This is a genomic window from Paenibacillus sp. FW507-14B1B, assembly GCF_058781425.1.
Map to the genome: position 1 here is coordinate 57,672 of NZ_JBYSWS010000007.1, position 92,075 is coordinate 149,746.

Below are 92,075 nucleotides of genomic sequence, written 5' to 3' on the forward strand. Positions count from 1 at the left end.
TTGGTGCTTCGTCGGTTCTTTAGGCTTAGGCTCAATCAAGAACTGAGCGTCAAATCCGATCTCCTTAGCATAGTCAATCGCCATATTGAACAGACGAGCCAGGTTATCAAGCTCTAGACCCATATCCGTGTTCAGCAGCGTCTCGTAACCTTCACGGCCTCCCCAAAATACATAGTTCTCAGCTCCGAGGCGTTTACCCACTTCCAGACCCTTCTTCACTTGTGCAGCTGCATATGCATATACATCTGCATTGCAGGTGGTTCCTGCACCGTGCATGTAGCGTGGATTCGTGAACATATTCGCCGTGTTCCACAGAAGTTTCTTACCGGTCGATTTCATATGGTCTTCAATCATGTCTACGATTGTATCGATGTTGCTATAGAATTCACGCAGATTATTTCCCTCTGGAGCGATATCTACATCATGGAAGCAGAAGAACGGCATGTTCAATTTATCCATGAATTCAAAACCGGCTTCTACACGCGCTTTCGCAAGATCCATACCGGAGTAATTGCCCCAAGGACGAACTGCTGTATCCGCACCAAACGGATCAGATCCGCCAGCAGTAAGTGTGTGCCAGTAAGCCATAGCGAAACGAAGATGTTCTTCCATCGTTTTGCCGGCTACAACCTCTTTCGGATTATAAAATTTAAAAGCATACGGATTCGTTGATTTGCTTCCTTCGAATTCGATCTTATTCACGTTGTTAAAATAGGCCATGAGATAAATCCTCCTATTTGCTTTAGATTGTGGTTAGAAGTTAACGCTTACAACGCAATCCTAACACATCCCTATAACTTTGTCTATTGGTTAAACTAAGTTGATGTTTAGGTAGTAATTCCCTGTTGTGTTAGACCTTAAATTATCGCTGTATCTCTTCTCTATCTGTTGCAATTTTATAATCTTCCCCCTAGACTATGAGCATATATTACGTTCTATTTGACTACTGAAGGATGGGTTTACCATGACAAACATCACTGGTGATCAAGCACTGGTTAAGAAGATAAATATGTCTATCGTACTGAATACGATTATCCGCTATGCCCCTCTATCCCGTGTCAAAGTATCCGAATTGACTGGGCTTAATAAAGCAACTGTATCGAATCTTGTGCTGGAGCTGTGCGAGAAACATCTCTTATTAGAGAGCGGACCTGGTGAATCAAGCGGCGGTCGTAAACCACGCATGCTGTTGTTTAATGGTAAAGCAGGTTATGCCCTAGGGGTAGAAATTCGCCTTAAGCAGATGGTCGCTATCCTGACCGATCTAGAAGGAAGAATTATTGCGGAGAATGAATGCTTGCTGGAGCATCACGATGTCTCATCTGTGTTAAATCGTATGGTGCAGTTGATTAAAGGTCTCATGCAACTTGCCCCCCCTTCCCACTACGGGATCGTAGGCGTCGGCGTAGGTGTGCCTGGTATGGTAGACAGTGATGGTACCGTTCTATTTGCTCCTAACCTGGGGTGGGAGATGGTTCCACTACGGCAACTCCTTGAAGATGAAATCGGTGTGCCGGTCACGATTGATAATGAGGCTAACGCTGGGGCCCAGGGTGAGCTTCGATTTGGGGCTGGACGTGACGCACAGCATCTGTTGTATATTAGTGCTGGAAGCGGTATTGGGTCAGGGATTATTATCAATGGAGAGCTCTACAAGGGAGCACGAGGCTATGCCGGGGAAACTGGACATATGACGATTGAAGCAGACGGGAAGGCCTGCTCATGTGGTAATCGTGGATGCTGGGAGCTATATGCATCGGAGAAAACCTATGATTCTCTTGATGCTTCTCTCCCTTCACGCCGAACCTCAGAATTAGTGAAGCATGCTGAACAAGGGCATGATAATACGATTGCTCATTTTGAAAATATTGGTCGTTACCTCGGGGTTGGTATTACAAATCTCGTGAACGGCTTTAACCCTCAATCAGTTGTTATCGGAGGCCCATTGTCGGATGCGCGTGAATGGATTCAAGATACGATCGAGCAAGTCGTCTCTAAGCGAACCCTTCCCTATCACCGTGAACGAATGGAAATACGCTTTGCGGAACTAGGCAGTCGATCTACCGTCATTGGAGCTGCTTACTCAGCTATTTCACATTTTCTCGGGCCAGTACGCGTATCAATGCCTTTAAATTGACGTAATTTCGCCTCATTTTTTATTTCGTAACTAAGGTAATATCCATCTGTTTCCTATATAATGGATTTCATATATGTGTGATATATGTCACTTCGAAACATGTAATCTATAAGGAAGATTCAGATTGGAGAGGAACGTTTCATGACTTATGTCAATACTGCAGATATTACGGCACAAATGTTTGTTACCGTGCTGCTATTTCTCTTAGTTATTGCGCCACTGTTCAGCTTAGCTATTCTACGTCTCTTTCAAGGAAAGAAAAAAGCAGGTCTTACACTTATTGGTGCGGGAATCGGTGCATACGCTATTTTCCAGCTCATTATGGTTATCTTTTTTTGACAAAAATTGAAACATGAAATTCCATAGTGCAACAATCCACATTGTCATTTTGACGTTTTGTTAGAGAATATCTATATCGCAAAGGGGCTGTCCCAAAAGATCATTAGATCTAGAGGGGTAGCTTCTTCTTTTACGTAGAAGTCGCTCCGCGTACGAAACGTTCCTACCATCGCTGTTGCCCCCTTTTCTTATCGTTACACACGTATCGGATCATTAAAATCATTATCGATGGATCATGATTTTACATCCTCACAAAAAGGATTTTTGTCTAAATTAATATACTTTAAATTTGTTAGCTTACTTAAGATTGTAGGCTTTTCCTTTAACATATTATTGTTTAGCGATAATGACCGCAGGTTTACTAAGGATTCCATCTCCACTGGCAGCTCCGATATGGCTGTGTAGCAAATGTCCAAACTCTCCAGATTCTTAAGCTTGCCAATTTCCGGTGGAAGCTTCGTCAGGGAAATATCACTTTTCTGGATCATAATGGATAAATCGGTAATGGTATGATAGCTCCCACAATAGACTGTTAAGCTCTTTAAGTGGATCAGCTTGCTGATATCTGCAGATATCTCCTCCAGATCCGCCGTATAAATCGTAAGTCTCTCCAGTGTCGTCAGATCAAACAGTGATCTCGGTAGTCTACGAACATCCTGCTCAAAAATATACAAATCCTTCAAACCCTTAAGCTCCGAGATGCGTTCTGGAATCTCCTTGATTCCATAGGCCTCGATAGATAGCTTCGAAGGCTGATGGTATACAGCATCCTCTATAAAAAGCTCGAAATTCTGCTTGTATTCACGACGATCAAAGAACAAACCAGGAATGGATTGCGCCAAATCTTCCGCTTCCGCTGTATCCACCCTCATGCCAGCCATTTGTTCATGTGCGACATTGTACAAAAAGTCTCGTCTCTGTTCATCCCAAAAGCTTAGATCTTCCGGAAGATGTGAATTCTGCCACTCAAACAGACTATTTGCCGTGTCTTTCAGCACTTTCCCTGCTTCCGGGCAGCATTTGTATATATAATAGGTTCCTTGGCTGTAGGCTATAGCATTGTCCGGCATCATCTCCCCCATATGACGTATCTCGATCAAAAAGGGCTCTAGTGCGGTGAGTGCCCGCTCCCCCCTCTCTGAAAGGCCCAAACTATGGCGGGTTGCTAGCACGAAAAACTTGGACTGCGACACAACATAATCAATCAAACGTCTATATGCTTTTCCTTGTATATCACAATAAAACGGAATCATAACATCCCCCTCTTTTCGTCCTAAGCAATTTGCATAAGATAATACATTCAAACCCCATAATTTGTAAATATAATCCGATGCTTATCTCATACAAAAAAAAGAGCAGCTTCACTCTTTCAAGTGAAGTGCCCTTTCCTCCGTTTAGCTGCATATCTAAGTTGTGCGTAGCAAGCGCAGTCCGTTCAGAATAACCAGAATCGTACTGCCTTCATGGCCAATTACCCCTAGTGGAAGAGCTACGCCTTGCAGAAAATTCGCAACAATTAACGTAAGAATAACGGTGATTGCAAACACCATATTTTGCTTCACAATTCGCTGAGTCTTACGAGCTAGCTTAACGGTTCCAGCAATTTCCTCAATATTATCATTCATCAACACCGCATCTGCCACCTCTAGCGCTGTTCCGCTGCCGGTAACTCCCATACCGATACCAACCGTTGCAGTTGCTAAAGCAGGCGCATCATTCACTCCATCGCCCACCATAACGACATGCCCATACTGCTCACGCAGATTCTTCAAATGTTCAACTTTATCCTCGGGCAGCAAATCAGAGAAAACCATATCAACACCCGTCTGCTTCGCAATGACTTGAGCGGTTGCTCTGCGATCACCCGTTAACATAGCTACTTTAATCCCAAGCTGTTGAAGCCGCTTCACAGCTGCTGCCGCTTGCGGACGCACTGCATCCTGCATAGCGATCATTCCGATCACCCGGTTATCTACGAGGACAACTGATACCGTCTTTCCTTCAGATTCTAGTTCCGAGCGGATAGAGGCCCAATCCTGATCCGATGCTCCTTCCACTCCAGATCGCAAAGAAGTAGCAGAGGTTTTATACTCTTCAAGATCCAGTACATCACTCTTTCCGATCTTCCACACCTTCCCTTGAACCTCAGCCTGCATGCCCCATCCCGTTATAGATTGCGCGTTCTCAGCTGGGTGGAGCACAGCGCCTTCCTCCTTCGCCAACTGAACAATTGCCATGGCAAGCGGATGCTTAGACATACTCTCTACGGATGCACAAATACAGAGTAACTCTTCACGTGACATTCCTTCACCAACAATAAAGTCAGTGACAATCGGTGCTCCCAGCGTCAATGTTCCCGTCTTATCGAATGCCACTACCGCAGTTCGGGCCATGTTCTCAATATGGGCTCCACCTTTAAACAATACCCCTTTGCGGGCACGATTCGAGATCGCAGACAGCATGGCAGGCATAATGGAAGACACTAGTGCACATGGTGAAGCAACAACTAGAAATACCATTGCTTTATAGAATGAAGTACTCCAATCCCAACCGAGCAGCGGTGTGGTTAATAAAATTAATCCCATCGTTACGAGGACCACCACTTTGGCATAAATCGATTCGAAACGCTTGATGAAGCGCTCCGATTCCGGAACTTCACTCTCTGCTTCTTCGACTAATTTAATGATTTTGGCAAAAAGAGTCTGGTCTGCAGACTGTGTAACTTCTACATGTAACACACCTTCACCATTAAGCGTCCCAGCAAATACCTCATCCCCTACCACCTTATCTACGGGAATGGATTCCCCTGTTATAGAGGACTGATTCACAGAAGAGCTTCCTCGATAAACCGTACCATCAGCAGGTACAAGCTCACCTGGTTTAACAAGGATGAGATCGCCAATCTCCAATTGATCAATGGAGATCGACACCATCTCACCATTCTCAATACGAAGTGCCGTCTCAGGCTGAAGCTCCATCAGTGAAGATATGTCCTTACGACTACGCTGCATGGTGTAGCTTTCCAGTGCACCACTTAGTGCAAAGATAAAGATCAGCATCGCCCCTTCATTCCAGTAGCCAATCGTCGCAGCTCCCAGAGCAGCAGCAATCATTAATAAATTAACATCCAGATCACGTTCAATGAGAAGTGTCTTAACACCTTCTTTAGCCTTGATCCAGCCCCCTATCGTATATGAGACTACGTATAAAATAACAGATAACGATTCTGACCACTGGCTCACTGCCCATGCGGCAAGCATGAGAACGCCGCTTCCAAGTGCTGCTAGCACCTCCGGATTGCTAAGTAAGCTCTTCAAGTCCCATCCACCCGAATGACGAGGCCTTTGTGGGCCTGCTCCGTTCTCTACCGAAGACAAGTCTCCAATCTGTCCACTCTGTACCATTTGCATCGTTAATCAACTCCTACTTGAGAATGAGATCCATTCTTATTCCCCTTAAAATGACACATGCTGCCCCGGCTAAGCCGGAGCAGCATGCTAAATGAGAATGAGAATCATTTTTGTCCTTATACAATTTATTTTCCTTAGACCAACTTTATATTTTTATCATACCCATAACCTGCCTATTTGTAAACCTACATTCGCCTATTCATTGATGATTTTTTTTCAAAGCTTGTCCGAGCTGATGTAGAGCAAAAGTCCATGCGAATGTTGTAACCACATGGACTCATTACTCTTAGAAAGATAACTCGATTATTCAAATTCTCATTTCCTATGCCTCTTCTGCAGTTGGAAGACGACTTAACATCCATTCCAAGCGGATCCCTGCAATACGAACTGCCGCCACCAAGTCAAGTGCGCAACATACTTCCGATATTCCAAGCCGGTACACTCTCCGTAGATCCGATACTGTAACTTCCCCGCTTACTCTAATGACCATATGAGGCTTAACACGACGAATACGGAGCAGAATCTCTTCCAAATTAGACCCAAGCAAGACCGGACTAGCCCAGTCTGTTATCGGTTCATCCATCTTGAAACTGTCCGTTGCTCGGAATGAACCTTCCTCATCGAACCGATGTAACTCCGATTGCTTTTCTGTATCTACAACAATAACATCTGCTAATCGAGCGATGTCTGCCGCATCCACTGGTGCAATCTTAGGGTGAAGCAGGGCTCCGATTTTGGGAACAACAGAAGGCTTTACATGACAAAGTGTCTGCTTTCCAACCTCTTCAATAAAATCATGTGCTGCGATGAAATCTGCTGTATCAGCAGGCCATAAAGCTAACAGCTCTAACCGACTATCCAATCCTGCTTCATGGCATCTCGCCAACGCACGATATAATGATTCAAGTTGTATATCCTGCAGATCGTGCCGAATCTCAGGTCTGCATGCAATGGCTATATCCCATGCAAGACTAACGGCACACTGCGATTCACCTACAGCTTGAAGAACAGCCACCCACTCCTCGGTCCAGAGTGAAATTAGACGTAGACGATAGTGCTGTCTCTCTATTTCCTCCTCACTTTTAAGCCAGTCGCAATAAATTTCGTATAATCGTGTATTGTTGTAAAGTATGGCTTCTCCTCGCAGCAGTCCAATGCCTTGGGCACCTTTTTTCATTCCTGAGGTTACCTGCCCCACATCATCCGCACGAATCAATACTTTTAATCTTCGCTTCTCATCACTCCGTAGGAGCAATCGCTGAAGAGAGGATTGATCTTTACCGGAGGCCTCTTTTTTTCGTATAAGCTCTTCTATATCTTCGGGAGCTGCCAGTAACAGTAGAGCCTCTTCATGAGTAACCCCGCCGGTCGCTGTCAATTCACTTAATAAATCAATACCGTTTATATTTCCTGATGAGCGTTCCCGATCATTTCTGCTGAACATGTCATAAAAGCGCTTCCCCAATTCAGTGCCATTTCCCCGTTTCCCCTCGGTCATGATTTTCCTTCTACCCCTTTTCACTTGAATTGGTGGTTCTGTCACCTTCCCTAAAGATTATTATGAAGAAGCTGGAAATATACAGATCAACTGTTTTTTCAGGGCTGGAAATATATAAAAAGGCATTCTCCTCAATGCTGAGGAAAATGCCCTTGTAAATACTTATGATTGCATGAATGAACTCATTATTGTTGGCTTGCCGTCAGTGCCTGCTCCAAATCATACAAAATATCATCAATCGATTCCGTTCCTACCGAAATGCGAAGAAGTTCAGGGTTTACACCTGCTGAAACTTGCTCTTCTTCCGTTAACTGCTGATGGGTTGTGCTCGCAGGATGAATAATTAATGACTTCGAATCACCGACGTTAGCAAGGTGGGAGAATAGTTTGACATTCTCAATCACTTTGCGTCCTGCTTCTGTTCCACCTTTGATACCAAATGTTAAAATAGCACCTTGACCCTTCGGCAAATACTTCTTAGCGAGCTCATACGATGGATGGCTCGGCAAGCCTGTGTAGCTCACCCACTCCACGGCATCATGGTTTTCTAAGTACTGAGCTACTTTAAGGGCATTTTCACTATGGCGCTCCATACGTAGATGCAAGGTTTCAAGACCTTGAAGAAGCATCCAGGAATTGAATGGAGAAATGGAAGCCCCAATGTCACGAAGTAACTGTACACGCGCTTTGATAATATATGCAATAGGTCCAACCGCTTCTGTGTAGACCACGCCATGATAACTTGGGTCTGGCTCCGTCAATCCCGGGAATTTACCACTTGCAGCCCAGTCGAATTTACCGCCATCCACGATAACGCCGCCGATGGAAGTACCGTGACCACCAATAAATTTCGTTGCGGAATGCACCACAATGTCTGCACCATGCTCAATAGGGCGAAGCAGATATGGGCTTGGGAATGTATTATCTACGATAAGCGGAATTCCATTCTCATGGGCAATATTCGCTAAAGCTTCTACATCCAAAACATTTCCCTGTGGGTTTCCAATGGTCTCAGCATACAAAGCTTTAGTCTTATCGTTAATATATTTACGGTAATTCTCTGGATCGGATGAATCAACGAAATGAACTTTGATTCCTAGCTTAGCAAGTGTGTTAGAAAACAGATTATATGTACCACCGTACAGGCTAGAGGAGGAGATAATCTCATCACCAGCACCCGCAATATTCAGAATTGAGAACGTAATCGCAGCCTGACCAGAAGCTGTAGCCAGTGCACCTGCTCCACCTTCTAATGCAGCGATACGCTGCTCGAACACATCCGTTGTCGGGTTCATAATACGAGTGTAGATGTTACCGAATTCTTTAAGCGAGAACAGATTCGCTGCATGCTCGCTATCCCGGAATCCATAGGATGTCGTCTGGTACAGCGGAACCGCCCGTGACATCGTAGTTGGATCAATCTCCTGACCTGCGTGTACGGCTAACGTTTCAATGGAAAATTTGCGTTCGTCTGACATGAGTATTTCCTCCCTTTTCTCCCGATGGAAAATTTATGATGAAATTTCTCTCATTTTCTCACACTTTCCATCGTTTGAAAAGGTCTAATCCCTATTACATTTATCGGAATTATTTTTGTGTCAAGATGATGCGAGCATACAGTGAAATTAGCTTACTCTGCATATACGGTTCCCCATCCGTAACCTGCTTCTGGAGATGTGTCTTCTGGCATTCCTGGCAAGATTAGACCTCCGTCAATTCGCAGGTTAATTCCTGTAATATAGGATGCTGCATCGGAAGAGAGCCAAGCAATTGCCTCACCGATATCGGATGGTGTTCCAATACGACCTAGTGGTATTTTTCTACCCAGCGGTTCCTGTTCAGCATTTTGATCTAATCGATTCACAGTAGCACCTGGAGCTACACAGTTAACACGAATGCCATATGGCGCCCATTCCAGTGCAAGAGATTGTGTTGAACGAATTAGCGCGGCTTTCATACCGCCATACACACTATCCTTCGGATAGGCTCTTTCTCCTCGGGATGAAGTAATAAAGATGACATTGCCCGGAATCTTATTCGCAATCATCTCTCTCACTACATACTTACTCAGTAGCATCGGTGCTCTGTAATCCAGTTGAATCGCCATGTCCATAGCGTCTTCTTCCATCTCCGTCAGAATAGCATGGTTCCCGATCCCTGCATTGTTAACAAGCAGATCAATACGGCCGAATTCTTCCATCGTCTGCTTCACTACGGACTCCGCTTCTCCTCTAACTGTTAGATCACTCTGAATGATAAGTGGGGCTTTGCCGTAAATATGAGAAATATCTTCTTCCACTTCACGAATATCATCCTCACTTGAGTGATAAGTAAGCGCCAAGCGGTACCCTTTCTGAGCTAACACTTTAGCAATTCCTCTACCGATACCAATACCTGCTCCGGTAATCAGAGCTACCTTTTCATTCCCTTGCTCACCTATCGTTCTCATGTTTCAATCTCTCCCTTCAAGGTAAATAGACTGTCCACGAAAATAGTACGCTAAGAAGAGACATTGCACTGTCTCTTGTCTTTTATACCCATGAGGAGCATCTCTGATAGAGAGATAGTTCAAGTAACCTTGAATAAAGGGTTCTTGCTATCCAATGTATAACAATTAGCGTAAAATGTAATATATACTCAGGAAAAGGAGTCGATACCATGGACATTACCCTTTGGATCATCGCTAGCGTCCTGTTTCTATTTTTCCTCATCATGATTCCCGTCCAATATAATTACATCAAAGCAATAAATGAAGACCAGCGACGAAAAAACAAGACCCAGAATCAATATTATGAAGGTATGTCCTATCAAGAAGAACAACTTCACTTAAATAGTCAATTAGCATTTTGGCCATCTACTTTTGTTGCATCCCTCATCTATAAAGCTAGACATGGGAAGAGTAAGATAAGATAAGCAAACAAAAAACATCTCCTGATTTGGAGATGTTTTTGTTATGTTACGCTCGTTGCTGCGTAAGTGCATCCATATGAACGAAGAAGGTATCTTCTAAGGTAGGTTCCTTTTCCGAATACTCCGGTCCAGGCGCACTGTGGCCCATTCGTCTTACTCGAACCCCTTGCGGCAACATTCTGAAGTGGATGATACTTGGTTCCGGAATGGTCTCGAATTCTTTAAGACTAACCTCTCCCTCCCACACCTTCAACGGTGCAGCGAGTTTCCAAGCTCGTGGAGAGCCATTGTAACGAATTCGTCCTTTATGGAGCCATACTACGGTGTCAGTTGCGTCCTCCCACTCATTCAGCTCATGTGCCGCAACAATTACCATTCTCCCTTTTGCATAACGGGTTAAATAGGCAATTAAGAATTTGCGCTCTTCCGCGTCCATACCGTTTAAGGGTTCATCCAAAAATAAGAATGATGGCGAAGCCAATAGTGCCTGAACCACAGCTATTCTGCGCTGTACACCTTGGGAAAGATTTTTCACTTTGGTCCGTCGGTGTGCCTCCAATCGAAATTCTTCCATTAATCGATCTATAATTTCTGGTGAACAAATTCCCTTCATTTCAGCCAGATAGGTCAATAATTTGCCTACTTTCATATCTCCGTACAATTCAATATCAGATGGAACATATCCGATCTGACTGCGAACCAGCGGCAGATGGTCCGTTGCCTTACGCCCTTTGTACAATATTGTCCCTTCATCTGGAGCCTGTAGCGTCGTGAGTATTTCCATAAGTGTTGTCTTACCTGCTCCGTTCGCTCCAACTATTAGGTTCAGTCCCATTTGAAGTCTGGCTTTGCCAATTTCCAGCCGATAAGTGCCAGCCTGACGAACAAGTCCTTCTACACTAATCATTGAGCCATGCCCCCAGATAACGTGCTATCCTTACGACTCCGACCATAGGAGAAAATTAACAGCAGCGCACCGATGAGAAGGATACCTATATCTACTGGTGTTTTGATAACATGCGGTACTCCATAACCGTTGATCTGCCCCTGAAGCACAATCCACATGCCATAAACTAGAATAGCGGAAAGAATAGAAGCAGCCATTCCTTTTCTGAACATCATATACATGGCAGCGCCGCCCGTTAGAAGTAGAACTCCCATCCATTCAAGTACAAAGGGACCAAACAAAAAATTCGATGTCTCCGCATTCATCGCCCGTATGCCAAGCACTAAAGTGCTGAGCAGAGCCATACCAACCACGATTCCAGTAACCATGAGTAAGCGGCTGTATAACACAAGTGCTGGTGGATACGGGGTGATCGTCTCCACCGCTCTCATTCCGCGGTCCCACGTCCGGCTACTAAATAACATAGAAGCAATCAGCAGCAGTGGTGTGATAAGTGGAAATATTCCCCCTGGTATACCGGCAAATTGATCAAGCGGATACTCTGGATCAACCAGAAGAATAAGCATGCTAAACACAGCAGCGCTAGCGAGTAGGATAGATTTCTGATTGAGACGAAGCTGACTTCGTAACAACTGTTTCAGTGAGGGGGGATCCACCTGCGGGTTAAAGTCCAGCTGGGGAGGTGAGACCTCAAGCTTAAGCTGGTCAAATTCCCCTTGTAGTGAAGCGATCAGCTGTGCCGTTTCACTTGGGAGCGGTGGCGGCATAACCGCACCCTTTAGCGGGCCTCTAAGCTCCTCCTCAAGTCTTCTCAATTCATTATCGGAAGGATGATCCATGGGAATACACCTCACTTTCTTTTTGTTCAACTTGCCGACCTTCTTCACTCACTGATTTCCTCCGGGAATTTCCTGGCGCCCCATTGGAGCGAGCCGAAACTGCCGGAGCGTAAGAGTGATCTAATGTCATTACTTTCTTCAATTTTCTCAATCCATTGTATAAATGTGTCTTCACTGTACTTAGGGGGATATCCAGCAGTTCCGATATTTCCTGAAGCTTCATATCGTGAAAGAAACGTAATGAAACCACGTTCTTCTGGACTTCAGGCAGACTCTCAAGTGATGCGGCAATCTCCATTGACGTCTCTTGCCTCTCTATCAGTTCTTCAGCACCAACGGATGGATCCGAACGTTCCGGGAACTCTTCTCCGGCCAGCCCTTCTGAACGGTATACCGAGCTCTTCCAATAGTCCTTACATTGATTTAGCGCAACACGGTAGAGCCAAGATCTGACGTGCTCCAAAGCCCCCTGCTGTCTATAATGCCTTATCAACTTAACAAAGGTCTCCTGTACAATATCTTGAGCTTTCTGACGATCCTGCAACTGATTGGATATATAACTGAGCAGCGGTCCGTGATAACGGGTCACGAGCATCTCGAATGCATCTTGGTCACCCGCAGCCATTCTTTCAGATAGCTCCTGATCGGTAATCATGCTTCATCCCCCCTTCCGTATTCGTATTTTTTTGTACCATTACCATTAAGATTGATCTCTACTTTTTTGAATTCGAATGAGGACTACCCACAACCTTATCCCACTCTCGATTCCATTCATCCAAGGATATTGCCTGTTCATTTAGATACATATTCTCTCTTCTACCTGGTTGACTAATACCTTGGTTGTAAAAATGCAGAAGGAGCTTCTTAACTTCACGCTCTTTCCCCTGATCAAGTGCTTTCGAAACCTGCTTCAGCATCTTACGACCAATTCCTTTCGGATCGTAATCCTTGTCTTTCATAGTCAGCAATTGAATAGATTGCTTCCATCCGTATTGATCCACAATCTCCTCATCACTTAAGCCTCCTGCTTCCCGGTAATACAGGTACCAGAATAAGCTGCTGATCTTCCCTCGAACATCCTTAGCTGTCTCTTCACTGCTAGTATAGATGCTTAATCCTTCTTGACCACCAAACATCATGGTATTCATCCAATCACTCGACAAACCATCCGTTGAAGGATCATTGATAAAATTCACTAGCGATAGAATCATTTTATTATCGACTTTCGTATGTTCATCCGAAGCAGCTATACTCCTGCCGAGGTACATAACATGTGTAATCCCAGGTCTAAACTCAGGAATCCAACTTGAGAAATACTCATATTTCCCCGTCAGTTCACTCATTATTTCCTGACTATATCTCCTATTATATGGTGTCGTAACTAACGTAATCGGAAGATTCTCATGCTCCAGTTCGAGCCAATCACGGCTACCTATAAGCGTAAGCCCCCTTACCTCACTCCCAGCAAACTCTTGGTAGCCTTCTTTACGTACCAGCTCGGGAATACCTGTATACAATGGATTCGAATAACCCTCCACCCTCAGTGTCATAGCTGCTGGCGGGAAGTACATTGCTGAATAGTAAAAGCCTGTATATATACGAGTGGGGTCATAATCATCCACATAAACATCTTGATGTCCAGGAAGTGGGTACCATGCCATAGACTTTGGCAAATTCACCTCAGTACCAACACTGAAAGCAGGATATTTCTCGCTATTATATCTCTTTAGGAAATTCATTATTTTTCCACTGTAAAATACATCAATCTGTAGATTTCCTTTTACTTCATTTGGAATTTCCACATTCAAATGATCTCCTTGCCGACGAAACGTGGTGTCAACACCTTGAACAAGCACTTTACTCACTTGGAAGGTTCGATGAAGTGTAAGTGGAAACGAGGTTCTATCCGCAAGTTCCTTATTAGGTACCTCCAGCTTGGCTGAAAGTACGAGCATGTCATCCTTATTTCTCTCTAATGTAATATCATAACTGGAAATCGTTAATCGTTTATCCTTCGAAAAATCTGTTCCTGCTAATCGTAAACTCGGATCATTCTCAATCTCACGAATTACAGCATACCGATCCTGCCACATCGATGCATAGGGTACAAATGCGACAGTGGACAAGATTACAGCTCCTGCAACGAAAACCCAGCAATATTTAATAGTCATCGTAGGACGCGTTCGGTTCAGTAGCAGAAGGCTGACCATCAACATTAGAAGTGTAAAAGCAAGTACAAATACACGGGACTGATTAAGCTCTCCTCTAAACAGCTCATACCCCCAGCTTTCATCACCCATTGGAGCTGTACTAAGGAAAAACTGGCTCAAGTGAAATGTTTTGATTGCAGAAAGTCCAGCTTGTTCGATAAGAAAGATATCCATAAAAAAGGTACCAAACATCCATGCACAAAATCCAATCAGGTACACCACACGATTCGGTATACAGACAGCAAGTAACATCGCTAATGCGAGTGTAACCAAATAGGACACTTCTGCTTGGACTGCAATATTCATCGTATGTCGCAACGCAATACTTCCATCGACACCTTGTCCTACGGACAAAACGTAAAATATAATTGACGTCGGTATGGTGAACAGTGTCATGTACAAGAATCCCACGACATACTTGGTCGACAACAGCATGCTGAAGGAAACAGGCAAACTCCGGTTCCATTCAAAAGACGATCGTCTGATATCTCGCCGAACCATCAAAATACCAATCATCATCGCTGGCCCAAGTGAAATGGTATGGGCAACGGAATGATATTGAATCAACTGCTTATATATTTCAGAATCGATGTATTCTAAAGAATCAAGCGCAAATACAAGAAACAGAGCACCATATATGACAGGAAATAATGCGAAGACAGGGTTTCCCAATAACAATCGAATTTCGAGCAGCCCATGTTTCAGCCACTTTTTCATTCCCTGTCCCTCCTCAGCAGCGCTAAGTAACCATCCTCAAGCGTTGGCTCTACCCGAACCGCCCCGCTCAGCGGAGATTCATCGCCAGTCAGTCTGCAGATCATTCCTTCTGGCACCGTACGCGTCGAAATAATGGTAGCCGGATCAACGGCTGCGAACTGAGTAGGAGTTAACACTGCTTCCCACACATACCCCTCACCACAGGCTTGAAGATCCTCCAGATCACCTGTCATCAGAAGACTGCCTTGATTCATGACTGCAACCTTACGACAGTTGCTCTCGATATCAGCTACGATATGAGTGGATAGCAGCACTGTCCGATTGATGCTGAACCGAGTCAACATATTCCGAAACCTTACCCTCTCCTGTGGATCAAGACCTGACGTAGGCTCATCTACGATGAGTACATCTGGTGAACCAAGCAAAGCTTGCGCAATCCCTATACGCTGCTTCATTCCCCCAGAGTAGGTTCGAACCTTTTTATCCGCCTTTTCCTGTAAATTGACCATCTCCAAAAGTTTAGAAATTTCCTTACGGCGCAAGGCCGGGTCTGTTAGACCTTTCATAACACCGACATAGTCAAGATAATCACGTCCGGTCATCTGCGGATAAATATGAAAGTGCTGTGGAAGGTAGCCGAGCATACTCCGAATTTCTTCTGGCCTTCCGAGCGGTATACCATTTACCGTGACTTGCCCTGAAGTCGGCGCCAAAAGTGTAGCCAGAATACGCATCAACGTTGTTTTACCCGCACCGTTTGGTCCAAGCAGACCCGTCATTCCTTTATCGAATGTAAGTGAAACATCGAGAAGTGCCCATTTGCCTTTTCGGTAGGTTTTGGATAGATGCTCAATCGTAATCATGTGTTATACCCTTTCATTCCAACAATAATAAAATAAGTCCGCGCGGTTCTTATTATGGAAACGAATCAGATTTAAGAAAAGTTTGTTTCGCTTAGCATTTACCTTTGATTAATTTTCTATTTAATCCTTAAATATGCCCGGAGGGCCTTTGTACGGGCTCACCGGGCATACATCCTACAGTATATTAAATTTTCATATCATTGATTATTTATGATGTAAAGGAATCATCTTACCTACCGATGCTGCTCATACTGATTCGCTCGGCTAATGACTTGAATCGTCTGAATCTCCTGGGGTGAAAGAGACTCCACATCTCCTGCCGCAGCATTGTGACGAAGCTGATCCACAGAGCTTGCACCCGGGATAACGCAGGCTACTGCCGGATGCGCTAGTGCATACCGGATAGCCGTGTGGGATAACGTACGATCAGGAGTGAATTCCTTATTCAGCTGTTTTGTCACTTGGAGTAAATCTTCTTTTGTATAGTCAAGGTAGCCTTTCGCTGCCTTCTCTTCACTTCGATCACTCAAGATACCTTTGGCCACTGGGCCTCGGGCAATCACAGATATCCCATGCTCCGCAAGGAGTGGCAAGACTGCTTCCTCCGGCCGACGATCCAGAATGCTATACTGCATCATAACGCTAACGATATTCGATCTTTTCACGTACTCACGAATTACATTCGGGCGAATAGAGGATATACCATAATACCGGATCCAGCCTTCTTGCTTCAGCTCCTCAAATGCCTCAATCGTCTCATCTATTGGGTCATCCAACGTACCACCATGCAGTTGGTATAAGTCAATATAATCGGTTCCGAGTCGACGCATACTTTCTTTGGCTGCCGCTTTGATATATTCTTTCGATGGATCCCATACTAAGCCTTCTTGGTCAGGAATACGACGATTACCAACCTTGGTTGCAAGGATTACGTTGTTGCGGCGTCCTTTTAGTGCTTTACCGACCAGCTCTTCGTTCACTCCTGCATCATAAAGATCAGCCGTATCCAGCAGATTGATTCCCTGCTCAAGCGCCTCATGGACAAGCCGAATCGCTTGCTTCTCTTCGGTTCCTAAAGACATACATCCCAGTCCAATTTCACCCACATACAAATCTGATGAGCCAATCTGGTTTCTATTCATTGATATTGCCTCCTCTTCCCTTGTAGCTTGTGTGTATGACTTAAATCAAAATATCGATCCAAATTTTCACGGCTGTCACTGCAATCAAAACGACCAACGCATAACGGAGCATTTTCACATTCATTCTTCGGCTCAAATAAGTCCCCAGAGGAGCACCTAATAAACTGCCAATAACAGCAAATACAGCGGGCCACACCGGAATATCACCTGCTGTTAATTTCCCTGTAACCCCTCCCACCGCTGAGAGAAATACAATGGCAAGTGAGGAGGCGATGGTAATTCTCGTAGGAATCTTGAGTAAGGTCAACATAATCGGAATTAGAATAAATGCTCCTCCAGCCCCTACAATACCAGATACAATACCCACAAGGAAGGCAGCGGAAACAGCTAGGAGTACATTGTAAGTAACCTCTGTTACAGGTTTGTTCTCTGACGAGGCTTTCGCAGGAATAACCATCATCACCACGGCTATTACCGCCAGAAATCCATAAATCATATTAATGGTAGCACTATTCAGAAATGAGGAAGCGACACTACCAATTAAGCTTCCGATCAGGGTACTTAACCCCATCTGGAGTACAAGCCTTTTATGTACGAGAGAAGGGCCTCCTTTAGAGCTTATGCGGTTCGATACCATACCTGATAACGATGCAAAAAACACCTGCAACATACTAATTGAAGCGACCTCTTTTGGGGTGAAACCTGTAAAACCGAACCACTCGGGTACGTACAACAGAAGGGGAAAATTAATGATGGCGCCCCCGATACCGAGCAGTCCCGAGAAAAAAGAACCGACAAGGCCAATGCAAATCATGATGAAATACTCTAAAACCATGTTGACGATCTCCATTCGTTATTTTGTATATCCATTCAAATCCATTTCATAACTCATTATAAAGACGAAATGATAGGTAACTGATAAGCAGCTAAAGATATTATGAAATGGATTCAATTAGGCAACATTAATACTGTACTAACCAGAAATTTTGAATTATAATAAAACCTAGTAAGTTCATCGGAAAACAGGAGGTGCTTGTCATATGTTCAGTAAGTTCATATCATTGTTCCAAGACAGATGTCCTGAATGTGATCAAAAGCTCGTATCGCATTATGATCAAATGTCGCTGACTAAGCATTGTCCTGACCATCATTACAAAGAAGAAACCTACAACCATCTCGGTGTAACGATTGTATATAAATCGGATGAACAAGGTAACTGAGCATCACTTGAAAATTGACGGTACTCCTATCGTATCATAATTTCTTTGCAATCAGGTTTCTAAAAAAGACGCTGCTTGCCCAACACAAAACATAAGAAGGCTACCCATGATGAACCGGGTACCCTTCTTTTTCATATCGTCTTATTAAAGTGTATAACTCCTTCATTTTACAATGCGATACCTGGTTTATCTTTCCACAAACGCCCGGCAGCCCGCGCTAACAAAACAATGGACAACCAAGAGATGATAACAGCAATTCCTATTGTGAAAAGGATCGGGAGCATAATATCCTGATCTAGATTCAGGCTAAATGGCATAACAATCAGCCACATGAGTTGAATGATCAGGAAAAAGCGAAGACGAGTCTGCGCCGCTTGTTTTAACACAGTTTGCTTTAACCCTTCAGCCCGACACTCAATTCCTTTGCAGATACAATATCCAAGGATCATATTACCGATTAATGAAACGATCTGCATCGCTGCTTCCATCAAGGTCATATCTCCGAATGAATACATTGAAGAAGGTTGTTGCCCAAACGTTGTAAGGAACTGAATAATAGATACGATCATGACCAGCCATCCTGCCTTATTTCCGATCTCAAAATATCGATTCTCCTGCTTCAAACGATTAAAACCAGCAAGCAGCAAAATATATCCCAAAATATCCGGAAATAGATCGAAAAACTCAATCCGGATATCAATCAAGATTAGCAGAAGCCCCCACGATATCTGATAGCAAGCCTTACTCATTAGATTCCCTCCTATCTCTTACCAAATTACGAATCGCCTTTTCTGTAAAAGAAGGAGCGAATTTAATGTGTATCGTTTGGCCCCATAGCTGATCCTCTTCCATAAATTCAATTTCGAGATGAATACTATAGATATCTGCACTTATTTCTTCGGGAATATATTTATAGGAGAAGCGAATCGCATCCCCCTTATGAAACTTTTGAGGCAGTTCCAGTTCTTGAAACGGAACTCCTTCAAGCAATATTCCCCCGTCCTCACTTTCATTCATCTGAAAGGTAGTGCCAGGCGACTCCGTTATAGTGTCTATATACAGCTTCAGTTGGCCAGATTTAATTAAGGAAAGATAATTCGTTTTGATCCCCTGAAGCGATACAGGACGTTCAATTTGAACTGTATCAAACCCTGCTAAATCTGAAGAAGATCCTCCCGAGGACCAGCTTACCGGCGTGTTCTCCTTATAGATCGGAGGCTCTTGTAATCGAATCTCACCAATGTCCACTTCCTTTGACGTTCCGTCATTGAACTGAACGAATGCTGTCCGAATGATTTTCGGAGTATCAGCATCGTCCATACCCAATCCAGCAATATCCGATGGCAGAGACATAATAAATCTTCCTAACTGTTGATGGCTGTATCGCTGATAATCAGGTTGTTGTGTCGTAATCCTTATCTCGGGGAAATCAGGTATTGAAATCGAACTTACCTTCTTCTCCCCGTTCAAATCCTCAAGATAATATAAATCAAAAATATCCCCTGCTATTGCAGTCATCTCAATATGATGCTCCAAAAATAAAGGTTCCCCTAACTGCTGAGCTTTAAAGTACCACACATTTCCGATCCAGCTCGCGGCTATCATCAAAATGGCCAACATCATACCTATCCACTGTCTCTTCATTATGAATTCCTTTCCACTTGAATTTTTATCCATCTCCTATAACTAAACACTTTAGAAGAAGTTGAAGTTTGATCATGAAACCAACCCATGAATTGATGAAATAGTCTGAGGCATTTTGGGTAATGACTACCAGTACAACAAATTCGCACTAGAGGAAGGTGTAGGCGCATGAAACATCCACTGGAAGATGTATCAGAGTGGTTAAAATCCCATTCGAATCAAACAATTTTAATAAAAAAACGCGAACAAGACGACTTAGACGAGGTTCGCATGCTACTGGAGTTTATCGGCTATCGCAATGGTGATAATTGCTCCGTAGATGATTATATTGCCTGCAAAGCACTTTTACTTCATGGCAGTGGTGTAATTATTACGGACAACGAGGAGGCTCCACTTCCCGATAGTACATTTACCATTCCCGTCGACAACCTATCACGTACAGAAGTAAACGATAAACAGGTGACGCTGGAAAATGGGCGTGGGGTATATACGATTTCGGTTCATTAAGTTCAACGAATGTCTATCAAGCAAAAAACAGCCGTTGATGTTCAGGCTTTATGCCCGCCTATCAACGGCTGTTGTATTGTTTAACACAGAACTATAAATGAATGAATTTCACACCCTCTGCGTAAAAAAAACGTTGATCTGTTCACTTATTTATCTATTTTCACCGATCCAAGAGCCTCTTTTAAACTTTCTTGCTCCACACCTTCGCATAAAAGTGTTAAACTTACAGAAGATCAATATTAGAGTAGCGCGGTGAAATTCTGCACAACTAAGTTAATGTTGTGCATCTAAACCCTCTTTTGAATGGTTCTTAGGATCGTAATGACAGGATTACTTCCTGCTCTCATACTTATGATACATAGAAGCAAATGGACAGGCTGGCAGAGAATCTTCTCGGTCCCGTAGGAAATACTGCCTCCATTCGTAGTTGTCCTCGGCTCCATACATCTTTAAATCTGGATGCGGGGGTACGGGATCATAGGCGTACAGTCTTTTTCGAATCATCTGTTTAGTCTTCTCGGCCTGTAGTGGTATCGAGTTGAAATTCTCCAAGACCCATCGCGGCGTAAATGCAAGAACCATGTAAGGAAAACTTCGACTCCGCCTCAACGTATGTGCAGGAGTTCCGCAATATACGAAATAAGGTTCGCCATCATAACAATACTCCCATAAGTGATCCGAAGGGTCATAAGGTAAATGAGATGGCCAAGGCTTACGATCCATCGCAGCCGTTCGGCTAAGTAAGGACCAGAATAATCGCTCGTAATATTCTACTCCATCATTACAATGCGGCTTAGCTTCCGTATCAATAAATACGATAAGTGATGTATAAGAACCGAATGTTCTCGACTGTTCACCGAAACTTTGTAACAGATTGGCAAGCTGCTCTGCCGCATCGATTTCTTCTGTATTTCTGACAAATCCGTACCTCAGATGATTCAAGGCATATCCTTGAACGGCCGGAATACATGGAAACTTCGATTCTCGGTCTGTCATCTTTATCGTCCATTTATTTATGGCATCCAGCTGCCAAGGTTCATATATGTCAGATGTCTTGATAACATCATCAAGCATCAATGGCTTAATCATGGGCTGCCCTCCTCTTCTTACAGATTATAAAAAAGAGGAGAATGGGTGACTGTCCCTCGGCATTTTTCAGAAAATAAATAACCGCTTTGTCGTTTTAGTCTCTATTTTAGAATATCGTTTCATTAAACTCTTACTTTCTGCTATCTTAATTAGAGATACTCGGAATCATTCATTCAAATATATCTGGGCAATGCCCTTAATTACCATAGAGAGGAATTCTTCTACATTATGTCTAAACCCCTTTTAACAGAAAAGATTCAGACGGTCCCTTCCAAAAAGCCAAAACCTTCATCGCCACCTGTACGTGTATTTGCACTTGGAGGTCTCGGTGAAATCGGTAAGAATATGTATGGTGTTGAATTTAAGAATGAAATTATTATTATTGATGCAGGTCTCAAGTTCCCTGACGCTGAGATGAGCGGCGTAGATTATATCATTCCGGATATCCGGTACCTGATTGATAATAAACATAAGATCAAGGGTCTATTCCTAACACACGGTCACGAAGATCATATTGGGGCCATTCCTTATGTGCTGCGTCAGATTCAAATGCCAATCTACGGTGGCCCGTTAACCATTGGGCTTGTTCGAGCTAAACTGGAAGAGCATCGTCTACTGGATCAAAGTGATCTACGCGTGTTCCATGAAAGTGAAACCATCTCTTTCAAATATCTTTCTGTCCACTTCTTCCGGACAACCCACAGCATTCCGGATGCATACGGCATTGTCGTGGAAACACCATATGGTCCAATCGTTCACACGGGGGACTTCAAATTCGATTTCACACCACAGGATCGACCTGCAGATTTGCACAAAATTATGAGCATTGGTCAACGTGGCGTGCTTGCCCTACTTGCGGACAGCACGAATAGTGAGCGTGAAGGCTTCACACCTTCTGAACGAACTGTCGGCGAATCTATTTTGAAGCAGTTCCAGGAATGTCCGGGTCGAATTTTATTCGCCACATTTGCTTCGAATGTACACCGTCTCCAACAGGTTGTAGACGCAGCTATTCAGACGAACCGAAAGATTGCTATCGTTGGTCGCAGTATGGAAAAAGTATTCACGATCGGACAGGAACTTGGATACATTCGTGTACCGGACGGGATGATCATTGATGTGAAAGCTGTTAACCGCTACCGTGACGAGCAGGTTCTCATCATCTGTACAGGAAGTCAGGGAGAGCCGAATGCGGCACTCACTCGAATTGCATCAGGTGCGCATCGTTCCATTCAAATCCATCCGGACGATACAGTCATCTTCTCATCATCTCCTATTCCAGGGAATACGCAAAACGTTAACCGCAGTATCGATCTATTGATGCGTGCAGGCGCGGAAGTTCGCTACGGTTCTGTGCTGGACATCCATACGTCAGGACACGGCTGTCGGGAAGATTTGAAGTTAATGCTGAGTAGCTTGCGTCCGAAGTATTTCATTCCCATTCACGGTGAATATCGGATGATGCTCAATCATCGTCACTTGGCTGTACAAGTCGGTGTTAAAGAGAATCATATCTACCTTATGAATATCGGAAATACGCTTTCTTTGTTCCGTAACGGAGCGCGTAAAGGCCGTAATATTCCTTCTGGTGATGTATATATCAATAACGGTGAGCTTCGCGTACATGAAAAAGAACTGCTTGAGGAACGTGTCCAGCTCGCACATGACGGTGTAGTAATCGTTGCGATTACAATTAACCCGGAGACACGAAAGTTACTTGCTGGACCTGAACTCATTACACGGGGTTTTGTATACATGCAAGATTCCAAACCTCTGCTGCGTAGAGCAGAAGCTATGCTGCGCAAGCAGCTGAATAAGACTGGTGAGCAGCGTGAATATGACCGTGCAGCATGGGAACACCTTACTACCACGTCTTTGACCCGTTATTTCAAAAGAGAACTCGGACGCAGTCCATACATTATGCCTTCCATCATGGAAGTATAAGAACGATAAGCCAAACGTACAGAGGGGCAGCCCTATGGTCGAATCACGACCATAGGGCTGCCCCTCTTCATTGTAGATTTCTACTCATGAATGAGCTAATCGGCTAGCTCCCTGCCTTTTGTCTCTTTACCCAGAAGCATCACGCCAATCGCACCTACCAGTATCGTAATGAAGAACATGACGAAAATGGCTTCAATACTCGTTCCATTTCCTTTCAATACCCCAACCAATAACGGCGCAATCACACCACCGACCCGTCCAAAAGATGTTGCAAGTCCAACACCGGTTGAGCGTACACGAGTCGGATACAGCTCCGGACTATAGGCATACAATCCGCCCCAAGCTCCCAGATTAAAGAACGATAAACTTATACCGGCAGCAAGCAGCATACCCACGGAATCCGCATATCCGAACCATATTGCACTGAGCGCAGTACAGATCAAATAGGTAACCAGCACGAATTTCCGCCCAAACTTCTCAATGAAATAAGCAGCGGTGAAATAACCTGGCAGTTGTGCAATTGTCATAATGAGTACATACTGAAAGCTTTTGACCAGACTAAAGCCCTTATCTACCATCACGGTCGGCAACCATAAGAACATTCCGTAGTATGAGAAAACAACCGTAAACCATAGCACCCATAACATAATTGTCGTCTTGCGATGCTCTTTAGACCAGACTGACTTAATTCGCTCTTGGACAGACAGCTTAACGGCTTTCTTCTGCTGAAGATATCTAGGCGAGTCTTCAATAGCCCGGCGTAAGTAAAGCGCATAAAATGCAGGCAAAGCTCCAATCACAAACGCCATCTTCCATCCAAAATGCGGTATTACAAAGTAAGCAATCAGCGCGGATAGAATCCAGCCTGCTGCCCAGAAGCTTTCAAGGAGTACAACCGCCCTTCCCCGCTCCTCCACAGGCATACTCTCAGATACTAGCGTGGAGGCTACCGGCAATTCCCCTCCGAGACCGACTCCCGCGATAAATCGGAACACACACAGCATTGCAAACCCCGTCGCAAGCGCAGATAGTCCGCTAGCGGCTGAAAAGATAAGCAGAGTCCACAATAAAATATTCTTTCGTCCATACTTATCTGCAAAAAAACCAGCGAGTGCCGCTCCGAATACCATTCCTATGGACGTGGTACTTGTCAGTAGACCCACCTGCTGTGGGCTTAGCGACCACTCTGTAGCCAGCGCAGCTACAACAAAAGAAATCATACCTACGTCCATTGCATCAAACATCCAGCTTAGGCCCGCACTGAAGAGCAGTTTTCGCCGTTTGGGATCCTTCATCAATTGAGTACGACTCATGAACAGCCCTCCTTCGTTCTATATCTTTCTACTGTAGGTATAAGGGTACATCTGGTCAAGAGTTTTATCATTCCTTCTATATGTACAATCCAGTATTCATTACTTCGGCATATGTACGAGTGGTAATGTAATTTCTATGATGGTCCCCTCATTCGGCTTACTTGACACTGCCACCTGTCCGTAATGATTTTCAACCATCTTCTTACTGATCATGAAACCGAGACCGGTCCCCTTTTCTTTCGTTGTGTAAAATGGCTCTCCAAGCCGGGCCAGAATCGCCTCCGGAATTCCGCAGCCTTCATCTATAAACTTAATAACCACTTGATTCATACTACAGCACTCCATATGTATGGTGAGGCTTCCTCCACGTGGCATGGATTCTACTGCATTTTTAATAAAATTAATAAACACCTGCTTCATTTGACTCTCAACACAGTACACATAGCATGGCTCAGGTCCAAGGATCGTTATGATTTCCACATTATTGAGGATGGCCTGCGTATTAAGAAGCGGAATAACCTGTTCAAGAAGAAGACGTATATCTTTCCGTTCAAATTTAATACTCTGAGGCTTAGCTAAAATCAATAGTTCGCCAAGGATCAACTCAATTCGTTCGATTTCAGAAGAAATGATGTCAAAATACTCCTCTTTACTTCTTGAGCCCGAACGCATAAGCTGAACAAAGCCTTTGATTGATGTCATCGGATTTCGAATTTCATGTGCTATACCTGCGGCCAGTTGTCCAGCCATCGATAGCTTGTCCGACTGAATCATCATTTCTTCGGCGTATGAATCCGCTCTTTTTTGAGCCGTTAGATCCGTTAAATACACGACAAATCCACCGAGTCTCCCTTCATCATTCTTCACACCAGAAAGTGTGCAAGATACCCATAAGGTATGACCCAGTGTATGGAGAAGCTTTAACTCAACTTGGTAGGTGGACTGCTTGCCTTTAAACAAATTTGAAAAATGATTATTGACTAGCGGAGCATCATCGGGATGAATCCACTCGTGTATGGAATGATTCATTAGATCATCCTCACCACATCCAACCAATAAACATATGGCAGGGTTAACCTTAATAATTCTTCCCTCGGAGTTAATGAATACCGTTCCAATCGGTGCTTTATCTATAGCCTGAACCATAATATGATTGCTCAGACTCGTGCCATTTGTCATTGTACGACTTTCCCCCAATCCTTCGTGTACAGCATTGTTGATACAATTCTAGCAGGGGATTCTATTCTCCTTCAAACAAGTGTAACAGCTGAAATTTTTATCATAAATCGTCGTATTTTTATGTCTTTTCATCTTTATTGTCTACTTATCCGGGACGTACTTTTTTCATGAACCCAATCCTATCTATTTTGAAAAAAATTGGTTTATTTTAACTTGAATAGGTGGCTCTTTTCGTTTATTGTGGAAGAAGCAAGCATATTATGAAAGTATAGGTATGACCGTTAACAAAGGAGTTTGCGAGTATGTATACGGAACAAAATATTTGGATCGTGCTTACGGGCACGGGAACCTGGTTCAGCAGGATGATCCAATGCTTTACGAATGCCCCGCTGAATCATGCATCTATCGCGTTTGATTCCGATCTGCATGAAGTTTACAGCTTCGGTCGTAAACAAGCGAACAACCCGTTCAATGGTGGTTTGGTACGCGAGAATTTAAGAACCCCCTTTTTTTACACCTCCGATTGTGCGATCTACCGCTGCACTGTCAGCGCAGATGATTACCAGCGCATGTACAACTTAGTTAAGGAAATGATGTGCGATCAGGATCGCTACAAGTACAACTTGCTTGGGCTGCTTGGTATCTTATTCAGACTTCATATTGATCGTGCAGATGCCTACTTCTGTTCTCACTTCGTAGCAACGGTCTTCGAAAGAGCCGGACTACATCCGGTGAATAAACCTCCTCACTTGGTCACTCCAGAGGACTTTACGAATTCAACGCAATTAAATGAAGTATACCGTGGACCTCTACATCACTACTTATCCGATATGGTTAATCCTTCGCTTTGCTCTCCAACCTTCCATCCTGTAACAGTCCCAAAAGAAAGAGGGAAAATATTCAGATTTGGAAAAACAGGTTAATAACGCTGCATCCACAGCTTCACCATACGAATAGAACGGGAGATATGCCTAATTAGGTAATCTCCTGTTTTTTCGTTTATGGCGGTAATTAAAAAAGCAGCCGAATTTGGCTGCTTCTTCGTGTTATATAAACAATACATGTTAAAGGTATCTCTTTAGTAATATTTACGCTGAAGGGGTTTGCTGATCAGAAATCGTTACCTCCGAAGCAGGTTGAGCCGTTTCAGCCTGGATCGCCTCACTCCGTTTGCGTTTACGTCTCCGGTTCCAATACACACCTATCAGCAGTAACGGTACTGCAATAATAAAAATGTACAGAGACACGTTCTTGACCATCCCCTCTGCTGATCTTCCGTACAAGTAGAACAGAATCCCAACAACATAGAACTTAGTGGCTCTCCCAATAGCAGCATACGCGATCAGGCGCCATAGTGGAAAATTTAAGCAACCGGACAAGATCGTAAATACCTTAAATGGAATAGGTGTAAAAGACCCCACCAGAATAGCAGCCTCACCGTTCTTCTGAAATCTCTCGGTAGCAGCATCGATCCATTCTTTTTTCAATATTTTATATAGTACCGACTTACCAAGCAATTTACCGATCATGTAACCGACAGGGGTACCTAACAAACAGCCGATAAATCCAGCGGTAGCCAGCCAAAGAGCCGTTGACGGATTAAGTAAACTTAAAGAAACTTGAAGAAAGAATGCAGGAATCGGAAAAATCACAGCATCCAAAAATGAATGAATAAACAATCCCCATGGACCAAACTTCATTAAAAAATCCAACACATCCTGAAACATATCCCAACCCCTAAACATTTTCTCAAGTCCCCAGAAGACCCTTTTTTTGAATTATATCACATTATGATGAATCAAGGCGCCTAACATCTCAATCACGCATGAATAAAGGCTTGTACATCCATGGTAAATACAAAAAAAGCTTTCCCGTAGTAGAAAATCCACTTACGAGAAAGCTCTGTCTATTGTTCATGTAGACATCATTCTGCCATAGGCTACTTCGCTTAAATTCATTACTTACTGCGGTGAGCTGAGTGACGTGTCGGTCCAACAAACTCGTTTAATTTGAATCCATTAGCAATCGCTTGGGTAATGAAGGATTTCGCTTGCTGTACGGATTCACGTACCGTAAGTCCTTTTGCGAGACCAGCTGTCACTGCTGCAGATGAAGTACAACCTGCACCGTGCGTATACTGAGTAACCACGGCATCCGCTTCAAACCACTCGAAGTTAGTACCATCATACAGCAGATCCATCGCCTTGCCTTCTTTGATTTTACCTCTGTCCTTAATCAGAACGTTCTTCGCTCCCAAGCTGTGAATTACAGCAGCAGCTTCTTGCATCTGCTCCAGGCTCTTGATTGGACCGGATTTCGCAAGCTGGGAGGCTTCGAATAAATTCGGTGTCACCAAGTCTGCCCGTGGAAGAAGGAATTCAATCATCGCTTCCGTATTCTCAGGCTGAAGTACTTCATCGGTTCCTTTACATACCATAACAGGATCAATAACAACCCGCTTCAGGTTAAAGCGATCCATATACTGTGACACAAGCTCTATAATATCAACGGAACCAAGCATACCGGTCTTCATGGCATCTATACCGATTCCTTCAATTACGGTCTTAAGCTGCGTTTCCACAACATCAAGTGCTACCGGGAATACCTGGTGGTTCCATGTCTTCGGCTCCATGCACACAATGGTCGTGAGTGCTGTCATACCATATACATCAAACTCCTGAAAAGTTTTCAGGTCCGCTTGAATACCAGCACCACCACTCGTATCCGAACCAGCTATCGTCAATGCTTTTTTTATCGTCATGTCCATTATCCCTTCATACGTAAAATTGATTCTATTATAACGTCTGGAAACTACAAGTACTATACTAAAAACCAGAAAAGTATTTACACGTTCTGCTCTGTCAGAACGAGTGGGCCATCCTTCGTAATCGCAAGCGTGTGCTCATATTGTGCCGACAATTTACCATCAATCGTCCTTGCAGTCCAACCATCTGCATCGATCTTCGTGCCATATGAACCGAGATTCAGCATCGGCTCAATCGTAATAACCATGCCCTCTTTCAAGCGGGTCCCACGATGCGGAGGTCCATAATGAGGAACTTGCGGCTCTTCGTGCATATCCTCTCCAATACCATGGCCAATAAAATCACGTACGACAGACAAGTTCTCCGATTCAGCAAAGGTCTGTATGGCATTCGAAATATCCCCGATACGATTCCCGATCACCGCTTGCTCAATACCAAGATACAGTGCTTTTTTCGTTACGTCTAACAGATGCTGTGCTTCTTCAGATATATTGCCAACGGCATAAGACCATGCGGAATCCGCTAGCCATCCATTTAATTTCACAACCATATCAATCGTTACAATGTCCCCATCCTTTAGTGGTACATCGCTAGGGAATCCGTGACAGATCACATCATTTACCGATGCGCAAGTCGCATAAGGATATCCATTATAACCCTTTTGTTCCGGATGAGCTCCATGCTCTGCAAGAAATTTCTCGACAAACTGATCGATCTCCATCGTGGTCACGCCGGGCTTAATCATCCCAGCAATACGCCGGTGACATTCTGCAAGTAACTTCCCTGCCTCATTCATTGCGGCAATCTGTTCTTTCGTCTTGATGATAATCATTTCTGCACCCCTATTCTCTTTATTCTCGCACAAAAGTTCAAAAAAGCCTTACAGGCCAGTTATCTCGAGTACAGGCACTTGCCTATCCCGAAACAATCGGCCAATAAGGCTGATTCATTAATAACAAGGTATTGCCTGACATTAACATTCTACTCCTGTATGGGAGTATCCACAACATGCATGCACTTATAAAAAATATTACCTTGCATCCTCATGTCTAATCAGGACTCTAGCTGCTTCTGTTCAGATTTCGTCATGTCACTCTTATCCTTCGAGAGGAAAAAGCCAAGAACCGCAATCAATATTAGTACACCCCAGAAGGTAAGTTTCCACCCTGTGCTTTTCGGAAAAGTCTTCTCAAGAACACCGATCTCAGGGTGAGCGAGTGTGTATATAGCAAGCTTAACACCAACCCATCCAACAATCAGGAATGCTGCTGTTTCAAGACCTGGCTTCCGTTCCAGCAATTTGACAAAATACGTTGCCGCGAAACGCATAATAATGAGACCAATAATACCTCCGGCAAAAATAACGAGGAACTGTCCTCCATCCATTCCACCAATTTGCGGTAAACTTGTTGCTGGCAATGTTAATGCAAGCGCAACGGCTGCCAAGATCGCATCCACTGCAAAAGCGATATCTGCAAGCTCTACTTTAAGTACAGTGACCCAGAATTTCTCGTCTTTTTTCACGGCTTCTTTCATATGGGCCTGCTTCTTCACAAACAATTGTTTTATGATGTGATTGATACTAATGTACAACAAGTATACGGCTCCTAAAGCCTGAACGTACCAAACATCGGCCAAATACGAAATAATGAAAAGCGAGGCAAAACGAAATACAAATGCCCCAGCCAAGCCATAAAACAATGCCTTCTTTCTCTTTTTCTCCGGAAGATGCTTGACCATGATCGACATGACAAGTGCATTATCCGCAGCGAGGATTCCCTCCAAACCGATTAACACCAATAGAACCCACAAGTACTCTAGCAACAATCCCGTATCCAATAGCATTCTTCCCTTCTATGATATGATCCGAACACTTCGGTTCAAGGGAACAAAAAAAATACCCTTACCCCAAAGTCGGTGGTAAAGGTATTATCCGTAGGCGCAAAGCAGGAATAGGTACCTTTACCGTTTAACGGCAAAGGTCTCGCAAACAACTTTCGTTGCCAACAAAGCCGGAGACACGAATGTCACGTAATGACGACTTTATTGTAGAGCTACTCCCCTTCACTAATTAAGAGCATTATAGCATTCTTCCTTGTGTTCTGCCAATAGTAACAATTAAAATTTTACACTTCTTCCGCAGGGATCAATTCATATAGGTCTTCGACCCGGCAGCCGATTGTGTTCGCAATAGATATAGCAACCTTTAAAGGCATCATTCTCTTATTGTCAGAATAATCAGATAACCGTTCGGGTTTATACTGTAATGTTCGGGAGAGATCTGTCGTGGACATCCCCGCCTTCATCAGCATCTCATTCAACAGACAGCGGCCAAGATCAACCTTCATTTCTATCCCTCACTTCCTCCGAGTCTATAAACACATTATAGACGCTTGCCCCTTCTCTTAATCCGAACATACAAGAGTACAGTAATACACATCACAACTGTAATGATCAGTGCGGTCACAATAAAACGGATTGGCAGGCTATCATTTGTGCTTCCAGTATCAGAATGACTCGTAGGCTTGATATGACTGGAAGGCGCGTATCCTTCTCCAAGTGCTGTAATCTCCTTCTCGGCCTTGGATACAGGTTTATTGCCCTCGCACACCCCCGTCTCAAGCCGATCAGGCTTTCCGTAGGCAAATACAATGAACTCCTGATCCAGCGCAAAACCTCCATAACCACAACTAGCCCCATCCATTGCCGTATATACATCCGTTTCCTTTCCAAGCTCACCTTTCCACACTTTAGCTACCTCTAAGGTGATTTTGACAGGTGCAGCCGAAGATATGCTTCCGTTTTCTTCTGGTTTAGGCTGTTCAATCCTTATCACTTTCCCTGTGAACACAGCTGTTTTACGCTGCAAATTTTCCTCGACACTTGGCGGTTCAGCACATGAACAAGCAAGTGCCTCTGAAGGTTTGATAACATATGCACTCACGAATAGAAACACGCAGCATATGAACAGAAATAATGAACGCTTCCTCATCATAATCACCTCATTATTTCTGACGTTAATTGATGTTATTAGTTGCAGCACCTTCATCTCAGATGCTCTTACATCGAACATAATAATTTTTTGATAGGGTATGTTTCTTACGTGTATTAACCACAAAAAGGCCCTCCCTGTAACTGCATAAAGCGGTAGGGAGAGCCGTCTCTACTTGTGGATTCAGCACAATAAGGACATTACTTAAACTTAGGTAGCCAGTTTCCATGCGCTTCAATGAGGTCATCACACAGAGCTGTAATATCGTCTAGCGATAGTTCGGCTGCTGTATGCGGATCTAACATCGCAGCATGATAGATATGCTCTTTTTTGCCGGTAAGGGCCGCTTCAATTGTGAGCAGCTGAGTATTGATATTCGTACGGTTTAATGCTGCCAACTGCGGTGGCAGATCACCTACATACGTTGGTGTAATGCCTGATGAATCAACTAAACATGGTACTTCAACGCAGGCTTCCTTCGGCAGATTCGTAATTAGGCCTGTGTTCATGACATTACCGCCGATTTTGAAAGGAATATTCGTCTCCATAGCTTCCATGATGTAGGAAGCGTACTCGTGGGAACGGGTGTGCTCGATACTCTGACTTTCGAACAGTTTCCCACGCATTTCCTTCCAGCCGTTAATCTGATTCACACACCGACGTGGATATTCATCAAGAGGAATATTAAGCTGCTCGATCAATTCTGGATAGTTACGCTTAATAAAGTAAGGATGGTACTCCGCATTGTGCTCAGATGATTCTGTCACATAATAACCGAAGCGAAGCATGAGCTCGAAGCGAACCATATCATGATGCTTCTCCTTCTGCTTCTCGATAGCACGGCGTTTGATTTCTGGATAAAGATCGATTCCGTCTTTTTTCACTTCCAGAAGCCACGCCATATGGTTAATACCCGCGATTTTGGACTCTACACCACGCTGATCCATATCTAGCGCTCTGAACAGTTCTGATACGCAGTGCTGAACACTGTGACACAGACCAACCGTCTTCACACCACCCGCTGTATTCATAACATTCGTTAGAACCGCCATCGGATTCGTATAGTTCAGGAACCAAGCATCTGGGCACACTTCCTGCATATCCCGGGCAAAATCGAGCATCACTGGAATCGTACGAAGGTTACGGAAAATGCCGCCAATCCCAACCGTATCCGCAATCGTCTGACGCAAGCCGTATTTTTTAGGAATTTCAAAATCTGTAATCGTACATGGATCGTATCCGCCAACCTGAATGGCATTAATAACATATTTAGCGCCACGTAAAGCTTCCTTCCGGTCTGAATACGCTTTGATGACACAAGTGCTGCCAAGCGTACTCTTAATGCTGTTAAGCAACCGCTCGGAATCTTGCAGCCGCTCAGGATCAATATCGAATAAAGCAAGTTCGAATCCTTGCAACGCAGGTGTTGACATGACATCTCCAAGCACATTTTTGACAAATACAGTACTGCCTGCACCAATAAACGTTATTTTAGACATGAATGATTCCTCCTAGAATTCTGGGCTTCAACTTGATCTAACTATACCTGTACTCCAGCCTAAAAAACATGGAGAAACCCCATCAATACATGTCATAATCCCATTTCCGTATCTCTTTTTCACTTATTTCAGGTCGTTTTACATAGAATAATATTAGTATTCAAGCATCGTAAAGGAGAACTCGCTCTGATAGAAAGTCTGCTAAATGAACAGCTTCAACACGATCCTGAGCACCAGCACGCTCAATCCCCCACTTCATCTGCAGCAAGCACCCTGGATTCGAGGTGATTACCACTTCGGCCTTGGTGTCTTTCACATGCTCCATCTTATGGTCCAGTAAATCCATCGACATCTCAGGCTGCGTCATATTGTAAATCCCTGCCGAGCCGCAGCAGACCTCTGCTCCCTGAAGCTCGCATAGACTTACGCCATCTAACTGATGAATTAAATCCCGAGGCTGTCCCTGGACATGCATCACATTCCGAAGGTGGCAGGAATCTTGATAGGTCACCCTCACTGATGTCTTCTGATGCGCATAATCTTCAAGCGGTACAAGTGGACGACCGATATCTCTTAGCAGCTCGGAAATATCTTTCACCTGACCAGCAAACATATTTGCCTGTGTGCGAATCTGAGAGTCTTCATCGTCCTTCATTAGGTGATCGTACTCTTTGAGAAGTGCTCCACAACCTCCGGCATTGCTGGCGATATAGTCCACATCCGCTTCTTGAAAGGCTGCTAGATTCTGACTGGCTAAATTTCGCGCATCATCCATCTCACCGGCATGAGCATGCAGCGCTCCACAGCATACCTGAGCGTCAGGAATTACCACTTCGAAGCCAGCCTGGCGCAGCAGGCGAACTGTATTCACATTCGTCTTCGCAAACATTACATCCATAATGCAGCCCCGGAACATGCCTATCCTCGATACTTTTTCGCCTACCGCCGGAATGATCAGCATGTCGGTTCCGGATGTGGTTTTCTCCGTATGCACAGGGAAGCCCGCCTTTTTCCACAGATCCACAAGCCCATCCCCCGTTACCGTAGGAAGCACGCTCTCCAGCTGCTGAAGATGCTTCGGGAATATATTCATCGCACCGGATGAACGAGCAAATCTCTGTAAGCCTGAAGTCTGATACAATTTGAGCGTCTTTCCCATAAAACGAAGGCGACCCTTATGCGGAAAAATCCCTCGAAGGAATGTCTTTCGGACAAGCTTCACGGGTAGGGAAAATTCCTTCTCTTTCGCAATCGCTTCCCTTGTCTGTTCGATAAGCTGCCCATATTTCACATCAGATGGACATGCAGGCTCACAGGCTCGGCAGCCTAGACACAGATCCATCTGGCTCTGGAAAGCCTCGTCAGGTTCCATAACGCCGTCCACGACCGCTTTCATCAGCGCAATTCGCCCCCTTGGGGATGCCGCTTCAAGTCCTGTCTCCAGAAAGGTAGGACAAGCCATCTGACAAAAGCCACAGCGCATGCAGTTGGTTAGCTGCTCTTCATCGAGCGTCAGCTTCATACGCTGCGCAAGCGCTCCGCGTGATTTCTCCATTCCCGTCAATCCTTTCATACTTCAGTTAATCTAGCCGCTCATGCATCACAATCCGTTTCCGTGTCTCAGCAAACATTTTACCGGGATTCATAATACCTTGTGGGTCAATAGCATCCTTAATCTGTTTCATCATGTTAAGGCCGGCAGCGCCCACCTTCCATTCCAAGTAAGGGGCTTTGACAATCCCTACGCCGTGTTCTCCCGTGATCGTACCGCCTAACGCAATAGCCGCTTCAAATATTTCAGCAAAGGCTTGTTCCACCCGATGAATTTCCTCGGCATCTCTAGCATCTGTCATTGCTGTAGGGTGAAGATTTCCATCCCCTGCATGACCAAATGTGCATATCTGTACATTGTATTTCTTAGCTATACGCTGAACTTCAAGTACCATATCCGCAATCATAGACCGAGGAACCGTCGCATCTTCAAGAATCGTTGTCGGACGGAGACGAGATAATGCAGCAAGTGCACTACGGCGAGCCTCCATTACCTTCGCTCCTTCTTCCTGTGAAGCCGCGATCTTCATCTGTGTAGCCCCTGATTCTAGACATATCTCTTCCATCCGCTTCAGATCACGCTCTACGTCCTCTTCATTGCCATCCTGCTCGATCGCAAGCATGGCCTTGGCATGCACCGGAAGACCAATCTTCGCAAAGTCCTCCACGACTTGAAGTGTCGGTTGATCCATAAATTCCAAAGTACATGGAAAGATATGATTCGCGATTATGTTGGAAACGGTGCGTGCAGCTGCATAGATATCATCGTACATTGCAACCATGGCCCGCCGATAAGTAGGTCTCGGAATAAGCTTGACCGTGGCTTCTGTCAGGATGGCCAGCGTTCCCCCGGAACCTACTAGCAAGCGGGTTAAGTCATAGCCTGCGGCATCTTTAACAAGCTTGCCTCCCGTGCGCATAATACTTCCATCCGGCAGAACCGCTTCAAGTCCTAACACATAGTCCTTGGTGGTCCCATATTTGAGCCCTCGTAAACCACCTGCTCCAAGGGCAATATTTCCACCCATCGTACAGATAATCATGCTGCTTGGATCTGGTGGATAGAACAGTCCGCTGCGCTCCACCATCTGGTGGAATTGCTTCGTATTTAGTCCGGTCTGGAAGGTCGCTGTAAGATTGTCCGTATCGATCTCAATCAGCTTATTCATTCGGGTCATTACGATGATAAGCCCGCCTTGAAGCGGTACCGTTCCTCCACACAGATTGCTGCCTGCTCCTCTTCCTATTATCGGAATACGGTTCTCCGCACAGATTTTCACAATATCGGATACTTCGAGCGTACTCGCTGGAAAGACAATCCCATCCGGCATAGATTGATATAACGGCGTAGCATCATAGCTGTATGCGACAAGACTTTCCTTGTCATCCTTAAACCATTTCTCTCCCACCACCGCAGTCAGCTGTTCTCGTATAGCCTGTTTAAGCAACACTCTTCATCCTCTCTTAGATGATTCTTCCGCGCTCATTTATCCCTTTACGGCAAAGCCAGCTTGCCCATCACTGTCGGACGGCTTGCACCGGTTGCTGCCGGTAAATTATTCGGAATACCATTCATAAAGTCGTTACCAAGTAGGGCAAAAATCACGGCTTCCTTCGCATCATCATGAAATCCAAGCTGCGCCGAGGTCATGACTTGCTTCTGCGGCAACATATCTGCAAGCATGCGAAGCAGCTCTGCATTATGAGCCCCTCCACCCGAAACTATGACTTCCTGAATGTCGCTGACTGGGAATACATATCTCCTGTAGCTATCTGCAATTGAACGAGCGGTAAACCCGGTTGCCGTAGCGACGATATCTGTATCTTCAAGCCCTTTATTTCTCGCCATCTCCAAGAAAGAGGCTGCGTAATCCTTACCAAATAGTTCTCTTCCTGTGGATTTTGGAGGGGCAGTCTGAAAGTAGAGGTGTGACATCAGTTCTGTAATCAATTCTTCATCTACCGTTCCCTGTGCTGCCCATCGTCCCCCATGATCATAGGTTAATTTGCCTTCGGATAAGACATGTACCACTTCATCCATGATCATATTGCCTGGACCTGTATCAAATGCGAATACTTCAGAAGGAGTAGCTCCGCTTGGTATCGCCGAGCAATTGCCGATTCCCCCGATATTTTGAAGAATCCTGCCTTTGGTTTCGTGCCGAAATAATATAAAGTCACCATAAGGAACAAGAGGTGCCCCCTGCCCACCAACAGCCATATCTGCAGGTCTGAAATCTCCCACGACCATTTTGCCTGTATGCTTCGCAATGACCGACAAATCACCAATCTGAAGTGTGGAAGGAACTGAGAATGGATCACCAGCCTCACCTTCTGGGATGTGCCAGAGGGTCTGTCCATGCGAACTAATAAAATGAACCTCATCCATTGAAAACCTGGCCTCTTGAGCCGCCCTTATTGCTGCATCTGCGAACTTCCTGCCTAAGTAAGCATTCATACTGCATACACTGGCACTACTGGAATGCTCAATACTACATAAAGCTTTCAATTGTTCTCTAATGGAGGCATCATAAGGTGTATTGTAGTAATGGAGAAGTTCCACCTGTGATCGCAATCCACTCCCGGTAATCCGAACGATTGCTGCATCAATGCCATCCAGTGATGTTCCAGACATCAGACCTATAATGATGCGTGGCTCATTCTTGACATGGTTGAAATTTATCATGGCTGGCGATCCCTCTCCCCTTACTTATGATATCGCTTTCAAAGAAATGGATTGTGTTCATTATAGAATGTATGAAATAATATTTCAATTGATTATTATGTTATTAAAATTTTATTTTACATGATTATATTTATCTCCTATACTAAAAATGGAAAGCGAAGTGATGTTCAAGTGAGAATTTATATAGGCGTTGACGGAGGCGGTACAAAAACAGAGGCTGCCGCCATAGACAACCAAGGAAAGGTAATCTCCCGCTATACAGGAAGCTCAACCAATCCGTATGTCGTCACTTTTGAAGGTGCAATGCAAGAACTCATGAACGTATTAGACCAACTTTTAGCACCACTATCCTCATCTATATCTACATATGCCATTCAAGGCATTTGTCTCGGCATGTCCGGGATCAGCACGATCCAAGAGAAGGAGAACGTCATCTCTTCCATACGTGATTATCAAGAAGAGCGAGGCCTATCTTTCCCCATATCCATCCGAACAGAGGCCGAAATATCTTTGATGGCTTCCTTGGAGTGCGAATACGGCATTCTTGTTATTTCAGGAACCGGATCCAACACCTATGGCATCACGAGTAATGGTGAAATTTATCGTGTAGGTGGCTGGGGGCATATTCTGGGGGATGAAGGCAGTGGTTACCAGATCGGTCTCCTGAGTCTAAAGACAGTGATTAAGAGCCTTGAGGGAATGCTCCCGCCAACCTCGATGACAAAGGCCATTACAGATGCTTATGATTTCAGTCATATCTCAGAACTCAAGGGGTATGTCTACAAGTCCTCTATTGGACGAAATGATATTGCTGCATTTGCACGTTACTGTGTGGAAGCTGCAGAGGGGGGCGATTTATTGGCCCAAGGCATACTACAGGATCAGGCGAGGGAACTCGCGGAGACGACAACAACCTTAATTGGGAGACATAAAGAGCTTGAACAGACCGATGTCGTCTGTACCGGATCTATATTCAGGCATTCACCGGTGTTCCGCAACTGCTTCCGTGATATCCTGTTGAATCGATATCCGAAATTGTCGTTCGTACAGGGAAGACATAATCACTCTCCCGCAGATGGTGGTGCTCGGTTAGCTAGGAAGCTGTATGCAACAAGAGCATAAAGAATTTTAGTCTATGATGACCAGATAGGACCGCGCATATGGAAATCAAAAATACCGCAGTGATAACCTATCACTGCGGTTTTATATTAATCAGATACAGATCTTTCATAAACCGACCTGTTCTTCACTCCACGTCCATAATCGTTCTGCGAGCTGAGGATCAGCTGCCCGCTTCGATACCTTCGCTGACTTACACTTGATGAAGTATTCTCCTGTTACCATCTCAACCTCTTTACTTGTAGCCAAATAGATGGCTGTCTGAGCCCCTTCCAGCGGTGTCTGGAAGAATGGGCTTAACAGCTTATGAACGGACTTACCGAAACCACTCTTCCGGTCTACACCAAGGCTTGTACTTACCGCTCCCGGATGAACCGAATTTACAGTAACCGTACTGTTATTAAGTCGCCGCGCAAGTTCCTTCGTGAACAAAATATTAGCGAGTTTGGATTGTGCATATCCTTTCACCACATTGAAGCCTTTTGTCAGTCCTGGATCGTCAAAATGAATACGCCCTACTTTATGTGCTCCGGATGATAAATTTACAATCCGACCTTGATCAGAGCGAAGCAGAAGCTCTAGCAATTCATGAGTCAGCAAGAAATGTCCGAGATGATTCACGCCCAGCATCGCTTCAAATCCATCGGCAGTCGTCTCTCTTTTGACAGTAACCACACCTGCATTGTTAAGTAGCACGTCCAGCCGATCATACTTCTCCTTGAAGGCTGCGCTAAAACTTCTTATGCTGGCCAGGGATCCGAGATCACAGGTCATTAAGTCTACACTTGTGCTTCCGCTATCTTTTCTTGCTTGCTTCAGAGCCGCTTCTCCCCTTGCCTGGTTACGACACACCATAATGACATGTGCACCAAGGCGAGCCAGCTCTGTTGCAGAAGCGAGCCCCATTCCAGCATTTGCACCGGTTACAATGACGTTCTTGCCTGACATGTCGTTCATCTTGCAAGCCTCCTTTATCCTATATGTTATATAACCGCGGGTAAGAATAAAAGTTTAATCACTTTAGAATATGAGGTGGAAAAATAATAAAAAAAGGTACCCTACGGCCGAATCGACCTTGTAGAGCACCCTATTCGTCTTCATACAATCGAATTAACTATAAAGTCATCTAAACCCCAGCTTCATTCAATGCAAGAATAATAGCCGTCAGACCAAAGCATAGATTAAGCAAGCATAGAAAAATAAGTGTCTGCTTCTGATTAAGCCCTGTCGCAAGCAGTCGGTAATGCGCCTGTGATGCGTCAGCCTGATAGATCGGCTTCGATTCACGAAGTCTGCGGATAACGACAATAATATTATCGAATATCGGCACACCCAGTGCAAAGATTGGAACAACAAGTGATGCAATGGTAGCACCTTTAAATGCTCCATCCAAAGCGATGATCCCAAGGATGAACCCGAGAAATGTTGCTCCTGCATCGCCCATAAACACACGAGCTGGCGGTTTATTATAACGTAAATACGCTAGAGCGGCCCCTACCAGAATGACTGCTAGGAATGCAGAATCCCCTCTTCCGAGCGTCAAAGCAACCACGAACAGAGTTCCACCTGAAATGGCTGAAAGACCACCAGCCAGACCGTCGATACCGTCTGAGAAATTTATGACTGTTGTAACACCAAAGATCCAAAGAATCGTTAACACCAGCTGCATCCATTCTGGCAAGTTAATGTACTGACCGTTAAATGGATTGTTAAAACCTTCAAATGCAATCCCGGAACTGTAGACGATGATAGCAGCACACACTTGGACGATTAGCTTAGGTAACGAAGCCAGCTCTTTACCATGGGTCTTGTACCAATCATCGATAAGCCCAATCCCTAATATAAGAAGGCTTCCTAGGAATATCCCCACCGACTCTTTCGTTATGTTTCCGACGAACAGGAAATACGTGATAAAAAACCCGAGAAAAATCGCTATGCCTGCGGTAAGAGGAATCGGTTCGCGGTGAATTTTCCTTTCACTGTCAGGTCTTGGTTTATCTACGAATTCGATCTTGATTGCAAGCTTTCGAAATGGCGGAATCAGTAGGAGCACAAGTACGACCGAAACGACAAATGCGGATACATATAACATGATTTCCTCCCAATAATTGATGAAATATGGAGAACATTGCAATCACAGTATATGTCTTTCTATGAAATCTAGCAATCTATCAAGGTATACAATCCTAGATTATATATAAATAGACAAAAAAAGAGGGCATCTTTCGCCCTCTCGAACCTGCGCTATGATTTACTTTTATTCACCGCAAGTCCAATGATCATAACAATAAGTCCCAGCAAAGCAATCAGCTGATCGATTGTCATAGCCGCCGCCTCCCTTAATCAAGGATGGCTCTTTCGCGACTCCTTCTCTCCCCATGCTGTATTCATGCCTTGCTTACGTTTCCCCATGATCAATATATGAGTATGACGGGAACGGTATGATCAAAAACTGCAACATCACAGTTCAAAAAGATAAAAAAAACGGCCCTCCACAATGACTCTGGAGGACCGTCTAAATTCGAACTGACTATTCAGTTACAATATCATGTACCAGTACAGGCGCTTCCGCATGATCTGAAATACGAATACTTGCATACAATTTTTCTTTTACATCATCCACGTTCTCACGATTAGCATGGATCGTTACAAGGGACTCACCCTTCTTCACCTTGTCACCGATCTTCTTATTCAGCATCAGGCCAACAGCTAGATCAATTTCAGACTCCTTTGTAGCCCGTCCTGCACCAAGCAGCATCGCAGCGGTTCCGATTTCATCGGCAACAAGCTCTGCCACCATACCGTCTTCAAGAGCTGGCAGTTCGATCTTGTACTTAGCCTGAGGTAACTTCTCAGGATGATCTACAACGGAAGCGTCGCCGCCTTGGTTCGCGATAAACTCTTTGAACTTCTCAAGTGCCTTACCATTTCGCATCACTTCTCTAAGCTTCTCTTCCGCTTCTTCCAGTGATTGTGCTTGATTAGCAAGGAACACCATCTGTCTGCCGAGTGCAAGACAAAGCTCTTCTAGATCCTTCGGTCCTTCACCACGAAGTGTATCAATGGCTTCCTTGACCTCAAGGGAATTACCAATCGCTTCTCCAAGGGGCTGGCTCATATCAGAAATAACAGCCATGGTCTTACGACCCACATTATTCCCGATACTAACCATGGCATGAGCAAGTTCCTTCGCATCTTCCACGGTTTTCATAAAAGCGCCTGCACCTGTTTTCACATCAAGAACAATCGCATCCGAGCCCGCAGCAATCTTCTTACTCATGATAGAGCTGGCAATCAGTGGGATTGAATCTACGGTAGCTGTTACGTCGCGCAGAGCATATAGCTTCTTATCAGCAGGCGTCAGATTGCCGGTCTGTCCAATCACCGCAATTTTATGTTTATTAACAAGATTCACAAATTCATCTTTGCTTATCTCCACATGGAATCCTTCAATGGACTCCAGCTTATCAATCGTTCCACCAGTGTGTCCCAAACCACGCCCAGACATTTTCGCTACCGGAATATCCAGCGCTGCTACAAGTGGGGCGAGAACAAGTGTCGTTGTATCACCCACACCGCCTGTGGAGTGCTTATCCACCTTAACCCCTTCAATCGCAGACAAGTCTATCGTTTCCCCGGAGTTTACCATGGCCATGGTTAAATCTGCCCGTTCGCGGTCTGTCATGTCTTTGAAAAAGATCGCCATATTCATTGCGCTGACTTGATAATCGGGAATGTCACCTTTGGTGTATCCTTCAATAAAGAAATTAATTTCTTCTGTGGTCAGTTCCTTCCCGTCACGCTTCTTCGCAATCAAATCAACCATTCTCATCGCACATGCTCCTCACTGTTTGTTGATTGTTTTATTACGTATAAAAATTCCTAGTTCCTAACTTTAATACTGCCTTATATTGAGATCGCAGTCTCTAAAGCGACTTCCATCATGTCATTAAAAGTCGTCTGACGTTCTTCAGATGTCGTTTCTTCCCCAGTCAATAGATGGTCACTTACCGTCAAAATCGTCAATGCTCTTACACCTTTTCTAGCTGCGATGGTATATAGGGCCGTTGTTTCCATCTCGACACCTAGAACACCATGATCCATCAGCTTCTGAACTGCTGACTTGTCTTCACGATAGAATACGTCCGAAGTAAATACATTCCCTACATGCAGATTTAAGCCTTTCTCCACGCCTCGATCATATGCCTCTTTAAGCAATGGAAAGCTTGCAATTGGAGAGAAATCATACCCTTGGAAATGGTGACGGTTCATTCCTGAGTCTGTACAAGCAGCTTGTGCCAAGATTACATCACGCACGTGCACATGTTCCTGCATGGCGCCACATGTCCCTACACGGAACAGGTTTTTGACACCATACTCGGAGATCAACTCATTCACATAAATACCGATCGAAGGAACCCCCATACCACTACCTTGAACGGATACACGTTTTCCTTTATACGTTCCCGTATAACCGTACATGCCTCGGACTTCGTTATAACAGATCACATCTTCAAGGTAAGTATCTGCGATAAATTTTGCCCGAAGTGGGTCTCCCGGTAATAGTATCGACTCCGCAATGTCCCCTGGTTTCGCTCCAATATGTGTGCTCATGATTTAACTCCTCCACATTATGATATTATTTCAGATCACTTAAAAAGCTCGTACCATGCTCAGGTTTCGTCACACCAAAGTTCTCGGCTACGGTAGCGCCAATATCCGCAAACGTCTTCCGAAGAGGCAATTCCTTACCTTCAGCAAAACGCGGTGAATATACAAGTAGTGGCACATACTCACGAGTATGGTCTGTCCCTTTATAAGTAGGATCGTTACCATGATCGGCAGTGATGATGAGTAGATCATCCTCGGTCATTTTGGTAAATACCTCAGGGAGTCGTGCGTCATAATCTTCTAGAGCTTGACCGTATCCCTTCGGATCACGACGATGTCCGTAGACAGCATCGAAATCGACAAGGTTTAAGAAGCTAAGACCTTTAAACGGCTTATCCATCGTTTCCACCAATTTGTCCATACCGTCCATGTTAGACACCGTTCGAATTCCTTCGGTAATCCCTTCACCATCATATATATCCGATATTTTACCGAGAGCGATGACGTCAAATCCAGCGTCTTTCAGCTCATTCATCGTTGTACGCCCAAACGGCTTCAGAGCATAGTCATGACGATTGGCTGTACGCTTAAACTGTCCTACTTCTCCTACGAATGGACGGGCGATTATACGCCCAAGCATGTAAGGATCCTCAAGAGTGATTTTACGGCAAAATTCACAAATCTCATACAATTCCTTCAAAGGAACAACATCTTCATGCGCTGCAATCTGAAGAACGGAGTCCGCGGAAGTGTATACAATAAGTGCTCCGGTCTTCACATGCTCTTCTCCAAGCTCTTCAATGATTTCTGTTCCACTGGCCGGCTTGTTACCAATCACTTTCCGTCCTGTCTTTTCTTCAATGCGAGTAATAAGCTCGTCAGGGAAGCCTTCTGGAAACACACGAAACGGCGTGTCGATGTAAAGACCCATGATCTCCCAGTGCCCGGTCATGGTGTCTTTACCATTAGACGCTTCCTGCATTTTGGTAAAATAGGCACGCGGTTTCTCAGCCACAGGTACACCCTGAATTTCACGGATATTTGACAATCCAAGCGAAGACATATGTGGCATGCTCAAACCGCCGCATTCGCGAGCGATATGACCGAGCGTATCGGAACCTACATCATCAAAAGCAGCCGCATCCGGTGCTTCGCCAATCCCTACAGAGTCCAGTACGATCAGGTGAATCCGTTTAAATTGTTCCATCTCCAAGTCCCCCATTTCAGCTTTTTCTCAGGTGCCTACTTCTGATTACAAGAATAGTCCTGCAATTGTAGCAGACAGAACACTTACCAAAGTTGCACCGTAGAGCAGTTTAAGTCCAAAACGCGCAACCACGTTTCCTTGCTTCTCGTTCAAGCCCTTCACGGCACCCGAAATGATACCGATCGAGGAGAAGTTGGCGAAGGATACGAGGAATACCGACACGATACCAATTGTACGTTCAGACATATCTTTGAAGTTAGCCAGATCCAGCATAGCCACAAACTCGTTGGATACGAGCTTAGTAGCCATAATACTACCAGCATCCACCGCTTCTTTCCAAGGAACCCCCATGACGAACGCAAACGGTGCAAAGATATATCCGAGTAATTGTTGGAAGGATATTCCGAATATCGCATCAAAAATCCCGTTGATCATAGCGATCAGGGCTACGAATCCAATCAGCATCGCAGCAACCGTAATGGCTACTTTGAACCCGTCCATAATGTACTCTCCGAGCATTTCGAAGAAAGACTGTTTCTCCTCTTCCTGTACTTCAAGGATGTCTTCTTCCTTCGAAACTCGGTACGGGTTCACGATGGATGCAATGATAAATCCACCAAACAGGTTAAGAACAAGCGCAGTTACAACGTATCTTGGTTCGATCATCGTCATATATGCACCGACAATAGACATGGAGACTGTAGACATCGCAGACGCACATAAAGTGTACATCCGATGCTTCGGAATCAGTGCGATCTGCTTCTTCACAGATATGAATACTTCCGATTGTCCCAAGATCGCTGATGCCACAGCGTTATATGACTCGAGCTTACCCATCCCATTTACCTTACTCAGAACGATACCGATATACCTTACGATGATCGGCAGCACTTTAATGTACTGCAAAATACCGATCAAAGCTGAGATGAATACAATGGGAAGCAGCACGCCCAGGAAGAAAGGACCCGCTCCTTCATTGGCAATCCCGCCGAATACGAAATCTATACCCTCTGCTGCGTATTCAAGTAAAGATTCAAATACATTTGCTATCGCTTTAACCAGATATTCACCGATACTCGTATTTAGAAGCAGAAAACCGAGAATCAACTGAAGTACAATCATAGTGGCAAGCGGACGGTAACGGATATTACGCTTGTCATTACTAATAATGAATGCTAACCCGAATACAACGAGCACACCCACGATCGCGATTAAATATTTCATGTAATGGTCCCCCATCGATGAGCATTTTTGAAATTCACATGCTGCTTAATCCTAATCTCCAGTATTTTCACAAAACGCTTGTCAGAAACGGCCGTTACTATTCAACAGTTGTTGGTTTGTCCATATCTCCCGCTTGGAAAGCTCCTGGCAATAATTGTGCCATTGTCCACTCTTCGGTGTTACCGTGTAGATTGGTAAGATAAATCTTAGTGTCACTATCACAGAACTCTGCCATGACTTGGCGGCAAGCCCCGCAAGGAGAAACTGGCCCCTCCGTGTCTGCAACAACAGCAATGGCCTCAATCTTTCGGTGTCCTTCGGATACTGCTTTAAATATGGCTGTACGTTCTGCACAGTTAGTTAGACCATAGGATGCATTCTCAACATTACATCCCCGGTATACTTGACCATCCGTTAGTAAAGCTGCTCCGACTTGAAACTTAGAATAAGGTACGTATGCTGTCTTTCGTGCCTCAATCGCTTCTTGAATCAGCTTATCTTTCACTTCAATTCATCCTCCTTGATTTGGATTGGATTTAATAAGATGAAGTAGATTGTCCGCCTTCCATGATCTTCACACCAGAGCTTGCACCAATTCGAGTAGCTCCTGCTTCAATCATACTGTTCATATCTTCCAAGCTCCGTACACCACCAGAAGCTTTCACACCAGTCTTCTCACCGACTGTTTTGCGCATAAGTGCCACATCAGCCGCTGTTGCTCCGCCTGTAGAGAAACCTGTAGAGGTCTTCACAAAATCAGCACCTGCTTTAACAGAAAGTTCACAAGCACGAACCTTCTCTTCATCGCTCAGCAAGCTTGTCTCAATAATAACTTTGACAATGGCCTTACCTGCTGCTGCATCAACAACCGCCTTGATATCATTTAGCACTAAGTCATTATCATTGTCTTTCAAAGCTCCAATATTGATAACCATATCTACTTCTGTAGCTCCATTAGCAATAGCATCCTTTGTTTCGAAAGCTTTAACGGTTGAAGTAGTTGCTCCTAACGGGAAGCCGATCACTGTACATACCTTAACTTTTGTGCCTGAAAGCTGCTCTGCTGCATAAGCTACCCATGTTGGATTGATACATACGGAAGCGAACTCATATTTCTTAGCTTCCTCAATCAACTTCGTAACTTCACTCTTACGTGCGTCTGCCTTCAAAATTGTGTGGTCTATCATTCCTGCTATACTCATTTCGTTAAACACTCCTTGTTTTATCTGAAATTAAAAGCGCTATCATTCATTGTACAGCCATCATATCATAGCCTTGAACATATGTAAAACCATTGTTGAAATTTTGTTCAAGGTGTTTTGCGGCAATAACATTCATCATTCTTTGCTTTAGGAGTCTTTATCATTCATGAATAATTTTGGTACGACAATACCTACCCTATTCATAAGCTCTATACCCTATTTAACAGACCGTAAACAAGCAGCACTTACATACATACTTCTTCGCACAGAACAAAAAGGCTCCTTCCCATGTAATCACATCTGAAGATTATTAATCCTCAGATAGACTGCTGAGAAGATGCCTTCACATCTTTTCTTCTATATGAAATACATCGTCACATCATTAAGCGAATGAATATTCAACATACTTAATCTAATAAGGCTTGAGCTGTATATTGATCCGTTACGAGTACGTTAGCAAATTTTCCAATCAAAGCTGCCTTTATCGCTTCAATCTTTCGCTCTCCACCTGCCACCAGAATCGATTTATCCTTCTGTCTGAGATCTTCAAGCTCAATGCCTATCGTGCGATTATTAATCACCTCACTGCAGACATTTCCCTGTGCATCAAAAAATCTCGAACATATGTCACCTGCACCCGAGTGCTGCAGTAACTTCTGTTCCTCATCACTTAGATAACCAAGGCGGAATAAAAGTGCATCCTCTTTCACCGTTCCCACTGTAAAAACTGCGATATTGGCTTGCTTGCCAAGCTGAATAATCCGCTGTATGTGGCGGTCTTTCTCCACCATTCTTTTCACTTCTACATTGTCAAAAATAACGGGCAGTGGTAAATGTCTTGCTGTTGTATGATACGCATCCGCGAATAAATTTACGATCTCAGCCGCGTATGTGTTCACATGCGAATGACTTACACCACCTTTTAGCTGAACAACCTCAACGCCTTTAACCGGCTTGTGCTGAAGTTGCTGTGCTACGGCATGCATCGTTGTGCCCCATGTGACACCTATGATATCTCCATCCTGTACCGTTTCATTTAAATATTCCGCAGCCCTTTGCGTGATATGCTTCTGTATTTCGCGGTATTCATTCAAGGGACTATAACACACGAGCACTTGATCTAGTCTGTAACGCTGCTTAATCTGTTCACCAAGCGCCCCCAGGTCCTCCAGCGGATCAACTATACTAATCTGAACATACCCCTGCTCCTTAGCATACTGTAACAACCTCGATACAGTTGGACGGGATACTCCAAGCTTTGTTGCGATATCTTGCTGACTGTAATCCAACATATAGTATAGTCTTGATGCTTCAATACATAATCGTTGTTTTTCTTTATCCATTATTCAACCTACTTTATCGTCTAATCATTGATCTATGTCTTCCCGTAAAAATTCCGATATCTCTAACATAACATACTTATCCACAGTGGATAAGTCCGTACAACATAGTTACAATAATAATATACATAAATCAACAAGACCTAATACGAAGGAGCATCTCATGAAAACGGAAAAAGACAAGATGATAGCCGGTGAGCTATATAACGCTGCTGATGCCGAGTTAGTACAGGATCGATTAAATGCCCGAAGATTAACTAGACTTTACAATCAAACGGTTGAGACAGAAGAAAGCCTTCGTACGGAGTTAATAAAGAAACTGTTCGGATCCACGGGGCAACAGTTCTACATTGAACCCACATTTCGTTGCGATTATGGCTATAACATTCATGTTGGTGAGAATTTCTATGCTAATTTCGACTCTGTATTCTTAGATGTGTGTGAAATTCATATCGGAGATAACTGCTTCATAGCACCAGGTGTTCATATCTATACAGCAACCCACCCGCTACACCCCGTTGAACGTGCATCAGGAGTAGAGTACGGAAAGCCTGTTCGAATTGGACACAATGTCTGGATTGGTGGAAGGGCTGTGATCAACCCTGGCGTCACCATTGGCAACAATGTCGTCATTGCTTCTGGTGCTGTTGTAACAAAAGATGTACCTGATAACGTAGTTGTGGGAGGAAATCCTGCGACAATAATAAAAACAATAGATATGTAAATTTCCATTGCACATTTTATAAAGCCGTGTTATTCTAATAATCTTTCTTATAATATTTAGAATATGTTTATAACTATGTGTATACATAACTGCTAAGCTACAGCTTATCCACAATTTCAGCTTTAATCCTCCTTCAAACTTCTTAGAATGTTCCTAATTGAAGGTTTATTTGCTGTTTCAACAGGAGTTATCCCAAATCTGTTCACAATCTCTGTATAACTTTATAAAAATCAACCACCAATCTCACTTTCGTTTGATTTCTTTTGTTCATAACTTTCTAGGTAACTTAACTCGTCAAGAGTTATTCACATATCCACTTTGCTTTTTTCAATTATGTACACAGCCTAATGCCAGGAACCAGATGATTGATTCCTGACATTAGACTGAATTATGGATCATCTTTCGATTCGCTTTGTCTACAGAACTACCTCTGCACTATTCCCTGGAGATATTAATTCCACCCATGCAATATATAAGCCCAGTAGTGCTGTTACGACAACGAGAAGTGCTGCATAAAAGGAAATTACCTTCAAATTTGACGTCGTAGATGTGGATTGCCTTTTGTCATTGTTCAATCCCTTTACTCTTACTTTTTTCAAACGATCATCCTCCTTCCAAGCAGGGCTCTATATTATATTATGAACGGCTAATGCTTAAGTTTCTTAAAATGTATGGACTCCCATTATCCACATGTGAATAAAAAAAAGCCCCGGAGTATTTTCCGGAGCGCTGTGGGATGAATATCCCTCAAATTACACACAAGCAGGGGATAAACTGTGTATGAATATGATTACTACTTTCTTCCGTAATCCGCTTTAATCTCTCCCCAAATCTTCGTTTGCCACTTCATCACTTTATTCTCATACGTATTCGTACGAAGCCAGTGCTCTGCTCGATCGACTAAATCCCATATTTCTTTAGTGGATGCATCGCGCACAAGCGTTGAGACAACCTTCTTCTGGTTCACCCACTTCATTGCGTTAACGGAGTCACTATATACAGTCTTCGTACTCCCGATCTGCTTCAGATACGCCAGCGCATGAACGATTGCAAGAAACTCCCCTAAGTTGTTTGTTCCCTTCTGAATTGGGCCACAAGAAAAGATAATGTCTCCGGTCTGTGTGTCTACCCCTTTATATTCCACAGGACCTGGATTCCCCCGAGTCCCCACATCCACGGAAATACTGTCATAATCGATTTCGCCCGGATCTTCTAATGCTGCCGAACTGCTTCGTTTCGTTTTTGATGCTGTTCCTGCTTTATTCTGCGACTGCTGACCCCAATAGCTTTTCCACCCTTGAGCGTATGCTTTTTCGGCCTCGGCCTTCGATTCAAATGCTTTAAATTTTGCTCCATTATATTGATTCACCTGAAGCTGACAATCGCCCCAGTTCGTATAAATCCCGGGTTGATTCCCTACCCAGACCACATAATATTTTTGCTTCGCCATAAAGCCCCTCCATCTCAAGACTAGATCTCTCTAGCGTACTATAGCAGTACTTATTAAGAAGTGCAAAGTACGGTATATAAATAAAAAAAGCGCCATCGTCTCCGATCCGCTTCTTATGTTTAAGCTTATGCAATTGTTCCTGTTTGGTAGGCTTTACTCTCACATGCTGAGATATTGCTCCATAATCTTCATTGGTCTTTCTCATATTTGCAGTACACCAACTGCCGGCGCGCTCCGCTTTGCGAATAGCCTTTTGGGTTTTCGTTCGAGCCATAACTCCCACACTCCTTTATGAGTTTACGCTCTTTATTCTACGTTATACGCTTACGAAATGGAACGGAGAAGATAAACAAAAAACCTGTGCGAGGAGAGCACAGCAACATGACTAAGCCCACCCCTGCACAAGTCTTTCTCTTTATAAAGAGGACCTGCGTCCTTCTGTAAGCCTTACCCAGAACCCACCTTTAAAGCTCTTAGGTTCGTGAGAGATAATAAAGGCACTTGGAGAAAATTTCTTCAGCGTCTCCATCAATCGTTTCTCGTTACTTCGTTTCACAAGTACTTGCAGGACAAGACGTTTACCGTCCTTACCGTCTGCTGTCCAAGAGGTAACGCCGTATCCCTTCTCGCGCAGTTTAGCTGGCAGTTCCATCTCTAGTGAATCTACAATAACCTGAACGACCAAATACCCAAGGGCCAGATATTCTTCGATGCGGCTTCCTAGATAGACGCCCAGACCAAACCCCAAGCAATATGCAGCCATATTTACAGGATTGTCCACATTTTGCAAAACCAAATTGAGACCAACCAAATAAACAAACACTTCAACCATAGACAGAACAGAAGCAAGTGCTCTTCTGCCCTTAATCATTAAAATTAAGCGAAGCGTAAAAATCGAAACATAAACGACATTAATACCGATGATGGATGCAATAAGTGTAATTGAGATCATCTTATTCTAATTTCCGCCTGAAATTTTGTATGTAGTATTTCCTTAGATAAGATCTCTGAATGGTACCGATTCATATGATCATCTCCTTACGTATTCACTAAGATGCTCGTTTATCCTCATATATAACCCAAATTATTGGTCAAAGAAACAACATTTTCAGCAAAAAATTTAAAAGTTGCACTCACTCTCTACTTTTTCTGTGCAACATATACCATGCTGTGGCTACACTATTCATTCTTTACTTCCTCCTAGAAACAAACTCTTTTTAGGTTCTTTATACATAGTTGAGGGGTCCCCAAAAACGAGTCTTGATATGATTAACGAAACTTTTTCAGGCGACTCCTCCATTCCTGTATCTAACCAGTGCTGAATAACTCCCAGCTGTGCTGATATGGCATAAGCCGAAATGTAACCAAGTGGAACAAATAATTCATCCTCTTTCAGATGCATCAAAATCCCCTCAGCCATAATGTCGCGCATCACACTTTTTAACTTGATATGAAAAGCTGGATTTCCCTTAGCCCCAAGAATAACAGTCATAAATTCTGCATTCTCCTTAAGGTACTCGAACAATTCCGTAACGAAAGGGATCGGCTCATTCATATAGTCAAAAGTGGGTATGTCTTCTTTTTTTAGCAGCTTTTTTTTGCTTTTGATATTTTTAATTCCTTCAATGATTTCTTCCTCACTTTGTTCGAGCAGATCGTACTTATCCCGATAATGCAAATAAAAGGTGCCGCGATTAATATCCGCTCTAGTTGTGAGATCACTCACTGTAATCTCATCAAAAATCTTTTCTTTCATTAATTCTGTCAACGCATCACGTAAAGCTTTCTTCGTTCGTACAATTCGTCGATCTATCGTATTTTCCTTCATTAATAGCCCTCCAACATCATATGTAAAAATTTAAATATTAGACATCTTAGCGTTTTCTTGTTCAGAATATAACAGTTCATCTTATATTGTTTATTGCAATGAGGATTATGTGTATTATAATAGACTTCATGACTTTTAATAAACAAGTTGTTTATTAACATAAGTGAATTAGATACATCTTTCGATTCATGGTGCAACTAACTTGAAGGCGTCTTAATTAAAGGAGGGGTGAATAACGCCTTCCCAATGGTGTGCATTTTTTCAATCGAGAACTATTGGAGGAGAAACTATGGAGAATATTAACGGTCGATCTAAAACCTCGACCTCGCCTTTTGGAATTATAGCCATTTTGTTAACGGGAGCATTTGTAGCTCTACTAAGTAACACCCTACTAAATATTGCATTACCTTCTATTATGAAGGAGTTCAACATTCAAAGCCCATCAACCGTACAATGGCTTACAACGGGATACATGCTTGTGAACGGTGTGATGATTCCATCCACTGCATTCCTGATTCAGCGTTTCTCGGTAAGACATCTATTCTTAACAGCTATTAGTTTATTTGCAATCGGTACGATCCTAGGTGGATTTGCACCAAGCTTCCCTATTTTGTTAACTGGACGTATGATTCAAGCTTCTGGCTCTGCCATCATGATGCCGCTCTTGATGAATGTGATGCTTACAAGCTTCCCTGTTGAAAAACGTGGTGGAGCGATGGGGATGTTCGGTCTGGTCATGATCTTCGCTCCAGCAATCGGTCCTACTCTCTCTGGCTGGATTATTGAGCACTACCAATGGAACATGCTGTTCCACATTATCTGGCCTATCGCAATCCTTGTTCTGTTAATTGCTTTCTTCAAGCTTAAAGATAAGAAGGAGAAGATTGCAATCCATCTAGATGCCCTCTCCATCGTCCTGTCTAGTGTAGGTTTTGGTGGTATTCTATATGGCTTCAGTGCGGCAGGCAACACAGACAAAGGCGGCTGGAGTAACCCTGAGGTATATGTAACACTGATTATCGGCCTTATCGCTCTCGTCTTCTTTATTCTTCGTCAGTTTAAATTAAAACAACCTATGCTAGATTTCCGTGTTTATAAATATCCGATGTTCGCATTATCATCACTCATTTCGGTTTGCGTCAACATGGCGATGTTCTCTGCGATGCTGCTTATGCCGATATTCCTGCAATCCATTCGTGGTATCTCGCCAATGGATTCCGGATTGCTTATGCTTCCTGGTGCGATCGTGATGGGGATCATGTCCCCAATTACTGGTAAGCTATTCGATAAGTTTGGCGCAAAAGCGCTCGGTTTAATCGGTCTAACGATTACCATTGTAACGACTTACTTCTTTAGTCAGCTTTCACTTGAAACGTCTTACAACACACTGATCCTTATGTACACTTTCCGGATGTTCGGGATGTCCATGGTTATGATGCCGATCATGACGAACGGACTGAACCAGCTTCCAATGCGTTACACACCTCATGGTACAGCCATGAATAGTACCTTGAACCAAGTTTCCGGTGCCATTGGTACAGCACTTCTTGTTACAGTTATGTCCACCCGTACGCAGACACATATTGAAAATATGATGGAATCAGCGATGGCTAAACTGACAAGCAAACCTTCTGCTGATGAGCTAGCTGCACTTAAGCAGCAAGTGATGACTCAAGGTACTATAGAAGGGATTAATGATTCCTTCTTAGTTTCAGCAGGTATCATTCTTATTGCGTTAGTACTTGCACTATTCATCAAACGTTCAAAGCCAGCTGTGGATAAAGACGCTGATAAGGCTCCAGCTGCTCAAAGCGCATAATATCAATACTTCTAAGACCCCTAATCTTTAGGGGTCTTTTTCTATTAGCCATAATAAAAGCGGCCTCAGTCCGGTATATATACCGGCTGAGACCGCCAATTTCTATAGTTTAATCTTTAAGCTTTAACTACTTTGAGCATACTTGAAATATTTCCAAGGTGCATCGCTTCATGGATCAATGCGAAGTTAACCATCTCTCCCGCAGTTTCAAAATGCATAGGGCCAAGATTAACTGGCGATTTCAGTTTTTCCTCAAGCGCACTTGGGGATACGTCTGCCAAACGCTCGAGCTGACCTGACAGATGCTGCATAAGCTCATCTTTAGTAGGAGGTTCTACGCTCCAGTCAGATGGTTTCGTTCCCGTCATAAACAAGCCTGCATATGATTCTGGAAGTTCATAAGAATACGGAACAGAAATCGAGAGGAAATGATTCAAGCTCACGATGATGTGACCGACATGCCAGCGAATCGTATTGTTAAACTGAGCTGGTTGAATATCGAATAGTTCCTCCGGAATAGGCTGAATTTTTTGGATGGCCATTGAATGGACTATTTTTGCTGTGTGTACGATACTTTGAGACATAAATTATCCCTCCATTTATTGTAGTATGTATAGGTACTATACTTATAATAGTTTAACCTGTTCATTCGGAAAGAACAAATCAGATAAATAAACAGCCATTACTTACTCCGGAAAAAGAACCAAGTGAAGTTAAGGGTGCCTCCTTTTCTCACTTGGTTCTTGATGTTCATTATATTATCTATTGCCTACAGTGCTTTGTCATCCACGCTATTCAGCCAGTTCTCAATGTCCCCCACAATGGAGGCTACAGCTCCATCTTTAAACGGAGAAATAAGACCCGCGTACTCCACGAGTTCAACAAAAGACTTACTGCCACCAACTTGACATAGTTTCAAATAATCAGCCCAAGCCGCTTCATAGTTCTCATGCAGACGAACCCAGAACTGGAAGGCACAGATTTGAGCCAATGTGTAGTCAATATAGTAGAACGGAGATCTGAAAATATGTCCCTGCCTATGCCAGAACCCCCCGTTCTCCAGATATTCATTACCTGCAAAATCACGATGCGGCAAGTATTTTCGTTCGATTTCATGCCATGCTGTTTTGCGTTCAGCTGGAGTCGCATCCGGATTCTCATATACATAATGTTGGAATTCATCTACAGCCACGCCATATGGAATGAACTCCAGGCCTGAGGCTAGATGACTAAACTTATACTTATCTGCATCTTCTTTGAAGAACAGCTCCATCCATGGCCAAGTGAAGAACTCCATGCTCATGGAATGAATCTCACACGCTTCATATGTTGGGAAGTTATATTCCGGTACATCAAACCCACGGCTTTCATACACCTGAAAAGCATGGCCGGCCTCGTGCGTGAGGACATCAATGTCACCAGAGGTTCCGTTAAAGTTGGAGAAAATAAACGGTGCTTTGTAGTCCGGAATGTATGTGCAATATCCTCCAGCCTGCTTCCCTTTTTTACTCACCAGATCCATAAGGTCATTCTCGATCATAAAAGTAAAGAACTCGTTCATCTCAGGTGACAATTCGCTATACATTTTTTTGCCGTTCTCTACGATCCATTCGGGATCACCCTTCGGAGTTGCATTTCCAGACTTGAAAGTAAAGCCCTCGTCGTAGAATAGCAAATGATCAACACCAATACGGCTGCGCTGACGCTCCTTCAGCTTCGAGGCAATAGGTACAATGTAATCTTGCACCTGCTGTCTGAAATTCGCCACCATATCCGCGTTATAATCGGTCCGAGCCATACGCGCATAGCCTAGCTCCACAAAATTGTTATATCCCAGCTTCTTAGCAATCTTCGTCCGCACCTGAACCAATTCAGCGTAGATCCGGTCAAACTCAGCTTCATGGTCTGCCATGAATTGATAACGCGCTGTATAGGCCCGTTCACGTACTTCCCGATCTGTGGATAATTCATAGGGAGTCAATTGTGAGAGGGTAAGCTCTTCACCGTCAAAAGGGATTTTCGCCGATGCGATCAACTGAGAGTATTCTGTCGACAACTTATTCTCTAATTGCAAGTCTTCAATCACTTCAGGACTGAAAGTATTCAATGATAGCTCAGCAAGTGCGAACAGCTGCCGGCCCCACTTCGCTTCCAGCTCAGAACGGAATTTCGACTGGACAAGAGCTCTATAATAATCGGTTATGTACTCCTGTAAGACAGGTTCAGCTTCATCCATGAAATCCTGTTCTGCCTTGTAGAATGAATCATTCGTATCGATAGAGTGACGGATGCTCGCTAAGGTAGATTGTGTAGTTACGTTCTGTCTTAATTCATTAATCGTGGACATAACCTCATCTTGCTTCTCGAAAGAAGATGCTTCGTCGAACTGCTTCAGCAATTTCTTAAACTGTTGTTCAACTTCTTTGATGTCCGGTCGTTTATACGGATATTCAGTAAACTTCATAGATAGGACCATCCTTTCTAGTTACAGAGTATATCTATTATACTAAAATCCGTGAATGCTAAACCCATAAATTTCAATTGCAAATGCCATCATTTAACGTGTTTTCGTATCAATTAATTCTTCTAGTAATCTGGCGATATACTCAGAACCCTTTTGCAAGTCAGCGTGTTCTAAAGTAATCCAGGCATGACGCTCATTCATATCAAGTGATTGTTCAAGCCAGCCAGAGATCCCTCGTCCTCTACGATCCACTTCTACAAGAAGAGATATACCGTCTCTCTCCAAATGCATGATGAGTTCAAGCTCTTTCACTCGATCAGTGAATTCTCTGCCCGGATAGAACTCGATTTCTTGTACAAAAGGTATCCCACGTCCTAACCGTGAATGATATTCACAGGTTGCCTCTTTGAAGCGGAAGCCCAGTTCTGACACTGCATCCAACACTACCGCTGTATAGGGATGTGGGATTACTTCAATAAAATCACGATCCTTAGGATCAATCGCATTCTCGATATCAAGCCCCGTACGCAGCCACACCGGCTGTCTGGACAGGGTAAGCGGTGTTTCTAACGGAAGAGGAAATTCAAATGGAATTTCTAGCTCTTCGCCTTGCTTTACGATCAATTTGTCAGAAGCTCTAACCTTAGCTATTGTGAAGGACTCGGTGTACTTTCTGTCATTACTTTCCTTGGTATACTCCGTCATCAGCTTGACGTAAATATGATCTACACTTTGCTCCACGTTGCCGCCCGTAATGTGTATAATACCCTTTACATCCTCGCCAGGATAATAAGATGATTTCTCAAGACGTGTATCGACCTGAACGGATCCAATTCCTACACTCGCAAGGATTTTATTAAAAAAAGACATACGAAAGCCCCCCAATTTTCAAGATATTGGGGTATACGCTCCCTACACTATAAAGTTTCATCTTATCGTGTAACAAAAAAAGACACGGATCAAAGTTTCCTCCGTGTCTTTTTCATCATCCTCACCTGTTTTATTGGTCAGGTTTCATTAGAAATCGTAAGCTGCATCTTTGGCCCTCTGCATATTCTTGACCGCATCTACATGTAGCACGGTATCCTCGACCAACCGATCAATCCGGAATAAAATATCATCATTCACTATTTCTTTGCGGTGGAAATCCTTTTCCTCCATGAATACATACGTAGGCACGATTTGAGCCTTCATATAGGACAGAATCGGCTTCAATTGCTGCTCTACCATGAGATAATGCTTAGATGTCCCTGCTGTGGCAAGAATGCTCACGACCTTGTCTCGAAATGCATTGACGGGTAATAAGTCAAAAATATTTTTGAGTGTCGCGGGGATCGAAGCTTGAAAGGTCGGGGTCCCGATGATTAGTGCATCTGCAGCCATAATTGTTTCGGTAACGTATTTAGTATCCCCTTCATATTCCCAGTAGTTTCGACCATCACTAAACACCATCTGAACCTCAGCTAAGTCTAGCAGTGTAATCTCTGCCTCCGGATATTTCTCACGAGCTACCTTTAAGGTGTGATCCATGGCTGTTCTGGTCTTAGTCCCTACATTGGATCCGGCAATCATTGCGATTTTCATGATTATCCCTCCCTTATTATTTTGATGTATGTTTCTTAACCGCAGGCATAATTTCGGTTGCAATCAGTTCAATGTTCTGCATAATTTTCTCAAATGGCACGCCACCAAAATCAATTTGTGCCATGAACCGCTGTTGTCCGTACAGCTCGTATTGATATAACATTTTCTCAATGATCTGCTGTGGGCTTCCTACCATCAATGCATCCCGATAGTCGGTGGACTGTGCAAATTGCTGTTTAGGGTAGCCACTTCCTTTAAGTGCCGCCATACCGGAATTGATATGTGGATAGTATTCACGAAGCGCGTCCTGTGAGTCCTGCGCAGTATAGAATAAACTTGTTGTTGCGATCGGTAAAGATTTCGGATCGAATCCACCGCGTGTTGCAGCTTCTCTGTATGCATCCACTGAAAGTTTAAAGTTAATTGCAGGACCACCAAGCGTTGTTAACATCATCGGAACACCTGCATGACCTGCCTTGATCGCACTGGCTGGTGGACCTCCGACTGCCCGCCAGATCGGCATTTTTCCACTTTGCGGCTGTGGAAGAATGGATGCATTATTTAGTGGTGCACGGAACTGCCCCTCCCACGTTACAAGCTCTTCTTCATTCAGCTTCATTAACAGATCCATCTTCTCTTCAAACAGCTCTTCATAATCACGTACATCGTAACCGAGCAGGCTATAAGCGCCAATCCGAGATCCACGACCAGCAACGATCTCAGCACGGCCTTTAGAGATCAGATCCAGTGTTGCGAAATCCTCATATACACGTACCGGATCAGATGTGCTGAGCACGGTGGCTGAACTAGCAATTTTTATGTTCTTGGTTGCTTGGGCAATAGCCCCGAGAATGACTGTGTGCGCCTGTGTTGTGAAATGCGCCTGGTGGCTCTCACCTACAGCAAACACATCAAGTCCCGCCTCGTCTGCTAGCTTGCTAGCTTCAATAATTTCATGGATACGCTGTTCTGCGCTTATCCGTTTTCCCGTAAACGGATTGATTAAATGCTCACCAATCGAATATAGACCAAACTCAATTCCTTTATTTTTGTCAATGCGATATTGTTCCATGTTTATATCTCTCCCTATCAATCTAATGGTGTAAGTGCTGCTTCAATTTCTGCACGTCTATCTTCTAAGAACGGCGGCAAGTCGAGTTCCTTCCCTAACGACTCCACACTGGAATCTGCTGTAAATCCAGGTCCATCCGTTGCAATTTCAAACAAAATGCCATTCGATTCACGGAAGTACAAGCTCTTGAAATAATAGCGGTCAATAATTCCCGATGAATTTAACCCCCGAGCTTTTATAGCTTCATACCAGTAGGTAAGTTCCTCATCATTCTTCACACGGATCGCCAGATGGTGAATGCTTCCCTTTCCCGGTCTTTCCCGAGGTCCATCTTTCTGTTTGACGAGTATCTCCCCGAGAACCTCCCCGCTAACGGACTGATAGATAGCCTCTTGTTCAGATCGAGAAACTTCGATATATCCGAACATCTCTTTTAAAGTTTTCGCCATCGTATCCATACTTCTTACGGTTATTTCAATGGTCCCCATGCCCAAAATACGGTGTGCTTCTTCAACAATAGAATCTTCCCAAGCAGCCCAATATTCCGGTACATTCTGACCTTGATTATTGATCAAGATAAGACGCAATCCTTCAGGATCTTCAAATGGCAATGCTTCTCTGCCAGCATACGTTGTTATATCTCCATGCTCGACGTTAAATAATTCAAACCGTTGCTTCCAATAGTCCAGACTTTCCAAGGATGGAACAAGTAGTCCAATTCCAGTGATCGCATTCGTACCACGAACAGTACTGCCTACCATCGGCATTTCAAAAAACGATAGTTCCGTTCCTGCGCTCCCTGTTAAATCCCCATAAAATAAATGGTACATCGACGGATCATCCTGATTGACGGTCTTCTTCACCCTACGTAAGCCAAGGACTCCCCGATAGAATTGATTATTAAGTTGTGCATTTTTTGTAATCATTGAAATATGGTGATGCCCTGGAATGGTGTACATGTATATTCCTCCTCATGTTTAACTTGATTAATCAAGTGATAGTGTAGAAAAACCACCATTGTTTAGCTATTCAGGTGGTATTTCTTTTTTCTCACTATACTTATGAACACGCGTCATTAAGGTATAAAGTGTCTTCTTCTCTTCTTCTGTCAATACGTCATCAAAGAATGAGGATTGGAACGCTAGCTGCTCAGGCATAGCCTTCTCCAAGATTGCTGTTCCTTGCGGCGTTAAAGAGATCGTCTTCGTCTTCCAATCCTGCTTCCGTTCTATATACCCTTCCTTCTCAAGTCGGGCAAGCATACGTGAAATTCCACCTTGTGTTACGGTCACTTTCTCCGCAAGCTCCATTTGTGTTAAGGGCTGATATATATGAATCTGTGCAAGCACATCAAATTGTGCTGTGGTAAGATCAAATCGCTTTAGGAACTCATTTGACATCTGGTTACTCTGGTTCGTGAAACGCATAAGTCTTAGCCAAATTAATGATCCGATTGTATTATTCTGCATTTCATTTCCCCTCTCCAGTATTCCTTCTTGTTATCACTTTACTACTCAATTGATGAAAAAGCAAGTGGTGATGTTCTGTCTCCCTTATCCGATATTCAAGTTCAAGATGATTCGTTATAGCCCGTTTCAAGCCCCTAGAAATAAAAAAAGGACTTACACAAGTCCTTTTTTCGTTGTATACATACATAGTCAACTTATTTAATATTTCACTCAATCCTCAGCCAGTCATCGTGATGATCTGCCAGTTCCTGTAGTTCATTTATGAATAGACTAGCGTGGTATCCATCACATACTGCATGATGTACCTGCAACGATATAGGCAGTAGGGTTCTACCCTCTTGGTTAAAATACTTCCCCCCCGTAACGATTGGCAGTAGATATTTAGCATCATTCATAATATTAAGATTAAATCCTGTGAATTGAACCCATGGGATGCTAGAAATGGATATAGAGTTCCTCGGTACATTATCTTTGGTTAGAAATCCTTTGACATTACCATACTGCTCCATGTCCTGTTGATAATTCTCATAAAAAGTTTGAAACTCATCTGAGAACTCTGTCCAAATGCTCGAAAAAGTCTGGTCATCCTTATGAAAGATCGTATAGCTTGGTGTCATCCGATCCCAATATCCCACTTCGTCCTTTTCATTCAAGCTTGTTCTGAATTCCACATGTGCATTCACTACCTTAATAATCATGAATATAAACGTTGGGTATAGCTTTATTCCCTTCCCACGGATCGTCTCTAGTAACCCTGTAACATCTACATTGGCCGTCATACTAAATGTGCATTTCACTTGATTTAAGTAATGCTCAAAATAGGGCTTTCTACTCCAATGTTCTACATCAATAATATTAAATTTCATCTTCATGCCTCCTAAAATAATTCGATTCTTATTTCAGGAGGCTTACTTCACTGCTTTCACCAATACCCTCACCCCAAGTGATCGACTAATAACTTAACCTTAGTCTATCTCAATACAAGATTCCGCTCAACTGGCATATATCCATCAAAATCGATCATTAACCAGCTTAATAAATTCACCCTGCTGTTATAGGTCATATGTAGATTTCGAAGCAACATGGCTTCGTATCTTTTATTTGTTGTACAATACATGTATAACACGACCATGCTGGAGGTCCTCTATGTTAAAGCAATTCCAAGATTTCACCTCACCGAGAATGACGAGTCTCAAGAAATTGTATGAACTTATTCGTCTACACGGCCCTATTGGTATCACAGGCTTAGTCGAAATTACGGGCTATAAACCGAGCACTTGCTCACGCTTACTTGATGAGTTAATTCATTCTGGAGTCATTATGGATAGTGGTTTAGGGCAATCGAGTGGCGGTAGAAAGCCTGTAATATACGTGATTAACCCTAACTCTCACTACGTTATTGGAATAGACATTTCACCATTACACATTACGTATACATTGCTTAATTTGAGTTTAGATGTTCTAGAAAAAGATTTACTAAAGATAAATGAAAGCACGATATCCGAGGATATCATTCAATTTCTATGCAGCAGAATTAATGCATCCATCAGCAACTATGACATTCAGGATTCACAACTGCTCGGAATTGGAATTGGGGATAATAGCCTTGAAATACAATACAATGGCTATATGGATACTGACATAACTTCGGACATCCATCATTCCTTCCGCACTATTTATTTTTCAGAGATACAAAAACAGTTAGAAGATACATACAATGTCCTTGTACGAAGTGAAAAGGGAATCAATCTAGCCGCATTAGGTGAATATCGCAAGTTATATAAAAATGTCTCAAAGAACTTAGTCTACACTCTCTGTGGTGTTGAGATTAAATCGGGAATCATTATCCAAGGAAATCTATATGAACAAAAACACGCCATACAAAACACTTTAGGTCATACCGTTATTGATGTTCACGGAAAGAAATGTTATTGCGGAAAATTTGGTTGTCTAGCTACATACAGTAGTATTCCAGCTATACGTGAAGAGATCATACGCCAGCTCAAGCGAAGCAAGCCCTCACTTCTCAATCAAATGGTTCAAGATATTGAATACATTAATACAGAGAACATATTAGAAGCCATTAGACAAGGAGATCCGTTATGTCATTCCATTGTTGAGGATGCTGCATTCTACTATGGTATTGGACTTTCCAATCTAATTAATTTATTACTTCCTGATATCGTAGTCATAGGTGGCATGCTCTCTATGGAATCTGTTTTTTATGAGAAAGTAGTAGAAACCATTCAACACAACACCGTGCAAAATCACAGTTATGAGATCCAAATTGTAAGAACAACATCGGGGTACAATTCGATTGCCATCGGTGCAGCGAGCCTCATCTTAGATTATTATGGAGTATAATGAAATCAAAAAAGTCTTCAGCTAAGACATGTTGCTATGTCCGCTGAAGACTTTTTTGGTATTCGCTCCATATGCTACTATTCTTGGAACTGTTCCTGCTTGTTCATCTCAGTTCTACCCGCTTGATCTTTATCTAATACAAATTCTACCCGATCAATGATCCCGCTAAATGGGAACTCTTGAGGATAAGAAAGCGTTACGGTTGGTGTGCTATCATATCCGAGACTAAGCCCTTTTCTAGAAATTTTGGACTGATGTGTCTTAGGGAACTCTCTCTCAGCTATCTTTTGGTCATTAATGTACAATGAACCTGTTCCACCAATCGAATCTGGCTCCTTATCGAACTGATAAGTGATCTTTAGCTTACCAGTAGGAACATTCCCCTGTGCCTCTAATGCATAAATAATTCTAAAATGATTGTATTCGAAATGGAGTTTATTCTCTTTAATATAAAGTGTATAACCACCATCATAATTACCAAAGGCAACAAGAACACCTTCACTCTTGGAGTCTTCCCGCTCACAGAATACAGTCATAGTATACGAACAACCTACCGTTGGCGGAGCTGCTGCTGAACCAATATGCGTCATTCCCCCATAATACACAAATGTATTACGATCCGTTACGGACTCAGGATTGTATCGCGTGATATCTTTCCAGCTAATATTCTCCAGTGGAAGAACATTATATTTTTCTGCTTCTCTCCACCATAAATCAATGAGCTCCTGTAGTTTCTCAGGATACTGTTCCGCCAAGTTGTGACTCTCTGTGAAATCTTCTCTTATATTAAACAATTCCCACACATCATCATTAAAGTCTGAGCCCTGTTGATGAAAGGTAACGGCTTTCCAGCCATCATGAATCATCCCCCGATGACCCCACATTTCAAAATGTTGAGTTGTCTTCCTTGATTCTACCTGTGCATCATTAAAGGTATAACGCATACTTTGCCCATGCATTGGAATCTGCTCTACACCTTTAATCACATTTGGAGCCTCAATATTACATATATCTAGCATTGTCGGCGTAATATCCGTTACATAGTGGAACTGATTCCGAATGATCTCGCGATCCTGGAGTTCTCCGTTTGGCCACTTCACAATTAACGGTACTCTTGTGCCACCAAAATATGATGTTTGCTTATAAAACCGTAGCGGTGTATTACATACTTGGGCCCATCCATTCGGATACTCACAACTTACACGGTCTCCATATAAGTTATCGTATTCCTCAAGCAATTCCTCTAATGTATCTTCTGCACCCTCTACAATTTTGGAATAGTCAATGCTTCCATTTCTACGTCCCGTTGAACTAGCGCCATTGTCAGAGATAAATACGATAATGGTATCATCTAACTTCCCGATTCTTTCTAAATGCTCAAGCAATTTCCCTACCTGTGCATCCGTGTGCGTAAGGAATCCTGCATAGATCTCCATAAGCCTAGCGGCGACTTTCTGCTCATCACTCCCCAGCTCATCCCAATGTCTTACACCAGGATTATGTGGAGGTAACACTGCATCTTCAGGGATGATTCCAAGCTCTTTTTGTTTTTTGTAGCGATTTTCTCGAATGGTATCCCATCCTACATCATACTTACCTTGATACTTTTGAATGTATTCTAAAGGTGCCTGATGTGGAACATGCTGAGCACCGAATGATAGGTAGAGGAAGAATGGTTTCTCCGGGACAACGGATACATGATCCGTTATAAATTGCTTGGCATGATCCACTAAATCCTCAGATAAATGATATCCTTCTCTATTCGGTGTTGGAATGAAGTGATTATCATAGACCAAATCGGGATGGAACTGATCCGTCTCACCTTCCATAAAGCCATAGAACCGCTGGAATCCCTTACCTAGTGGCCAGTAATCATAGGGTCCCGCTGGTGAAGCATGGTGAACGGGCGCTAAGTGCCATTTACCTACAGCAAACGTTCCATATCCTTGATCCTTTAAGATCTCAGATAGCATACCTGCATTATGCGATACTCTACCTCGAGTATTAGGATACTCCGGCCCCAGATCAAAATTCGTAATATTCGCCATACCTACGGAGTGATGGTTGCGTCCTGTTAATATGGAAGCGCGTGTAGGTGAGCACAACGGCGTTACGTGAAAGTTATTATAACGGATACCATCCTCCGTTAAACTATTAATATGCGGTGTTTCTATTTCCGATCCATAACAGCCCAAATCCGAAAAGCCCATATCATCCATTAAAATATAAACAATGTTAGGGTTATTCTGCTTATGTTCTCTGCTCATATTGATTTCCCCCTTCTATACTTTTCTAGAGATACTATCATCACAATTAAGCTATGGATTCATCGGTTTTTCCAATCTTGTTAAAGTTCTTATTAAATACTCTGGTGAAAATAAAGATAGCAACAGCAATCATAATCATTAATACCAGTGCAATATTGCTATACATACCGGAATCAACATTTGAGGAAGTATCCACGATTTTTCCCATCATAAATTGTTGGCCGTATAACATCGCAACGAAGGCTCCACCCAGTGAACTTCCTATGTTGAGCACCAACTTCTCGATTCCAATCCCCGCTCCATGCTGATCCTCAGGAAGCAATTGCGTGTAGTTCGTGAGATAACCAGAGAAGAATAAAGCATAACCGATATTAAATAGACCCATTCCAAGGAACGGAAACACGACAGAATACCCTACCAAAAAGGCTACGACACCTAGACCCGCAAGAATAAAAGCCCCTCCAAGCAAGCCCATATTACGATAACCAATCTTCTTAATGATGCGCCCTGTCAGCATGCCTGTAATAAACGCTGCGACATTTGTAATCATATAGAACGTCCCAATAATACTAACGGACATGCCATATACCGATTTCACAATGAAAGGAAAAATAAATGCAAAACCGATTTGGGTTCCATAGAACAGCAAACATACAACAAGTGACCAGATGATGCCTTTTGTTTTGAAAAGCGACGGTTTAACGAATGGATCTTTACTTTTATTCGTATGTACGATGAACACTCCAATAAAGACTAGAGCAATCAAGAACAGACTCAGATGCTGCATTTTAAAAGTCATGAATGTAATAAGTAAAGCAGAAATGACCGTCAACAACGATACTCCTAAAATATCAAACTTACCTGTTTTACCATCATCTTTTGGAAGGTGCTTATAAATAATCGGTACGCCGATTACAGTAATTAATGGAATTAAAAATGTAACCTTCCAGTGGAGATATTCTGTAATATAGCCACCGAATAAGTTCCCACATGCTGCTGCCAATTGGAATATAGCTGCGTTATACCCAAAATATTTAGCTGCCGTTAACTTATCAAAATACTTAATGGCAATAACAATCTGTAACGCGACAGGTGCAGCAATCGTTACAGCGAACAAGACACGGAATAAGATAAGCAAGACGAAACTATCCCCAATAAATAGACCGAGTAAGGTCACAACAGGAAATACAAAACAACTAAATAAGACTAACTTGCGGATACTCATTATATCTGATAGTGCAGTTACGACAATTGCAGCCACACCAAAGAACAATTTCCCGAGTGTTACTACTAGACTGACGGTAGAAGGACTAACTCCGAAGTCAACAGCTAGATTAGGCGTAATTAGCGAAAATATATTCTCATTGAAAACTTGGAAAAATTCGAACAAAAGAATCCATGGCATACATTTAGCTACTTTACGCATGAGTTCTTCTTTTTGTATAGGATTTAATGCATTCATCAGATTACCTCCAAAAGCTCATGATGTGTTTCCTTCTCACAAATCTAGCTAACTTTCGCTTACAAAATAATTACGTCCTCCTCCACCTATTAAATTGCCTACTCGCATCTCTTCTTATTTCTTTGAGCCATTTAAATATACCGTTAACCTTCCCTTTTAGTAAATACCTTTTTGTCATTTTTGAGAAAAAGATTCGTGATTAAGGAGTATAAATTGATATTTATACCATTATTTTGTTAAAAAATACATCAATACTCGAACTTTACACCAATTATATTTAAAGATCGTTCTGATCAGGGAGATTAAGTCCTCTTTATACAAAAAACATCCGTTCGCTAAGGAATTAGCGAACGGATGTCGTTGAGTATTCCAATATTCATCACTTGTGCAGATCTAATTTCCCACCGTGGTAGCAGTAATAAGTTCCCGCTTGTAAAGACTTAATCTTCTCCAAGGATTGTTGCGCCTTCTCCATATCCAAACAAAAATGTGGGTTCGCAATACACAACTCATTCTTTTCAAGAACAGCAGCATCACCTGTAATCACACTGTTCAACTCAGGAAGATAGAGTGAGATATGCCCTGAAGTATGACCTGGTGTGGCTATAACTTTGCATTTATGATCCAATATCATTTGACCCTCATGTAACTGCTCGTCAACTGCAACATGCTTTAGATTCTTTAATTGTTGTACAAACCACTTACCGAAGTCTATCTCTTCCAGAGGCATGTTTGCTAGCATCTCTTCGGCCTGAGCCAATCTCTCCGACTTTACTTCACCACTGATATATTGGGATTCAATTTCATTGGCAATGATTCGAACAGATGGATACTTTGCTTTGAACGCATGTAAAGAACCTATATGATCATCGTCATAGTGCGTAACAATTATATTTTTTAACTGATCCATGTTATATCCATTGTTCAGTATTTCTTTCTCGATTAAAGGCAAAAAATCAGCATACCCTGTATCGACTAAAGTTAATTCACGATTTATCTCGATTAAGCTTGGATATATGTATTGCTGTTGTCCGTTAAATTCAACTTCTATCGGTAGTTCTATAATCTGCATGTTTCTAAACCTGCCTCATTACTCTTTAATTTGGATGAATTCAATCTCTTTCGCACCAGGCTCTAATAACAATACCGCAGATAACCGGATAACCTCCCCATCGGGATCGGTATGAAAAGTTAGCGATGTTTTAAGCTCAAACGCTGTATAATTCAATTCAAATAAACTGCCGTCCATATGTTTAAGAGGTAATTTCATGGAGTTGAATTCTACTTCAAGCTCAGTTCCCACTTGCTCGATGACCATAATACCATATCCTGGGTGTTCATAGGAGCCAACAAGATTCTCAAGCGGTATCCCTAACGGCCTAGACTTTTTCTTGTCATTTGTTTTCTCTATGTTATCCGAAGATGGATCTTCTACCGGTTCTGAATGATTCTTCATTCTTGTAAGAGCCTGACCACTCCAATCCTCAACTTCACCACCTAGCAGACGATCCAATATATGGTTGGACATGTACATCGGAAGAGGTGTTCCATTCAAATTCGATAAGACAACCACACCGATCTTCTCCGCAGGCATAAAGGCAACATGAGCGCTAAATCCATCAATGCTACCTCCGTGGTGCATCATCCGTGAACCGCGATAAGGTTCAATCGACCAGCCAAGTCCATAACAGTTAATATCCATATTACTTTGATTGATGCCAGGTACTCCATCTACCATGTGAGGCATATGGAGCGTTGCCAACATATCTTGTGAAACAATTCGTTCACCGTCAAATAGCCTCTCATTCATCTGTAACTTGATCCATTGGGCCATATCTTTGACATTAGAATTAATAGATCCAGCCGGACCCATCGCATCAATATTACGAAATGGAACAGCTTTATGCTTGTCTTCATGTACCACATAAGGAAGTGCATAGTCATCTTGCAACTGTGTTGTTTCTACTGAGAATTGACTGGATGTCATTCCTAGCGGGGTTAATATTCTGTTCTGCACAACCTCTTCCCAAGAGGAATTACATACATGACCTGTAATATAACCTGCAGCCATATACATAATATTTTGATACTGCCATTTCGTTCTAAAATCCACATTGGGTTCTAAATACTGTAGTCGTTCTATAATCTCTTCTCTATTAAGTGGTGAGTTATACCACATCAAATCATGCCTAGGTAAACCTGAACGATGACACAGCATATCTCTCACTGTGATCCGCTCGCTTGCCAACTCGTCATGCATTTTAAAATGTGGAAGATATTCTTTTACAGGGGTATCTAAATCTAAAGTTCCTTCATCCGCTAGAATTCCTGCAGCTAAAGCTGTAAAAGCTTTCGAACAAGATCCGATGGCAAATAGGGTATCGGGCGTTACGGGTAGTCTCTGATCGATATCGCGATGTCCATATCCCTCCATCATGATGACTTCCCCGTCTTTAACGACCGCAATCGATAGCCCCGGCACCTTCCACGCCTTCATCTGTTCCTCGATGTAACGATTTAAGCCTAATAAAGATTCAACTTCCATCCATGTATCTTCCATGTCTACTCCTTCATGTACGTATTGAATTTATCTTCTAGTACGTATTCAACATTTAACTGCAAATACCTTGAAGGAGTAATGTCTTCGTTCATGTCACGATTTATTTTAATCTTCCTATGGATAAGTTAACACGATAATTCCCGAACTTTAATAAGCGTTCAAGAAAGATGTCTAACTCTTCATTAGAAGAAAAATGTGTTTTTAATAAGTAACATCCATCACCACTTGTACGATGAACTTCGGAAATGGCTTCTTCTGCTTGAAAAAAACGTTTGAACTCTTGATGATTCGTGGTTTGTACAAATACAGTGACAAAAGCAGTTACTACTTGTCCTAGTCTGATACGGTTTATTGCAATTGTATATTGTTCAATAACCCCTAAATCCTCTAATCTTCGAATACGATTTCCAACAGCCTGCCCCGTAAGATGTATCTTTTGACCAAGTTCTTTCCATTGTATTCTTGAGTTTTCACTTAATAATTTCAGTATCTCAAAATCTGTCTGATCAAGAATATCAATCAATCCTTTCATCGCGAAAGTAGAAAGTCAGATTGTGTTTCAGCAACTTATTCTGCTTATCGCTACATTTCACTATACTTAGTTTATTCTCTTAGAGCGCAACTTATAAGAGAAAATACATCAAGACTTACAGGAGGTTAGAACATGTTACTACAAGATATTTTGGATTACAATGAACAATTTGTACAAAACGAGGAATACGCTCCTAGTGAAGCATCAAAGATGCCTAAAAAACGTATGGTTGTGGTTTCCTGCATGGATGCTCGCCTGGTTGAACTACTTCCAAAAGCACTAGATATACACGATGGTGATGCTAAAGTAATCAGGAATGCAGGGGGTAAGATTGCTTCCCCATTCGATAGTGTTATGCAGAGTGTTATAGCATCAGTGTATGATCTCAATGCAGATGAAATATTTCTTATTGGACACCATAGATGTGGTGCGAGTCAAACCAATCCAAAAGGAACAATTCAAAAAATGCTAGATCGTGGAGTAACTACACCGGAAATTTTATCAGCGATTGAATATGCAGGTGTTGATCTGGAAAAATGGCTTTTTGGCTTCAATGATGTTGAAGACTCGACTCAAGCTAACGTTGATTTAGTAAGAAATCATCCGCTTATTCCTAAAGATGTTCCGGTACATGGTTTAGTTATAGATCCTCATACAGGTAAATTGGATTTAGTAGTTGATGGATATAAAGAATTGAATGAAAGAAGACATTAATTTTTTATTATAATTTCACATATGAGAGGAAGTTATTCGGTATGAATAGACAAGAAGCTACACAAAAAATTATGGACGCAAAAATTGCAAAAGGTTTGACATGGGAAGAAATTTCAAAGGTAAGTGAACACTCTGAAACTTGGGTGGTAACTGCATTGCTAGGACAAGCGACAATGACACGCCCAGAGGCCGAAAAAGTGGGCCAACTACTAGAACTAGATGAAGAGGTAGTACAAGCATTAACCGTAGTTCCGCTAAGAGGCCAAATCATGCAAATGCCTCCGACTGATCCAATCTTGTACCGTTTATATGAAATGATGTTACAATACGCTCCAACGCTTAGAGAATTAATCCTTGAAAAAGTTGGCGAAGGTGTTATGAGTGCCATTAACTTCAATCTTGGCGTGGATACACAAGAAGATCCAAATGGTGGCGACCCTCGTATCGTTATTACACTTAACGGAAAATTCCTACCCTTCCGTGCATGGTAATTAATTAGATTAAATTCTTTCATCATATATAAATTCAAATGATCTTTATCTAAAAATTCATCCTTAATCATACATCTGTATCGATAAGGATGAATTTTTCTATGAGATTGTTTTCTAACAAAGGACAAAAGGATAATAATATGAATAAAAAATATATAAAAACTAGCTTTAGTATCCTACAATGGTTTGTGTTTCTATTAGCCAATGCTATTGCATTGCCCATTATCATTGGCGGAGTATTCCATTTATCAACAGCTGAGATATCCACATTGATGCAGCGAACTTTTTTCGTTGTAGGCATTAGTTCATTCATACAAGCATGGTTCGGACATCGCTATTCCATTGCAGACGGGCCAGCCGGCTCTTGGGTAAGTATCTTTGTCGTGCTTGGGCAAGTAGCTATGAGTCAGGGGCAGATTACAAAAGCCACACTTCAACTATTAGAAGGTGGATTGATCATTGCAGGAATCATACTTTTCTTTCTAGGTGTTACAGGACTTGTGCAACGGGTTTCACGGTTGTTTACCCCCTTGGTTACTGGCACATTTCTTCTAATCCTAGCTCTTCAGCTCAGTGGTGTGTTGTTGAAAGGGATGCTTGGATTACAAGGAGTTGTCACGCATCCTGATTATGTAACAGCAACCATCGCACTATTTGTTTTTTCCCTTATCATCTTCTTATCTATAAAAGGGAAAGGATGGCTCAAAAACTATGCTGTATTGCTTGGAATTTCGTGTGGCTGGATATTGTATGCTGTATTAGGAAAATCATCGCCGATCTCTGCTCCCACAACCTTTGTTAAGGTGCCAGAGATCTGGGCTTGGGGCGCACCTAGATTTGATATTGGAATGATAATAACGGCTACATTATTCACCTTTCTTTTAGTTTCAAATACGATTGCTGCCATTTCAGCCGTACAACAAGTGACTCCATTATCACAAGAGAATGAACAACAAACTCTGAACCGTGGCATATGGGTTGGAGGCATATCACATCTGATCTCCTCATTATTCTCTACGATTGGAATCGTTCCATTACCTGCATCAGCAGGATTCATACAATTAACGGGACAAAAAAAAGCAAAGCCTTTCCTTATAGCAAGTCTGATATTAGTAGGGATATCTTTTCTTCCCATTATTGTAGGCTTCATATCCTTGCTACCAGGTCCAATTGCTAACGCTGCACTTTTAGCAACCTTTGTCCAGTTAATCGGAATTTCATTTCAGTCAATCCTGCGTGAGCAATTAAATCAACGTCGATTAACCATACTAGGAATCGCATTATTAATCAGTTTGGGAATCATGTTTCTTCCAGAAGGCGCCTTTAACGGAATCCCGTCTTCTTTACAATATGTTTTAAGCAATGGATTACTCGTGGGTACTATGCTTGTCATCGTGCTCGAACTATTATGGAAAGAGTAACATTTCTCCATTCACCAAAAAAAGCAGCCCAAATGATTATATTGGGTTGCCTTTTTGTGTTGGATGTTTATATGTTCGACGTTTCAGATCATTATCAATTAGCGCATATATGAATCCTACCAGCCCAAAAATGATAATGGAGTTGGTAGAATTCAGATTGTATTCTTGAATAAAGTAGTGACTGTAAAACTTATGAAATATTAAAGTTCCTCCGATGCCACCCAGTATGGAATATAGCAGTACCCGAATAGATACACCGTTCACAAATCGGCTAAACACGATAGATAAAGGTAACAAAATGACAGGATAGAAGACAGACGCCATAAGAGTCATCATCATGATGAACATAAAGCCTATATTACGAAGTCCATAATATTCGCTTGTGGTGATTTTATATCCTTCGACTAGTTCTAAGCACCATACAGCAACGCTGAACAAAACAACAAAAGAAACCCATAAAATCAAGTACCTTCTTATATACAAAACCCCACCGCCTCATAAGCCATACATATTGTTCCGCTTCAATATTACTTTGAATTCTTGAATATATTTCCTTAATCATACTAAAAAAAGAGGGCGCCTAAGATTATTCTCTCAGGCTACCCTCTAGATGTATTAATTAACTTGTTTACTAGTCCAGTAAACACAACTTTAACTACAAAAGCACATTAGATTGTATGGAGAAAATAAAGTGTTAAACTGGAGTTGTTACTGTGACGCGATTTTTAAGCTTAAAATCGGCAGCTTTTGAAAAATAAGTTTTAGACTGAAATCTTCTTGTTAGTCCTGATACTATCAATACGCAAAAATAAAGTGTTAGACTGGTTAATTATTTAGTTTGCAATTGTTATCGGGACAGGAGTCACAAATAAGAGTGTATCATCAGATAAACACTCTTCTAATGCAGTTATTGATATTTGAAATTCTTTTGCCTTATTCAATGACCTATAAATTAGACACTTTAGGAAATGCTTATAGTATTTATTGATGTCTAATATTTTGTCCACTTTTTCAATTGCCTTTTCTAATTCATGTTGTTCTAGTTTATCGATAAAATACCACGGAATATAGTTAGGATCTCCTAATAATATTAGTTTATTACTTAATGTATTGTATTTTGATAAAAACTCGAGCTTTATTAAGGCTTTTACTTGAGTCTCATATTTTTCAGTTAGTGGTACACTAAACTCTGTACGTATATCTTTGAGCTCCATTTTCGCAGCTTTTCTTAGACTTTTCTTAAAAGTGACCTCCCAAGTTTGTAAAAACTCATTTGCAGTCAAGCAGTTCTTTATAAACTTTTCAAATGAATAAAAAAATGAATCTTGATATATCTTCTTAAATATAGTCTTTAAAATACTATTAAACTTTTCATTTTTACTACTGTTAAATTCAAAATCGCATTGTATAAAATCATTAAAACCAATATATGTTTGTGCATTTTCACGTATTGCCTCAGGACCAAATTCATTAACAGTTTGACAAGCTATTGCCATAATAAAATTATGTTTAAATAAACGCGCCTGATGCAGTTTCATTGATCTCACCAGTCTTCCACGCCTCACACTTAATAATGAATCATTCGCTCCATGAGAAGTTATTAAAACAACATCAGGATATTGTATCCTCTGTTGTAACTTCCCGATAAACTCATTAATGTCTACATACTGGTTATAAAGTTCTTCAGAAGTTTTATTGAACACATCATCAAAATAATTCTCAGTTCGTTTCATAAATCTAAATCCAGATTCATCTGAGTTGAAATGTATAATATCCAAAACTATCTCCTCTACTTTGTCTCAAGAAAATCAATAACAGACATCTCAAGAAAGTTATTTACAAATGAATTCCCTGGCTCTTCGTATAGTCTAATTGAGTTTATCAGTTCTTCTATACTGTAATGCTGTTCTCCAAACGATAAATTTATATCATTTAGAACATCTTTGTATTTCACTAAATATTTTTCCAATGAATTACTTATAGGATCAGAAGCTTCCAAAGCATCAATGAGTGCCTCTACAATTATTTGATCTGCTTTTTCACCAACTTTTTCATATTTCATTGAGAGCATCTCGCCACTCTTCGAAATAAATCTGAAAATATCATTATTAATTAACGATACAAAGTCTTCTTTAGCTAATAAGGATAGTCCATGCATAGTATAAAATACTATTTTGCATCTTTTATTAATTGTCTCTCTTATTTTTGAAACTAAATAAACACCTTTCAATCCATTGATATCATTTGAAAAATCATAATCAATTAGAGCAACATCAAAGACTTGATCTTTTTTATTTAGTTTTTTTAGTGCACCTTGAATTGTATCTTCCCAGAAAAAGTTTATTTCGAACTGGAAATTATACAATTCTTTGAGTTCATTATAAATTTCTCGATATTCTTCAATCGCATCATTTACACTTTGGTCATCATCAACAATTAGAACATTTCTAATTAACATCCGAATCCTACTTTCGTAATTTTATATGGAATTCGGCGCCTGACGAAAAATTCTTAGCCAAATTCAGTTCTCCTTTATATTCTTTAATGATTTCATCAACAATAGAGAGTCCCATACCAAAGCCTTCAGTTGTCGAAAAAAATGGATCAAAGATTCTATCCCTAATATGTTCAGGTACCCCTGTTCCGTTATCTTTAAATATAATAATAATATTTTTTGCATTCTCAGTAATCTCGACTCTAATTTCTTTATTCTGCTTAGATATTTTTTTAAATGATTTAAGTGAATTACTTACAAAGTTACTGAATATAGTCCTGAAATCATCTACGTCTATTTTATATAAAATACTTTCTGAAGAAATTAATGAACAGTTTATTTTCTCTAGATTAAACTCATCTTGAAAGGCGGCCAAGAATTGTCTGGCATGTTCCTTCAGATTAATTAACTCTTTAGTTCTTTCTCTAATCAAATGGTCTCTAGCACCCATCAAATAATCTCTTGCATCATCAGTATATATATCAATTTTATCAAAACTATTATTTAAGTACGCTACGATCTCTGTACACGTACTATTCTTGTTTCTTCTATAATAACGAATTTTTCTTTGCCCAGACGATGAAGCTGTTTTAACATTCTTTATTCTTATTAATGCTTCATGAATGATTTTATGTAAAAGTATTTCTTTATTGGCATTTCTCTTGTATACATCTAAAACTTCTTCTTGATTTTTTACAAAGTGTGCCTGTTCGGCCTGGCTTTTTTGAACAATGTTTGCTGCCTGCCGAATGACTTTTGCTGCCGTAGGTGAATTTTTTTGTAACTCCTTAGCAACCTTAGTTAGTTCTTTGACCGCTTCATCAACATTTTTTTTTGCTTCTTGGAATGTTTCATTCTTTGCTTTTTTGAAAAAGTACTTTTCTAAGACTTTGACAGCGTACTCCAAAATAAACTCTTTAAGTTGCCTTTCATACTCATTTTCCTTTAGTCCTTGCCTATTTGTAAGTACTTCAATTTTTTTATTATATAATTTATTAATTTGAACAAAACCTATAAGATCACGAGTACCCAAAAACCTCGCCGTCCCCTGTGTTTTCCTTCTATCCAAATCCAACCAGTCATTCCACTCTTCACCGTAAGGATGAATTCTAAACTCATCCCGATACAAACGAATATTACCGAAGTCCTTAACACGCATTCCCATTCGACTGTGAAACCTTAATTTTGCGGGTGTATCAAAGAAAAATATTTCTAAGAATATTGGGCCAAAGTCATAGGTATTAGGGTAATCTTCTTTATACTCTATTCCATCCCTACAAACCATTATCTCAATATTATTTGGATTATCTATACTAACAGATGTTCTTACCCAAAGATTACTCATATCTTCTAACCTGTAGGGGGTGATTTCAATTTCATCATCAAAAAAATCTGGTGCATATACTTTAATTGAAAAATTATCTTTTACACTCCTGAACGGTGATTTAAAATGACGTAAACTTTTAATAAGTTTAGAAATTGACGTTTCATCCCAATGATCACGTAGATCTTCAATTTCTAAAGTTACACCTTGAGATTGATCTTCGCTAACTTGTGTCTCAAGTATATATGGCACTGTAATGCTGTCTAAACTAGTATAATTATTTTCAAAGACCGACCAATCAAATTCCATATTTATTTTTTGTTTTGATTTTGCCTTTAAAGCTGATAATTTTAATCTAGACCCAAGTCTATCAACAGAGAATCTACCTATACCTTTATCGCCATTTAAAGGCCTGTTATAGATATCAGAAAATTCTTTTCCTTTTTTACTCTCTGTGCCAATTACCATCCACTTGTTTTCAATATCATCTAAATCCATTCCAGTACCATTATCACGAATAATTAATCTACCACAACCATCTTTTAGATTTGAGAAAATCAACATAACTTCTTTAGCATCAGCATCATACGAATTTTTAACCAATTCAAAAACGGCGGTTATTTCATCTGTCACTAAATCCTTACCGATTAGGCTTTTTACATTTGTTGAAGCCTTAAAACGCATAAATTGACTCATTATATCAAAACACCTACCTTTACTGATTTAATACCTTAGCTATTTCTCTAGCTATTGCTTTTGCAAATAAAGGTGGTACTGCATTACCTACTTGAGTATATTGCGGGGTTTCATACTTTCTCCGGTTTCCACCTGTTGTTCTTTTACCAAGAAATTCGAATGAATCATCAAATGATTGCAATCTTGCTAATTCTCTCACAGTTAATATCCTTGGATTGTTAGGATCATAATGAACAATATCATCTGGTAATGTGAGAACAGTTGGTGATACATTGTCTCTGTGCAATTTTGTACACCTATATTTCTTCGTATAATACTTGTTATACTCTTCATAATCTAGTCGCGCTAATAACTGAGCAATGCTCTCGTTAGGCCTTAGTTTTTTAAATCGCGCTACTACTTTTTCTTCATGTCTTGAGGCACTATGATTTAATAACTTTATCGACTTTAATCCCTCACCATTTGTACAAGGAGTTAAACCATTTCGCATGCTTTTCTGATATTTTGAGAGTTTGTATCTATTAGAATAGCTCGAACTTTCTTGTCCTTGTTTTAAAAATCGCAAATCTGAAATGGCTTCAGATACAGAAACGGTATAATTATAGGGCTCCGGGAAATCAGGGGGAGGTACTATATCAACAAACTTACCTTTAACTTTTTTTATCTGATGTCCAATAAAAATTACTCTAGGTCGATTCTGTGGGACTCCATAGTTCCTTGCATTTAACAACTTGTATCTAACTCTATATCCAAACTTTTCAGCTTCTTTTAGGATAATTTCTGGTACAGTTACATTCTCGTAAATTGCACCACTTATGGCTTTCAAACTTTCTACTTTATATGAAAGAATACCCTCAACATTTTCCATAATGAAGTATTTAGGCTTTACTATTTTTACAATTTTTAAGTAATCGAGAAATAAATGATTTCGAGGATCGCTTTTATTCCTTTTCCCTGTCAAACTAAACCCCTGACAGGGTGGACCACCAACAACAACAGATATTTCATTGCCTTTAAGAAACTCTTTCAACTTCTTTGGTTTTGTTAAAACCTTTACATCCCCCTGATGGAATAAAACATCTGTGTAACCTAATTGTATATGTCTATTTATATAAGTCTGTGAAGCTTCTATACTAAAGTCACATGCATTAGTAACTTTAAATCCAGCTTGTAAAAAGCCTTCTGACATTCCTCCCGCCCCAGAAAATAAATCGAGAACATTATATTTTTGACGATTCATTTAAGCCACCCAATCTATATTTTGTTCCAGGATACCATAATTAAATGTATTATTCCAGGAAGAACACCTCTTAATTCCATTCTACAGAATCTTCATGATTACAACCATATATATTTCTAACTAACTAGTAATTTTCAATAATATTTTATTTGTCCACTCCCTGCTCTTATCACTCTGAATATGTTTCAACTTCTCAACGCTCACACCAGCACACCGTTCAAGTACGTTCCGATCCCAATGGCCCCTCTTATGAACTAATCCCTAGAAGCTGCTTGATAGTATCCTCAATCACCTTAAGCTGAACCTGCTGCGAAGGACGAAGAATCAAAGTCGAGATCGACCAGTTATCCGGTCTAGCGGCTTCTAGTATATATGACGTACTCACTGCACTCGTAATCTGCACAACAGCGCAAGTCCTACGAACTCCATTCGGACATACGGAAAAACGTCTGCCCGCAGGTATTCGCAATAAAGACATGCTGATCTTAACAGGAAACGTTTGTTTTAATAACTGAATCATCTCGAAAAAAGAATCCAAACCAATTCCCTCAGAAGCCGAAATCGTCTCAAGCGTTTGAAAGTCTATAGGAGGTGTGTCACCACCTACTTACTTCTTCATGTATCCCTGAAGTCTTACCACCTCTACCTGAGTTAACAATAACATCTTGTCCCGTATTGGATTGCCTTACATGTTGTCTACATGTAAATACGACAGGAATGTTAGAAAAGTGCATAAAGGTAGGTGGAGCTTCCAAGACATCTTGATGGATGTCCTCTTTCGCATGATCACTTTCATAGTTCAACATGTAATCATCACAGTCAGCTCTTGAAGTTAGTCGAACTTGTTTATCACCATGAGTGGATTCACGTCTCTTCTTAGACGGGTGCCAAAATAAGATTTCCTCATGAGGATGTTTGAAGCCGCTGAAAACAATAATTTCATTGACCAAAATATAATCAATGAACTGCTCTCCTCGAACATGCACTTGTAGAGGATCTGATTCAAATACATCATTGTCTAGTGGGATACCTTTCTTACGAGCAGCATGAAGATTCGCGGTGAATTCTTTATTGCCTGACTGAGCAACAGTCGATATACAGAATCCAACATCGATTTTATACTTGTATCCGTTTAAATCCAAGATAACATTTTTTCAAAGGCCATACACCATTCATTTGTTCAGCAGCCCAGCGTACTCTTCGAATTTGAAACTTTGATACAGATTCCAAATAATTCGATAGAATGTCTATCGTAATAGGAAGCCTATCTTTTTGCTTTTCAAGCATGCTCAACTTACCAATTCGTTTCCCTATGGTTGCTTGACACACTCTAACAGGTCTAGATTGATCATTCATAAGCTCCTTATATGTCTCTTCAACCTACCAACTTAGCTCTAAATCACGGAGTTCCCATTCCACACTAACAGGCTTGCATCTGTTTGAATTAGACGAATTGGTTACCTTGTTCTTCTTTCCTATTACTTTTAAAGTTGATGTATGTCTAGTGGTATTTCCGTTAGCATATTTAATGACGGTGTTTGTATCGACACCAAGTTTAAGAGCCGTTGAACGATAGGACAGGCCTGATTTCAGGCATTCCTTGAGCTTAGCTTCTCATACCGAACCAAATGATTTAATTCCGCCCCTAGAAATCTATATTATTCCAATAAATCCAGTCCTATCCTGGAATACGAAAAACCACATGCACATCGAAATGTCCCTACAGGCTGTCCAGTATCCGAACAGCGAGTAATTTGGCACTCTTTAATGATAGACCCTCTATAATGATCCGCCGCTTTGTTCAGGTATGGCCACAGACCTTTAGCAAAAGGGGCTAGTTCTTGATCAGACCGTTTTAAAAACTCTGAGTATGAACCATACAAAAACCTTATTAGAAACATTAGACGTAAAGGATGCACCACTTAACCGATCTTGCATATTCTTTATCTTTATAAGTAATCAGAAAGTCTGTTGTCGTTACAATAGGAGTTCCCGTCTTAGGATCTTCCGGGTGTTCGACGCCTACTTTCTCTGCTATCATTAATGTTTCTTCAAGTGGAAGGAGTGGAAATTGCTCTCGAATATCTGATACCCCTTCTGAATAATCCTGAAGGTAGCAATAATCACGTTCGATATCGGAAAAAGCTCATGTCGCCGGTCAGTAGTCCAACCTATACCACGAGTCGCACTCCCTTGTGAGGGAACATCTTGAACACTAAGCCATGAAAGATAGTCCTTTCCGTTACCTTGACCTCTTCCTTCTTTAAGAAATCGTTCTATTTTAGCTTGTGTAATCTCACGTTTCCGCTTAGCCATTCCTTCCACTCCCAATCTATAAAATAATGAGGCTACCTAAAGGTAGCCCCACAAAAAGAGGAGTCGTGTTGTAATCCTGGATGTCGAATCTAAGACTGTAGAAGAGTTACTCGTAGCGTATGTCCGTATCTGTGTATGTAACGAAAATAAAGTCGTATGGCTCCTCCCCCAACTTCCTCACCTTCAAAAAAGCCCGTCTCTACGCCCTTCCCACCTGTTCATCCTGATTTATCTGACCACACGAGCACATAAAGTCGTATCAGAAAATGCAGGGAAAAAGACAGGGATTAGGGCACAGGAATAGCCTGAATAAAAAGCCTGAGAAAATATCAGAATATTCCGCAAATCCTTAAGTAGCCTGAGATATCCTCAGAGATAAGATACGAGAAGAAGTTTTCATTTCCCTTCCCTTTTCCCTAAAACAAAAGAGCCGAGCAAATGTCAGGAAATAATCCTGAATCTGCTAGGCTCTGATACGACTTTATTTGCTTTGATACGAGTTTATTTTACTGGTTAAGGACTTTATTTTGCGGGCTACACTGCTGTGAGTCTGATACTCCCCGCTCCTACTCCACCGTCACACTCTTCGCCAAGTTCCGCGGCTTATCCACGTCATGACCCAGTGCAAGCGACGCATAGTAAGCTAGAAGCTGTAGCGGCACAACAGACAATGCTGCTGTAAGAATCGGCAATGTCTTCGGAATCGCAAAAGCCTGATCCACAGACTTCAGCAGGTTCACGACCTGCTCTTCATGCGTGATCACCATCACGTCAGCACCGCGCGCCTTAACTTCCTTGATGTTGCTAACCGTCTTCTCAAGTACGTCTTCCTGTGTCGCCAAAGCGATCACTGGAATGCCATCCTCGATCAAAGCGAGTGTTCCGTGCTTCAATTCACCTGCAGCATAAGCTTCAGAGTGAATATATGAGATCTCCTTTAGCTTAAGCGATCCTTCTTGAACAACGGCATAATCTTGGCCGCGACCAATGAAGAACAAGTGCTCATGCTTCGAGATTTGTTCCGCATAATTTCTAATTGCTTCTGTATTCGCGAGCATCGACTCCACCTGTTCAGGTAGAGCTTCCATCGCTGCAAGAATCTCAGCCGCAGCATCCTCTGTAATCGTACCACGAGCCTGAGCTAAATACAGACCGAACAGATAGAATGCAATCAGTTGTGATGTGTATGCCTTGGTAGACGCCACTGCAATCTCCGGACCAGCCAGCGTGCCAAGCACGTCATCTGCTTCGCGGGCAATCGAGCTACCTACGACGTTAGTAATGGCAAGTACATGTGCTCCATTACGCTTAGCTTCTCGAAGTGCAGCAAGTGTATCTGCCGTCTCACCAGATTGGCTAACAACAATCACAAGGGTCTCAGGGGTAACAATTGGTGAACGGTAGCGATATTCAGAAGCCACATCATTTTCCACCGGAATACGAACCAGTGATTCAATAACATGACGCCCGATCAGGCCGGCATGATATGCGGTACCGCAGGCAACAATCTGCACATTACGGATCTTCACAATCTGCTCCATTGTTAGCTTCAGCTCAGGCAATACGACCTTACGTCCACTCTCATCCACACGTCCGAGCATCGTATCGCGATAAGCTTTCGGCTGTTCATGAATCTCTTTCAGCATGAAGTGATCATAACCGCCCTTTTCCGCTGTAACGGCATCCCAATCGACACGAATCATTTCCCGAGAAATAAAGTTCCCCTCGATTGTCATCAATTCGACAGCATCTGCAGTAAGCAAAGCCATCTCTCCGTCATTCAAAATGTACACATCGCGCGTATATTTCAGAATCGCCGGAATATCAGAACCGATGAAGTTCTCTCCATCACCAAGACCGATAATCAGTGGGCTGGCTTGACGCACAGCAACCAATTTATCAGGCTCATACTCAGTCAGTACACCAAGAGCAAAAGCACCTCTCATGTAGCGAATAGCCTTCTGTACCGCTTTTACAATGTCACCGTCATACTCACGAGCAATTAGATGGGAAATAACCTCCGTATCCGTCTCAGATACAAAATGATGTCCCTGTTCCATCAGCTCTTCCTTTAGCTCCAAGTAGTTCTCCACAATCCCATTGTGTACTACCGAGAATTTCTGGCTGTTGTCCGTATGCGGGTGTGAATTCACATCCGACGGCTTACCATGCGTAGCCCAGCGCGTATGCCCAATCCCGGCTGTACCGACAAGTGGAGCACCCTCCAGCTTGGATTCCAGGTTAGCAAGACGTCCTTGCGCTTTAGCAACACGAAGACCTTCGTTTGTGAACACAGCAATTCCAGCTGAGTCGTAACCGCGATACTCTAGCTTCTTCAATCCATCGATCAACACCGACTGAGTCTTCTGATTTCCAATATATCCGACAATACCACACATAGTATGATTCCTCCGTTTTTTCCATATATGATCGTGTGGAAAATAACGCGGCGCATATGTGCGGCATATCAGAAGAAGAATGATCTATTCAATTATCAACGTTCCGTCATATCAGATATCTATATATTCCGAATAGTATAATCGTCATGAATGCACTCTTCTTCCACCGCGTAGACCGCGTTATCGCACACTCATGGGTTAGGTTAGTATGATGGCATCTGTCGGTACGTTGTATGAACGGTCGCCCACTCATTTTCCGATCCGACTTACGGTTGATGCAATTTACCGGGAGGCCCCCGCCGAACATTTCGAACACCTCCACCTCGTCAGCTTGCTCTGCCGATGGCTTTCTATGAATGATTCGTTCTCATTCATAGCTTCAGACCATTCCCGCGCAGACTCAAGCTCTGGCGCTTGTAAAACAACGTAACCTCACAATCCTCGCTCTCTATCTTTGAATGATATTTATATATTATATTCATGCGATGCCAGTTTGGCAACTCGACTACACACCTACGACAATGTACCCTATAATTGTGAAATTCTCATGAAAAAGCCGGTGAAACCTTATTGATAGTCCCACCGGCCCAACCGGAGCTTAACTCTACACCCTATAAAGACCCTATAAACAGAAACCAGCGATTATGCCAGTTCCCGCTTCACAACATCCGCAACTTGTGCCACATAACGATCAAGTTCATCTTTATCCGGGCCTTCAGCCATAACACGAATCAAAGACTCTGTTCCTGAAGGACGAACCAGCACACGGCCATTGTCGCCAAGCAGCTGTTCAACTTCAGCAATAGCAGCTTCAATCTGTGTATTACCTTCATACTTGCTCTTATCGCCAACACGAACATTCACAAGTACTTGTGGATATTTACGCATACTGCACTTTAAATCACTCAGACGCTTACCTGAGGATACAATAGTATCCACAAGCTGAATACCTGTTAGAATACCATCGCCTGTCGTATTGTAATCCAAGAAAATAACATGCCCAGATTGCTCGCCACCGAGGTTATAACCCCCACGACGCATTTCCTCCATCACATAACGGTCACCCACAGCTGTTTTAGCTGTTTTTAGTTTCAAGGTATCACAAGCTTTGTAGAATCCGATGTTACTCATCACCGTAGATACAACTGTGCCTTCCTTCAGCTTGCCAGCACGATTCATAGCCTCACCGCAGATGCATAGAATAAAGTCTCCATCCACTTCTTCACCTGTATGATCTATCGCGATAAGTCGATCTGCATCCCCATCAAATGCCAATCCGAGATCTGCATTATGACGTATCACTTCTTCTTTCAAATGCTCTGGATGTGTTGATCCGCATTGTTCATTGATATTCAGACCGTTCGGCTCTGCACCAATGGCAATAACCTCTGCTCCGAGCTCACGGAACAATTTAGGAGCTAGCTCATAAGCTGCACCATTCGCACAGTCGAGTACCACTTTCAACCCGTCAAAACGATTAGTAATCGTTGTTTTCAAGTACTCCAAGTATTTATATTTAGCTTCATCATTAACAATGACTTCACCTAAATCTTTACCAATCGGACGAGGAAGTTCATCGATTTCGGCATCCATCAGCTCTTCAATCTTCAACTCTGTTTCATCGGTCAGTTTAAAACCGTCGCCTCCGAAGAACTTAATCCCGTTATCCTCTACCGGGTTATGGGAAGCTGAGATCATCACGCCAGCATCTGCTTTGAGCAGTCTTGTAATGTATGCCACCGCAGGTGTTGAAACAACACCCAATCGAATGACGTGCGCGCCGATGGATAACAATCCAGCAACCAGAGAGGACTCTAACATCGCTCCAGATACACGGGTATCCATACCGATAACTACTGTCGGCTTTTCTTTATCACCAGTGAGGACATAACCTCCACACCGTCCAATACTATAAGCTAATTCAGCAGTCAGTTCCCTATTGGCAACCCCTCTGACACCATCTGTTCCAAAATATTTCCCCATGTTACGTTATCTCCTTTTTATCTACTCTTATCGTGTTATTCACTTGGTGGGTCTACACTGTTTACTGACGTGGTTCCCTCTTCATGGTTCTCACCTGATGGAGGTGTCGTGCCAGGATGATCGGTATTGTCTTCATCTGTCTGATTGTCATCCGAAGATCCAGTGCCGTTGCCGTTTTCACTACCATTGTTATTTCCATTGCCGTTACCTGACCCAGGTTTGTCTGCAGGCACATCTGGTTTTTCAGTATTTGTGTCTTCATTCGGTTTATCCGTTGGTTTGCCGCTAACCGGCTTGTCGATTTCTGTTAACTCTACTTTCACAACTAGGCGCTTCTGATCGACCCGATTAATAAAATTGGGCAATGTCACCTGAAGCGGTATTTCATGTGTTCCGGCCTTCAAGCCGGCGACATTCGCAACCAAACCAATGTCAGTAGGCTGCAGACTGTTGAGCAAATCCGGTGCTCCCGTCAGCGTCAATGACATCGTTTGATTTTTAGGTTCTGTTATTCTGGCCTCCATCCCTGAAGGTACTCCCTTAAGAGAGACGGGTATACCATCCATCACACGCTCCCCATGAGAAACAGCATTGATCTCAACCTGTACGGAGCTAGGCTCGATTCTCTCAAAACCTTCAGGCGGCGTCAAGTCGGCCGTAAGAACCGTTATTCCAGATTTTTTTACATTGGCTAAATTTATTGTAACCCCAGTATAGGTCTTTGCTCCTGCAAGAGCCTCTTTGCTCCCGAACAACTTAACCTCTTTCACCTTGGGATTCACTTTGGAAAGAACTAAATCCTCAGGAAGACGTCCTGTATACTCAAATTCAATTGGAACCGTTACGAAAGAGGCTTCGATTGGAATCTCGGCAGCGACGGTAGAAGGTTCTAGAATTGCATCTTCCAACACTTTCCCATCCTTATCATATGCCGCAAGTTTCACCTTTTTCTCTACGATATTTTCATTAGCTCCGTCCAGATCAACAATCCCCTTGACCTCAGCCAAGCGAGCAAGCTCTGATTCTGGAAGGGTAACATTCACACTACCTGGTTCAATGGTCACAGGTGCACCAACTCTATAATCTTTGGCAGGCTCTCCCTTGGTTCCGATCGTAACATTAACGGGCTTGGTTACCCGCTTTTCTACGGTTACAGTAACTACAGAAGGATTAATTGACACTAGCTCCACTCCACCAGGTAAGGAAGCCTTTAGTGGAAGTGTGTGCGTACCTGGCCCTTTGACACTGCTTAAATCCAACTTCACTTTGTATTCATCAGCAAAAATCGTTGTGATATCAGAGCGACGTCCTTTGACCTCCAGATTCACTCTGTCGATATTGATGCCCGTTAGGGCATAATCGGAATCATCAAAGCCATAGGTTTGTATTTTGACATCTTCAATTATTTTCGTATCAATAATGGTGGTAGGAGGCGTTGGAGCCCCACTATCCATATGAACCATTCCCCACAACAGCACACTGACCGCAAGGGCCATAAGTTTAGTTGTCAAGTTATTCTTAAACCATTTATCCATTCTCACCGTCTCCCTTCCGTTTCCAGAAGAACGAACGTTTCTCTTTGATGGAGGCGGCAGGTCGCAATTCTTCATACAGTTTCGAGATGAGTGACTCTTCTTTAATATCACGTACAACATGTCCGTTAATTGCAAGGGAAACTTGTCCTGTTTCCTCAGATACAACTACAGAGATTGCATCACCAACCTCACTGATTCCGATTGCTGCTCGGTGCCTCGTTCCAAGTTCCTTACTAATAAAAGGATTCTCCGACAAAGGTAGATAACATCCCGCAGCCGCTATCTGATTATTCTGGACGATAACTGCTCCATCGTGGAGTGGGGTATTGGGGATAAAAATGTTAATAATCAGCTCAGAGCTAATTACAGAACGCATCGGAATACCCGATTCCACGAACTCATTCAGACCGGTTGTTCGCTCAAAAACAATCAAAGCACCGATCTTTCGACGAGACAGATAATTCACGGCTTTAATCGTTTCTGCGATTAATTTATTGGTTTCTTCATCCATATCAGCTGACCTGCCAAACAACTTTCCACGGCCAAGCTGCTCCAACCCACGTCTTAGCTCTGGCTGGAAGATAATAAATATTGCCAGCACACCAAACGTGAAGATCTGATTCATCAGCCACTTCAGTGTATAAAGATCAAACCAGGTACTGAGCGCCCAGATAAGCACCAAGACCAGGATTCCTTTTAATAGCTGAACAGCCCGTGTACCGCGTACGAGTAAGATCAGATGATAAATAATATAGGTAACGATAAGTATATCGATTATATCCTTAATGGACTCTTTCCAGTTTAAGTCCGTAAAATACTCCATACTGCAACCCCCGTCATCCTTTAATAACGCCTGTGATTTATATGTAGTATGTGCTCTACACTATCTAGGTTATAACGTTAAACCTCGCGATGCAAGTCGAGCACCCATTCCTCGTAAAAAAATAACAAAAAATCACAAAAAAGCGCCTTCCTTCCGGAGAAAAAAGGCGCCGTTATTCAACAAGGTGCAAATCTCATCTTAGCGGTAAGCGACATCCGAGAACAGATTGGTGATCTTATACCAGATCCAATCCATTGCCTTATCAATATCCTTTACTTGCCCGGATATGTGAGCCGTAGAAGCTTGAAAAAGCTCTCCGTCGATGACAGTTAAATTCCCTTGAACCTGTCCGAAAACCTGAGCCTTGCCATTCTCCACAGTTATATCCCCTGTAATGACCTGATCCGGTGGAATAATAACCGTCTTGCCTTCGATTACGAGTTTATCGAGTTCACTACCCTTTACGACAAGTTGATTATCCTGGTCCCAGAAGCTGACGGTGCTAAAGAGCATAACGACAAGAAAAAGAGCTGCTGCTGTGATAGCTGGATGATTCTTCACCCATGTGATCCAAACCTTCTGTTTCTTTTGCTTAGGCAGCATTCCCATAATTCGGTCCGTCAAATCGTCGGAAGGCCCTGTATCATGATGTGTCAAGGAAAACAGCAGCATATCCGTCTGTTCCAGTTCCTCGAACCTGTTCCGGCAGTCAACACATTGCAGCATATGGGATTTTAGCTCCAGCTGCTGCGGCTTGGACAGATCATTGTCCAAATAATCGTGCATCAAAGAGACGGCCAATTTGCAATCCATATGAGCCAGTCCTTTCGTTCAATCTCTGTGCTGGGTCTACTCCCCATTCAGGGGCATAAGACTTGCTTAATGTTCAATACGAATCGGAAGCGGTGATGTTTCATAATTTTTTTATAAATCTACAACTTAAATTCCAGCTTCTTACGTAAATATTCCCGACCGCGATGAACTCTCGTCTTAATCGTTGTCACAGGTAGATCAAGAACATCACTGATCTCCTGAAGTGACATGTCCTGAATATATCGCAATATCATTATTGTTTTATACTTAGCGGGAAGTGACTCAATGGCCTGATGAATAATCCGCTGTGTCTCGGATATTAGCATTTCGGATTCCGGTGTTCGATCATCGCTAGGTATCATCGAATAACCGTCCATTCCCTCTTGATCATTCATATCCGCATCAAGTGAGTAGGACGGCTTGCGCTTACGCAGCCGATCTATACAAAGGTTTGTCCCAATCCGGTATATCCATGTTGAAAATTTCTGATTCTCATCGTAGCGATCTAGACTCTTATATACGCGCAGGAATGTCTCCTGAACGATATCCTCAGCCTCATGCCGGTTATTTAACATCCGGTATGCTAGATGAAATATTTTATCTTTATAAAGTCCTACGATTTCGGCAAATGCTCGCTGATCTCCTTTACGAGCTAGCTTAGCCAATCTTACATCCAAATTGTCCACCATAATTCCCCCAGAATGGTCTGATGGGTAACGTCTAAAAGTCTCTAAAGCATCATTAAAATGGTAATTCAACTCATTATAAATTGCAACACAATTCGAAAAACAAGGTGTTCACGACAGCCTTAACAGCTTCTTTAATATCTATTCTTTCAAGTTAATGTGCAAAGAGGATAACCCTCTGGTGACAAAATTAAAAAAGTGAGGCTCCTCCAGGGAACCTCACTTTAGACCATCCCTATCTAATACATTTCACGCTAGATATCAACCCGTATTCCGAAGACCGGCAGCAATACCATTAATCGTCAGCAATACCTCACGAAGCAAGTCAGGGTCATCTTCGCCCTTCTCACGTAGATCACGCAACTCATTCAGTAGTTGAACCTGCAGATAACTCAACGGATCAACATACGGGTTGCGGAGTCTGATGGATTCCTGCAAGACCGGTTGATTGTCCAGGATATCCTGTTGTCCTGTGATCTTGAGGACCATCTCTTTAGTAAGCTTGAACTCCTCTTTAATGAGGCCAAATATTCGCTCACGAGCCACATCATCGTTTGTCATAAGTGAATATTCCTTCGCAATGATCAAATCAGCTTTCGCCATAGCCATTTGCAAAGTATCGATCATGGATGTAAAGAAAGGATAATTAATGTACATATCCTGCAAAGTCTTCATATTGTCTTCATTGTCTTGATAGAAGCTCTGAAGGCCCGTACCAGCCGCGTACCAAGCAGGGAGTAAATAACGACTCTGAGTCCAAGCAAACACCCAAGGGATGGCACGTAGGTCCTCAAAACGGTCACTGTTCTTCCGCTTGGAAGGTCGTGAACCAATATTCAACTCTCCAACCTCAGGTAGCGGGGTGGATTCTTTGAAGAAGCTCAAGAAATCCGGATCGCGGAAGATTAGATCTTGGTACTTCTTCTGAGATACTTCTGAAATTTTCGCGGAAATTTGTTCCCACTCTTTTTCATTCGCATTCTCTTCTGGCGTACGCGCATTAATCGACGCACGAATCAATGCTGATGTCGCTTGCTCCAAACTACGGTATGCAATTCCTTTTAAGGAATAACGAGAGGATATAACCTCACCTTGTTCCGTTATCTTGATGCCACCAGCGATCGTGCTAGCAGGCTGTGCCAGAATACTACGGTTAAGTGGCATACCACCACGTCCGAGTGAACCACCACGTCCATGGAAGTACTTCAGCTTCACGCCGAACTCACTACCCACAGCCGTAATCTCTTTCATGGCTACCTGCAGCTCCCAGTTCGCTGTAACAGCGCCACCGTCTTTATTACTATCAGAGTAACCAAGCATGATTTCCTGAAGATCATTCATCGCTTTCACGCCTTCACGGTAGATCGGAAGGTTAAACAGTCGACGCATAATATCTGGAGCTGCATGCAGATCCTCAATTGTCTCAAACAATGGTACAGCTTGAAGAGTAGCAACCACTGTACCGTCGTTCTCCTTGGTAAACAATCCTACTTCCTTCGCGAAGACCATAACTTCCATAATGTCACTCGCGCCCTCAGCCATACTGATCAGGTAACTCGAAATACAGTTTACCCCGAATTCCTTCTGAGCTCGATATACCGTACGGTATACTTCAAGACACTCTTCTGTGCTGTCGCTGTACTCCTGATAAGGAGTTGTGAGCGGACGAGGATCATTAAGCAGCTTATTCAAAAGCTCAATCTTGTCTTCCTCTTCAAGTGAAGCGTAGTCGCTAACTACGTTCATTTTCGCCAAAATCTCAGCCATTGCATTTTCATGCTCTTTACTGTGTTGACGAATATCCAAAGTAGCCGTATGGAACCCAAACAGTTCAACCTGACGAATCAATTTCTTAATATATGTGTCCGCTACATAATCGGCATAATGATGCCGTAAACTACGATCAATAATTTGCAAGTCTTCGATGAATTCTTCTGGTGATTCATAACGCTCTTTACCAGTCATATTGGTATCCAGAACGTGAACCATCTTAGCTAGCATATAAGCAAGCTTGATTCGATATGGCTCTTTCTCATTGTGCCAAATTTCCATCTTCTTCAGTGTAACGTTCTCACGATCCGTAAGAATCGATTGTTTCAACTCATCGGACACGTTTACAATCGTTGCACTAAAGCTGAGGTTTTTCATGAGCCCTGTCAAAATATTCTGGTACTCCCGAATAGCCAGCTTCCGTTGCATTTCAAGCGTCTTCCAAGTTACATCAGCTGTTACTGAAGGGTTACCGTCACGGTCGCCACCGATCCATGAGCCAAAACGGAGATATGTCGGTACATGCCAGTCAGAACCGGGATAGTACTTAGTTAAGCAGCGCTCAAGCTCTTGATAAACTTCTGGCAAAATGTGAAACAGCGTTTCATGAAAATAATACATACCATTGCGAACCTCATCAAGCACTGTTGGTTTGCGGTCACGCAGCTCATCCGTCTGCCATAGTGTAATGACTTCATTAAGAAGCTTTTCACGAAGCTGTTCTCTTTCACGGAATGTAAGCGTTGGGTTATCAAGGAGCATAACATCTTCCGAAATTCTTTTGTGGATATCGAGAATGGCGCGACGCATCGCCTCTGTAGGATGTGCGGTCATTACTAGCTCCAGGGAAAGACTTTCAAGAATCTCTTGAACTTCTTCGTACGTGAAATTGCGTTCTTTCAAATCCTGGACTGCACTTTCAATCGATCCTGGTTGTACACTCTCGCCTGCAGAACGCTCATAGTCGCGTTTGCGGCGAATTCGATGATTCTGTTCTGCGATGTTGACCAATTGAAAATAAATAGCAAACGCTCTGATCACCTGATGACGATTGTCTGGATCCAGCGTGCTGACAATCCTTTTAAAATCTGCGAACAATTCAGGTAAAAACACGGAACGTAATGATTTACTAGTTTCACGAATCTTCTCAACGATCTCTAAAAGCTCATTGCCTCCCTGATGGACAAGAACTTCGCCAAGAATGTTTCCTAAAAACCGTACATCACGCCGCAGCAGATTATTGGAATTGCTTTTTGCGGTTACAGTAAGTTCAGTCATGCTACTCCTCCCATCTAAACCCGTTCTAACAGTTTATCTTTTTTATGCCTTCCTAATATCATACAATAAATGCGAACGAAAATCTCCACTTTCTAACCGAAAAAATTCGCCAGATCGACAAAAAAAACTGTTTTTAGCTATAAACATTTCAATACAAGCCTTATCTTCCCACAAAACTAGTCTTCATAACCCATAACTTTAGCGCATTGCCACTTCACAGAGGTATGACCTCAAGATGTAAAAAAAACATCACACTTGGTGATGTCTACTTTATGTATGGAGCGGGTGATGGGAATCGAACCCACGCTATCAGCTTGGAAGGCTGAAGTTCTACCATTGAACTACACCCGCAGATGTAACAATCGGGATGACACGATTTGAACATGCGACCCCCTGGTCCCAAACCAGGTGCTCTACCAAGCTGAGCTACATC

87 protein-coding genes and 1 tRNA gene (1 of these 88 only partly in view) are annotated in these 92,075 nt (G+C 42.5%); 14 read left to right on the forward strand and 74 right to left on the reverse strand.

The window, feature by feature from the left end:
* A protein-coding gene (gene xylA, locus AC3WJJ_RS23855; protein ID WP_492544450.1) for a xylose isomerase crosses the window boundary here: on the reverse strand, positions 1 to 720 show its 5' portion. The gene continues 597 nt to the left of window position 1, outside the view; the window shows 720 of its 1,317 coding nt (coding positions 1-720); it begins with the start codon at positions 718 to 720; the stop codon falls past the left edge of the window.
* 244 nt (positions 721 to 964) lie between these two features.
* On the opposite strand from xylA, the gene AC3WJJ_RS23860 reads away from it, so the two are divergent.
* Both AC3WJJ_RS23860 and AC3WJJ_RS23865 read left to right on the forward strand, forming a co-directional pair.
* Positions 965 to 2,137, forward strand: coding sequence for an ROK family protein (locus tag AC3WJJ_RS23860; RefSeq protein ID WP_492544452.1), 1,173 nt, complete (start codon positions 965 to 967; stop codon positions 2,135 to 2,137).
* 141 nt (positions 2,138 to 2,278) lie between these two features.
* Positions 2,279 to 2,476: a hypothetical protein gene (locus AC3WJJ_RS23865; RefSeq protein WP_492544454.1), complete on the forward strand. Its 198-nt coding sequence runs from the start codon at positions 2,279 to 2,281 to the stop codon at positions 2,474 to 2,476.
* A 233-nt stretch (positions 2,477 to 2,709) separates the two neighbouring features.
* On the opposite strand, the gene AC3WJJ_RS23870 is transcribed toward AC3WJJ_RS23865, so the two are convergent.
* The 5 genes from AC3WJJ_RS23870 to AC3WJJ_RS23890 form a co-directional block, all read right to left on the reverse strand.
* Positions 2,710 to 3,729, reverse strand: coding sequence for a leucine-rich repeat domain-containing protein (locus AC3WJJ_RS23870; RefSeq protein WP_492544456.1), 1,020 nt, complete (start codon positions 3,727 to 3,729; stop codon positions 2,710 to 2,712).
* 153 nt (positions 3,730 to 3,882) lie between these two features.
* Positions 3,883 to 5,886: a heavy metal translocating P-type ATPase gene (locus tag AC3WJJ_RS23875; RefSeq protein WP_492544458.1), complete on the reverse strand. Its 2,004-nt coding sequence runs from the start codon at positions 5,884 to 5,886 to the stop codon at positions 3,883 to 3,885.
* A 322-nt stretch (positions 5,887 to 6,208) separates the two neighbouring features.
* Positions 6,209 to 7,384 carry a PEP-utilizing enzyme, TIM barrel domain protein gene (locus tag AC3WJJ_RS23880; RefSeq protein ID WP_492544460.1) on the reverse strand — a complete coding sequence of 392 codons (1,176 nt, stop codon included), beginning with the start codon at positions 7,382 to 7,384 and terminating at the stop codon, positions 6,209 to 6,211.
* A 185-nt stretch (positions 7,385 to 7,569) separates the two neighbouring features.
* Positions 7,570 to 8,862: a homocysteine synthase gene (locus tag AC3WJJ_RS23885; RefSeq protein WP_492544462.1), complete on the reverse strand. Its 1,293-nt coding sequence runs from the start codon at positions 8,860 to 8,862 to the stop codon at positions 7,570 to 7,572.
* A gap of 152 nt (positions 8,863 to 9,014) precedes the next feature.
* Entirely contained in the window at positions 9,015 to 9,833 is an 819-nt protein-coding gene (locus AC3WJJ_RS23890) for an SDR family NAD(P)-dependent oxidoreductase (RefSeq protein ID WP_492544464.1), read from the reverse strand.
* Positions 9,834 to 10,042: 209 nt separating this feature from the next.
* Between AC3WJJ_RS23890 and AC3WJJ_RS23895 the strand changes: the two genes are divergently transcribed.
* A complete protein-coding gene (locus tag AC3WJJ_RS23895; RefSeq protein ID WP_492544466.1) occupies positions 10,043 to 10,297 on the forward strand; it encodes a DUF3949 domain-containing protein in 255 nt (84 codons plus the stop codon).
* A gap of 43 nt (positions 10,298 to 10,340) precedes the next feature.
* On the opposite strand, the gene AC3WJJ_RS23900 is transcribed toward AC3WJJ_RS23895, so the two are convergent.
* The 7 genes from AC3WJJ_RS23900 to AC3WJJ_RS23930 all read right to left on the reverse strand — a co-directional run bounded on the left by AC3WJJ_RS23900 (position 10,341) and on the right by AC3WJJ_RS23930 (position 17,822).
* Positions 10,341 to 11,201 carry an ABC transporter ATP-binding protein gene (locus tag AC3WJJ_RS23900; protein ID WP_492544468.1) on the reverse strand — a complete coding sequence of 287 codons (861 nt, stop codon included), beginning with the start codon at positions 11,199 to 11,201 and terminating at the stop codon, positions 10,341 to 10,343.
* Positions 11,198 to 12,040, reverse strand: coding sequence for a hypothetical protein (locus AC3WJJ_RS23905; protein WP_492544470.1), 843 nt, complete (start codon positions 12,038 to 12,040; stop codon positions 11,198 to 11,200). The genes AC3WJJ_RS23900 and AC3WJJ_RS23905 overlap by 4 nt, the downstream gene beginning before the upstream one ends.
* On the reverse strand, positions 12,021 to 12,695 hold the full coding sequence (locus tag AC3WJJ_RS23910) for an RNA polymerase sigma factor (protein WP_492544472.1): 675 nt from the start codon (positions 12,693 to 12,695) through the stop codon (positions 12,021 to 12,023). Before AC3WJJ_RS23910 ends, AC3WJJ_RS23905 begins: the two co-directional genes overlap by 20 nt.
* A gap of 58 nt (positions 12,696 to 12,753) precedes the next feature.
* Positions 12,754 to 14,967, reverse strand: a complete 2,214-nt coding sequence (locus AC3WJJ_RS23915; protein ID WP_492544474.1) for an ABC transporter permease — start codon at positions 14,965 to 14,967, stop codon at positions 12,754 to 12,756.
* Positions 14,964 to 15,830: an ABC transporter ATP-binding protein gene (locus tag AC3WJJ_RS23920; RefSeq protein WP_492544476.1), complete on the reverse strand. Its 867-nt coding sequence runs from the start codon at positions 15,828 to 15,830 to the stop codon at positions 14,964 to 14,966. The genes AC3WJJ_RS23915 and AC3WJJ_RS23920 overlap by 4 nt, the downstream gene beginning before the upstream one ends.
* Positions 15,831 to 16,063: 233 nt before the next feature.
* The gene (locus AC3WJJ_RS23925) at positions 16,064 to 16,972 is read right to left on the reverse strand and encodes an aldo/keto reductase (RefSeq protein WP_492544478.1); all 909 of its coding nucleotides are present in this window, start codon (positions 16,970 to 16,972) and stop codon (positions 16,064 to 16,066) included.
* A 40-nt stretch (positions 16,973 to 17,012) separates the two neighbouring features.
* On the reverse strand, positions 17,013 to 17,822 hold the full coding sequence (locus AC3WJJ_RS23930; protein ID WP_492544480.1) for a sulfite exporter TauE/SafE family protein: 810 nt from the start codon (positions 17,820 to 17,822) through the stop codon (positions 17,013 to 17,015).
* Positions 17,823 to 18,012: 190 nt separating this feature from the next.
* On the opposite strand from AC3WJJ_RS23930, the gene AC3WJJ_RS23935 reads away from it, so the two are divergent.
* Positions 18,013 to 18,192, forward strand: coding sequence for a hypothetical protein (locus tag AC3WJJ_RS23935; protein ID WP_492544482.1), 180 nt, complete (start codon positions 18,013 to 18,015; stop codon positions 18,190 to 18,192).
* Positions 18,193 to 18,359: 167 nt separating this feature from the next.
* Here AC3WJJ_RS23935 and AC3WJJ_RS23940 read toward each other — a convergent pair whose 3' ends face one another.
* Together AC3WJJ_RS23940 and AC3WJJ_RS23945 are read right to left on the reverse strand one after the other, a co-directional pair.
* Entirely contained in the window at positions 18,360 to 18,941 is a 582-nt protein-coding gene (locus AC3WJJ_RS23940; protein WP_492544484.1) for a hypothetical protein, read from the reverse strand.
* Positions 18,934 to 19,836 carry a hypothetical protein gene (locus AC3WJJ_RS23945; protein WP_492544486.1) on the reverse strand — a complete coding sequence of 301 codons (903 nt, stop codon included), beginning with the start codon at positions 19,834 to 19,836 and terminating at the stop codon, positions 18,934 to 18,936. Before AC3WJJ_RS23945 ends, AC3WJJ_RS23940 begins: the two co-directional genes overlap by 8 nt.
* Before the next feature lie 168 nt (positions 19,837 to 20,004).
* Here AC3WJJ_RS23945 and ymzB point away from each other — a divergent pair, with 168 nt between their 5' ends.
* Positions 20,005 to 20,343 (forward strand): protein YmzB, encoded by a 339-nt coding sequence (gene ymzB / locus AC3WJJ_RS23950; RefSeq protein WP_492544488.1) that lies wholly within the window; start codon positions 20,005 to 20,007, stop codon positions 20,341 to 20,343.
* Positions 20,344 to 20,673: 330 nt separating this feature from the next.
* Here ymzB and AC3WJJ_RS23955 read toward each other — a convergent pair whose 3' ends face one another.
* The gene (locus tag AC3WJJ_RS23955; RefSeq protein WP_492544490.1) at positions 20,674 to 21,432 is read right to left on the reverse strand and encodes a YqcI/YcgG family protein; all 759 of its coding nucleotides are present in this window, start codon (positions 21,430 to 21,432) and stop codon (positions 20,674 to 20,676) included.
* 228 nt (positions 21,433 to 21,660) lie between these two features.
* Here AC3WJJ_RS23955 and rnjA point away from each other — a divergent pair, with 228 nt between their 5' ends.
* On the forward strand, positions 21,661 to 23,376 hold the full coding sequence (gene rnjA / locus AC3WJJ_RS23960; protein WP_422658374.1) for a ribonuclease J1: 1,716 nt from the start codon (positions 21,661 to 21,663) through the stop codon (positions 23,374 to 23,376).
* Positions 23,377 to 23,471: 95 nt separating this feature from the next.
* Here rnjA and AC3WJJ_RS23965 read toward each other — a convergent pair whose 3' ends face one another.
* Entirely contained in the window at positions 23,472 to 24,689 is a 1,218-nt protein-coding gene (locus AC3WJJ_RS23965; RefSeq protein ID WP_492544493.1) for an MFS transporter, read from the reverse strand.
* Positions 24,690 to 24,788: 99 nt separating this feature from the next.
* On the reverse strand, positions 24,789 to 25,868 hold the full coding sequence (locus tag AC3WJJ_RS23970) for an ATP-binding protein (protein ID WP_492544495.1): 1,080 nt from the start codon (positions 25,866 to 25,868) through the stop codon (positions 24,789 to 24,791).
* 302 nt (positions 25,869 to 26,170) lie between these two features.
* Between AC3WJJ_RS23970 and AC3WJJ_RS23975 the strand changes: the two genes are divergently transcribed.
* Positions 26,171 to 26,791 carry a hypothetical protein gene (locus AC3WJJ_RS23975; RefSeq protein WP_492544497.1) on the forward strand — a complete coding sequence of 207 codons (621 nt, stop codon included), beginning with the start codon at positions 26,171 to 26,173 and terminating at the stop codon, positions 26,789 to 26,791.
* A 165-nt stretch (positions 26,792 to 26,956) separates the two neighbouring features.
* Here AC3WJJ_RS23975 and AC3WJJ_RS23980 read toward each other — a convergent pair whose 3' ends face one another.
* From AC3WJJ_RS23980 to AC3WJJ_RS24025, 10 genes are all read right to left on the reverse strand, one after another.
* Positions 26,957 to 27,595 carry a YqaA family protein gene (locus AC3WJJ_RS23980; RefSeq protein ID WP_492544499.1) on the reverse strand — a complete coding sequence of 213 codons (639 nt, stop codon included), beginning with the start codon at positions 27,593 to 27,595 and terminating at the stop codon, positions 26,957 to 26,959.
* A gap of 230 nt (positions 27,596 to 27,825) precedes the next feature.
* Positions 27,826 to 28,629: a pyridoxine/pyridoxal/pyridoxamine kinase gene (gene pdxK / locus AC3WJJ_RS23985; RefSeq protein ID WP_422658379.1), complete on the reverse strand. Its 804-nt coding sequence runs from the start codon at positions 28,627 to 28,629 to the stop codon at positions 27,826 to 27,828.
* Between the two features lie 83 nt (positions 28,630 to 28,712).
* On the reverse strand, positions 28,713 to 29,465 hold the full coding sequence (map, locus tag AC3WJJ_RS23990; protein ID WP_492544502.1) for a type I methionyl aminopeptidase: 753 nt from the start codon (positions 29,463 to 29,465) through the stop codon (positions 28,713 to 28,715).
* Positions 29,466 to 29,686: 221 nt separating this feature from the next.
* Positions 29,687 to 30,472, reverse strand: coding sequence for a TerC family protein (locus AC3WJJ_RS23995; RefSeq protein ID WP_492544613.1), 786 nt, complete (start codon positions 30,470 to 30,472; stop codon positions 29,687 to 29,689).
* Between the two features lie 287 nt (positions 30,473 to 30,759).
* Positions 30,760 to 30,981 carry a helix-turn-helix domain-containing protein gene (locus AC3WJJ_RS24000; RefSeq protein ID WP_492544504.1) on the reverse strand — a complete coding sequence of 74 codons (222 nt, stop codon included), beginning with the start codon at positions 30,979 to 30,981 and terminating at the stop codon, positions 30,760 to 30,762.
* Positions 30,982 to 31,016: 35 nt separating this feature from the next.
* Positions 31,017 to 31,625 carry a hypothetical protein gene (locus AC3WJJ_RS24005; RefSeq protein ID WP_492544506.1) on the reverse strand — a complete coding sequence of 203 codons (609 nt, stop codon included), beginning with the start codon at positions 31,623 to 31,625 and terminating at the stop codon, positions 31,017 to 31,019.
* A gap of 200 nt (positions 31,626 to 31,825) precedes the next feature.
* A complete protein-coding gene (locus AC3WJJ_RS24010; protein WP_492544508.1) occupies positions 31,826 to 33,124 on the reverse strand; it encodes an alpha-glucosidase/alpha-galactosidase in 1,299 nt (432 codons plus the stop codon).
* A gap of 160 nt (positions 33,125 to 33,284) precedes the next feature.
* On the reverse strand, positions 33,285 to 34,679 hold the full coding sequence (locus AC3WJJ_RS24015) for a (Fe-S)-binding protein (protein WP_492544510.1): 1,395 nt from the start codon (positions 34,677 to 34,679) through the stop codon (positions 33,285 to 33,287).
* Between the two features lie 25 nt (positions 34,680 to 34,704).
* Positions 34,705 to 36,123, reverse strand: a complete 1,419-nt coding sequence (locus AC3WJJ_RS24020; RefSeq protein ID WP_492544615.1) for an FAD-binding oxidoreductase — start codon at positions 36,121 to 36,123, stop codon at positions 34,705 to 34,707.
* Between the two features lie 47 nt (positions 36,124 to 36,170).
* Positions 36,171 to 37,361, reverse strand: a complete 1,191-nt coding sequence (locus AC3WJJ_RS24025; RefSeq protein WP_492544512.1) for an anhydro-N-acetylmuramic acid kinase — start codon at positions 37,359 to 37,361, stop codon at positions 36,171 to 36,173.
* 120 nt (positions 37,362 to 37,481) lie between these two features.
* Here AC3WJJ_RS24025 and AC3WJJ_RS24030 point away from each other — a divergent pair, with 120 nt between their 5' ends.
* On the forward strand, positions 37,482 to 38,483 hold the full coding sequence (locus tag AC3WJJ_RS24030; protein ID WP_492544514.1) for a BadF/BadG/BcrA/BcrD ATPase family protein: 1,002 nt from the start codon (positions 37,482 to 37,484) through the stop codon (positions 38,481 to 38,483).
* A gap of 105 nt (positions 38,484 to 38,588) precedes the next feature.
* On the opposite strand, the gene AC3WJJ_RS24035 is transcribed toward AC3WJJ_RS24030, so the two are convergent.
* The 9 genes from AC3WJJ_RS24035 to deoR form a co-directional block, all read right to left on the reverse strand.
* A complete protein-coding gene (locus tag AC3WJJ_RS24035) occupies positions 38,589 to 39,428 on the reverse strand; it encodes an SDR family oxidoreductase (protein ID WP_492544617.1) in 840 nt (279 codons plus the stop codon).
* A 178-nt stretch (positions 39,429 to 39,606) separates the two neighbouring features.
* Positions 39,607 to 40,572, reverse strand: coding sequence for an MraY family glycosyltransferase (locus AC3WJJ_RS24040; protein WP_492544516.1), 966 nt, complete (start codon positions 40,570 to 40,572; stop codon positions 39,607 to 39,609).
* 438 nt (positions 40,573 to 41,010) lie between these two features.
* The gene (locus tag AC3WJJ_RS24045; RefSeq protein WP_492544518.1) at positions 41,011 to 42,312 is read right to left on the reverse strand and encodes a pyrimidine-nucleoside phosphorylase; all 1,302 of its coding nucleotides are present in this window, start codon (positions 42,310 to 42,312) and stop codon (positions 41,011 to 41,013) included.
* A gap of 74 nt (positions 42,313 to 42,386) precedes the next feature.
* Positions 42,387 to 43,094, reverse strand: a complete 708-nt coding sequence (deoD, locus tag AC3WJJ_RS24050) for a purine-nucleoside phosphorylase (protein WP_422658388.1) — start codon at positions 43,092 to 43,094, stop codon at positions 42,387 to 42,389.
* A gap of 25 nt (positions 43,095 to 43,119) precedes the next feature.
* Positions 43,120 to 44,298 (reverse strand): phosphopentomutase, encoded by a 1,179-nt coding sequence (deoB, locus tag AC3WJJ_RS24055; RefSeq protein WP_492544520.1) that lies wholly within the window; start codon positions 44,296 to 44,298, stop codon positions 43,120 to 43,122.
* 45 nt (positions 44,299 to 44,343) lie between these two features.
* Positions 44,344 to 45,522, reverse strand: coding sequence for a NupC/NupG family nucleoside CNT transporter (locus AC3WJJ_RS24060; RefSeq protein WP_492544522.1), 1,179 nt, complete (start codon positions 45,520 to 45,522; stop codon positions 44,344 to 44,346).
* Positions 45,523 to 45,619: 97 nt separating this feature from the next.
* Positions 45,620 to 46,027, reverse strand: a complete 408-nt coding sequence (locus AC3WJJ_RS24065) for a cytidine deaminase (protein WP_492544524.1) — start codon at positions 46,025 to 46,027, stop codon at positions 45,620 to 45,622.
* Positions 46,028 to 46,058: 31 nt separating this feature from the next.
* Positions 46,059 to 46,724, reverse strand: coding sequence for a deoxyribose-phosphate aldolase (gene deoC, locus AC3WJJ_RS24070; protein ID WP_492544526.1), 666 nt, complete (start codon positions 46,722 to 46,724; stop codon positions 46,059 to 46,061).
* 407 nt (positions 46,725 to 47,131) lie between these two features.
* Positions 47,132 to 48,067: a DNA-binding transcriptional repressor DeoR gene (gene deoR / locus AC3WJJ_RS24075; RefSeq protein ID WP_492544528.1), complete on the reverse strand. Its 936-nt coding sequence runs from the start codon at positions 48,065 to 48,067 to the stop codon at positions 47,132 to 47,134.
* Between the two features lie 160 nt (positions 48,068 to 48,227).
* Between deoR and AC3WJJ_RS24080 the strand changes: the two genes are divergently transcribed.
* Complete coding sequence (locus AC3WJJ_RS24080) at positions 48,228 to 48,788, forward strand: maltose acetyltransferase domain-containing protein (protein WP_492544530.1); 561 nt, start codon at positions 48,228 to 48,230, stop codon at positions 48,786 to 48,788.
* Between the two features lie 416 nt (positions 48,789 to 49,204).
* On the opposite strand, the gene AC3WJJ_RS24085 is transcribed toward AC3WJJ_RS24080, so the two are convergent.
* The 5 genes from AC3WJJ_RS24085 to AC3WJJ_RS24105 all read right to left on the reverse strand — a co-directional run bounded on the left by AC3WJJ_RS24085 (position 49,205) and on the right by AC3WJJ_RS24105 (position 52,066).
* Positions 49,205 to 49,387, reverse strand: coding sequence for a hypothetical protein (locus tag AC3WJJ_RS24085; protein WP_492544532.1), 183 nt, complete (start codon positions 49,385 to 49,387; stop codon positions 49,205 to 49,207).
* A gap of 194 nt (positions 49,388 to 49,581) precedes the next feature.
* Positions 49,582 to 50,238, reverse strand: a complete 657-nt coding sequence (gene rnhA / locus AC3WJJ_RS24090; protein ID WP_492544534.1) for a ribonuclease H — start codon at positions 50,236 to 50,238, stop codon at positions 49,582 to 49,584.
* On the reverse strand, positions 50,144 to 50,512 hold the full coding sequence (gene brfA, locus AC3WJJ_RS24095) for a ribosome rescue factor BrfA (protein WP_492544536.1): 369 nt from the start codon (positions 50,510 to 50,512) through the stop codon (positions 50,144 to 50,146). Before brfA ends, rnhA begins: the two co-directional genes overlap by 95 nt.
* Before the next feature lie 141 nt (positions 50,513 to 50,653).
* Positions 50,654 to 51,190 (reverse strand): DUF2179 domain-containing protein, encoded by a 537-nt coding sequence (locus tag AC3WJJ_RS24100; protein ID WP_422658398.1) that lies wholly within the window; start codon positions 51,188 to 51,190, stop codon positions 50,654 to 50,656.
* 231 nt (positions 51,191 to 51,421) lie between these two features.
* Positions 51,422 to 52,066 (reverse strand): TetR/AcrR family transcriptional regulator, encoded by a 645-nt coding sequence (locus AC3WJJ_RS24105; RefSeq protein ID WP_492544539.1) that lies wholly within the window; start codon positions 52,064 to 52,066, stop codon positions 51,422 to 51,424.
* A gap of 289 nt (positions 52,067 to 52,355) precedes the next feature.
* On the opposite strand from AC3WJJ_RS24105, the gene AC3WJJ_RS24110 reads away from it, so the two are divergent.
* The gene (locus AC3WJJ_RS24110; RefSeq protein WP_492544541.1) at positions 52,356 to 53,885 is read left to right on the forward strand and encodes a DHA2 family efflux MFS transporter permease subunit; all 1,530 of its coding nucleotides are present in this window, start codon (positions 52,356 to 52,358) and stop codon (positions 53,883 to 53,885) included.
* Positions 53,886 to 54,001: 116 nt separating this feature from the next.
* Here the strand turns inward: AC3WJJ_RS24110 and AC3WJJ_RS24115 are convergent, their stop codons facing one another.
* The 8 genes from AC3WJJ_RS24115 to catA form a co-directional block, all read right to left on the reverse strand.
* Complete coding sequence (locus AC3WJJ_RS24115; RefSeq protein WP_492544543.1) at positions 54,002 to 54,469, reverse strand: DinB family protein; 468 nt, start codon at positions 54,467 to 54,469, stop codon at positions 54,002 to 54,004.
* Positions 54,470 to 54,654: 185 nt separating this feature from the next.
* Positions 54,655 to 56,349: a M3 family oligoendopeptidase gene (locus AC3WJJ_RS24120; RefSeq protein ID WP_492544545.1), complete on the reverse strand. Its 1,695-nt coding sequence runs from the start codon at positions 56,347 to 56,349 to the stop codon at positions 54,655 to 54,657.
* Positions 56,350 to 56,442: 93 nt separating this feature from the next.
* Entirely contained in the window at positions 56,443 to 57,219 is a 777-nt protein-coding gene (locus tag AC3WJJ_RS24125) for a sporulation protein (protein ID WP_492544547.1), read from the reverse strand.
* A 147-nt stretch (positions 57,220 to 57,366) separates the two neighbouring features.
* Positions 57,367 to 57,933, reverse strand: a complete 567-nt coding sequence (locus AC3WJJ_RS24130; RefSeq protein WP_492544549.1) for an NADPH-dependent FMN reductase — start codon at positions 57,931 to 57,933, stop codon at positions 57,367 to 57,369.
* A gap of 16 nt (positions 57,934 to 57,949) precedes the next feature.
* Positions 57,950 to 59,005 (reverse strand): LLM class flavin-dependent oxidoreductase, encoded by a 1,056-nt coding sequence (locus AC3WJJ_RS24135; protein ID WP_492544551.1) that lies wholly within the window; start codon positions 59,003 to 59,005, stop codon positions 57,950 to 57,952.
* Positions 59,006 to 59,022: 17 nt separating this feature from the next.
* Positions 59,023 to 59,964: a ring-cleaving dioxygenase gene (locus AC3WJJ_RS24140; protein ID WP_492544553.1), complete on the reverse strand. Its 942-nt coding sequence runs from the start codon at positions 59,962 to 59,964 to the stop codon at positions 59,023 to 59,025.
* 66 nt (positions 59,965 to 60,030) lie between these two features.
* On the reverse strand, positions 60,031 to 60,474 hold the full coding sequence (locus tag AC3WJJ_RS24145) for a MarR family winged helix-turn-helix transcriptional regulator (protein ID WP_492544555.1): 444 nt from the start codon (positions 60,472 to 60,474) through the stop codon (positions 60,031 to 60,033).
* A 206-nt stretch (positions 60,475 to 60,680) separates the two neighbouring features.
* On the reverse strand, positions 60,681 to 61,340 hold the full coding sequence (catA, locus tag AC3WJJ_RS24150; RefSeq protein WP_492544557.1) for a type A chloramphenicol O-acetyltransferase: 660 nt from the start codon (positions 61,338 to 61,340) through the stop codon (positions 60,681 to 60,683).
* A 280-nt stretch (positions 61,341 to 61,620) separates the two neighbouring features.
* Here catA and AC3WJJ_RS24155 point away from each other — a divergent pair, with 280 nt between their 5' ends.
* Positions 61,621 to 62,838, forward strand: a complete 1,218-nt coding sequence (locus AC3WJJ_RS24155) for an ROK family protein (RefSeq protein WP_492544559.1) — start codon at positions 61,621 to 61,623, stop codon at positions 62,836 to 62,838.
* A 77-nt stretch (positions 62,839 to 62,915) separates the two neighbouring features.
* Here the strand turns inward: AC3WJJ_RS24155 and AC3WJJ_RS24160 are convergent, their stop codons facing one another.
* From AC3WJJ_RS24160 to AC3WJJ_RS24180, 5 genes are all read right to left on the reverse strand, one after another.
* Positions 62,916 to 65,105, reverse strand: coding sequence for an arylsulfatase (locus AC3WJJ_RS24160; protein WP_492544561.1), 2,190 nt, complete (start codon positions 65,103 to 65,105; stop codon positions 62,916 to 62,918).
* A gap of 46 nt (positions 65,106 to 65,151) precedes the next feature.
* Positions 65,152 to 66,567, reverse strand: a complete 1,416-nt coding sequence (locus AC3WJJ_RS24165; protein ID WP_492544563.1) for an MFS transporter — start codon at positions 66,565 to 66,567, stop codon at positions 65,152 to 65,154.
* 379 nt (positions 66,568 to 66,946) lie between these two features.
* Positions 66,947 to 67,639, reverse strand: a complete 693-nt coding sequence (locus AC3WJJ_RS24170) for an MBL fold metallo-hydrolase (protein WP_492544565.1) — start codon at positions 67,637 to 67,639, stop codon at positions 66,947 to 66,949.
* Positions 67,640 to 67,657: 18 nt separating this feature from the next.
* Positions 67,658 to 69,127, reverse strand: a complete 1,470-nt coding sequence (locus AC3WJJ_RS24175; RefSeq protein ID WP_492544567.1) for a serine hydrolase — start codon at positions 69,125 to 69,127, stop codon at positions 67,658 to 67,660.
* A 100-nt stretch (positions 69,128 to 69,227) separates the two neighbouring features.
* Positions 69,228 to 69,659 (reverse strand): Lrp/AsnC family transcriptional regulator, encoded by a 432-nt coding sequence (locus AC3WJJ_RS24180; RefSeq protein WP_492544569.1) that lies wholly within the window; start codon positions 69,657 to 69,659, stop codon positions 69,228 to 69,230.
* Between the two features lie 132 nt (positions 69,660 to 69,791).
* Here AC3WJJ_RS24180 and AC3WJJ_RS24185 point away from each other — a divergent pair, with 132 nt between their 5' ends.
* From AC3WJJ_RS24185 to AC3WJJ_RS24195, 3 genes are all read left to right on the forward strand, one after another.
* A complete protein-coding gene (locus AC3WJJ_RS24185; protein WP_492544571.1) occupies positions 69,792 to 70,373 on the forward strand; it encodes a beta-class carbonic anhydrase in 582 nt (193 codons plus the stop codon).
* Between the two features lie 41 nt (positions 70,374 to 70,414).
* Entirely contained in the window at positions 70,415 to 70,864 is a 450-nt protein-coding gene (gene cynS / locus AC3WJJ_RS24190; RefSeq protein WP_492544573.1) for a cyanase, read from the forward strand.
* A gap of 140 nt (positions 70,865 to 71,004) precedes the next feature.
* On the forward strand, positions 71,005 to 72,285 hold the full coding sequence (locus tag AC3WJJ_RS24195; RefSeq protein WP_492544575.1) for a purine/pyrimidine permease: 1,281 nt from the start codon (positions 71,005 to 71,007) through the stop codon (positions 72,283 to 72,285).
* A 36-nt stretch (positions 72,286 to 72,321) separates the two neighbouring features.
* On the opposite strand, the gene AC3WJJ_RS24200 is transcribed toward AC3WJJ_RS24195, so the two are convergent.
* The 19 genes from AC3WJJ_RS24200 to AC3WJJ_RS24290 form a co-directional block, all read right to left on the reverse strand.
* A complete protein-coding gene (locus tag AC3WJJ_RS24200) occupies positions 72,322 to 72,750 on the reverse strand; it encodes a hypothetical protein (protein ID WP_492544577.1) in 429 nt (142 codons plus the stop codon).
* Between the two features lie 368 nt (positions 72,751 to 73,118).
* Positions 73,119 to 74,018, reverse strand: a complete 900-nt coding sequence (locus AC3WJJ_RS24205) for a hypothetical protein (RefSeq protein WP_492544579.1) — start codon at positions 74,016 to 74,018, stop codon at positions 73,119 to 73,121.
* A gap of 56 nt (positions 74,019 to 74,074) precedes the next feature.
* Positions 74,075 to 74,743 carry a response regulator gene (locus AC3WJJ_RS24210; protein ID WP_492544581.1) on the reverse strand — a complete coding sequence of 223 codons (669 nt, stop codon included), beginning with the start codon at positions 74,741 to 74,743 and terminating at the stop codon, positions 74,075 to 74,077.
* Between the two features lie 7 nt (positions 74,744 to 74,750).
* Positions 74,751 to 76,799 carry an ATP-binding protein gene (locus AC3WJJ_RS24215; RefSeq protein ID WP_492544583.1) on the reverse strand — a complete coding sequence of 683 codons (2,049 nt, stop codon included), beginning with the start codon at positions 76,797 to 76,799 and terminating at the stop codon, positions 74,751 to 74,753.
* Positions 76,800 to 76,818: 19 nt separating this feature from the next.
* The gene (locus tag AC3WJJ_RS24220; RefSeq protein WP_492544586.1) at positions 76,819 to 78,039 is read right to left on the reverse strand and encodes a DNA cytosine methyltransferase; all 1,221 of its coding nucleotides are present in this window, start codon (positions 78,037 to 78,039) and stop codon (positions 76,819 to 76,821) included.
* Between the two features lie 247 nt (positions 78,040 to 78,286).
* Entirely contained in the window at positions 78,287 to 78,577 is a 291-nt protein-coding gene (locus AC3WJJ_RS24225) for a Tn7-like element transposition protein TnsE (RefSeq protein WP_492544588.1), read from the reverse strand.
* Between the two features lie 58 nt (positions 78,578 to 78,635).
* Complete coding sequence (locus AC3WJJ_RS24230) at positions 78,636 to 79,181, reverse strand: hypothetical protein (RefSeq protein WP_492544590.1); 546 nt, start codon at positions 79,179 to 79,181, stop codon at positions 78,636 to 78,638.
* Positions 79,156 to 79,395: a hypothetical protein gene (locus AC3WJJ_RS24235; RefSeq protein WP_492544592.1), complete on the reverse strand. Its 240-nt coding sequence runs from the start codon at positions 79,393 to 79,395 to the stop codon at positions 79,156 to 79,158. Before AC3WJJ_RS24235 ends, AC3WJJ_RS24230 begins: the two co-directional genes overlap by 26 nt.
* Positions 79,396 to 79,697: 302 nt before the next feature.
* Entirely contained in the window at positions 79,698 to 79,940 is a 243-nt protein-coding gene (locus AC3WJJ_RS24240) for a TnsD family Tn7-like transposition protein (protein ID WP_492544594.1), read from the reverse strand.
* Positions 79,940 to 80,080, reverse strand: a complete 141-nt coding sequence (locus AC3WJJ_RS24245) for a hypothetical protein (protein WP_492544596.1) — start codon at positions 80,078 to 80,080, stop codon at positions 79,940 to 79,942. The genes AC3WJJ_RS24240 and AC3WJJ_RS24245 overlap by 1 nt, the downstream gene beginning before the upstream one ends.
* A complete protein-coding gene (locus AC3WJJ_RS24250; protein WP_492544598.1) occupies positions 80,080 to 80,355 on the reverse strand; it encodes a hypothetical protein in 276 nt (91 codons plus the stop codon). Before AC3WJJ_RS24250 ends, AC3WJJ_RS24245 begins: the two co-directional genes overlap by 1 nt.
* Before the next feature lie 566 nt (positions 80,356 to 80,921).
* Positions 80,922 to 82,754 (reverse strand): glutamine--fructose-6-phosphate transaminase (isomerizing), encoded by a 1,833-nt coding sequence (gene glmS / locus AC3WJJ_RS24255; RefSeq protein ID WP_492544600.1) that lies wholly within the window; start codon positions 82,752 to 82,754, stop codon positions 80,922 to 80,924.
* 642 nt (positions 82,755 to 83,396) lie between these two features.
* Positions 83,397 to 84,737 carry a phosphoglucosamine mutase gene (glmM, locus tag AC3WJJ_RS24260; protein WP_492544602.1) on the reverse strand — a complete coding sequence of 447 codons (1,341 nt, stop codon included), beginning with the start codon at positions 84,735 to 84,737 and terminating at the stop codon, positions 83,397 to 83,399.
* A 35-nt stretch (positions 84,738 to 84,772) separates the two neighbouring features.
* On the reverse strand, positions 84,773 to 86,272 hold the full coding sequence (locus AC3WJJ_RS24265) for a CdaR family protein (RefSeq protein ID WP_492544604.1): 1,500 nt from the start codon (positions 86,270 to 86,272) through the stop codon (positions 84,773 to 84,775).
* Complete coding sequence (gene cdaA / locus AC3WJJ_RS24270; protein ID WP_422658426.1) at positions 86,265 to 87,095, reverse strand: diadenylate cyclase CdaA; 831 nt, start codon at positions 87,093 to 87,095, stop codon at positions 86,265 to 86,267. The genes AC3WJJ_RS24265 and cdaA overlap by 8 nt, the downstream gene beginning before the upstream one ends.
* 198 nt (positions 87,096 to 87,293) lie before the next feature.
* Positions 87,294 to 87,908, reverse strand: a complete 615-nt coding sequence (locus AC3WJJ_RS24275) for a zf-HC2 domain-containing protein (protein ID WP_492544607.1) — start codon at positions 87,906 to 87,908, stop codon at positions 87,294 to 87,296.
* A gap of 119 nt (positions 87,909 to 88,027) precedes the next feature.
* Positions 88,028 to 88,597 (reverse strand): RNA polymerase sigma factor SigW, encoded by a 570-nt coding sequence (gene sigW, locus AC3WJJ_RS24280; protein WP_422658428.1) that lies wholly within the window; start codon positions 88,595 to 88,597, stop codon positions 88,028 to 88,030.
* A gap of 258 nt (positions 88,598 to 88,855) precedes the next feature.
* Positions 88,856 to 91,642, reverse strand: a complete 2,787-nt coding sequence (gene ppc, locus AC3WJJ_RS24285; RefSeq protein ID WP_492544609.1) for a phosphoenolpyruvate carboxylase — start codon at positions 91,640 to 91,642, stop codon at positions 88,856 to 88,858.
* 277 nt (positions 91,643 to 91,919) lie between these two features.
* Positions 91,920 to 91,993, reverse strand: a tRNA-Gly gene (locus AC3WJJ_RS24290).
* Between the last annotated feature and the right edge of the window lie 82 nt (positions 91,994 to 92,075).

Bases quoted from the DNA above. Each gene is read 5' to 3' on its own strand.
- AC3WJJ_RS24125 (WP_492544547.1), bottom strand. From the start codon at position 57,219: ATGTCTTTTTTTAATAAAATCCTTGCGAGTGTAGGAATTGGATCCGTT.
- AC3WJJ_RS23935 (WP_492544482.1), top strand. From the start codon at position 18,013: ATGTTCAGTAAGTTCATATCATTGTTCCAAGACAGATGTCCTGAATGT.
- AC3WJJ_RS23900 (WP_492544468.1), bottom strand. From the start codon at position 11,201: ATGATTAGTGTAGAAGGACTTGTTCGTCAGGCTGGCACTTATCGGCTG.
- AC3WJJ_RS24080 (WP_492544530.1), top strand. From the start codon at position 48,228: ATGAAAACGGAAAAAGACAAGATGATAGCCGGTGAGCTATATAACGCT.
- AC3WJJ_RS23910 (WP_492544472.1), bottom strand. From the start codon at position 12,695: ATGATTACCGATCAGGAGCTATCTGAAAGAATGGCTGCGGGTGACCAA.
- AC3WJJ_RS24025 (WP_492544512.1), bottom strand. From the start codon at position 37,361: ATGATAAATTTCAACCATGTCAAGAATGAGCCACGCATCATTATAGGT.
- AC3WJJ_RS24245 (WP_492544596.1), bottom strand. From the start codon at position 80,080: ATGATAGCAGAGAAAGTAGGCGTCGAACACCCGGAAGATCCTAAGACG.
- AC3WJJ_RS24015 (WP_492544510.1), bottom strand. From the start codon at position 34,679: ATGGAGAAATCACGCGGAGCGCTTGCGCAGCGTATGAAGCTGACGCTC.
- AC3WJJ_RS23890 (WP_492544464.1), bottom strand. From the start codon at position 9,833: ATGAGAACGATAGGTGAGCAAGGGAATGAAAAGGTAGCTCTGATTACC.
- AC3WJJ_RS24210 (WP_492544581.1), bottom strand. From the start codon at position 74,743: ATGTTAATTAGAAATGTTCTAATTGTTGATGATGACCAAAGTGTAAAT.
- rnhA (WP_492544534.1), bottom strand. From the start codon at position 50,238: ATGGCGAAGCAAAAATATTATGTGGTCTGGGTAGGGAATCAACCCGGG.
- AC3WJJ_RS24215 (WP_492544583.1), bottom strand. From the start codon at position 76,799: ATGAGTCAATTTATGCGTTTTAAGGCTTCAACAAATGTAAAAAGCCTA.
- deoB (WP_492544520.1), bottom strand. From the start codon at position 44,298: ATGGAACAATTTAAACGGATTCACCTGATCGTACTGGACTCTGTAGGG.
- AC3WJJ_RS24000 (WP_492544504.1), bottom strand. From the start codon at position 30,981: ATGAAGGTTGATCTTGGCCGCTGTCTGTTGAATGAGATGCTGATGAAG.
- AC3WJJ_RS23875 (WP_492544458.1), bottom strand. From the start codon at position 5,886: ATGCAAATGGTACAGAGTGGACAGATTGGAGACTTGTCTTCGGTAGAG.
- glmS (WP_492544600.1), bottom strand. From the start codon at position 82,754: ATGTGTGGTATTGTCGGATATATTGGAAATCAGAAGACTCAGTCGGTG.
- AC3WJJ_RS24235 (WP_492544592.1), bottom strand. From the start codon at position 79,395: ATGAATGATCAATCTAGACCTGTTAGAGTGTGTCAAGCAACCATAGGG.
- AC3WJJ_RS23915 (WP_492544474.1), bottom strand. From the start codon at position 14,967: ATGAAAAAGTGGCTGAAACATGGGCTGCTCGAAATTCGATTGTTATTG.
- AC3WJJ_RS23965 (WP_492544493.1), bottom strand. From the start codon at position 24,689: ATGAGTCGTACTCAATTGATGAAGGATCCCAAACGGCGAAAACTGCTC.
- deoR (WP_492544528.1), bottom strand. From the start codon at position 48,067: ATGGATAAAGAAAAACAACGATTATGTATTGAAGCATCAAGACTATAC.
- AC3WJJ_RS24060 (WP_492544522.1), bottom strand. From the start codon at position 45,522: ATGAAATATTTAATCGCGATCGTGGGTGTGCTCGTTGTATTCGGGTTA.
- AC3WJJ_RS24170 (WP_492544565.1), bottom strand. From the start codon at position 67,639: ATGCAGATTATAGAACTACCGATAGAAGTTGAATTTAACGGACAACAG.
- catA (WP_492544557.1), bottom strand. From the start codon at position 61,340: ATGAAATTTAATATTATTGATGTAGAACATTGGAGTAGAAAGCCCTAT.
- AC3WJJ_RS23975 (WP_492544497.1), top strand. From the start codon at position 26,171: ATGTATACGGAACAAAATATTTGGATCGTGCTTACGGGCACGGGAACC.
- AC3WJJ_RS24185 (WP_492544571.1), top strand. From the start codon at position 69,792: ATGTTACTACAAGATATTTTGGATTACAATGAACAATTTGTACAAAAC.
- AC3WJJ_RS24180 (WP_492544569.1), bottom strand. From the start codon at position 69,659: ATGAAAGGATTGATTGATATTCTTGATCAGACAGATTTTGAGATACTG.
- glmM (WP_492544602.1), bottom strand. From the start codon at position 84,737: ATGGGGAAATATTTTGGAACAGATGGTGTCAGAGGGGTTGCCAATAGG.
- AC3WJJ_RS23895 (WP_492544466.1), top strand. From the start codon at position 10,043: ATGGACATTACCCTTTGGATCATCGCTAGCGTCCTGTTTCTATTTTTC.
- AC3WJJ_RS24100 (WP_422658398.1), bottom strand. From the start codon at position 51,190: ATGATCTCAATTACACTTATTGCATCCATCATCGGTATTAATGTCGTT.
- cdaA (WP_422658426.1), bottom strand. From the start codon at position 87,095: ATGGAGTATTTTACGGACTTAAACTGGAAAGAGTCCATTAAGGATATA.
- rnjA (WP_422658374.1), top strand. From the start codon at position 21,661: ATGTCTAAACCCCTTTTAACAGAAAAGATTCAGACGGTCCCTTCCAAA.
- AC3WJJ_RS24135 (WP_492544551.1), bottom strand. From the start codon at position 59,005: ATGGAACAATATCGCATTGACAAAAATAAAGGAATTGAGTTTGGTCTA.
- AC3WJJ_RS24145 (WP_492544555.1), bottom strand. From the start codon at position 60,474: ATGCAGAATAATACAATCGGATCATTAATTTGGCTAAGACTTATGCGT.
- AC3WJJ_RS24175 (WP_492544567.1), bottom strand. From the start codon at position 69,127: ATGGAAGATACATGGATGGAAGTTGAATCTTTATTAGGCTTAAATCGT.
- brfA (WP_492544536.1), bottom strand. From the start codon at position 50,512: ATGGCTCGAACGAAAACCCAAAAGGCTATTCGCAAAGCGGAGCGCGCC.
- AC3WJJ_RS23930 (WP_492544480.1), bottom strand. From the start codon at position 17,822: ATGGAGATCGTCAACATGGTTTTAGAGTATTTCATCATGATTTGCATT.
- AC3WJJ_RS24250 (WP_492544598.1), bottom strand. From the start codon at position 80,355: ATGGCTAAGCGGAAACGTGAGATTACACAAGCTAAAATAGAACGATTT.
- ppc (WP_492544609.1), bottom strand. From the start codon at position 91,642: ATGACTGAACTTACTGTAACCGCAAAAAGCAATTCCAATAATCTGCTG.
- AC3WJJ_RS24195 (WP_492544575.1), top strand. From the start codon at position 71,005: ATGAATAAAAAATATATAAAAACTAGCTTTAGTATCCTACAATGGTTT.
- AC3WJJ_RS24105 (WP_492544539.1), bottom strand. From the start codon at position 52,066: ATGAAGGAAAATACGATAGATCGACGAATTGTACGAACGAAGAAAGCT.
- deoC (WP_492544526.1), bottom strand. From the start codon at position 46,724: ATGAGTATAGCAGGAATGATAGACCACACAATTTTGAAGGCAGACGCA.
- AC3WJJ_RS24010 (WP_492544508.1), bottom strand. From the start codon at position 33,124: ATGTCTAAAATAACGTTTATTGGTGCAGGCAGTACTGTATTTGTCAAA.
- AC3WJJ_RS24130 (WP_492544549.1), bottom strand. From the start codon at position 57,933: ATGAAAATCGCAATGATTGCCGGATCCAATGTAGGGACTAAGACCAGA.
- AC3WJJ_RS23970 (WP_492544495.1), bottom strand. From the start codon at position 25,868: ATGACAAATGGCACGAGTCTGAGCAATCATATTATGGTTCAGGCTATA.
- AC3WJJ_RS23885 (WP_492544462.1), bottom strand. From the start codon at position 8,862: ATGTCAGACGAACGCAAATTTTCCATTGAAACGTTAGCCGTACACGCA.
- AC3WJJ_RS23920 (WP_492544476.1), bottom strand. From the start codon at position 15,830: ATGATTACGATTGAGCATCTATCCAAAACCTACCGAAAAGGCAAATGG.
- AC3WJJ_RS23905 (WP_492544470.1), bottom strand. From the start codon at position 12,040: ATGGATCATCCTTCCGATAATGAATTGAGAAGACTTGAGGAGGAGCTT.
- AC3WJJ_RS23980 (WP_492544499.1), bottom strand. From the start codon at position 27,595: ATGTTTCAGGATGTGTTGGATTTTTTAATGAAGTTTGGTCCATGGGGA.
- AC3WJJ_RS24165 (WP_492544563.1), bottom strand. From the start codon at position 66,567: ATGAATGCATTAAATCCTATACAAAAAGAAGAACTCATGCGTAAAGTA.
- AC3WJJ_RS24035 (WP_492544617.1), bottom strand. From the start codon at position 39,428: ATGTCAGGCAAGAACGTCATTGTAACCGGTGCAAATGCTGGAATGGGG.
- pdxK (WP_422658379.1), bottom strand. From the start codon at position 28,629: ATGACGATAAAAAAAGCATTGACGATAGCTGGTTCGGATACGAGTGGT.
- AC3WJJ_RS24155 (WP_492544559.1), top strand. From the start codon at position 61,621: ATGTTAAAGCAATTCCAAGATTTCACCTCACCGAGAATGACGAGTCTC.
- map (WP_492544502.1), bottom strand. From the start codon at position 29,465: ATGATTATCATCAAGACGAAAGAACAGATTGCCGCAATGAATGAGGCA.
- AC3WJJ_RS24220 (WP_492544586.1), bottom strand. From the start codon at position 78,039: ATGAATCGTCAAAAATATAATGTTCTCGATTTATTTTCTGGGGCGGGA.
- AC3WJJ_RS24040 (WP_492544516.1), bottom strand. From the start codon at position 40,572: ATGTTATATGTATCCGCATTTGTCGTTTCGGTCGTACTTGTGCTCCTA.
- AC3WJJ_RS24160 (WP_492544561.1), bottom strand. From the start codon at position 65,105: ATGAGCAGAGAACATAAGCAGAATAACCCTAACATTGTTTATATTTTA.
- AC3WJJ_RS24240 (WP_492544594.1), bottom strand. From the start codon at position 79,940: ATGTTTCTAATAAGGTTTTTGTATGGTTCATACTCAGAGTTTTTAAAA.
- AC3WJJ_RS23865 (WP_492544454.1), top strand. From the start codon at position 2,279: ATGACTTATGTCAATACTGCAGATATTACGGCACAAATGTTTGTTACC.
- sigW (WP_422658428.1), bottom strand. From the start codon at position 88,597: ATGGTGGACAATTTGGATGTAAGATTGGCTAAGCTAGCTCGTAAAGGA.
- AC3WJJ_RS23955 (WP_492544490.1), bottom strand. From the start codon at position 21,432: ATGATTAAGCCATTGATGCTTGATGATGTTATCAAGACATCTGACATA.
- AC3WJJ_RS24110 (WP_492544541.1), top strand. From the start codon at position 52,356: ATGGAGAATATTAACGGTCGATCTAAAACCTCGACCTCGCCTTTTGGA.
- deoD (WP_422658388.1), bottom strand. From the start codon at position 43,094: ATGAGCACACATATTGGAGCGAAACCAGGGGACATTGCGGAGTCGATA.
- AC3WJJ_RS24045 (WP_492544518.1), bottom strand. From the start codon at position 42,312: ATGAGAATGGTTGATTTGATTGCGAAGAAGCGTGACGGGAAGGAACTG.
- AC3WJJ_RS24115 (WP_492544543.1), bottom strand. From the start codon at position 54,469: ATGTCTCAAAGTATCGTACACACAGCAAAAATAGTCCATTCAATGGCC.
- AC3WJJ_RS24120 (WP_492544545.1), bottom strand. From the start codon at position 56,349: ATGAAGTTTACTGAATATCCGTATAAACGACCGGACATCAAAGAAGTT.
- AC3WJJ_RS23860 (WP_492544452.1), top strand. From the start codon at position 965: ATGACAAACATCACTGGTGATCAAGCACTGGTTAAGAAGATAAATATG.
- AC3WJJ_RS23940 (WP_492544484.1), bottom strand. From the start codon at position 18,941: ATGAGTAAGGCTTGCTATCAGATATCGTGGGGGCTTCTGCTAATCTTG.
- ymzB (WP_492544488.1), top strand. From the start codon at position 20,005: ATGAAACATCCACTGGAAGATGTATCAGAGTGGTTAAAATCCCATTCG.
- AC3WJJ_RS24140 (WP_492544553.1), bottom strand. From the start codon at position 59,964: ATGTACACCATTCCAGGGCATCACCATATTTCAATGATTACAAAAAAT.
- AC3WJJ_RS24205 (WP_492544579.1), bottom strand. From the start codon at position 74,018: ATGAAACGAACTGAGAATTATTTTGATGATGTGTTCAATAAAACTTCT.
- AC3WJJ_RS24265 (WP_492544604.1), bottom strand. From the start codon at position 86,272: ATGGATAAATGGTTTAAGAATAACTTGACAACTAAACTTATGGCCCTT.
- AC3WJJ_RS23880 (WP_492544460.1), bottom strand. From the start codon at position 7,384: ATGACCGAGGGGAAACGGGGAAATGGCACTGAATTGGGGAAGCGCTTT.
- AC3WJJ_RS23925 (WP_492544478.1), bottom strand. From the start codon at position 16,972: ATGAATAGAAACCAGATTGGCTCATCAGATTTGTATGTGGGTGAAATT.
- AC3WJJ_RS24030 (WP_492544514.1), top strand. From the start codon at position 37,482: ATGATTATATTTATCTCCTATACTAAAAATGGAAAGCGAAGTGATGTT.
- AC3WJJ_RS24275 (WP_492544607.1), bottom strand. From the start codon at position 87,908: ATGGATTGCAAATTGGCCGTCTCTTTGATGCACGATTATTTGGACAAT.
- cynS (WP_492544573.1), top strand. From the start codon at position 70,415: ATGAATAGACAAGAAGCTACACAAAAAATTATGGACGCAAAAATTGCA.
- AC3WJJ_RS24005 (WP_492544506.1), bottom strand. From the start codon at position 31,625: ATGAGGAAGCGTTCATTATTTCTGTTCATATGCTGCGTGTTTCTATTC.
- AC3WJJ_RS23870 (WP_492544456.1), bottom strand. From the start codon at position 3,729: ATGATTCCGTTTTATTGTGATATACAAGGAAAAGCATATAGACGTTTG.
- AC3WJJ_RS23945 (WP_492544486.1), bottom strand. From the start codon at position 19,836: ATGAAGAGACAGTGGATAGGTATGATGTTGGCCATTTTGATGATAGCC.